Origin of the sequence: Effusibacillus lacus, assembly GCF_002335525.1 — a bacterium.
In the GTDB taxonomy this organism is placed as follows: Bacteria; Bacillota; Bacilli; order Tumebacillales; family Effusibacillaceae; genus Effusibacillus; species Effusibacillus lacus.
Window position 1 is genome coordinate 1 of sequence record NZ_BDUF01000007.1, and the last position, 97,750, is coordinate 97,750.

Below are 97,750 nucleotides of genomic sequence, written 5' to 3' on the forward strand. Positions count from 1 at the left end.
GCTTTCGCCTCGCCTTTAGGGGCGGGGCAGCCGCATCGTATTCAAAGAATCAATCGTGGCTCCCTACACGATTCAGTTTTCAAAGAACGACTTGACCCGCAGGATGTGGGTCGTTCGACGTTTCGGCATGGACGCCGAGGTTTTAGTCGAACATCCTTGCCTTAATGCCTTAGCGTTACTTGCACTCCAGAGTATAAGTTGCAACTAAGCGACCAGTCGCTAAGTTGAACTAAATGCCCTGTGGATGCAAAGAACGAACATCTCGCGGGCCGATGAAAAGCGCCACGTCCTGTGGCATCATCGACACTAGGACATCCTGTCCGTCGCGACAAAAGCTATCATATCACACCCGAACCAGAATTTCAACTGGTAATGCTATCTTTTTTTAGGTGATTTTACTTCTTGGCGCACCACGTTATCAAACCGTCGGCGCGACAAGTGCTATATTATCATGCTATGACGCCTGTCTCAATCTAATTCTTTCAACAAACCACAACAAAAGGTGACAATTTCTGAGGGGAAGTCGATGATCCTCGGCAATTCTCGGAGGTTCGGGCATTTTCGGAAATATATCAAAAAAAAGAGACCAACCCACAGGATGATCCCTCTTCATTATCATTTGAAACAGCGCCTTGAAGCAGTGCGCCAAAGACCTACCGTTCCCTCATCAATGGGAATAACAAGACGTCCCGAATCGATGGTTGATCCGTCAACAACATCACCAAACGGTCAATCCCGATCCCAAGACCGCCGGTTGGCGGCATCCCGTACATCAACGAATTGATAAAGTCTTCATCCATTTCATGCGCTTCGTCATTGCCCGCATGTTTTTCTTCAAGCTGCTTCTCAAACCGCTGCCGCTGGTCAATCGGATCATTGAGTTCGGTAAATGCATTTGCATGTTCCCGGCCCACGATAAACAGCTCAAATCTGTCGGTAAATCGCGGATCTTCAGGGTTCTGCTTGGCCAATGGCGAAATTTCGACAGGATGGCCATATACGAAGGTCGGCTGAATCAGCTTGTCCTCAACAAACTTCTCAAAGAATTCATTGAGAATATGCCCAACCTTATGGTGCTTTTCCACCTTAACTCCGTGTTTTTCAGCCAAGGTTCGAGCCTCATCCAAATTCAAGTGTTGTGAAAAATCGACCCCCGCAGCTTCCTTAACCAAATCCACCATCGAGGCCCTGCGCCATTTGGGAGTCAGGTCCACATCCTGTCCCTGATAGGAGATTTTGGTAGTCCCCAGGACTTCTTGCGCAATATGGGCAATGCAGTTCTCCGTCAAATCCATTATGTCATGATAATCCGCATAGGCCCAGTACAATTCCATCATTGTAAATTCCGGATTGTGCCGGGTTGAAATCCCTTCGTTACGGTAAACCCGGCCAATCTCATAAACTTTTTCCAGACCGCCAACGATCAGTCTCTTCAAGTGAAGCTCAATCGCAATCCTCATGTACAATTGCATGTCTAATGCGTTGTGGTGCGTAATAAACGGTCGGGCGGCAGCACCTCCCGCAATGGCATGCATCGTCGGGGTTTCCACTTCAAGAAAACCCGCTCCGTCCAAATACCGACGCATGGATTGAATGATCTTGGACCGGGCTACGAAAGTTTCCCGCACTTCCGGATTTACAATCAGATCCACGTACCGTTGGCGATACCTCATTTCAATATCTGTCAGACCATGGAACTTTTCCGGCAACGGGTTCAAAGCTTTGGTCAGAACGGTCAGTTCAGTGACTTTGACAGTTGTCTCACCCATCTTGGTTTTGAAGACCGTGCCTTTCACGCCAATGATATCTCCAAGTTCCAGCAGTTGAAAAATCCTGTACACTTCTTCCCCGACGGTGTCCTGCCTCACATAAATTTGGACCCAGCCAGTCTGATCCTGAATATGGGCAAACGCAGCCTTTCCCTGGGAACGAAGAAGCATAATCCGTCCGGCCACCACTACTTCAATCGTTGTTTCTTCCAATTGTTCTTTGGTTAAATCTTTGGCAAACGCCAATATTTCTTCAGCTGTATGAGTCCGATCAAATTTTTTGCCGAAAGGATCTACTCCGAGTTTATAAAGTTCTTCCAGCTTATGCCTGCGAACTCGCTGCACTTCGCTGAGTTCCATGAGTTCTTGTTCTGACATTTACACTACCCCTTACCTGCTTGAATCGAAATCACACTTTTTTGATTTCAAGTATTTCATAGGGAATAACCCCGGCGGGAACATGAACATCGATCTTTTCCCCTACGGTCTTGCCAAGCAGTGCCAGACCAACGGGCGATTCATTGGAAATCTTGTTCTCAAAAGGATCCGCTTCCGCCGAACCGACAATTGTATATTCCACAACGTCTCCCATTTCGATATCTTTCAACAGCACTGTTGAGCCAATTCCCACAACACTGGTATTTACTTCGGAGTCGTTGATGATTCGGGCGTTGCGAAGCATTTTCTCCAGCGTAATGATGCGTCCTTCGACAAAGGCCTGCTCGTTTTTTGCGTCGTCATATTCCGAGTTCTCCGATATATCCCCGAAACTGATGGCCGTCTTGATTCTCTCCGCAACCTCTTTTCTTTTTACCGCCCGAAGATACTCCAGTTCCTCTTCCAGTTTTTTAAGTCCGGTTTGCGTAAGCAACACTTCTTTTTCAGACACACCAAGCCGCTCCTTACTCCTTAGTCTCTGCCCGGGAACCCGTAAGATAGGCAGAAAGCACTGTCATATGGATGACAGTGCTTTTGTTCATTTTTCGATGCTTCATTATAATGGCAGAATGTGTCGGTTGTCAACGCTTACACCGGAACGTTCAAAATTGTTGCAGCCATTCCATATAGGGTTGCAACCCCATCCGTTCTATCAGTTTTCGATAATCTTTTTCCGCAAGCAAAAAGGTTGGCTTGTCCGCCAAAGCAACAAGAAGCGCCTCCATTACGTTGGTGCCAAAACTTCTGCCCTCAAGGTGCGGGGTCGTGGTGACCAGCAGATGCGCTCCGCGCTCTTTCAGCAACAACTTGTCAGATGCCGTGACAGTGTTGGTCAAGATAATTTTGCCCCCCAGTTCGTCAGGCATGTACCGCCTGATAAAATGGAAATCTCCTGCAATCACGTCCGCTTCCTCATAATACTGCCGGAACCCGGGTTTCACCTGTTCTTGTTTCTCGCCTGTCGGATACAAATATCGGATGGGCAACTTCGTAATTATTGGAGCAAGGACTTTTGCTATCCGTTCGAGGGATACCAGTGAACGGACTGGTATCGGAATCCCCAATCCGAACATCAAGTCTCCAAACACCACCTGACATTCATGCTGGATTAAGGCTTCCGCCATGCCAAAGCGGTCGACTCCACTTACTAGCAACACTTTCTTTCCCCGCAGTTGGACTTGGGGATGGTCGGCCAACTGTTCGATCACATACCGCTCCAAAGTATTCTTCAAACCGCTCCCATCCAGTATCGGAGTCTTGGTGGCCGCCCGGGCAATCGTCTCTGCTTCGCGGAAAGTGAACCGGTTCTTGTTCACATATATATAACGGTCGATCCCGCCCATCCCAAAAGCATCCACCGACCCGTCCATTTCCCGAATCAATTGGATCAGCTTATTCCGGTCCCCGTCCGTCCCGATTCTTTCAATTTCCACCTCTTGATCCAGAAATACCGTTTGCACCCGGTGGTTCCTGCTTGATGACCCGAGACTTAGACTGACTACCCGCTTCATCTGCTTTCGACTCCCAATAGCATTTTTCCAATCAGTATGTTCTGTTTTGTGAATCCTATACAAAAAAGGCCGACCTGCATAGTCGCAAGCCGACCCAGTAGAACACAAACAACGTTTTAAACCGAGACCATTTCCTTCTTTTGCAAATACTCAAGGTAGTCCAGCAAGACTTTTCTCATTCCGTCTCGGGTATCTTGGGTGTTCAGCACCGTCCGTATCTCGGCGGAATTGTGCAGCCCCTTGATGTACCAAGCGGCGTGCTTGCGCATTTCCTTAATGCCAATGACTTCCCCTTTGTGCTCCACCAACAAATCCATATGCCTCAAGCAGACTTGAATCCGTTCCTGAGCAGATGGCTGCGGCAGTTCTTCACCCGTTTCCAGGTAGTGTACCACCTGTTGGAAAATCCATGGATTGCCATGTGCACCCCGGCCTATCATGACTGCATCGCATCCGGTGCTTTCGAGCAGCTCTTTCGCCAACTGCGGAGTTGTCACATCACCGTTGCCGATGACCGGAATCGAGACAGCCTCTTTTACACGCCGGATAATTTCCCAATCCGCATGCCCGGTATACATTTGCTTGGCAGTCCGACCGTGGACGGCAACCGCTTGGGCCCCAGCCTGTTCTGCAGCTTTGGCCACTTCGACCGCATTGATAGCAGTATCGTCCCAACCTTTACGGAATTTGACAGTTACTGGCAGGTTCACGGTTTTCACCACCGCTTCAATAATCCGGCCAGCGTTTTCCGGATCCCGGGCCAGTGCGGCACCGGATCCGTTTTTGTGGATCTTGGTGGCCGGACAGCCCATATTGATATCAAGAATGTCCGGTGTATGTTCCTGCTGCATGACCATCTCCGCAGCCCGAACCATCGACTCGGAATCACATCCGACCAATTGCAGGGAAACCGGATGCTCTTCCGGCAGTATATCAAGCTTCAAGCGGGTCTTTTCATTTCCGTGAACAATTGCTTTGTCGGAGACCATTTCCGCGCAAACCAAACCTGCACCCATTTCTTTGACCAGCTTCCGAAAGGGCGGGTTGCAGACGCCCGCCATCGGAGCCAGCACTACATTGTTCTCCATTTGTACATTTCCAATCCGGAACGCCATGACACCCACCTCCATAAAAATGCGCTTATACTTGTTGCCGAAAAGAAAACACAGGCTGCCGCCTGTGTCAGATTGAAATTATTATAACACACTGAACAGATGCGAACAACCCGGAAGATTTTATATGCTGTCCCCCCGCAGTTCACTTTCTGTTACGCCAAGTATCCGCGAGATTTTCAACAGGACATCTTTGGAGGGTTCACGGGTTCCACGTTCGATACCACCAACAATGGCGATAGAGATTCCAAGCAGATCGGCCAGTTCCTGCTGGGTCAGATTTTTCAGTTTTCGGTAGGCACGAAGCCGCTTTCCAAGGGTTTCTCCCATCGTCGAACACCTTCCTTTCCGGGAACTTGCTCCGCCATTTTTTTCACGGTCAGACCCAAGAGGGGATGCAGAAGATCCGGTGCCAGGTCCTGTAGCGGCATCAGAACAAAAGCCCTTTCCTGAATACGGGGATGCGGAACTGTCAACTTCGGATCGTCCAATATTAATTTACCATAAAATAAAAGATCAAGATCAAGTGTCCGGGGACCCCATTTTGTTTTCCGGATTCTTCCGTGCTTTGCTTCTATGGCCAGGAGTTTATTCAGCAATTCTTGCACCGGCAGTTCAGATTCAAACCGAACCACCATATTGAGAAAATCGGGCTGGTCCAGATATCCGACCGCCTTAGTTTCATACACAGGGGACTGTTCCAACACCCGGATTCCTTTTTCCTCCAAGGATCGAATAGCGCCTGCAAGATATAGCTCCCGGTCCCCCAGATTGGATCCCAAAGCAATAAATCCCTCCTGTTTCCCCAAACCGGGCATCCCATTCCGCACGTCAGTTCCCCCTCTATTGCCGCTCACGCTTTATTTCCACTGCGGCCCCGGCCATGATTCCCTCAATGGGCGGGGTTACTTTGGTTACCCTGACTTTGACCGAAAGGATCTCGGCAAATTGTTCCATCAACCTGGATGCGATGGTTTCCGCAACGGTTTCAATCAGGTTGTATCTTTCCTCTTGAGCGGTTTGTTTAACGATATCATAAACTGCCACATAATTGAGCGTGTCTTCCAACTTGTCCGTTTTCCCTGCCCGACGCAGATTGCAAGCCAATTCCAGATCCACCGTAAACCGCTGGCCAAGCCTTGCCTCTTCTGGAAAAACCCCGTGATAGGCGTAAAAATCCATACCTTGCAAATAGATCTTGTCCATTATCATCACCTTGTCAAATTAGCCGTAAACCGACTGCCCGTTTAGCGTACCAAAGCATCCGCCATAAGGGCAACCCTTTTCATCTGAAGTACGTCATGGACCCGCACGATATCGACACCCTGTGCGATGCCCAGAGCTACTGTGGCAGCCGTCCCTTCAACCCGCTCGTTCACGGGCAGATTCAGCGTATTGCCAATGACGGATTTTCTCGATGTTCCCAGCAGTACCGGATACCCCAATCCGCAAAAATCAGCAAGGTGCCTGAGCACCAACAGGTTATCCTCATAACTTTTGCCAAAGCCGATACCCGGATCCAGAATGATGTTTTCGTCTTTCACTCCTGCCTCCAGGGCAAGATCGATTGATTCCCGGATTTCCCGAATGATTCCGTTCATCACATCCGATTCAAGCGGCTCCCGGCGGTTGTGCATGAGAATGACCGGCACACCCAAATCTGCGCAAGTTTGGGCCATATCCCGATCCCGTTTAAAACCCCAAACATCATTGACAATATGAGCTCCCGCTTCCACGGCAGCTTTGGCTACACGAGCTTTGTAGGTGTCAATGGAAATGGGCACGTGCAATTCTTTAACCAGTCGTTCAATAACAGGTATTACCCGCCTTAGTTCTTCCTCCGCTTCGACCGCCGTGTGGCCCGGTCGGGTGGATTCCCCGCCTACATCCAACAGATCGGCTCCTTCTTCCACCAGTTGATGTGCATGCCGGACAGCAGCCTCCACATCGTAATAGCGTCCTCCATCAGAGAATGAATCCGGTGTAACATTGACAATCCCCATGATCAAAGTCCTTTGGCCCAGCGGCAGTTGATGGGAGCCGCATTGCAAGGCGCGCGGCTGCCATTTCTGAGCGTGGCGCCCCAGCACTTCCTCCAGTTCGGAAGCCAGCCGTTTCAGGCCAAAAGGCTGCAGCTTCAATTTTGGCAGCAAAATTTCATACTGTTTTGCGGTTGCCGTCAGCACCATGGACGAATGATCAATGGCCAGTGCGGCCACATCCCGGTGGACTGCCGCATCACCGCCCACCGCCAACATTTCCTGCTTCAAAATATTGGCCGCTTTCAGTCCAATGTTGTCAATTCGCAGGGTAATCATCAGGCCTTTCTTGCCCATGATGCGATTACCCGCTTCCGTAGACCCGATACGCAGGAACTCCTCCCGCAGGTGGCGTTCCGAATGTATGTGTATGACGTAAGGGTTAAACTCCATGGTCGAATGCTCCTTCTTTGACAACTAGTTTGTGCCTCTCCATGAAAAGACTTGTAACGGGGCCCGGACACTCCGGGAACAACTGCCCTTCCACAGATCGAATGGGAACGATTCCCGAAAGGGAGTTGGTCGTAAATCCTTCCGAAAACCGCTTCAATCGCTCAGTAGAGAAGGCTGCCTCCACCGTTTCGATACCAAGTGATTTCGCTATCGTTAATACATAGCTGCGGGTTACTCCCGTAAGAAGGCCCGTGTCCGGAGAAGGCGTAACGAGATGGTCCTCTTCCACAAAAAAAAGATTTGATACGGTACCTTCCGCAATATTCCCTTTGGCATCCAGCATAATGCCTTCCGCGTATCCGCGTTCTTCAGCCTCCCAAGCCCCCAAGAGGGAGTTCAGGTAGTTGAGGGATTTGATCCTTGTACCTGTTTCCGGGGAATTCCGCCGTGTCTGAAGTATGCAAAGATCACGACCCAGCAGATACACTTCCTCGGGCAGTAGCGGCAGTGGTTTGGCAAAAATCAGCACCGTTGGAGACCCGAATTCTCCCCGTATGCCCATCGGTCCGGCACCACGAGAAACCGTTATCCGGACATAAGCTTCTGTCAGCCGATTTTCCATAAGCAGTTCCGAAATACCTTGTTCCAGCTGCCGGTCTGTAAAAGGCACAACAATACGAATCAATGCAGCAGAAGAACGCATACGTTCAAGATGTTCCCTAAACAGAAACGTTCGGCCGGCATAGGTGCGCATCGTCTCAAACACGCCGTGACCATACAGAAATCCGTGATCCAAAACAGAAATGCAAGCTTCCTCAATTGGAACAATCTTGCCATTTACCCATACTTTCCCTGTGATCATGTTCGAACCGCTTTCCCCTCGACAAAGTTTCGCAGCAAATTTTTGCCGTATTCGGTTAAAATCGCTTCCGGATGGAACTGAACCCCCTCCACGGCAAATTTCCGGTGGCGGATCCCCATGATTTCGCCAGAATCGGTCCACGCTGTTATTTCCAGGCATGTTGGCAGTGTCTCTCTTTCCACCACCAGAGAGTGATACCTTGTGGCCCGAAACGGGGTTGGAATCCCGTAAAAAATCGTTTGACCATCGTGCAAGATCCGGGAGGTTTTCCCATGCATCGGATTGTCGGAACGAACCACACGCCCGCCAAACGCCTGTGCTATGGATTGATGTCCCAGACACACGCCAAGGATGGGAATATTTCCCGAAAAATACCGGATCACATCAAGGGATATCCCCGCCTCATTGGGAGTGCAGGGGCCGGGTGATATCACGATCCGGTCAGGTGCAAGGTCATGGATTTCCTCAATCGTTACACAATCGTTTCGTCTTATGTCCAGCTCCTCGCCGATCTCTCCAAGATATTGAGCGAGGTTATAGGTAAACGAGTCATAGTTGTCAATCATCAGGATCATGCCAGAACCTCCGTCTTCCGATGGGCCAGATCAAACGCCTGCCACAAGGCCTCTGCTTTCCTGAGCGATTCAAAATATTCCCGTTCCGGGATGGAGTCGATTACCACTCCGGCACCTGCCTGTACATGCGCTTTTCCATCTTGAATGACCATGGTTCGGATGGCAATGTTGACTTCCATGTCTCCATTGAATGACCACCAGCCAAAGGAGCCGGTGTACACACCTCGTCTAACCGGTTCCAGTTCTTCAATGATTTCCATTGTACGAATCTTTGGCGCTCCCGTTATGGTTCCGCCGGGAAAGGCGGCAGCAAGCAGGTCGATTGAATCCACCCCGTCACGCAACTGGCCCTTCACGTGAGATACAATGTGCATGACATGGGAATACTCCTCTATGGTCATTAATTCCTCCACTTTCACGGTTCCGTACTGGCAGACCCGCCCCAGGTCATTCCGCTCAAGATCCACCAGCATGATGTGCTCCGCCCGTTCCTTCTCATTCTCAATCAGTTTTTTTACCATCTGCAGGTCTTGTTCCCGATCCCCGCTTCGTTTTCTTGTGCCTGCGATCGGACGGGTCTCCGCCCTATTCCCCCGCAGTCGGACCAGCAGTTCGGGAGAGCAGCTTACAAGAGTCAGTTCGGGAAATTCAAGAATCCCCATATACGGAGAAGGATTGATCAACCGAAGCTGTTCATAAATCTGCTGCGGAGGCACCTGACAAGGACGGGACTCACGCAGGGAAAGATTAACCTGAAACACGTCCCCGGCCCGTATATATTCCTTGATTCTATCCACCGCAGTCTCAAATTGTTCTTTTGACAGTGACCTGACGAATTCCTGTTCCTTCTGTTGAAATGATTGCCCGGCCGTGACACCCGTTTGTGCAGTGTCAGTCAGATCACAGCCAGGGCTGGCCGGGAGGTCACCGGTAATTATACCTTGCAGGGCGGCAAGTTTTCCCTCTGCCTCCCCCAGTTGATTAAGTGAAGAGACAGATGTGGCCAGGTACCAATCGTGGGTCAAATGATCCTTTACAAGCAACCAGGATGGCTCGATTACATAGAGATCGGGCGTTGACAAATCATCCACGGCCATTTCCGGCAAGCGCTCGATTGTCCTGCCCAAATCATAGGACAGAAAACCAACGGCCCCGCACAAAAACGGGGGGAGATCCGTTTCACTCAATTCATGGTTCCGGGGTGAGCGTCGTTCCTGCAGCCACCTGCGCAGGAGATCCAGGGGAAGCACACTTTCCCCCGTATGTGAGATGCCGTCCTTTACCTTCAGTAAAGCTTTTGGCTCACCGCCAATAAAAGAATAACGACCGGCTTTCCCGCTCTCCAGCAGGAAACGGTGACTCCCTGCCGGGACTCGTATATATGCGTCCCATGGAGACAAGTCCTCATTGTGCAGCTTCATCCACACAGGCACGACCTGATATTTTTCCAACAGCTTTACAACTGCTTCCCGTCCGGGTTGCAACATGTTCCTTCCTCATTTCAAAAGTAATGAATCTGCTTGATCTGTCTCCCTTATAATAAAGAAAAAAACCCGTGAAAGCCACGGGCGATCCGGTTGTTCAAATATTTGTTTTCACTCAAATTGGAACAGTGCGGTGGACAGGTAACGTTCCCCTGTTGAAGGAGCTACAGTTACAACCTTCTTGCCGGCCCCCAGTTTCTTGGCCACCTGCAGTGCGGCATAGATGTTTGCGCCGGAAGAGATACCCACCAGAATACCTTCTTCCTTTGCCACCTTCCGGGCAAATTCAAATGCGACTTCATTGTCTACCGTGATGACTTCGTCAATGACATCCCGTTGCAGAATTTCCGGAACAAAGCCGGCACCGATACCCTGTATCTTGTGAGGACCCGGTTGACCACCCGACAATACCGGGGAAGCGCTGGGTTCAACCGCAACAATGTGCACATGTTGTCCAATTTCTTTCTTCAAGACTTCACCGACACCGGTGATGGTTCCGCCGGTACCCACACCGGCAACGAATGCATCCACATTGCCGTCCATCGCCTCCAGAATCTCTCTGGCAGTGGTCTCACGGTGGATCTTCGGATTTGCCGGGTTCTTGAATTGTTGGGGAACGAAGTAGCCGGGATTCTCCGCCTTGATTTCTTCTGTCTTGGCAATTGCGCCTTTCATTCCCTGTGCACCGGGCGTCAGTACCAACTCGGCACCGTATGCCCGCAGCAGATTGCGGCGCTCCATGGACATCGTATCTGGCATTACAAGAATAGCGCGGTATCCTTTTGCGGCTGCCATCATGGCAAGACCGATGCCCGTATTGCCGGATGTAGGTTCGAGAATGGTGTCTCCCGGTTTCAGAATCCCTTCTTTCTCCGCTTCTTCAATCATGGAAAGCGCAATCCGGTCTTTGACAGATCCGCCTGGATTGAAGGATTCAAGCTTCAGGTAGATCTCCGCATCGTCCGGACCTGCTACACTTCTTAATTTCACAATCGGGGTGCGCCCAATCAAATCAGCAATGGAGTTGGCCACGTTCATTTAAAAAGCCTCCTTATCAATATCCGAGTAATCAACTTGGTTTAATTAATATTTTACTCTTTTTTTTCCATTCGGTCAATCAGTGTTTCCAAATCTTGTTCCGTAAAGTAATACTTGTTCTTACAGAAGGAGCACACCACCTCTGCTCCACGATCCTGATGGAGCATGTTTTGCAGCTCGTCTTTCCCCAATGAAACCAGCAATTCCTCCAAACGTTCCCGGTTGCACGTGCATCGAAATTTGACAGGAATCCTCTCATGAATCTTGACATCGCCAGGAATCAGTCTTGTCAGGATATCCTCCGGAGTGGTTCCTTCCGTAAGCAGGGTAGTGACCCCTGGAATCTGAGACAATTTCTCTTCTATATAGGTGATATCCTCATCTTTTACTCCCGGGAGTACCTGCAGAATAAATCCCCCGGCAACTTTGACGGAATAATCCCTGTCCACCAAAACTCCTACTCCCACAACGGACGGTGTTTGCTCGCTTTGGGTAAAGTAGTAGGCAAAATCTTCTCCCAGCTCCCCCGATATCAGTTCCACCGACCCGCTGTAAGGTTCTCTAAGTCCCAGATCCTTGGTTACATGCAGGAAACCGTCTGTACCCACTGCACCTGCCACATCCAATTTGCCGATTGAATTCAATGGCAGATCCACATGAGGATTGGTGGCATAAGCCCGAACTTCCCCATTGGCATTTGCATCCACTACAATCTGACCGATGGGACCCCCTCCCTTGATGCGGATTGTCAAACGGTCTTCTCCCTTTAACATGACACCCATAATCGCCCCAACTGTGGCTGCCCGCCCAACAGCAGCAGTCGCGACGGGAGACGACTGGTGCCTATGCCTCAACTCCTCCACCAAGTGGGTGGTTATCGTACCAAATGCCCGGATATTCCCTTCAAGGGCGGTGGCCCGTACTATGTAATCGCTCATATATTACCTCCTCAAACGAATCCGGACCGTCCCTTCGTCTATGTTAGCATGATCTTCCCGCTAACAGAAGTATTCTTTCGGAAGCAAAAAAAGAGACCCCAAAGGGCCAAAGGAAGGAAGGTTGTTAGAAGGTCGTAAAACACGAGTACGATTCTCACCTTTATTATATTTGAGAAAGATTCTCATTGTCAATTATTATGTTTGAACTTTTTTTGTCCGATACCACTTCCCCCAGTTTGCTATACTTGATTTAGAAGGAGGGATGATGATTTGGAACATCGAAGGATTCTGCATGTGGATATGGATGCGTTTTTTGCTGCTGTTGAGCAACGGGACAACCCTTCCCTCCGGGGCAAACCCGTCATTGTAGGAGGATCCGCCAACTCCAGGGGCGTTGTCTCAACTGCGTCCTATGAAGCCCGCCGATACGGGATTCATTCCGCCATGCCCATGTCGGAAGCGAAACGACGCTGCCCCCATGGAATCTTCCTTCCTGTAAACGGGAGTAAGTACCGGGAGGCTTCCTCCCACATTTTTCACATATTTCGTCGTTATACGCCTCTGGTGGAAGGGATTTCTCTGGACGAGGCATTTCTCGATCTGACTGGATGCGAGACCCTGTTTGGTCCTGCCCCGGAAATTGCGGTGCAAATCAAAAGGGAAATCAAAGCGGAAGTCGGCCTGACTGCTTCCGTCGGTCTTTCCTATTGCAAATTTCTGGCCAAGCTGGCTTCAGATATGGACAAGCCAGACGGGTTTACCATCATTGGATTTGAAGATCTAACAACAAGGATTCACCCTATGCCCATCTCAAAAATGTGGGGAGTAGGCAAAAAGGCAGTTCCAGTACTTGAAAGACTGGGCATCAGAACGATTGGTGATGCATCCCGTATTGATCTGAACAAGATCCGGCGCTACATTGGAAGTTTGGCTGACCATGTTTATCTGTTGGCTCAAGGCATAGACCCCCGGCCGGTGGAACCTTACCATGAACGGAAATCCGTTGGACAGGAGGTGACATTTGCCGAGGATGTGGGAGACATGGAATTCCTCTACACCACTCTTCTCGCCCAGTCAGAAACGGTTGGCCGTGAATTGAGACAGCGCAAGCTGGAAGCCAAGACGGTAACTCTCAAATTGCGGTATCCGACGTTCAAAACCATAACGCGCAGCCATACCTTGTTGGAACCTACACAGGTAGACGACATTCTATACCACACGGCAAAAGCCCTGCTGGCCAAATGTGGGTTGAACTCCTCGGACAGAATCCGGCTGATTGGCATCTCGGCCAGCGGACTTGTCCCGGAAAGAGGCCATCAACAGGTGACCCTGTTCGATGAGACTCCGGAAAGGACTCACAAGCTGATGGAAGCGGTCGATCTGATCAGGGACAAATTCGGTGATCAAGCGGTAACCCGAGCCAGACTGCTCAAGAAGGGCAAGTAGACAACAATGATTATCGAACTTATTGGTTCTTCTCCCAAATCAGGCGTAGTCCCTTTAGAGTCAAGAACGGATCGACTGCTTCAATGGTGTAGGAGTCGGCAGCTATCAGCTTGGCAAAGCCACCTGTTGCAATAACCTTGAAGGGCAAGCCCATTTCTTGCTTGATCCGGTTTACGATTCCGTCTACCTGGCCAATAAACCCGTAATATACTCCAGACTGAATGTTGCTTACAGTATTGCGGCCAACAACAGTTGGCGGACGGACAAGTTCGATCCGAGGGAGTTTGGCTGCCCTCTGGAACAGTGCATCCGTTGAAATTCCAATGCCGGGAGCAATCGGCCCCCCCAGATATTGTCCCTTCTCATTCAAGACACAAAAGGTTGTGGCTGTGCCAAAGTCAACAACGATCAGCGGGGAGCCGTATTCCTCAAGTGCTCCGATTGCGTTGACAATCCGGTCTGCTCCCACTTCCCGAGGATTTTCCATATGTATGTTGAGGCCCGTCTTGATTCCGGGCCCTACGACCAATGGCTTGACGCCGAAGTATTTTTCGCACATCCGTTCCAACGCAAACATCAGAGGAGGAACCACCGATGATATGACAATCGCGTCAATATCCTCAAAGAGGATACCCTTGTCCTGGAACAAAGCTTTCATCAGAATTCCCAACTCGTCTTCCGTCCGGTCCCGGACAGTGGCAATCCGCCAGTGGTGCGCAAGATGTTTCCCGTCATACACTCCCAGCACAATGTTGGTGTTCCCCACGTCAACTACAAAGATCAAACCAGATTCCCCCTGCCCGCCAGCTTTAAAGAAAGTGCACTAATACTTGTTATCCCTCATTAACCAGTTCCAATGAGATGTCCAAACTTCTGGCCGAAGAAGTTACGGTCCCAACCGCAATATAATCAACACCTGTCTTTGCTATATCCACGACCGTTTCTTCCGATACGTCGCCTGACGCTTCGGTAATGGCACGGCCAGCAACAAGGTCCACCGCCTCCCGCAGCATTTCATTGCCCATATTGCTGAGCAGTATAATATCCGCTTTCACTTCCAAAGCTTCTTCAATTTGTTCCAGGGAGTGAACTTCCACTTCCACCTTTGTTGTGTGGGGAATATGGTGGCGGGCTGTCATGATGGCCTGCTTGATTCCGCCAGCCAACCGAATATGATTTTCTTTGATAACGACCGCATCATACAAACCAAACCGGTGGTTTCTCCCGCCTCCAACCGTTACCGCATATTTCTCCAACAGGCGGAGGCCCGGTGTTGTCTTCCGGGTATCAACAATCTTGGCATTGTAGTAACGGACCAATTCTACAAATCTGGCAGTCCGGGTTGCAATGCCCGACAATCGCTGCACAAAATTCAGCGCAACCCGTTCTGCCGTCAGGATGGAACGGGCTGATCCGGATATTTCAAGAATGGCTTGTCCCGCCGCGACTGACTCTCCATCTTTTGCCCGAGCGGCGACGTTTAAGCCCGAATCCAACGTTTTGAACACTTGTTCGGCTACCTGAATTCCCGCCAGAATGCCAGGTTCCCGCATGTACAAAACACCTTTTGCCCGTTGATCCGGCGGTACAATACTGTCAGTGGTGATGTCCGCAAAACCGATATCTTCTTCCAATGACCGGACAATGTAAGGTTCAATCACTCGAAGATCAAGTTTCATATTGGCACCTCTCGCCGGGGAGCAGGCTCCCGTTTTGTCTGATACAAAGCACCCGGGTGACCGGGTGCTTTTATTGGATCTGGCTTAAGTTATTCCTGCGGTCCTTGATTCTCCGGTTTTTCCCGATCATTGGCAGCCGGGTCCGGAGTGTCAGCCAGGTTCTCACCCTTCATAAGCTTTTCAATCTGGGCTTTATCCAAGGTTTCCTTCTCCAGGAGGGTTTGTGCCAACAACTCAAGCTTATCCCGGTGTTCGGTCAGAACCTGTTCGGTCCTTTTGTAGCACTTATCAATCATTTCCCGCATTTCTTTGTCGATTTCATACGCAATGGCATCACTGTAGTTTTGCTCCGATGCTATATCGCGCCCCAGAAACACTTGCCCCTGGCGATGGCCAAACTGCAGCGGGCCCAGTTTTTCACTCATGCCAAACTCAGTGATCATTCGACGGATTATTCCTGTTGCCCTTTCAAGATCATTGTGCGCTCCAGTTGAAATTTCGCCAAGTACCAGTTGTTCTGCCACCCTTCCGCCCAACAGTCCACAGACCTTGTCAAGCATTTCTCCTTTTGTGGCAAACCAACGGTCTTCTTTTGGCAGCATTACCGTGTATCCCCCAGCCATTCCGCGAGGGATAATGGTAACCTTATGCACCTCGTCCGCACCTTCGAGGAAGTACCCCACAACCGCATGGCCGGATTCGTGGTAGGCTACCAGACGGCGTTCTTTTTCCGATACTACGCGAGACCTTTTCTCGGGTCCCGCAATCACACGATCAATTGCTTCATCAATCTCGGGCATCTCAATGTCTTTCTTGTTGCGCCTTGCAGCAAGCAAGGCCGCTTCGTTCAGCAGGTTCTCCAGGTCGGCTCCCGTGAAGCCGGGAGTCATCTTGGCGATGGCGTCCAGGTTCACGTTCTCTGCAAGAGGTTTGTTTCTCGCGTGCACTTTAAGAATCTCCTGCCGTCCCTTTACATCCGGGCGGTCAACGGTAATCTGGCGGTCAAAGCGTCCTGGACGAAGCAATGCCGGGTCAAGGATATCAGGCCTGTTGGTGGCTGCAATGATAATAATTCCTTCGTTTGCACCGAACCCGTCCATTTCCACCAATAACTGGTTTAATGTCTGTTCACGCTCATCGTGTCCGCCGCCAAGACCTGCTCCCCGGTGGCGTCCAACAGCGTCAATTTCATCGATAAAGATGATACAGGGAGCATTTTTCTTCGCTTGTTCAAACAAGTCACGTACTCGGGATGCACCCACCCCGACAAACATTTCTACAAAGTCGGAACCGGAAATGGAGAAGAACGGAACTCCGGCTTCTCCCGCAACCGCTCTGGCAAGCAGGGTTTTACCGGTACCGGGAGGTCCCACCAACAGGACCCCTTTCGGAATACGGGCACCCAATGCGGCAAATTTCCGGGGGTCTTTCAGGAACTCCACCACTTCCACCAGTTCGTTTTTCTCTTCATCCGCACCCGCCACATCATTAAAAGTGACTTTTTTCTTCTCTTCCGTATAGAGTTTCGCGCGGCTCTTACCAAAGTTCATCACTTTGGAGCCGCCGCCCTGGGCCTGGTTCAATAGGAAGAAGAACAATACGAACATGATGATAAACGGCAAGATGCCGGTAAAGATCGTGATCCAAACCGAATCCCGGGGGGGTTCGTTGATTTTCACATCCGCCTTGGTGTTTTGCAGCTCTTGCGCAAACACATCGCTTATGATGGCACGTGATGTCACCTTGTTGTTGTCATTTAAGGTAACGTTGAGGCGCAGGGTCAAACCGTCAGGGGTAACTTCAACGGTTTTCACATTGCCTGCTCTCATCTGTTCCAATACATAATTGTAAGGCTTTTCAACCGTTTCCTGAGTACCGTTCGTTACAAAACTGACAATCCCGACAATGATGAGAAAAATCATCAAGTAAAATCCGAGATTGCGGAAAACCTTATTCATCTCTTACCTCCTCCCGGTCACAACCCGGAACACAGCAGCGACCTTTCTCATATCAACTGTAAATTTCTGGTTTCAGAACGCCGACATAGGGCAGGTTCCGATATTTTTCCGCATAGTCAAGACCATACCCGACAATAAATTCGTCCGGCACTTCAAAGCCGGAATAATCAGGGGTAATCTCAATTTTGCGGCCGCTCGGCTTGTTAAACAGGGTGACAATCCGAACTGAAGCGGCATCCCTTCTTAGCAGGGAATCCCTCAAGTAGCTGAGCGTCAGTCCCGTATCCACAATATCCTCCACAATCAACACATGCCGGCCCTCAACGCCGGTTTCAAGGTCTTTGAGAATACGAACCACGCCAGACGATTTGGTCGAAACTCCATAACTGGAAATGGCCATAAAGTCCATTTCCAGGGGAACTTCTATTCGTTTCACCAGATCGGACATAAACAGAACGGCCCCTTTCAGGACACAAATGACCAAGGGGTTCTTGTCTGCATAATCCTGAGCAATTCGCGCTCCCAATTCACCGATCCGGTTTTGGATCTGTTCTTCGGTGAACAAGATGTGTTTTATATCGTTGTGCATTTCCGGGTGTACCTCCTGGATGATTCAAGTCACCTCTGAACTGAGCTTTCCACAACAATGAGAAGGGTCCTCCGGGTTTGCGGTTGGACAAGTGCCCCTTGCCCCCGGCGAATTCCCGTTACCCAAACGATTTCATCTCCCAAGACCCAAATCGGCCAGGTATCACGAAGAGCCTTGGGAATCCGGGCTTCCATCAGAATTTCTTTTATTTTTTTGCTGCCTTGCATGCCGTAAGGTCGGATGACATCCCCGTGGCGGCGTTTTCTTATTATAAATTTCCGCCCGCACACTTCTTCGTAGTCAAACGCGGCCTCCCACCTGCTTGCGGGAGTTATGGCTCCATCCTTTACTTGCATGCTTCCCCGCATTGCCAATTCCGGTATTTCAAACAAAAAAGGCTTTGCAGGAGCATATGCCGGCATTTCGGGAATCATCAATTCCGTTTGCTGCCAATCCCCGGGAAACACTGTTCTGTCTTCTGTTCCAATATGTAACAATTGATACTCCCTCCAGGCCTGAATCCCGTTTGGCAAGTGGATCCGGGCAGAGGGAACCGGGTGTTGCGCCAAAGCAAGTATCTGCTCGATATGCTTGGCTTCCCACTCATTGGTATGTCCGCACAGATAATATAATATTAGTGTAATTGCACGGCGTTGTAAAGCAAGTGGAGATCGAACAAGATGCTCTGCGCTGACGGCAATTCTAACGTCTGTTCTTTCCTTAATCAGGGTTTTCAGAAGAGAGGCAGCCTGCTCTTTCATATAGCGATCCTCTTCTGAGGCCAGTTCACCCAATTGGATCAATGTCCGCTTCACGTTTTCGTTATATTCCGACTGGAGCATGGGAATCAGTTGTAATCGTATCTTATTGCGAAAATAATCGGTTAATGCATTCGAGGAATCGTTTCGGTATTCCAAATTGGCCGTTTGGCAGAACTTTTCAATTTCCTCTCTCCAAACGTAAAGAAGCGGCCTGGCAATTTCGACATGACCGAATTTCCTAAGAATGGAAATTCCGGCCAGACCGGATATGGACGTGCCTCGCAGAATGCGCATTAAGACCGTTTCCGCCTGATCGTCGGCATGATGGGCAAGGGCAATTTTCGGAGCATCCACCTTATGGGCGATCTTCAGGAAAAAGCGGTATCTTAGTTCTCTGGCCGCCACTTGTGTGGACATCCCATGTTCTCTGGCAAACGATTTTACATCCGGCCGATCGATATGAAACGGCAATCCAAGTTTGTTGCATAACTGTTGAACAAATTCGGCATCTGCCAAAGACTCTCTTCCCCGCAGGCCATGCTCCACATGTGCAACATGCAGCCCATATCCTGTTTCCTTTGCCAACTCATGCAGAATGTTCAGCAATGCAACCGAGTCCGCTCCTCCCGAAACGCCTACTACGATCCGTTCCCCGTTTGCAAAGAGACCATGTTCCTCAATCGTCCGTTTGACCTTGTGCAACACGCTGTTTCCTCCTGTCCATCCGAACCAGGGCGCCTGCCAATACAAGACCGGCCGCCACTCCCCCTGCCATCAACAGAGTTTGAGTCGCATTGGCAATACCCGTGGCATAGTCGGCTTGCACAAATGCCCGCATGGTGTTAAGTGCGCTCATCCCCGGAACCAACATCAGAATGCCGGACACAATAAACACGGTTCCCGGAAGCTTCTGGATCCGCGCCAGAACCTCGCTGGATACGGAAACAAAAAAAGCCCCCATGAATACTCCCGCAACCGGATTCAAACCGAATTGCTCGGCCCAATGCCTGATCATCAGCGCCCCTGCGCCTATGATCCCTGCCGGAATCAGAGCCTGTTTCGGAACATTATAAATGATCGCAAAGGCAATCGTGGCGATAAACCCCAATACTGGCTGAATCATTGCAACAAGCCCCCGATCTTTAAGGCAAACACTAATGCGACCGCGACGGCAATGGCAAAAGCGGTAAGCATGGCTTCTGCCGAACGGGCGACACCTGACAACAGATCATTGGCCATTAGGTCCCGGACAGCGTTGGTGATGGCCAGACCGGGCACCAGCGGAATTAGGGCCCCCAGGCTGATCTGATAGAAATTCTTTCCTATTCCCGCGCTTACGGTAAGCATTGCAAGCGAAGTTCCGGCCAGTGCCGCAAAAAAGACGGCAAGAAACCGCGGCATTCGCCGATCAAACACTTCCATCAGATAATTGGACAGGGCGGCACAAAAAGCTCCCGGCAGAAAATCGCCCATCCCCCCTTGAAACAACAAGGTAAATACACCCCCAGAAAGAGCCGCAGCAATTTGTCTGAGCCAATTGGGGTATTCGGGTTCAGCCTTTTCAATGGCCAGCAGTTGCTCCCAAACCTGCTGCACGGTGATCTTCCCGCTCTCAAATTGTCGGGATACGCTATTGATCCTTGCCACCTTTGTAAGGTCGGTCTGCAGCCCCTCCCCGATCCGGTACATTCTCGTAAGATGGCCTTCATCAGCCGTCACGCTGATAAAAATGCCAGTCGGTGTGACAAAACTGTATACCGAATGTGCGCCGCAAGACCTGCCGATGCGCTCAATCGTCTCTTCGACCCTTGCGGTTTCGGCACCGTTTTTCAGCATAAGGGCGCCCGCCTTCAAGCAGATCTTTACAATTGTTGGTAGGTGAAAATTCGTGTCCATGCTTCTATCTTACCATAAATACCCGCAGTATCATGGCAAGGCATAGAACGGCAGACCCAACGGCCACCCAATGGGACCAGTCCCAGTCTGCTTCGGTTCTATTGACCTGTTTGTGTACCCGGCCGGGAATCCCCTGGTGTGTCTTCCATCCTGAAGACTTCACGAATGAGACCGCCCGCAGCATCTCCGATGCATCCCGGTAATTCCCCCGCCAAGCCCGTTCAAGCACACCCTGCCAAGGTTGCATCTCTGGACTCTGTTGGAGCAATCGCCTGATTTTTCTAAACCCCCCCCTGCCAACGTCGATTCTTTGCGCTTCCGGCAAGAGCAACCGAAGCATCAACATGCCTGCGGCAAACAGGTCATATTGAATGTCCGCCCGTCGTGAACCCGCGTTCCAATAGGCCCTGTCATACCATTCGGTATATTGCCGGATTCCTTCTCCAAACCGTGTGGCACCCCCAAAATCGACCAACCTCAACTCACCGCTCAACGGATTGACCAGCACATTTTCCGCTTTGAGGTCCCCGAATGCGTATCCCAAACGATGGAGCTGCCGCAAATAATTCAGTAATTGCTGAAACAGCCGTCCGATTTCCGATCTCCCTTTTTCCCGGACGTAGGAAGTTATCGGAATCCCAGGGATATACTCCATCGTGTAAAAATGAACAGGCTTCCCGCCATCTCCGGGAAAATCGTCAAGATCATAAACAAAAGGGCCCAGGCGACTGCCTTGGACCGAGTTTTCAACACCGTTTTGCTGTTGTGCCTGAAGTTGCCGCAGCAGTCGGTACTCAAGCGCCACTCCCGCAGCGTCACGAGAAATCTTAATGGCATATTGGCGGTCATTCTCCCCCACCAGATAAACCTTACCGTTTGCCCCGATTCCCAGGGACCGAATGATTCGATAGGATCGACCGTTCCAGCGACCCGTTATGTTACACGACATAGCTGCGCGCTCTGCCATCTTGCATCCCCTTTTCCCCCAGAAGCAGGCTGATGGCTTGTTCCAACGCGGGACCCGTAGGTGTCCCGCCGGATGCCGACAATTCACTGCCAATGGCCGCCAGTCCCGGTTTTTCAGTGAAGTGAGACAGCACTCTTGCAGGATTGCCCGGTGCCGGGTAGGTCATTACCGCAATTTGATGCTCCCCCATTCTTGCATCCAAACCGATCTCCAGATCCCGGATGGCCTCTCTGACCTGCGGCAACTTGTCCTTCATGCTGGCAGAGACATCCACGAGCAAGATCAGGCGAAGTTTCGCTTTCTCCCCCGCTTGATCAATCATGGAAGCAATTTCAACCCTCTTGAATGGATGAATATCCTCCAGTTCCCTTCCAATCATCGTCTTCAGTTCCCTGTTGACCGCTTGCTGAATTGTCAATTGCATGGTATGCCGGGTCATCATCTGCATCGTCTGCGCCAATTGCTTTGCCTCCACGATTCGGCACACCCCCCCGCCTGCGGATGCGATTTCCGTTGCTTCCCGTTCGCCACCCGTTCCAAGAGCCCCTGCGTCAATGATTCCTATTACATTTACCGTGATGCCAGCCTTACGCGCAGTCTCTGCAGCCTGGACCGGATCACCGCCAATATTTGAACATCCGTCTGTTACCAACAATATCTGGTTAATTGTTACCTTTTCCCACATGTTTCTCACTCCCCAAAACTTTTATTTCCAGTTTGTCCGGGGAGGTAGACTCTTAAACTAGGAGAGTGTTGTTTTTTCAACTGCTCCCTGCAAAGGCACAGGAGCTCCGCCATTTTGTTTCCCGCGTTTGATTCGCTTCAAACCCGGAATTTTAATGGTTGCCCATTCAGGTTTGTACCTTTCAATCTTGGCAACCAGAACGGTCATGTCGTCTCCGATCTTCCCGTGATTCAGGCGAACGGCAAGTTCAACCAGCATGTCGGCTATCGCCTGCGGATCATCAGAGTCCATTCTTTCAATCTTCTTCTTAAACCAGTCCTCCTTGTCATTGACATGTTTTGGAGAATCGTAGATTCCATCCGACATCAGGATCAGAAGGTCGCCCACTTCCAATTCCGCTTCCACCGATTGAATATCAATGTCTTGCAGAATGCCGATGGGGACATTCTCCCCCTTAATGCTGGTAACATTGCGCCCCCTTTTTATAAATGAAGGAACGGAACCGATCTTCAAAAATTCGGTCTTGGCCGTAAACTGGTCAATCAGTGCCAAGTCGAGGGTCGTAAAGATCTCATCCTTCGAGCGCAGCAACAGGACCGAATTCACCGTCCTTATGGCCAGCTGTTCCTCAAAACCCGCTTTCAGGAGTTGCTGCAGCAAACGTATGGCAGCACTTGACTCCTGCATGGCTCTTTCTCCGTTTCCCATCCCGTCGGACACGGCAACCGCGAATTTCCCGTTTCCAACATCCAGTGTTGTATAGGAGTCCCCGCTCAAGATCTTTCCATCTTTGGCAGCTGATGTTACTGCCGTTTCCACATGGTACAGTTTGGCCGACCGGAAAAGGGCGGTCAGCCCCCCGTCCCCGTTTCCACTCTTGTTTTCCACTACAATATTCTCTCCGATAATTTCCGACAACAATGGAGCAATCAGTTTTTCACACTCGCTCATGTCGAAGGACAAAGCCTGGGTGACTTCAATTTCCACCTTTCCTTCTTCCAGTGAAATGATATCAACCGAACGTATGGACAATCCCAACTGCTCAAGAGACGCCACAATCAGCTCTTCATGGTCGGCTGAAGCATGGTTTTCTTTCTGCAATTCCCTCGTCAGATCTTGCATGATGCCCGATACCCCGTTTAACTGAGCGGCTACCAGTTCCCTGCTTTCCTGGAGCCTCCCCTGCCAGGCCATGTCGCGCTTGATCGAATCGGACACATTGTACAGCACAGGGAGAACCTGGTCTGTTCGGACGCACTTTCGTTCAAAGCTTTCAGGCAGGTTCTCCTTGACCACCACCCCCTCCCGTTCAATAACTTCAACAGTTTCAAGAAACGCGTGGTAGGTCTGGTAAAACTCTTTGTCCCAACATTGATCCCGCTTGAAACAAGAGGTACAAACTTGCTTTGCCACAACATTCATCATTTTGTTCAGGGCTTCATCATGGCTGCGACGTCCAATGGCGGAAAGCTGAGAGAATGTACGGGACAACTCCTGGAATACGCTGGAGATCTCCTTGATTCTCCCCGCCATTAGATCCCGTACCCTTCTGGCATAATCCTGTTGGGACAGGTAGTGTTGATGGGTTCCCGGAACATAGCGGGATACCTGCTCAATAAAAGATTTGGGGGTGAACAACAGCAGCAGGAATGCGGAGATGGTTTCCTGGGCAGCTGTCAGAACCTGTGGAAGCTCTTCCACATACACCGCCAGGATAGACGTTCCCAACAGAAACCCCAGGCCTGTCCCAACTTTTTTCGCATCCTTAAGCAATCCCCCCAATAATCCGGCAAACGCCAGCATCCCCACCTGAGATACGGCTGCCAGGCTTGCCATTGCCAGGATTATGCCGGTTACAACGCCAACGCTCGCTCCTACTCCAGCCCCGCCTATCAAAGCAAACAGCATGATCAAATAACGGCTGAAGATGTTCTCAAAGGACATGGAACCCAATTGAATACCCGTTAGTCCCGTTAAAACGGAGGCCATCAGGATGATTAAACAGAAAATCTCCTCATTGCGGAGTTCTTTTGCCCCGCGTTTGAAGGTGAAAACTGGCAGTGACTGGATAAAGATCAACGTCAGGACCATTGCCAGAAACCCTTCAATAAGTCCCATCACCAACGAATATCGGGTCATGTCGTCCAGTGCCAATGAAATTCCAATCCTGGTTCCGGAATCCATTAGAAACACAATGAATGGCACCATGTTCAGGTTAAATGCCTTTCTGCGGGACAAGAGCTTGTGAAGCCCCAAGTAGAGCAGAAGCATTACAGCAAGGGACATTACATGGGATAAGTTGTGTATGGTCAATGCCCCTATCAGTAGCGCAATCATGATTTTGCCCGACATTCCTTTACGGAGATGAAGCATTACAGCATAAAGCGCGAGTGCAAACGGCGAAATCTCCCCGAGGATTTCAGCCCTTCCAAGGAAGAATGCCATTATCACCAGTACAACCGATGATTTCAAGCCTGTTTTATGTTCCCACGTCTTTCTGAAGCTTGTCCACCTTGTAAACTTCTCTTGCAATCCCGGGGCGATTTGGACTCCCCCATCACCTGCTTGGACTCCCGCCGGCTGCGACTGCCAAAACCTTTTCCACATTCTGATTCCCCCGATTCCCGATTTAAGTAGGGCCATTATAGCAGGGCTCTTTTACAAAGTTTGTCGGAATCCGCTGATTTTACAGCATTTTTTCCGACAAAGAACAGCCAAATCCGCCGTCATTACTCAAGAATTAATTCCTGTTTAAGTTGCAAAAGGCCCTGCATATGGCGGTTCCCCACTCGATCCCTTGAAAATCAGGCATTTCGCCGGTGCTGAAACAAGGCTGAACCTGTCGAAACCTTTTTTGGACTGTCGACAGGATCAGTGAAAATCTGTATCGTAGAAAGTAACAAACTGATAAGGGGCAAACAGGAATGCGGCCAATCAAATATTCTATCTACATGAAGATTGCGGAAGAGCTTTCTCGTGCTTCCACCTGCCGCGTACATGTCGGCTGCGTGGTGGTTGGAAGGGACGGAGTGATCCACGGGCTGGGCTACAACGGTTCGTTGCCGGGCCACCCGCACTGTGAAGATGTGGGGTGTGACTTTGACGAGCATGGACATTGCAAAGCTACGCTGCATGCGGAACGGAATGCATTGCGGCGTGCGGCTGACAAAGCTCGTAACGGGATCGCATTTGTCACTCATTTTCCATGCCCTGATTGTGCCAAGGAACTGGTGGATTACGGAATATCCGCAGTGATTTATAAAAACGACTACCGGCGAAGCCCCATCTCTATAAGAATCTTGGAACGGTCCGGCATGCAAGTTGTGGCGTTTGACGACGCATGCGATGGAGACTGGCGGAAACTTGAGGAAGATATTGGTTGGCGAACAAGCCCGTCTGGAGGTGAACAACCGTGAAGACCTCGAATATGAAGACAATCACCCTGCCGCGGTTGAACAAGTTGAGTCCGACTCTCGAATCCACCGCTTTGAAACTGTTGGAAGAAGCAGGCGAGCTTGCACAAGCCATTGGCAAGTTCAGGAATCTGTCAGGGGAAGCCAACGAGGTAAACGAAGGCGTCATGGAGAGAATTGCCAGTGAACTTGCCGATACCGCACAAACTTGCATTACCATGATGTATGTTCTCGAGGAAAAATACGGGGTAGATATCGATAAAGTCTTGCAGGAGCATATCAAAAAACTGCGAAGTAAGGGCTACTGCGACTAGCAAATCCGTCAAATTGAAGGTACGTGGGTACATTTTCCCCGTTTGGTGCGTATACTAGAGCACCAGCCCAGTTGCGAGGGGGGAAAGACATGCCCAGTTGGCTTCGGAACCAACTGCAACGTGCCTTTCGCGAGCACGACAAGCATTCTGTCATTATGTTGAACAGGGTGTTTTTCAAATACAGAAAAAATGCAAATGCAATGTAATCCTTGCTGCACAGAATTGTCATTGATTTTTCTTTGACAGCCTTTCAATTCAAGTCTATAATTGAATCAATCTGTGCATTCGTGGATACATTGGATTTGAGGTGAATTTGTATGCCAACTTATACACACCCTGTATTGACTGGTATTGTTCTTCTGATCTTCGCGATCATGGCATTTCCTCCGATGCTGTCCTTGGCTCGCGAACGCCGGTTCTTTCTGGCAGGATTGATGTTCGTCACATTTGGAGTGTTTCTCGCGTCCGGAATTATTTCCTTTACTGTGGACCCGATTGTGAATCCGTAGTCAAAACAAGAGCTTCCCGTTTCGGATACGGGAAGCTCTTTCATTTTGCCTTCTCCTTGTCTCTTCTTCTGTAGTTTGCAATCATCCACCAAGCAGGAAACGCCAACAAAGCAAGAACTGCAACAGCAATTCCGATATATGACCACACGATTGGGTGCATTTTACTGGCCGCCCTCCAATTAAGGTGAAAAGTGCTTCCCTATCCTAGTGTTTCTTCCTTTCAGCAAAACATGCACCCAGTAAAATAGCATTCCGTCTCCGGAATGCCTGAGCTTGCAAAAATCCAATTATCCTCTGCGTCCGCCGCGCCCACCACGCTTGCTTTCGCTTCGCTTAAGAGCCAACAGTCGATCCTCGCTCTCCTTCAAAAACTTGGAAAGCTTGTCTTCAAAACTCTTCTCGGGCTTGCGGTGTCCCCGGTCACGAGAAGCACGTTCAAAGTTTCTTCCGCCAGACTCAAAGCGGTCTCCCCGTTGGCGTGGAGCCCCAACAGGTTCCACCGGTTTGTCAACCGCCTGGCGGATTGACAATCCGATCTTTCCGTCCTTATCGACGTTCAACACTTTGACCGTTACTGTATCATTGACCTTAAGATGCTCGTTTATATCTTTTACATAAGAATCGGCGATCTCCGAAATGTGCACCAAGCCGGTGACACCTCCGGGTAGCAGCACAAACGCTCCAAAATGAGTAATTCCCGTAACCTTGCCCTCAAGTTTGCTGCCCAATTCGATCGACATGAAAAAAAAGCTCCCCCTTAAAATTGAAAACCATTTACCATTTCAAATTATATGCGACTGCCGGAAAAAGTGTCAAGAAGGCTATTCTCCGGGTTTGAATATAATTTCGCCTTGCTTAATCATATTATAGTATTTACGTGCAAGCCGGGCGATATAAGAATCGTCCTGCAAGTTTGTGTATTGTGTCATTAACTGCTGTTCCTGTTGTTGAAGTTCCGTCAATTGCCGGCTCAGTTGTTCCTGTTCATTCTTCAGTCGCGACTGGTTGGGCATTATCACAAAAACAAAAGTGTAGATCGCCCATAAGGAAAAGCCGACCAGAAAGAGCGTCCTAAAGCGGAACTTCTTTTTCCTTCCAGATTCCGCTTGAGAAGCGGGGCGCCCTTGAGCCGGAGATACATAGACGATATTTGATTGTCCGGTCTTGGAATATCGGGATTTTCTCATCAAATCACCTGAGTTAGGACTTGGGGTTGTCTTCATTCCCGTTGAATAACCAATTCGTCAATCTCGACCAAATTCCTTTTCCTCTTGCGGCAAGTGATTTGAAATTGTCCAGTACTGGAGCGGTTTTTTGCATCAGCCTGTTCCACCAGGGACTTAGATATGGAAGGAAAGGCCGGATCAGGGGGTTACTAAGCTTCTTTGTCCACCTGAACAACTGTTTCCCAAGCCATTGCAGAATTTTCCCAAGCGGTTGGAACGGCCAAAGAATTACTTTCTCCAACACGCGCAGCAGTCGGTCAAAAGCCCTCAGGATGATGATAAGAGTTCGCCACAATTGCTGGATAGGCCCGACAACAAAAATTAAGAATCCTTTATATACGGACAGGCATAGAAAGCCAATACTCATAATGATTCCTACTGTGCTTCCGATCACTATTTTTCGGAAGAGAAGCCGGTATACGGCCAGTCCGATTCCCATTAATACAAAAACATAGAGTCGAAGCTCTCCGTTATTGGCCCACATCAAGCTCCAAAAGACAAGAAATACCGCCAGCACCCAAAAAGCGAGATCAAAGACCGGGCTTGCCCACCGCAAAAATTTCCAATGACGAAGCACAACCCGATACATGTCATAGACGGCACCCAATAACATGCCGTTTAAGCCCATCACCATTAGGGTCATATATTGTGTCTGTAATGTCATTTGAACAGTTTCCCGAGAAACCCTTTGGCTTTTTCCGTGGGCGATATCTTGTCATCAAAATACCCAAGGTCAAATACCATTCCCTCAATCTGAACCAGACCGTTTTCCAAATTCAAGGATTTAATGTGAAGGTTGTCGCCGCGAATAACCAAAAGACCGTATCCTGTTTGGAGCACAAATTCATGTGCATCAAAACTTTCCACGTTGATCACACCGGTTACCTGCACGGCCTGCCGGTTTAAGAGGGTCACCTCATGACGCTCAAACTGCTTATGGGTGCGTAATCTTTCATCCATCCGAATCCCTCCGCCCAAAAAGGAAATAGCGAGCAACAAACACGGGTTTGCTTGTCTCGCTACTCACTTTATGCGCATTCGGGACAAGAAATGACTTCTTGGGCAGAAGGAAAGGATGACCTATTTCGGGTCATCCTCATCATCCCATCTTGGATCTCCCTGTATTCTTTTTTCCGAGACCACCGTATACAATTCCGCTGCCTGATCTTTTGAAGCGTGTTCTGCAATGGCGTTTACTTTGACTTCGACAACTTTTGTGCCGAATGTAATGGTCAGGAGATCCCCCGCTTTCACCCCTGATGAAGCTTTTGAGGGGCGACCATTGATTTGGATTCGCCCCTGCTCGCAGACTTCTTTCGCCAAAGTTCTACGCTTGATCAAGCGGGAAACTTTGAGAAATTTGTCTAATCGCATCTTATTTCTTGGTCATTTCCTTCAACTTGGCACCCGGCTTGAACGCAGGAACCTTGGTTGCGGGAATTTTGATTACAGCGCCGGTTTGCGGGTTGCGGCCGTTACGAGCCGCACGCTTACGGGTTTCGAAAGTACCGAAACCGATCAACTGGACTTTCTCACCCTTCTTGAGGGCCTGGCCGATAGCTTCAAGCAGTGCGTTCACTGCAGCTTCAGCGTCTTTCTTCTTGAGGCCAGCTTTGGTTGCCACTTTGGCAATGAGTTCAACCTTGTTCATTCGTGAATCTCCTTTCAGGCAAGGATTTTATTGGTTTTATTAAACCTACCCTGCATATTCGTGCGGTTCGACAGAAAATCCTGCATATTTTGGGGAAATTTTTCTAAAGTCCTAAATTTTTTCGAGTTTTTTCGACTCATTCCACCAGGCATCCATCTCTTCCAGGGAACTATCGGAGAAGGATTTCCCTTGTTCTGACAGTTTTTTCTCTATATACGCAAATCTTCTACGAAATTTGACATTGGTTCTGGAAAGAGCTTCTTCCGGATCGACTTTTAGATATCTTGCCAAATTCACCAGAACGAATAATACATCCCCCAATTCTTCCGTTTTGTCTTCAGTTACCCGGAGTTCTTCAATTTCCTCTTTCAGTTTTTTGAGTACACCCTCCACATCCGGCCATTCAAACCCGACTTCGGCAGCTTTTTTTTGCAATTTATAGGAAACATCCATTGCAGGCATGTTATTCTTGACTGCGTCAAGAAACGATTCCTCCTGCGGGATTCCCTTGGTCTCTTTTTCCCTGCGTTTGATCTCCTCCCAATTACCCATTGCAGCATCTGCATCCTCCGCGCTGCGGTCACCAAACACATGTGGATGCCGGCGAATCAATTTGTCATTAATTGACTGGATTGCATCATAGATGGTGAACACGCCTTCTTCCGAGGCAATCTGCGAATGCAGAACCACTTGCAGCAACAAGTCTCCCAACTCTTCGCTCAAAGCATCAGGGTCGTCCAGATCAATCGCTTCTGCCACCTCATACGCCTCTTCAATCACGTTCTTTCGAATGGAAGCGTGGGTTTGTTCCCGATCCCATGGACAGCCCTCAGGTGATCTCAGAATCTCAACAATCTCCACAAGTTTTGAAAATTGGCGGTGTGTTACCCGATCTTCCGTACTGCTTGGCAAGTGAAGGGTTGTTAAATGATCCACCCAATCAAGATGGTCCAATTCGTAGAGGGGAACCCGTTCAACCCGTTCAACGCCTGCGACTCCCACAGCACGGGCGACTGTAACCGGATAGTCATCCGGATAGATATCCATTAAAGTAAGCTTTACTTCACCGGCTACTTCCTGATTGTAAACCTGCACAATGAGGGTATGTACGGAAGGATTCAGATTGTGTGCTTTCAAGCTGGTGCCATCCAAAATCAATAGCCCGTCAGTGGGGTCCACCCCAATTTTCAAAAGCAGTTCATCCAAAAACGAGTGTCCCGGACCCAGCAAGATTTCCACTCCTGCCGCAGGACCTTTCTGCAAAGCGATTTGTACAGACCGTTCGGCAACTCCCGGATGCCCAGGTACCGCATAGACAATTTCTCCATGTTTCTTTGCTTCATTTAGAAGAAGCTCCACGATCTGCTGATACAGGGATTCAAAATCCTCAGCCCGTTCGTACAGCTCGTCCAGCGGATGAAAGCGTACCCCTTTTTTCACCAATTCTTCCACAACCGGATGGCGTTCTGTACGCAAGAAAATCTTTTTGCCCGCTTGCAAAATCTGATACGTGCCTATCGGAAGGCCTGTCCAAGATCCGGGACCCAATCCCACGACATGAATTCGAGACACCCACAACACTCCCTTATCGAATGAGTCCGACCCGTACCAGAAAATGAGCCAATTGCGGCCCGACTCGCGGCACGGAACGGATGTCGTCTTTAGTTAAACTGCCCGAAGCGAGCAGCGCCAATCCATATACCAGACCGGCCACACCTATGGCTGTAAGGGTAAAACACGCAAAGGCAAGCCGTTCAGACAACTCGCTTTCCAAAAAAACCGGCAACCCCTCCCTTAAAACAACATAGCTGGCAATCCCCATCAGAAAAGAGGCCACAAAGGGCCGCCAAACCAACAAGCGGAGATCAAACACTATACCGCTGCGCCGATAGATGTCCCACATATTCAGCAGTGCCGAAACAAAGAAGGAAAGCACAGTGGAAATGGCGGCCCCTTCAATTCCCCAGACCGGTACAAGCAACAAATTGAAGCCGAATTTGCATCCGCCTCCGACCAACAAGTTTCTCACCGGTAAATAAACGTAACCCATCCCCTGCAATATGGCGGAAGTTGTCAATTGAACCGAGGAAAACAATGTTGCAAAGGAGATGGCCATGATGGTCGCGGTTCCGGAATCATCCTTGAACAGCATAATATCAATTGGTCTTGCAAGCAACAGCAGACCGATGGAAGACGGCAGTGCTATCAGGACTGTCATTCGCATCGCCAATTCCATCCGGTCGCAGGCAGTCCGTATATCTCTGACAGCCAAAGCGGATGCGATGGCAGGCATCAGTGCAGCCGCAATCGCCGTTGCAATTGTTGCCGGCAGCATCATCAACTTGAATGCCCGGCCTGACAACAACCCAAACAACTCGGTTGCGCGTTCCTGGCTATAGCCCGATTGCTTCAACAAGTTCCCTACTGTTATGACATCCACATTGTTCATCAAAGGCACAACCAGTGCGCCAAGAGAGACGGGAATTGCATAATAAAACAACTTCCTGACGATCTGTTTGTTTGGCTCGACGGGGACCCGATTTGGCATGCGAGCATCATGCCGAAACAACTGTCTTTTTCTCCAGACATAGCCGGCCAGTATTGCCAGTGACACGAACGCTCCCGTCACCGCACCGAAAGCGGCCCCGGCAGCCGCCCACTCTTCCCCATAACCCCATTGCAAAAGCATCCACGAAACGGAAATAATCGTTCCCACACGGATAAACTGCTCCGCTACCTGGGAAACGGCAGTGGGCTCCATCTGCTGCCACCCCTGAAAATATCCCCGGATGGAAGCCATTACAGGTACAATCAATAAAGCCGGAGCGATGGCTTTAATGGCAAAGACCGAGTCCGGGTCTCCCACAACTTGGGCAAACCAATCGGCTCCCCACCAGAGCAAAAGAAAACAGGCGATTCCCGAAAAAAACAGCAAGACGCTTGCCGCCCGAAACACTTTCTTGGCTCCCCTATAGTCTCCCATTGCAATGTGTTCGGCCACAAATTTTGACACTGCCACGGGGAACCCCGCAGTGGATAAAATCAACAGTGTCGAGTAAATAGGATAGGCCATCTGGAATAATCCCATTCCCCGGTCTCCGATAATATTTTGCAAAAAAATGGTGTAGACCGATCCCATGATCTTTGACAGGATTCCAGCGACAGCCAGCACCAGCGCTCCACGCAAGAACAGATTCCGTTCCGACATTCCGTCCCACTCCCCCAATTACGACCATTATAGCAAACATTCGCATGCTGGACGTGCCAGGCTTGCCTACCCTACTCTATGCCCCTTTGTATTTTTGTATGTTTCCTCGGGGTTCTCAAAAAAAATAGAGCACCACATGGGCGCTCTTTAAAAAGGAAGAGGGGTTGGATCCATTATTGTTCCATCTGTTTGGCCAGAAAGCCGGCGGCGGTTTCCGCCAGTTTGCTTTCCAATTCGCCCATCTTTGTGGCATCATCCTTGGACAGGATGACCACGGTGCCTATCGGGTCTCCCTGCGCAATAATAGGCGCGATCACCCTTGAGGAAAAACGTTCGGTACGTTCTTTCAGAATGGACATGTCGGCTGGAGCGGATACAACTGAAGTTTTCCGTTCTTCCATAACCTTCTCCACATCCGTTCCGATTGCCTTGTCCATGTAATCTTTCTTCGATGTACCCGCTACCGCAATCACGACATCCCGATCGGTAATGAGTGTAATATGTCCTAGGCTTTCATATAAAGAGTCCGCATATTCTTTTGCAAAATCACCCAGTTCACCGATCGGCGAATATTTTTTCAGAATCACTTCCCCGTCTCGATCAACGAATATTTCCAGAGGGTCTCCTTCACGAATTCTCAGCGTGCGGCGAATCTCTTTCGGAATGACGACACGGCCCAAATCATCAATTCTTCGGACGATACCAGTAGCTTTCATGGATGCTGTTTCGACCTCTCTTTCATTTGTGTAAGTACTGTATGCGAGATGAGGATCATCACTTGCACTTATGCTCTGTTGCCATTATTTTGTCCGAATGTCCGAATTATTACATTGGAATTTACTGGACTCTCCCTCTCGCAAAGGCCGGAAGAAAATGGGGGAAAGTGCGATTAGTATCTACCAGAAACGAGGGAATATGCAACAAATAAACCCAATCCTTCAGATCCGCAATTTGCGGCCTGGCGGGATTGGGTTTTGGGCTCACACTGGTTATTTGGATTCTGTCGGCAGAGTGATTTTGATGTCAGCGTTTTTCTTCATTTCTTCCACATGAGCATTCCAATCTTTCTCGATGGTTTGCTGGTTTTTGGCAAAATAAAGCTGTGATACTTCCTCTTTTACCTTATCAAACGGTTCCGGCTCTCCCCGTTTTTCCACTTTCAGAATGTGATACCCGAATTCCGTTTGAACGGGATCTGAAATCTTGTTGATTTCCAATTTCATGGCAGCATCCCGGAAGGGGTCCACGTAGCGGCTGAGAGGACCTTCCATCTTTCCTCCGTTCTCTTTGGCCGACGGGTCTATCGAAACCTCTTTCGCCACTTTGGCAAAATCCTCCCCGTTGGCCAGCCGTTCCTTGACCTGCATCGCCTCTTCCCTGGTTTTTGTGAGAATATGATGTACGGTGGCGTTTGCAAAAGCTCCTCGATTGTCCTCGTAAAACTTCTTAAGCAAGTCATCCGGAGGCGTCATCTTCTGTTTTTGATACTCTTCCGCATAAATGGATGCTTCTACCCAGGATTTAAGATCTTCATCCTTCAGGTTCAGTTTTTTCATTTGTTCCTGAAACCTGTTGTTGTCCCCACCATACGCAATCTGCGTAATCATGCCCTTATATTGGTTCAGGATGGGTCCCACCTGGTTTTGTTCCACCTTGATGTTTGCTTCTTTAGCTTTGTCGACCATTACTTTCCCGTACAGGACATAGTCCTCAAGGAACTCCTTCTTGTTTTGCTGTTCCTCTTTAAACTCGGGATCAAACAATTTGCGGATGTTGATCTGCTTCTGAAATTCCCCTTGGTTAACTTTGCCTCCATTGTAAGTGGCGACTACCTCCCCCGAAGTATCAGCTGCTTTGCTGCCGCAGCCAGCCAAACCAAGGCTTACGGCAACGGTCGCCAACAGCAATTTCCAACTTGTTCTAGGCATTTTGCAATTCCTCCTGATTTTTCAAAACTCCCTTGTAGGCGACCATAAACTTTTCTATTGTCTGCAAAATCTCGGGCTCTTTAAGCCCCTTAACCCGCAAGGTGATTGTAATGTAATTTCCTGCAGTCAGTTTCAACCGGTCCGGAAACTGCTGGGTCAGCGCAAAAAGTTTCTCCCCCCGGACCCGGGAATTCTGCCTTTCTGACAGTTTCATAATGACATCAAAACCTTCCTGAACTATGGAAGTAAAATCATATTGGATCGCATACGCCTTAATCCGGGTGACAGCCAGCAAATTGCGGACAGCTGGAGGCAGGTCACCGAAACGGTCTTCGATTTCCTCTTCCAGATCTTGTATGTCAGATAAGGTTCTTGCCGCGACAAACTTCTTGTAAACCTCGATTTTTTGCATGGTATCCCTGATATATTCGCTTGGAATGTACGCATCGACAGATAGTTCAACCTGAGGGTCGGGTGGTGTCTCTTTTTTCTCACCCTTCAGTTCTTGAATGGCCTGTGCCAGCATGTCTGAATAGAGATCAAACCCTACAGTGGCAATAAACCCATGCTGTTCGGCGCCCAGCAGATTGCCGGCACCCCGAATGGACAGATCCCGCATCGCAATCTTGAAGCCGGATCCAAGCTCGGTGAACTCCTTGATGGCCTGCAGCCTCTTCTCTGCCACTTCAGTCAACACTTTGTCCCGCTGGTAAGTAAAATAAGCATATGCAATCCGATTGGATCGCCCAACACGTCCGCGAAGCTGGTACAGCTGGGACAGTCCCATATGATCCGCATCATAAACAATCAGAGTGTTGACGTTGGGAATATCCAGACCGGTCTCAATAATGGTGGTGGAAACCAGAACATCCGCCTCTCCTTCGAGAAAATCCAGCATCACGCGCTCCAGTTCCTCTTCTCCCATCTGTCCGTGGCCTACCAAAACTTTTGCTTCCGGTACCAGCATGCGGATTCGATCCGCCATGTTGTCGATGTCCTTCACTTTGTTGTAAAGGAAATAGACTTGGCCGCCACGCCCAAGCTCCCGCTCAATCGCTTCCCGAACCAGCACATCGTTGTATTCCACAACGTATGTTTGCACCGGAAAACGGTTTTCGGGGGGGGTTTCAATTACCGACAAATCGCGTATTCCCAGCATGGACATGTGCAACGTCCGCGGGATGGGGGTGGCGGTAAGGGTCAGACAATCAATGTTGTTCTTCAGTTGTTTGATTCTTTCCTTGTGGGTGACTCCAAAACGCTGTTCTTCGTCGATCACCAACAGACCAAGGTCTTTAAACTTCACATTTTTGTTCAAGAGACGGTGGGTGCCAATTACTATATCCACCTTGCCTTCCGCCAAGCCTTTCATGACTTCTTTCATTTGGGCCTGTGTGCGGAAACGGGACACGACTTCCACGTTTACCGGAAATCCGGAACACCGCTCCTTGAAGGTCTCATAGTGCTGCTGGGCAAGGATGGTGGTGGGAACCAGGACAGCCACCTGCTTCCCGTCCATTACAGCTTTGAATGCGGCCCGAATAGCCACTTCAGTTTTTCCGTACCCCACGTCACCACACAACAGCCGATCCATAGGGTTTGCCTTCTCCATGTCTTTCTTGATTTCCCTGATGGCGCGTATCTGATCGGGAGTTTCCTCATAAGGGAACATCGCTTCAAATTCCCTTTGCCAATGACTGTCAGGACTGAAGGCGTGCCCCGGGGTGGCTTGTCTGGCTGCGTACAATTTAATCAGGTCTTCCGCTATGTCTTTGACGGAATTCTGGACTTTGGATTTAACTCTAGCCCACTCGGTTCCGCCAAGGGAATACAGCTTGGGTTCCTTTTCTTCCGCCCCCACAAACTTTTGAATAAGGTCGATTTGTTCAACAGGAACATATAACTTGTCTTTCCCTTTGTATTTGATATGAAGGTAATCCTTGTGATTTCCTTCAATCACCAGTGTTTCTATGCCAAGGTACTGACCGATCCCATGGTTGACGTGCACAACATAATCGCCCACCCTGAGATCCTGATAGCTTTTTAGCTTTTGAGCGTCAGACAGGTTTCTCATCTTTTTCGTCTTGCGTTTATTGGCGAAAACTTCATTCTCGGTTACAACCGCCAACTTGACCGAAACCAGCTCAAAGCCATTGGAAAGGTTGGCCTGCAAAATGACCGGCCGTTTGCCGATACCCTCAAGTCTGGCTACCCGATCTGCTTCCATGCCGTAATCGTCAAGCACCCTCTGCAGTCTCTCTGCCCGTTCCGGACTTGCCGCCAGGAAAATCACCCGGAAATTTGATTTCCGCCAACGTTCCAGTTCTCCCTTTAACACAGGCATTTGTCCGTGGAAGTTTTGACCGGATTTTGCCGATATATGAACCAGCTGCTGCAGGGTAATACCCGGAATTCCCCTTGGAAAAAGCGAAAGAAACAGGCGCCTAAACCTCTTGTATGAGAAAAGACTGTCCCGGTCAACAGAAGGGATGGTTCCAGGCAGAATTTCTCCATGCTCAAGGGCTGACGTTTCCCATTCTGCATGTTCCTTCTCAAGGACCTGAATCGCTTCCCTGAGCCTCGTAGGTTCGTCCAATACAAGAATGGTATCGGAAGGCATATAATCCAACAATGTCGCAGATTCGGGGTCTACCAGATGAGTATAACGAATAAGTCCGGGAAACACTATGCCTTCCCTCAATTGCTCAATCTCGTGCCCGATATGACGATCCAAATTTTCTTTGAGGGTCTCGTCCGTCAATTTTCGCTTGTGACTTGCCAGTCGTTCAAACAAAACATCAGCCAATTCCCGAAGCTGGTCGGGATGTGCCAACACTTCACGAATGGGCCAAAGGGATACGCTTTCCATTTTTTCGGTGGACCGTTGGGTAGTGGGGTCAAACGACCGGATGGAGTCCACCTCAATATCAAAAAATTCGACCCGTACCCCTGAATCCATTGTTAAAGGGAAGATGTCAAGGATTCCCCCACGAACGGAAAACTCCCCCTTGGATTCCACCATTTCGACCCTTTCATACCCCAAATAAACCAACCGGTTAGCCAAATCCTCCAGCGGTTGTTCATCTCCGACCTTTAGGTGCACCGCAGCTCCAACAAACTTGTCCATGGAAGGAAGCGTCTGATGAACGGCCCCGATGGGAGCTATGACTACCGGTGCTTTCCCTTTCGCCAAGGCCTCCAGCACAGTCAGCCTGGCTGCAGCCTGCTCAGGAGAATAGGCTAGAATATCAAGATAGGACAATTCCCGGTCCTGAAAGATCAATACCTCTTCATCGGGAAGCAATTCGGTCAAATCTTCATACACCGATTGGGCTTGCTGCATGTTGTGTGTAACTATCAACATCGGTTGACGCAAAGACTCCCTTAAAGCTGCAACGTACAAATGACGTGCCGAGCCGCTGATGCCCGCCAGCCATTGTTCGGTGCATGCCCCCGCAAACCCTTTGCGAACCGAGTCAAAATCCGCATCGGATCGGATTAATTCAACTAACGGATGCAACGCATATCTCCCTCCAAACTTTCAGAAAACAAAACGACGAAACGCCAAAAAAGCCTAAAGGCCGGAAGGCCTAGGCTTGCACAGTCGGCAGTATTTCATTGAAGCGGATTCTGAAGCAGCACCAATTCCGGGTGAGCCTCGATAGCTTCTTGACAATAATCGCAGATGGTTTTCACATACATTACATCCTCATTGAGATTATAGGATATTATATCGGCCTGCTCCTCGGCAGTCAAGGCATGAAAACCCAACCTGTCAGTATCAGTCTTGTGAGAGTCCAACTGGCCCAAATAGGAGCGGCAGTGTCTGCATACATATACAAGTTGCAAAACAAACTCCTCCTCGGTGTTCCTCTGAAATAGTATGGACGAGGAGGAGAGAAACAATACCTAATTATGCTTGTTCATGGCTGCTTGGAATGTTTCTTCAATGAAAGTGCGAAGAGCGGAAGCCGACTTGAGAACTGCGTCCTCCAAAGCCGGACGTTGTTCCTTTCGAAAAGGGGACAATACGTGATCGACGACAGAAACTCCAACATCCGGACGATCAATGCCAATTCTCACCCGCAAGAACTCCTGCGAACCAAGAGTGGAAATGATCGACTTGATTCCGTTGTGCCCCCCTGCACTGCCTTTAACTCGCAACCGGACCGTGCCAAGAGGCAGGTCCATATCATCATAGACCACCGCCCATTCCTCCGGTTCCGGTTTGTACCAATCCAACACCTGCCGGACCGAATGTCCGCTCAAGTTCATGTATGTCATCGGCTTCACGAGCACAACCTTTTCTCCCTTATGCATCCCTTCGCCGTAAAGTGCCTGAAATTTGGATTTGCGCACCTCAATTCCAAGGGAATCAGACAGTTTGTCAATCACCATAAATCCTACGTTATGCCTTGTTGTTTCATATTCCCTGCCGGGATTGCCCAGACCAATAACAATTCGCACGATAATCCTCCTTGCCATGTACCTATAGTCTCTTTCTAGAGTAGCGTTCCCAAGGAATTCGTGCAATGAACTTGAAAACCCCGCCCTTCGGAGGGCGGGGAAAACAAACTTGCTTGTTATATTGCAGCCTGGGCACTGAGTACTTCAAATATTTCATGAAGTTGCTCGTTCTTGGAAAGTTTCCGGCGAACTCTTGTCAGTGCATTGTCAACCGCCTTCCGGCTGGGCAACTCCAGAATATGTTGAATTTCCATGTGGCTGCATTCCTCGAAATAGAACAGTACCAGACAATTATACTCCAGCGGTGTCAGGTTTTCATTTTTCAAGATGGTTCGGATATTCTGCAAGGAATCTTTCCTCAGCAAAATCTGAAAGGTGGACTTGCCGGGTTTGTCAACGACCCCTTCAATGTAGGAGGTATCGCTCACAATTCCGTCCTCGTTCACCGACAGGCCGTCCAATCGCATGGCAGTGCGATTTGGGACATTGGCTTGACCATACAGCCTGCGAAGGCGTGACTTGATGTGATTTTCCACCGTAAGCTTGCAATAAGAGAAAAACGACATCTTCCCGGTTTCAAAGGATTTGACCGCATTCCACACTTCAATACGGGCCCACTGGAAAATCTCATCCCGGTCCGCCATCCACGAAGCATACCGATGAGCAATTCTGCGGCACATGGGTTCAACTCGTTTCAGTGTTTCCTGAAAGGCATACTCATCGGTTTTCGCTCTTACAGCCAGAGAATTCAAGTCTAAAGATGCAAGATCGATTACAGTCAGAGACATTTTCTACTCCTCCTTCCCGCAAACACTGACGAAATCTGTCGATTTACCCCCTACACTTAAAATACATTGCTTAATCTATTAATAAATAGGTACGAAAATACTAGTTTTCTTAAATTCCATAGAACTTTTGGCTTATTTTTTTATGGGTATAAAGCCTTATTTTTGGGTGACCAAAATAAAAAAATCCGCTTGGGAAGCGGATTTTACTGAATGTCCAGACTGTATTAAATGATTTTATTCATGGGCACCTGGAATTTCATGTGCCCCAACACCCTGTCCTTCCGTATCATGAACAAGATCTGGTTCCTTCGGTTCGATTTCCGTTTCAGGAGGTGCATTTTTGGCGGCGATTACGCCCACAACCACATCTTCAGGGTCCGATTTAACCTCGCAATTGACCGGAACGGGCAAGTCTCTCACATATAGATTATCGCCAATTTTCATATCGGAAACATGGACCAGAATGTATTCCGGCACTTCCGCAGGCAGAGCGCGGACCATAACTTCACGCATTTGCTGTTGAATGACCGCATCCTGTTTTTCAACCTCTTCCAGCCCTGTCAGATACAAAGGAACTTCCACATCAACCGGCTCATCCAACGAGACGGCATGAAAGTCAATGTGCAGCACACGTCTGTTGATCGGCTCCCGGTCAATATGGTGAATCATTGCGTGGTAACTGCCCAAGCCGTCAATGTTCATCTCAACCAACCCGTATCCATTCTGGGCTGCGATTTGCTTGAAGGATTCCGAATCGATATAGATTGGGGTCGAGGCTACGGTTCGTCCGTAAATGACCGCCGGTATGCTGCCTTCACGGCGGATGCGGTTTCGCTCGCCTTTGGTAAGCCTGGTTCGAAGACCGCCTCGAATCAAAGTTTTCACCATAAAAAATTCCCTCCAATCGCAAATGATGTATCTATTAAAAGATACCCATTTTGGAGGGAAATGAAACACTTTACTCAAACAATAGAGAAACGGACTCTTCGTTGTGAATCCGCAGGATGGCATCCGCAATCAGCTTGGCTACAGATCTTACCACAATCTTTGAGGATTGCTTGTCTTCTCCAAGTACAATCGAATTGGTGACCACCACTTCTTTCAGGACGGAATCATTCAATCGCTGAATCGCAGGACCTGAGAATACGGGATGGGTGCAGCATGCATAAACCTCGCGTGCGCCCAACTCAATCAGCGCTTTGGCTCCGTGGGTGATCGTTCCTGCAGTATCGATCATATCGTCTATCATAATTGCCGTCTTTCCATCGATATTCCCGATTACATTCATAACTTCCGCCACATTGGGCTCGGGGCGGCGTTTGTCAATAATGGCAATCGGCGCACCCAACCTTTCTGCCATGCTGCGGGCACGTGTCACGCCCCCCATGTCGGGCGATACAATCACAACGTCCTCAAGATTCTTGCTCTTAAAATAATCAGCCAAAATCGGCTCAGCATACAAATGGTCAACGGGAATGTCAAAGAACCCCTGAATCTGTCCTGCATGCAAGTCCATCGTTACCATACGGGTGGCCCCTGCAGTTTGAATCAGATTGGCGACCAGCTTGGCCGTTATCGGATCCCGCGCTCTGGCCTTCCGATCCTGGCGGGCATATCCGTAATAAGGCATGACTACATTGATACTGCCGGCGGAAGCCCGCTTTAAAGCATCCACCATGATCAACAATTCCATCAGATGTTCATTGGCGGGAGCGGAAGTTGGCTGGATGACAAATACATCGCAACCGCGAACGCTTTCTTCCAACTTGATGCGAACCTCTCCGTCCGAGAAGCGGGTTACATGCGAAATTCCCAGATCTATGCCAAGATGTTCCACAATCTCTTTGGCCAGGTCAGGATTTGCATTACAAGTGAATACCTTCAGTTTCCTGTCTTGATACACCTTTAACCCCTCACTTTTCCGGGCGCCGCTCACGCAGCTTAGCCTCTAATTTCTCCTTGTATCCTTCTTTGGTCACTTGTTTTTCCCGAGCAATGGCCAAAGCCCCATCCGGTACGTGATCGGTGATTGTCGAACCCGCCGCCACATAAGAATTGTCACCGACGGCTACGGGAGCGACCAGGTTGGTGTTACAGCCAATAAAACTGTTATTGCCCACAACCGTTCTATGTTTGGTTATTCCGTCATAATTTACGGTGATTGTCCCACAACCGATATTGGTGTTGCTTCCGATGTCGGCATCCCCCACATAGGAAAGATGGGGAATCTTACTGCCTTCACCGATTGTGGAATTCTTCACTTCAACGAAATCGCCGATTTTCACATTGTTCGACACTTTCGAACCGGGTCTCACATAGGCGAACGGCCCAATGTTAACTCCTGCACCAAAGGTCGAATCGATCAACACTGATTGAATGACAACGCTTCCATCCCCCAGTGTGCAGTTTTGGATCTGTGTATTCGGGCCAATCTCGCAACCGCTCCCGATTTCGGTAAAACCGGTCAGAAAAGTTCCGGGGTAGATTACAGTGTCGGCTCCAATTTTTACATCCGTATCAATATATACGGATGACGGATCCAATAGGGTCACTCCGTTTCTCATATGATCACGCCGGATCTTCTCTCTCAGAAGCTGCTCGACAACAGCCAATTGAATGCGGTCATTGACACCCATTATTTCGTCTGCATCAGTTGCGCAATAAGCTGCAACCTTTCTTCCTTGCCTGCGCAAGATATCAATGCAATCGGTCAGGTAGTACTCTCCTTGGGCATTGTCATTCGTAAGATGTTTTAAGGCTTCCAGCAACGAAGGCGTGTCGAAGCAGTAAGTCCCGGAATTGATCTCCCGGACCGCTTTCTCTTCTGCGGATGCATCTTTCTCTTCCACAATCCGCAGAACCGAGCCGTCATCCCCTCTGATGATCCTGCCGTATCCAAACGGATTGTCAAGAAGTCCTGACAGAACGGTTACAGCAGCACCCTTCTGTTGGTGAAGTTCAATCAGATTCTTGAAAGTATCAGCCGTAATAAGGGGAGTATCTCCGGTGCACACCAGAGTAATTCCAGCCCCGCTTTCCAACAGCGGAGCGACCTGCATTACAGCGTGGCCGGTTCCCAATTGTTCTTTCTGCCATACAAACTCAACGTCATCCCCGAGGGCTGCCTGAACCTGTTCACCCAGACTTCCAATTACAACAATGGGTCTTGTAATCCCCGCTGTCTGCAGCGCATCCAGAATGTGGCGAATCATCGGTTTGCCGCATACCGGGTGAAGAACTTTGTGACGCCGGGATTTCATTCGTGTACCTTGTCCTGCCGCGAGGACAACGGCATTAATTGACATGTTGCAAGTCCCCCGTCCTTCTCCGTTTCGAATCCACCCATCATTGTACCCCAATAAAAAATATCCCGCAAGGCAATCTCCTGCGGGATACTCTGGATTTTACAAGCTCTTTAGGCTCCTTCTTGAACGTCTTCCGTTTCGTGATACACGTTAAGAATGGCCAGTTGGATCTTTTGGCGCGCTTCGGAAGAAATCGGATGCGCGATGTCCCGGAACTCTCCGTCCGGAGTTCGCTTGCTCGGCATGGCAACGAATAAGCCGTTGTTCCCGTCAATGATGCGAATATCATGAATCACAAATTCATGATCAAGCGTAATGGAAGCGATCGCTTTCATTCTTCCTTCGGTGTTGACTTTTCTCAGACGTACATCGGTAATTTGCACCCTTTTGGCAACCCCTTTCTGGATGTAATGTCCCCCTGTACACGTAAATTTCGATATTTCTGTCTATACTCCTTCCTTGAAAATCAATTTTTGAAGAATATTTTTTCCGACATAAATCGATTTTAAATGACAAAGAGTGCAACCCAAAATCAGGATTGCACTCTATATAATAATATTTGCCCGTCGAGTCAGCTTAGGAACGAATGGCCACCAAATCAATTTCGACACCCACGTCACGGGGAAGTCGCGCAACCTGTACAGTAGAGCGGGCAGGTGGTTTCTCCTTGAAATACTCCGCATAGATTTCATTGATCTTGGCAAAATCGTTCATGTCAGCAATGAACACGGTAGCTTTGACAACATCCGCAAAAGTGAAGCCGGCTTCCTTCAATACCGCATCCAGGTTTTTAAAAACTTGCCTGGTTTGCGCCTGAATGTCACCCGTCACCAATTCGCCCTCTGGCGTGAGAGGAATCTGACCGGAAGTAAACAGCATGTTGCCTGCCAGAACCGCTTGTGAATAGGGTCCGATTGCCGCAGGCGCTTGCGTGGTGGATACAATCTGCTTATTCATTTCTATCTCTCCTTATCAGACAGTTTAAAGTTGCCCTTACTCACTTGGATTTCCCTGGATATTTCATCCACATGGGCCAGAGTAGTCAAACTGACGTAATCCTCCAACATTTTGTCTTCAGGTTCGGACGTGGACATAAAGACTCCAATACCCGCGACGGCAGTTTTAAACTCTTTCATCATGTCAATTAACGCCTTGGCCGTTCCACCGGCTTTCATGAAGTCATCGATAATCAGTACTCTTGAATGTTCGGGAAGCGAGCGGCGTGAGAGCGACATGGTCTGAATTCGCCGGGATCCTGACACGTAATTGATGGACACAGCCGAACCTTCCGTTACACGGTGGTCTCTTCTGACGACCACGGTGGGGAGATGCAAATATCTGGCGGTTGAAACAGCCAAAGGGATTCCCTTTGTTTCCACAGTCAAAACATAATCCGCTTCCATTTCAGAAAATATGTGGGCAAAAATCCTGCCGGCCCGGTCCAATACATCCGGCTGGCCGAGAATATCCGAAATGTAAAGGTATCCTCCCGGCAAAATCCGCTCGGGATCCGCCAATATCCGGCACATTTCCTGCACGAAATCCTGAACTTGCCAGGCAGGAATTCTCGGAATATATCTGACTCCCCCCGCAGCTCCTGCATGCGTCTCCAGAATGCCAGTGCCTTCCTTGGACAACACGTCCCGGATAATTGACAAGTCTTCAGACAGGGATGATTTGGCCGAACTCAATTGATCCGCCATCTCGGTTAATGAAAGCAAACGATAAGGCTGCTCCAACAAAGTCTGTGTCAATCGCACAATTCGTTCGCTCCTGCGCAATCCCCTCACCTCCCAAACACGAACATTTTACTCAAGATAATACCATTATTTTCGTAAAATAAACAAGTCACCCAGACAGCAAATTCTCGGCAAGGAGGAGATCCTCTGGCCTGTCAATATCGTTGGCCAACTCTGGGTAAGGAGAGATGACGGCACGTGCGTTGATTTGGAACAATTCCGCAACCCGGTCTTCCACTTTTCGAATGGTCAGCATCCCTGTCAGCTTGGAAAATGCCATGCGAAGGACGAAACTGAATCCCAATTCTGCCGACAATGCCAGGGGGCTCTTGCGGAGGTCAAGAATCTTTTCCACTCGGCCCAACAAGGGGATTAACTTGGAAGGTTTGACAAGAAACAGGTTTCCTCCGGTAAAGGATCCTTCCTTCAGCTTGACATAGGTCCGCCGAATCTCCGGGAACCTTCGTTCTTGGTCTTCCTTCCCCACAATCGGATAATAGAAGTCAGCTTCACAATTGCACCTGTCCAAAAAGTCTCTCACCGCATCAGCAGTCAGAAACGGTACGTCACAGGTGGCAATCAATATGTATTCATCCGGGTTCTCCGGTTGCTGCAGTGCCTCCCTCAAATTGTCCAAGAGACTTTTTTGGTTATTGATCACGACGATATGTTCAATTTCCGAAACACCCTGGAGTGCTTCTATGACATATTCGACCATCTGTTTGCCATGAATGCGGGCAAAAGCTTTTCCTTGCGGCGTGAACTCCGTTTTTTCACCGCCTGCGAGAATGTAAGCCAACATGGAAATCACTCCCTAACCTCCATTTTGCCCTATTCCGGTTACAGAAATCTCGTCAGGTAGACTTCTTTTGAAAAACCCCGCAATGCATTGTATATCCGTTGCGCTCTGCTTTCCCGATCGGTTATCCCAAATACTGTCGGGCCGGATCCAGACATCAACGCTCCCATTGCACCGAATTTCACTATTTGGGACTTTAATCTTTCCACTTCCGGGTGCATTTTAAAGGTAACTTGTTCCAGCACATTTCCAAGTCCGGATACAATCCGCTCCGGATTGCCCGAAGCCAATGCTTGTATCATTCCCAGGGTGTCCGGATGGGAGTCGATTTCATCCACTTTCAGGTTTCCATACACATCTGCCGTTGATACGGTGATGGGTGGTTTAACAAGTACCACCCACAACGGGGGTGCCGCCGGCAGGCGTTCAATAATTTCCCCCCTTCCTCTGGCAATGGCGGTTCCGCCGTAAATGCAGAAAGGAACGTCAGAACCCAACTCTGCGCCCAGTTCCGCCAACTCTTCCAGAGTCAAACCCAGGTTCCATAAACGATTCAATCCGCGAAGCGCCGCAGCCCCGTCGCTGGATCCCCCGGCAAGGCCAGCCGCCACCGGAATCTGTTTATCGATGGTGATGTGAATACCCTTTCTGATACCATAGCGTTCTCTCAGCAATGCAGCAGCTTTATAAGCCAGATTTCTGTTGTCCAGCGGGATATAGGGAACCCCGCACGACAAGACAATCTGGTTGTCATCCCTTTCTTCCAGCAACAGTTGATCAGACAGGTCCACTGTCTGCATAACCATTTCGACCTCATGATAACCGTCAGCCCGCTTGAACAATACATCAAGCGTCAGATTGATTTTTGCCTTAGCCTTTTCACGTATCACGACTCCACCGCCTGCACAACACTTCTGTCATGACTACATTCTAAACAAAGAACCACCCTCTCACAAGGAAGGGTGGTTTCAGGTTACATCTTGGCCAGGCTTAATCGGGGCAGAATCCCTTCAACGGTCCAGACGGATACTGCACCGTACAAAGCCAGAACTTTCATCACCGGTTCAAGTTTTTCATAGAAAATCACAATGATCTCACCCGGTTGCATTTCCCTAACAGCCTGGGAGAGCGCCTCACATTCGTCCAAGATGATTTTGCATTCCCGATTTGGAACTTCATCCCGAATCGCCTTGTACATGATGTTGGCTACTTCACCTCTCAGGCGTCCCCGCAAGTCCTTGTCTTCTTTTACAATTAACCTGCCAAATCCCTTTGCCGCAACTCTTGCCGCCAGTTCCACAACACTGTTATCCCTGTCTCCCGGCACCCCCACGATGCCGGTTACTCTTCTGCCTTCCCAAAGAGACGCCATTTTGCTTACAGCAGCGAAGGAGTCGGGATTGTGCCCGTAATCCACCATTACATATCCGTTGGCAACCTGAAACAAATTGGTTCTGCCAGGATTGTGCCAGTCGCTTCTGAAAGTTGAAATCGCGGATGCAATCCGTTCTCTTGTCATTCCGTACCCTCTGCAAGCCGCTATTGCGGCCAGTGCGTTAGCGATGTGAAACTCGGCCGTTCCCCCCATTGTGATGGGTATATCGCAAGTGTGTACGATTTTGTTTTCCGTTTGCCCTTTGGCTTCCACAATCCAGTCATTTTTCAAAAAGAATGCGGTTCCGTTGGCAGCAAGATACCGCTTTATCAACGGATGGTCAGGCTGCAATGAAAAATAGACAACGTTTTTCTTTACCTTTCGCAGGCGAGGGATTGTCATCAGACCGGCCAGCCGTTCATCGTCAGCGTTCAGTACCAGGGTTCCGCCTTCTCTTACTCGCTCTGCCACCAATGACTTTATATGCAGGATGTCTTCCAATTGTTCAATTCCGTCCTGACCTATGTGATCAGGCTGGATATTGGTAATCACTCCAACATCCGACCAATCGTATCCGAGGCCCGACCGGACAATGCCACCCCTTGCGGTTTCCAGGACTGCCGCTTCCACCAAAGTATCGGACAATACAGCCTTGGCAGAGATGGGACCGGTAGTATCCCCTTTCATAATGCACCGCCCATTGATAAAAATTCCATCTGTGGTGGTCATCCCTATGGTTTTTCCGGTTGCGGCAAGTATGTGCCCAATCATCCGGGTTGTAGTTGTTTTGCCGTTGGTTCCCGTTACCGAAATAATTGGAATTCGAGAAGGGGAACCGGCAGGGTACATCATTTCAACTATGGCTTCCGCCACATTCCGCGACTGTCCCTCGCTGGGATAATGATGCATCCGGATACCCGGGGCCGCATTGACTTCAATTACGCCTCCTCTGCCCCATTCCAAAGGCTCCGCAATATCCGGAAGAACAAGGTCTACTCCGCAAATGTCAAGACCCACAGTTCTGGCTGCCCGCTCACAGAGCATCGCAACATCCGGATGGATTTTGTCTGTCACATCCCTGGCTATTCCGCCCGTGGACAGATTGGCGCTTTCACGCAAGTAAACAACTTCACCCGAATCGGGTATGTCGTTCAAGTTTCGGCCTCTTTTTCGCAAATACGCAATAAGGATTGGATCTATAACAATTCTGGTTAAAGGTTTTTCGTGGTCATCCCCGCGCAGCGGGTCCAGATTGGTCAGCTCAATCAGTTCCGCTACCGTATGTTTGCCATCTCCCACAACATGTGCGGGAATACGTTCGCTGACTGCCGTCACATGTCCGTTGATCACCAGAACCCGGTAGTTTTTCCCGAGAAGAAATTCTTCAACCATAACATCGCTGGAATATTCGACCGCAATCTGAAACGCATACCGAACTTCGGACGGAGTGGTCAAATTCAGGGAAACCCCTTTTCCTTGACATCCGTTGAGAGGCTTAACCACAACGGGTTTCCCGACATTCACCAAGAAGTCAATTGCTTCTTGGGGCTTTCGAACAATCCTGCCGCGGGGAACAGGAATGCATGCCTGTTCCAAAAGGTTTTTCGTCAGGCTCTTGTCTCCTGCAATGTCAACCCCTATGGCACAAGTATGGTCCGAGATAGTAGCCTGAACGTATTTTCTGTGCTTGCCATATCCCAGTTGGATTAAACTTCCATAGTTTAAACGGCTCCAGGGAATGCCCCGCCGCTCCGCAGCATCCACAATGGCACGCGTGCTTGGACCAAGTTCTGTCTTGGCGGCGATTTGTTTGGCCTCCAAGATTCGTTCCTCAAGGGGGAACGGTTTGCCCGACACCAGGGAGTCAACGAGTTCTACGGCCGTTTGCAGCAGATAACGGGTAGTTTGTTCGGCCCGATATTCGACAACCACATCATAAAGGCCCGGCCCGTCCGCATAAAGCGTTTTGCCGAAAAACGCAGGGACACCTGCCATCTCCGTCAATTCCAAAGCCACATGTTCAACAATGTGACCAAAGTAGGTCCCACCGTATAGACGTTCGATAAACCCTCCGGGTCTCCCTTTGGCGCAATGATGTGTACGAAGACCGGGGAGCAAAGCCAGCAGCCGGTCAATAAATCCGGGTATCTCGTAACTTTCTGTTTCGGTCAAATCGTCAAGGAACAATTTCATGACCAGAACCGGTTTATGATTATAGATATTCGGACCGGACAAAGTCCGAATCTCGCCAATTCTCAATTTTGTCAGCTCCTTGTTCTATCCGCTTGGTTGCCGGTTTCAATCACCGGCGTTCGCTCCCGCAGATGAAAACGATACCCTGCCGGCAGCACATGTATCACTATGCCGCACATGGCAAGGTTATCGTTATTGTGCAATCCGGGTGCATTGGAATAAGTCATGGCCCCGGCATCCAATACCGTCACGGCGCCGTCCCCGATCACCTCAAAAACATGGTCTTTTAAAAGTAAGGCGGTATTCTCATCGATGCCAATGCCGAGATGGTGGGGATATTTTGCCACCGCCGACAACAAACGTCCGATTCGTCCCCTCTGAGCAAAATGCTGGTCGATTACCACCCCGGGGATGAATTCCATGCCTGCCCCCATCTCAACGGCACCAAGTCGGGGGTTTGTTTCCGGCTCTCCTTCGATGATCATGATGTTGGACATCATGGAAGCACCGGCACTTGTACCGCCTAACACCATGCCCTCTTCATGCCGTTTGTGCAAGATCGCATCAATTTTTGTCCCCCCAAGGAGGTTGGTTATTCGTACCTGGTCTCCGCCGGTAAAGAAAACACCGGTTGCTTTTTCTATTGCCTTTACCGCGCTTTCCGCATTGGCATTCGCACGGTTTGACACATCAAACGTCCTTACATCCTCCACTCCGATCCGGTCAAACACTTCCATGTACTCTGCTCCCACTTCCAAGGGCAATTCCGTTGCAACCGTCATAACGACAATCCGGGCACGAGGACCTCCGGATAATCTTACGAATTCCCGGAGGATTTTGCATTCCCCCTTCTTGTCTTCCGCTCCGCCGATCACTACCAAGTGTCCCGGGCGTTGACTCATTCAGGCTCCCTCCACAAAAGTGTCCAATTTTCAGCTTGACCCAAGAAAATACAGGATATTCACCGTGATATGTAATCAACCGGGCCCAGACATTTCCGGGCCCGTGTACGCCGTTTTAAGGAGTTGATTAGAGATCTTTCCTGGCCAGTGCCTCTTCTGCAATCTCAATCGCACGTTTGACCATGTTTCCCGCGTCTTTGGCCCGGATGTTTTCCCAACCTTCCCGTTGGACGGTGTCATAAAAGCCAAGTTCCTTGGCAATCTCCACCTTTAGTTCTTCCGACATGATACCCCGACGTCGAGCCATTGCCACCGCCTCCTTTGTTTGGCGTACAAGATGTAGTATGGAATTTAGGCAAAATAAAAATGCCTCCGACCTTCGGAAGCATTTCCTCATTTCCCTATTTCATTACCCCTCAACGTAAGTAACCCGGATATGTTGGTCATCCCGGCAAACTGTCAATTCAACCGTTTCCGTCAAGATATCCGCATAACTGTAGGATACTCGTTTAAAAGAGTTACCAGTGTTTTCAAGCTTCACTACGAACACGGAGGGATAGGTCTCTTCCAGAACGCCCATCCGTTCAATGGTCTTTCTGCGACCGCCGTTAGCTCGAAGCATAATTTTCTCCCCGATGTACCCATCGAGATTCCGTTTAATCTCGTTGAGCGGGTTTTTCGTTGCCATCCACACCACCTCTTTCCACTGACAAGTATACCATCTGAAAAGAGGCTGTGTCAAATTAAGCAAAATATTATAGCAACGCTCATAAGAACCTGTCAATGGGGCTTTTGTTGCTGATTTGAAATTTATCCCGGTAATTTGTGAACAAAATTCTAATTTTGGAAATTTTCCACTATTTACGTCTTGTCTGGTTATCCCGGCGACTTTGGCAATCCCAGCCGGTATTTTCCCCTGGATTCCAATCCTCCAAGCCCGTCCGTGCCTGTAATGGTGGACTGAACAACGTCGTAAATGTTGATCGTCTGATTAATTGGCGTATAGGCAATCTTCTCCGCAACCAGCACCGGATCCAGGGCATGAATGAGAATTCTCTTTGGCGAAGATGCAAAATTGGCCCCCGCCTCCAGAAGCGCCTCGTAATGGGATTGGCAAGCGCCTGCAAAGATTATCAGTTCATCCAAGCTTCTTTCGTATTTTCGTGCAACTTTTACCGCACGGATAAAGTTCTCGGTGTTGCGGTAATTGTAGATCTGGCTGGTGTCATGCCCTTTTCGTATCAGCCCGTCGTGCCCTGTTATAACAAGGATGTCCGGATGGTACAGGTCAAGAAAATGGGCCAACACATCGGCCATGCGGGATTCGCTGACATGATACCCGTATGCTTGCAGCCCCAACTCTTCATAAAACAGCATGCATTTGTTGAGATAGCTTCCGTCTCCATCCAGGTGTACAATTCGGCCCGGGCGTTCATAGAATTCTTTGCTATCTTGAAGCTTTACGCCGGAGCGCAGCATTTGCTTTTCCTTATCCACCAGACGGCGCATTCTGATCAGCCGCAAGCTGTCTGCTTCCTGCCTTGAATGCTGCAACATATAGGATTGCCATTCCTCGTCCGTTACCCTGACAAGATCTTCGAACGGCGCGTCTGCCAGAAGACGTATTTCCATCCCTTTCAGAACTGCCACTCGGGTAGTGGAATCGACATCGATCACAATGAAAAATACGTCTTTGTTATATGATTTGCGGGCGACCCGATCTCCGACTTTCCACATACGCTCCCCTCCGATAGGTCAACTAGGATATCGTATGAGGTGCAGGGTATGCACGTGCGCCCAATAGAGCCATGGCAGTTATACCAGCATATCGTGCAAAACCCGTAAGATGTCGTTAAAAATCAAATCCAGTTTGGCAGAGTTGCTGCGAAAACCGGCAAAGGAGGAGTATCCCCACGTCTTTCCTTTCTTCATTGAAGGTGCGTTGCGAAATACATCTACTGCCTGAATCCCGCAGTTTTCCTGCAATTGGTTACGGAGGTACATGCGTACCTCCACTTCCTCGCCCTTGCGATAGCCCACAATACTGGCATCTGCGCCCAGATCAAAAAGCGCTCTGGCTGCATAGGTTGGAATGTTGACATCGATTTCAGCAATCAGTATCTGGTATCCCGAGAAGGATGCTTTCCTTGCCGTGAGGGCAGAATTGACAATCGCATCCCGGGCGTTACGGTCCTCCACGACATACAGGTTCTGAACGTCTTCATAATCCAATCCGCCGATTTGCAATAGCTCTCCAAAGGTTCGAAAAGCCTCAGCATCCCCTTTATGGAAATGGATCGTATCCGTCAGGATGCCGGCGCACATGGCTAGAGCCATTTGCCTGTCTATATTGGCATTTATTTCCTTGAGAACCCGGTAAACCAGCTGACTTGTTGATGAAACCTCATCATGGAGAGCCGCATCGGCCCTTTGGAGCAAATGGTTATTGGGATGATGGTCGATCACGTAAAACCGCTGCGGCATAGAATTGCACAACTGAGCGGCATGGGCTGTATCTACCACCACAATGTTTGCGTAATCACATACGTTAGGTTCGTATAGGACCGCCATGCCCAATTTTTCAATCAGACGTTTGGCATGACTGGCAATTTCCTGCGGAACCCCGATGTCCCCTCCGATGAAGCGGGCCAACGCGTAAGCGGCACCAATCGCGTCACTGTCCGCTTGGTCATGGCAAAGAATCAGATTGTTGCCCCCCTGAATCAGCGCCATTGCTTCCACAAACGACTTCATTTGACACCATCCCACATGAAAACCGGCCTTCACCGGTTCATTTATCAGAACTTAAAGATTGTACCATTTCTTAATCCACGTATGCTACTTATTTCTATCACTATATGGAAGGTCCCTCCAATAAGTGAAGAAGGCAGTCATATACACATCCAGTCTGTCCAAATATCGGACGAAGGTGTCAGTACATGATTCAACCTGCCCAGCAGATTACGCAGCCTACCAGTAGTATGTCCCCTTATTGAAACTGGATGTCACAAATGATTCTCTTGTATCTGCCTCCTTGCATCCAAAGCTGGTGAACTATATAGTGAAAATGGTACATGCAAATGGAGGAATTGGCATATGAGCGATCAATTTCGTTTTCTGTTGGTTAGGCTGCTTCCAAAGAAAGCCATCTCGAGGCTGGCGGGCCATTTTGCCAAAAGTCCCGTGTCACGGTTCTTGATCCCCTTTTATGCCCGTTTCTTTCAAGTGGATTTGGAAGAGGCGGAAAAGCCGATCGGCGAGTACCAAAGCCTGACCGAATTCTTCACCAGACGCTTAAGGGCTGGAGCTCGGCCGGTTGCTGCAGGCGAGGATATACTTACGGCCCCGGTTGACGGAGTGGTTTCCCAGTTTGGTCTGATTCAAGAGGGCACACTCCTGCAGGCAAAAGGGGTTACCTACTCTTTGGAGCAGCTGTTGGGCGATGCCCGGAAGGCCGAATCATACGAAGGCGGCATGTATCTGACCATTTACTTGTCTCCTCGTGACTATCACCGGATTCATACATGCTTGAAAGGAACTGTGTCCGGATATTCCTACATCCCTGGTTCTTTATATCCTGTAAATCCACTGGGGGTACGTAACGTTCCCGGCCTGTTTGCCAGGAACGAAAGGCTGACAACCTATCTGACCTCTCCCTTCGGAGAGTATGCCATCGTGAAGGTCGGAGCGACAATCGTCGGGTCTGTGCAAGTAGTGTATGACAAGAAACTCTCCACCAATGTCCGAAACGGGCAACCCGCCCATGAAACGGTGAACGGACCCCTTTTGGAAAAAGGGGATGAACTTGGACTGTTCCGTTTCGGTTCCACGGTGGTGTGTCTGTTCCAACCGGGGATGGCCAAATTGGATCCTCTGCAGGAAGGGCAGTTTGTCCGGATGGGGGAGCGTATCGGCGAAGTTCCCGTAAAATAAGAAAAGCATCCCCTCAAAAATCGAGGGGATGCGCTCTTAGTTCGGGCGTACATCCGTAATTCTGTACTCAATCCCGTGAATTCCTTTGTAATATTCGGGGTACATTTCCCCTCCACACTGTTCACAGGAAAAGCGCGGAGCTACCGATTCGTCTCCTAAATCCATCGCATCAAAGTCTCGTACGACCGTCAAAGGGATCTCTTCATTCGTATCGCAATCCAAGCAGATGTAGTTGACCACCTTGTTCTTTCTTTCCCTGGTGCTTGCTTTCCTTTTCTTTTTTCCTTTCTTGCCGTGTTTGGAAACCGGACACATCCTGAATCATTTCCTCCAATCTCTTTCTCGCCGTCTCGCATACAGCATACTTCACCTTTAATCTTCCGTCTTGAAGACACACTTCTCCCTTATACTCGAAATACTCTTGTTTACATTTTGGGCATGCCAACGGATCGGCTCCCCAACTCAGGAACATTTTCTCACGCCACCGGACCGTTACGCGCTTCTCCTTCGCCATCTTCTTCAACCACTTTTTCGTCCGTTCCCACCACGCCTCGATCCGTTCCATCCACATTTTTTTCGAACGCCGCGAATAGATGCCATAATGCCGTATGGACTTGAAATGCTCATCTGGAATATGACGAATGATTCGTGTAATGAATTCTTCTACTGTAAGGGTTTCAAACTTTTCTTCTCCATCGGTTTTATCCACATAGCTAAAGGTCACGGTCTTTCCATCATACTTCACAATCCGCTTCAACGAAATTGCTGGTCTACGCATGTATCGTCCAATATATTGCAACTGCTTTTGCACATTCCCCTTCCTTTTGGGCGCATGCACATAAAACCCATCTGGATTTTCCCGGTAGGCCTCATCTAGTAACTTTCGGTATTTCTTTCTCTCTCTTTGGTTCAGATGCCCCCGAATTAAGCTTAGAACGGCCGCCTGCCACCTTTTCCGCAGCATCTCAAAGGGGATAAATTCAATCCGCTTGAATTCTCCATCTGCTTTCATGCCACCTTCGGTCACCAGCATGTGAACATGAGGATTAAAATTCATGCGAGATCCAAATGTGTGCAGTCCCATCACAATCCCAATTGTCACCTTGTAACGATCCAAAAACCAATCTTGCAGAAGTTTGGCTGCTTCATCCATTAATGCTTTGAGCATCTCTCTTTTTAGACAAAACAAGGGCCACAACCGCTCATCCATGGTGAATACAACATGGCGGTGGGGAACCGTAAGCAATTCCTGTTCCATCACCTTGCTCCACTCCTCGGTTTCTCCGTTGGAGCAAGTCGTACAAAATCGTCCCTTACACCGGTACGGCACGAACTTCATATGTCCGCACCCTTCACAGGCGAACAGTTTGAACCCTCCGTGCATGGTTCCGCAAATACGAAACTTTTCCACTTCCTTGATTACTTGTGGACGAATTCGTTTCCCATGTTTGGCAACAAACTGTTCCCAATGTCGATGTTCGTCAAAGAATATTCGTTTCAACTCGTTCGTCTCCACTTGAATATCCATACTCTTTACTTCAACAAAGAAGGGGAAATCCCTTGAATCACAAGAGACTTCCCCTCGGGAAAATTTATAATTTCTTACTCTTTAAAGAAAGCTTCCTTCAAAGCGCCTTCAGGATGAAGGGGCGTTGTTGAAGAAAGCTTTCTTGATTCTATTATCCCAAGGATCTTGTATATCGATCAGCCACTTTGGATGCGACAAACGCGTTTGGTTTTACTTTTGCGGTATAACCGGAAGCCGTTACCCAACCGACGATCTCCTTGATTAAGGATTTGGTGGCTCCCTTCTCCCCGATGTCCAGATGAATCTCCAGGTGTTCTCCGCATATCTCCGGGATCTTCTCGGACAATTCCTGACACAGCAACAGTGAATAAGAAGCCTCCGTAAACATGCGCTGTTTCAATGACCGAATCTCCCTGGAAGGTTTGCGGTGAATGTAATAACGGGCACCCTTTCCGATACGGTGCACAATGATTGCGGTTACAAACATTGTGATTCCCCGGTCATACCGATTCTGTGAATCAGAACCGATTATCACCTTGTATGCGTCATCAGGTCCTGTCCCCACAAACTCACAAATGTCTTTTACTACTTCCTCCAGCGTCAACGTTCCCTTCGTCGGATTGAGGAACTTCACGCAACCACCGCCCTTTTCTACATCATATTCGTTCCAAACGGTCAAGATGTGGGCTTAACGAGAACTTAACACACTCATGCGGGGACCTGATGCGCATGCCTGTTTACTTAATATATTCAATTCGACAGTTGCCCGATCTTCTCCTCTCTCTGCTATTTTAAGATTTTGCAAAAAAGCGCAGACCCATTCGATAAATAAAGCCCTATCGAAGCATATTCAGGAAGTTAGGGCGCAAACAAACGGCAGATGAACCACCTACAGGAACCGGGCGATACCATCTGCCAAACGGGCAAACTCTTCAATTGACAATGTTTCCGCTCTCCGATTGGGGTCAACTCCAGACCCCTCAAGCAGTTGAAGGACCATTGCTTTTCCTCCTGGCAAGTGCAGATTATACTGCAGATTATTTAAGAGGGTCTTGCGCCGTTGAGCAAACCCCGCACGTACCAGTTTGAAAAAAATCTTCTCATCCTGAACCGCAACAGCAGCCTGTTCCCGAATCTTCAGCTTAATAACGATGGATTCCACATTCGGCTGGGGCATGAAAGCAGTCTTTGGCACTCGGCACACGATCTGCGGTTCCGTAAAATACTGAACGGCAATCGACAAAGCACCGTAGTCCTTGCCTCCAGGCGAGGCTGCCATGCGTTCGGCCACTTCCCTTTGCACCATCACTACAACGGAATTCAGCGGCAGACGTTCTTCCAACAGTTTCATAACGATCGGAGTCGTTACATAATATGGCAAATTCGCTACAACGCTTACTTTCCGGCCGGCAAACCGGTCCGCAAACAGTCGGTGCAAATCGGTTTCCAGCACGTCTGCATGATGTACCCATACATTTGGGCACTCACGCAGTGTTTCTGCCAGTATGGGAATCAGCCGGTCGTCTTTTTCCACAGCAACCACTACGCCTGCATGCTCGGCCAACGCTTGAGTAAGTGTGCCAATGCCCGGCCCGATTTCCAGTGCACCATCCTCTTTGGACAGGTCGGCCGCTTCCACAATCTTGCCAAGGATATTCGCATCAATCAAGAAATTCTGACCCAGCTGTTTCTTAAAGTGAAAGCTGAATCTGTCTATGACCTCACGAGTCACAGACGGATTGACGAGCCGTTTCATCCGTATGCCACCTTTGTTAAGAATCCAACAATCTCCAAGCGGCTTCCCATTCCGCTCTTGTCACGCCAAGCATATTAATCCGCTTCCAGAAGGTTTTGGCATTGCATCGCCCAATTCCCAGAATCTTTCCGAGTTGTTCCCTCTTTTCCGCAGAATCAGCCAGCCCCGTCAGTCCATACTCTTGCATTTCCCGCCAACTGAACTCCTCTTCCGCGCCTTCCCATTCGGTTCGAACCGATTCCAAAGCCCTGCGGATGCTTTCAGGGGATGCGTTCTCAATCCCTACATCCCCGTTGGCCGTCGCTTCCTCCCTAGGCAGGAACGCATGCTTGCAGCCCGGAACCCTTTGTGCTACCTGTTTGCGAATCCGCTCACCCGGATAGTCCGGATCGGTAAACAGGATGACACCCCTTTCCTTTTGTGCCCGTTCCACCTGTTTGAGCAGCGTATCCGACACCGCAGATCCGCCTGTAATCAGGCAATCTGCCTCCACGGCCCGGTCGATGGCAATCTTGTCATGCAGCCCTTCCACAACGATAATTTCTTTAATTTTAATTTTCATGGGAATCACAATGAGACAAAAGGATTGCGCACGTTAAAAATCCGCTCGGCGTTCTCCGTCGTGATTCGGCTGATTTCATCGAACTCCATGCCCCTGAGTTCCGCAATTTTTTCAGCCACATGCCGAACATATAGGGGCTGGTTCGGCTTACCCCGATACGGTTCCGGAGTCAGGTACGGAGAATCGGTTTCCACCAACAAAAAGTCAAGCGGAACTTTAGAGGCCACTTCCTGCGGGCGCTTGGCGTTTTTGTAAGTGACCGGACCGCCAAAGGAAATCATAAAGTTCATATCCATGCATTCCTTTGCCATTTCCCAGGAACCGGAGAAGCAGTGCATGATGCCTCCCACTTCCCTGGCTCCTTCTTCCTTCAGAATCTGAACAATGTCCCCATGGGCTTCCCTGTCATGAATCACGATCGGCATCTTCACTTCTCTGGCAAGACGAATTTGCCGTCGAAACACTTCAAATTGAACTTCTTTCGGGGTGGTGTCCCAATGGTAATCGAGGCCTATTTCTCCAATGGCCACAACGTGCGGAAGCTGCGCCCATTCACGCAGCTTCTCATACATATCTTCCGTTGCATGATTGGCATCATTCGGGTGAATTCCAACAGCCGCATAGACACCCTGCCAATCTTCGGCAAGCTCCACAGCCTTTAGGGAAGAAGGGATATCAAAGCCCGGAACCAAAATTTGCACAACATTGTGATCCCGTGCCGAATGAATCATTTCCACAATATCATTATCGTCAAACTTGTCACTGTTTAGATGGCAATGCGAGTCGAACAGCAAAACAAAACACCTACTCTCGTAATTCAATTGGTTTTATTTTACCTTGGCACCGTTTGGAATATCGGCCGAAACGGTTGCCAGCACCAGTTGGTCGCCTTCAGATGCGGCAAGGATCATGCCGTGGGATTCGACACCGCGCAGCTTTACCGGTTTCAGATTGGACACCAGGATTACCTTTTGGCCGATCAATTCTTCAGGGGTGTAATACTTTGCAATCCCGGACACCACCTGACGCTGCTCATTGCCTGCATCCAACTGAAGTTTCAGCAGTTTGTCCGCTTTTTCAATCTTTTCGGCGGCTGTCACCTGAGCGACTCGCAAGTCCACTTTCATGAAATCATCAATTGTGATCAAGGCAGATTCTTCATCCGCCACTTTGGCTTCCACCTGGTTCCCGGGATCGGCATTCGTGGCGCCGGTCAATTGCGGTGCAGCCTGCGGGCCCGGACCTTTGTTGTTGGCACCTGTGGTAGAGTCGATATATTCCACTTCCGCCTTAAGATCCAATCGGGGGAAAATCACGTCCCCTTTCACCACGTGTCCTCCGGCCGGGAGAAGGCCAAACCGGCGAGTGCTTTCCCAGGAGGTGATTTCTCCTTCTGTTATACCCAACTGACTCCACATGACTGCCGGAGTCCGGGTCATAAACGGTTGGATCAGAATGGAGATGATCCTTAAAGTTTCCGCAAGATGATACAAGACTGTTCCAAGACGGTCCCGCTGTGCATCATCTTTGGCAAGATTCCATGGAGCCGTTTCGTCAACGTATTTGTTTGTTCTGGAGATCAACTGCCAGATCGCCGTCAATGCAACAGAGAACTCCATTTTCTCCATCGCTTCTTCCACTTTGTCAACAGTGGATACAGCCAGTTGACGCAAATCCTGATCCAGTTCACCGAGGTTGCCGGAAGCCGGGATCACTCCATCGAAATATCTTTCGATCATTGCGACAGTCCGACTCAACAGGTTCCCCAGATCGTTTGCCAAGTCAGAGTTGATCCGCTGGATCAAAGCTTCCGGAGTAAACACCCCGTCAGAGCCAAAAGGCACTTCCCGAAGCAGGAAATAACGGATGGCATCCAATCCGTAGCGGTTGATCAGCATTTTCGGATCGATCACGTTCCCCTTGGATTTGGACATTTTTCCGTCTTTCATCAACAGCCAACCATGGCCAAACACCTTTTTCGGCAAGGGAAGTCCCAAGGCCATCAGCATAATGGGCCAGTATATAGTGTGGAAGCGAATGATTTCCTTGCCAACCAAGTGAACATCAGCCGGCCAGTACCTTTCAAATTTGGCCCTTTCCTGAGGCTCATCAGACAGATACCCGATAGCGGTAATGTAATTGGTAAGCGCATCAATCCAAACGTAAATCACATGTTCCGGGTCATTCGGGACTTTGATGCCCCAGTCAAAAGTGGTTCTGGATACGCAAAGATCTTCCAGCCCCGGCTTGATGAAGTTGTTGATCATTTCATTCTTGCGGGATTCGGGCTGGATAAAGTCCGGATTCTCTTCATAATGTTTCAGCAAACGGTCCACATACTTGCCCATCCGGAAGAAGTAGCTCTTCTCCCGAACCAGTTCCAGGTCCCTGCCGCAGTCGGGGCACTTGCCGTCCGGGGCCTGCCGTTCCGTCCAGAAAGCTTCGTCAGGCGTACAGTACAACCCTTCATACTCCGCCAGATAAATATCGTCCTGATCCAGAAAACGTTGAAAAATCTTCTGAACTACTGCCTTGTGCCGCGCTTCCGTGGTACGAATGAAATCATCGTAAGAGATGTCCAGTTCCTTCCAAAGGTCTTTGATCCACGCAATAATTTCATCAACAAACTGCTGTGGATCTTTCTTTGCCTGGGCAGCACGCCGCTCAATCTTCTGTCCATGCTCATCGGTGCCCGTCAGAAAGAACACATCATAACCCCGCAGCCTTTTGTAACGGGCCATTGCATCTGCGGAAACTGTGGAATAGGCATGGCCGATGTGCAAAATGTCATTGGGATAGTAAATGGGAGTTGTAATATAAAAAGTTGGTCTTGACACGGAAATTCCCCCTAACAAAAAATCCCTCAAACGAGAGACAAAAAATACAAGTTTTTCCTTGGTATGTATAGAGGATATTGTACCCTACATTTCGTATAATAACAACATTAGCGCTTTTTCTATTTTCATTAATGATGAATTAAAGTTTTTTACACATGACAAAAGTGTATTGAATTTTTCTATTGACTAATTTGGGAATAGTTGGTACCATTGCCTTATCAAAGGAGATGTCGATATTTGTAGAATTTTTTCGGGGGAGAGGAAGTCAAATGAAATCAACAGGAATTGTGCGCAAGGTCGATGAGTTGGGCCGCGTTGTAATCCCGATTGAACTGCGCAGAACGCTGGGAATCAGTGAAAAAGACGCTTTGGAAATCTATGTCGACTCGGACAGAATCATTCTGAGAAAATACGAACCGGCATGCATCTTCTGCGGACAAGCTGATGAAATCATTCATTTCAAGGGCAAAAACATCTGCCCGAACTGCATTGCCGAAATGAACAGCTAAAAGAGAAAGACAAACCATTGAACCGACAATGCCGGGTCAATGGTTTTCTTTTTCGTCCGCTTCCAGAACGGCGCCATAGACCTCCCTTTTTGGCAGGTTCCGCTCTTTTGCAACCTGCTTGATTGCTTCCTTCTTGTCTATCCCTCGCTTCATCAGTTCATGAACATGTTCTATTACCGTTAAAGGTTCCCACCATGCAGCCGATTCTTCCACTGTTGCAAGTGGATCTGCACCTTCCACAACCAACACGTACTCTCCTTTGGAAGATTCGGTTTCCAGCATTTCGAGCAGCTCCTTCAGGGTTCCCCTTGCAAATTCCTCAAATCGTTTGGTCAACTCTCTGGCTGTTGTGACCCTGCGGTTGCCCAGTACTTCCAACAGATCCTTAACCGTATCCTTCAAACGGTGGGGAGCCTCATAGAAGAGTAATGTCTCTGGTCTGCTCCTCCATCGCTCCAGCATTTTCCTTCGTTCTTTTCGCTCCCGCGGCAGAAAACCGACAAACGAGAATTGATCGGTCGGCATGCCGGAAGCGACAAGAGCGGTGATAGCCGCACAAGCACCGGGAATCGGCACCACCCTGTGTCCCTTTGCCACGGCAGCCCGGACAAGATCCTCCCCCGGATCTGATATGCCTGGTGTCCCGGCATCGGAGACCAGCGACACTGAGTGCCCACTATCCAACAAGCCGATAATCTCTTCTTCCATCCTGTTTTTGTTGTGCTCATGGTAGGATGTCAAACGGGGTCCCTCAATTTGAAAATGGGTCAACAGTTTGCGCGTTTGCCTTGTATCTTCCGCAGCAATGACAGCCGATTGCCGCAATGTTTCAACTGCGCGAAACGTCATGTCCTGAAGGTTCCCAATCGGGGTGGCCACCAGATACAGAGTTCCTTTGTCATCACTTGTCTGATAACTGTACTTCTTCTCCATCAATTTGCGCTCCCGCCGTAGATTGTTTCCAACTCCTCCGTCCACTGTCCATTCTCGTCATAAACGATCAGAGGTGGGTCAATCTTGAGATCCGGTTTTCCGTTCTTGATTGATTCCACCAATACGATACTGGGCCGCTGATGAACTCGCGGGTGAACCAGTCTCATCCGTTTCGGCTCCAATTTGACACATTTCAATTCACACAACAATTCCGCCAAACGGTCCGGACGATGCACAAAGGCAGCTTTTCCTCCCGACTTGGTCATGATACCCGCCGCTTTCACAGCATCGCGTAACGTGCAAGTGACCTCATGACGGGCTATCCGAACATGTTCATTCTTCACGGGGTCCCCTTGACCTATTGGACGGTAAGGGGGGTTGCATGTCACAAGGTCAAATTTTTCACGGCCGAAAATCGCAGTCACTTCCCTCATATCTCCCTGGACAATCTCAATCAGATGATTCAGCCCGTTCCCCTGTACGCTGCGGGCAGCCATATCGGCCAATCGTTCCTGCAGCTCCAAGCCCACGATTCGTTTGAGCGGATGGCGGGTACGGGTAGTAAGCAGGATGGGGATCACCCCGTTTCCCGTCCCCAGATCCAGAACACGCTCATTGGGGCGAACGGTAGCATAATGAGCCAGCAATACGGCATCCATCGAGAACGAGAACACCTCCTCACTCTGGATCAGATGGTACCCATTTGTCATCAAGTCATCCAATCGTTCGCCCGGCTTAAGCTGAAAGTCCATCGGATTCCCTCCGCATCAGGTGATTTTCCCACCATAGCACCAATCCGAAAGCCAGTGCCCCCAACACCCGGATTGTACCCGCAACAAAGAATGCTATGTTCATGGAGGTCGCCTTATAGATGGCAACCCCGACCATCGGTGCAAAGATACCGGAAATCCCCACCGATGCCGGAAAAAACGGGATTAATGCAATCAGCAAAATAAACATCCTTGCCGACAGCAGCGTGACTGCGGTAATGGTCTTCTTTTTAACCAGTTTATCCATAAAAATAGCGCCCGGAATCAGCGCAAGAATGCCTGTCACCGCCGGAAGTGACGACAGCCAGGCAACTTGTTGGTCGGACGCGTGTAAGACTTTAATCGCAAAGATCGGTATGAACGGATTATACAAATTCAGGGAGAGAAACTCAAAGATCCCCTGGATATTCCCATACTTGATGTTATGCCTAAGATGCTTATATGCCGCATCCAATTTTTCACACCTCTTTGTAAAGGAAAGACAAACAAAACATGCAGCCTCCTTGGGTCCGCAGGGAACCATATTGGGCATTGCATACATGAAACCCTTCGTGGTAAAGGCGTGCCAACGCATCGAAGCCTTCGCCCATCTGCACCGAACCCTCCCCCTGTTTGGAAGATTTTCGGTTCATCCGGTTTCGGAGGTTTTCGTTCTCAATCTGAAGCTTCGAGTTTTCTTCCAGAAGTTCGATGATTTTTTTCTTCAGGCTTCCCAGTTCCCCATAGAGTTCTCCAATCCGCTCCTCTAAATGAGCCACCTGGGCAAACACCGCTTGTTTGTCCATGGCTTTCTCCCACCCTTTACCCGGTTACTTGCTCATAGGAATCGTTTTCAAACTTCAGGCAGCACATCAATCTTCCGCACAGCCCCGAGATTTTGGACGGATTCAGCGACAAGTTCTGGTCTTTGGCCATCCGGATGGAAACCGGATCGAAATCCCCCAGCCAGGATGAACAGCACAAAATGCGACCGCAAGGCCCGATTCCACCGAGCAGCTTTGCTTCGTCCCTTACACCAATCTGGCGCAACTCAATCCGGGTGCGAAAAACAGCCGCCAAATCCTTGACCAGTTCACGGAAGTCCACTCTTCCATCCGCAGTAAAATAAAAAATCACCTTGTTCCGGTCAAAGGTATACTCTACATCCACCAACTTCATTTCCAACTGATGCTCGCGGATTTTCTCAAGGCAGACCACTCGTGCTTCAGCCGCTTGCGATCTGTTCAGTTCCACCTGCTCCGCGTCTTTCAGATCCGCAATTCGGATCACTTTCTTGAGCGGCAGGATAATGTCGTTCTCCGTCACTTCTTTCTTGCCGATTACAACTTGCCCGTACTCAACGCCACGGGCAGTCTCCACGATCACACTGTCATTCGTCTTGACCGGAAGCGGCCCTGGGTCAAAGTAATAGATCTTGCCCGCTTTCTTGAAGCGGACCCCGATCACTGTATATGTCATAGGTTTTATTCCCCCTGCAGTTGCAGTACCATGTGTTCCAGTGCCAACTGCTGGTTTGCATGGGATAGTAAACGTCTCTTGGCCGACAAGACAATCTCCACCATTTGGACCAAGTCTCCTAAACTATGGGTTGCCGCTTGGGACTGAATGCGAGAGATTTGATTCTCGTAAACAATCCGGTTCGTCAGACCGAGTTTGGCGTTTACCAGATCCCGATACCACCACGCCAGACAATCCAGAAAAGAATCCACGTCCTCTTGGGTCCAGCCCGGTTTGCTGATTTTGTCCTGTATGGTCAAGAGTGGATTGCCTCTATCAGCACTGATTTCTTCGCTTAATTGTACCACCAGATTCACAATTTCGGCAAATTTCTCATACTCGGAAAATTTTCTAGCCGAACCAATGCTTTCCTTTACGTAGGCTAACAGTCTGGCTTTAGCGGAGGAATTTCCCTCTGACTGCAGGGCATTCTGAATGGCACTAGCCGGGAGGCGGTGAAATGGAATGATCTGGCAGCGGGAAACAACGGTGGGCAACAGGCCTTCCTTGCGATTGGCAATCAGAATGGCCACTACCGGGGTAGGAGGTTCCTCCAGGAATTTCAGGAGCGCATTGGCCGCTTCCGTCGTCATTTGTTCCGCCCTGGTCACGATATATACCTTGCGGTTGGCTTCCATCGCCTTGAGAGCAAAAGTTTTCTGCACCTCACGGATCTGCTGGATCTTGATTGTTTGCCCTTCCGGTTCCAGCCAGACAATGTCCGGGTGATTCCCCGAATCCACGCGTCGGCAGCTGGCACAATTCCCACAAGGCTTGACTGCATTTTCACTCTCGCAAAGAATTCCTTTGGCAAAATGAATGGCCGTCTCCTTCATTCCGAAGTCCTCGGGTCCCAGGAACAAATAGGCATGCGCCAGTCTTCCCGCTGACAACATATTTTGCAGCATCTTGGCGGCTGACCCTTCCACCGGCCATTTTTCACTCATACCATCACCTGTTTCAGGAATAGAGATTGACCAACAATCCACGGATATCCCCGATTTTCTTGAGGATTTCCAATTGGTTCTTTTCTTCTTTCAGGACTTCCTCCGCCAGTTGCGCCATCAACTCATCCAACTCCGAAACGATCTTGTAGAGTTTCATGCGGCCGCGGCGGTTCACTCCTTGTTGTTCCTTCAATCCGAATCCGCCCTTAACGATTTCTTCCAGGAATTTGCGGATCCGTTCCTTGTAGTTCATCAATGAACGCCATGTCAGCTGCTTGGACAGTTCCTTCCCCATTTGATCGATGGACTGCAGGAGCCTGTCCAGTTCCGCTTTCTGCATGCGTGTGCCGGTCAGCTTCAGAATATCTTGAAAGGCAGGGCGATTGACGTCCCCTGCCTGTTTGTCTTCCCGCAATCCCAATTGTTCTATAAAAGTGCTGGATCTTCGGTCAATCTTCAATGCGGATCCCCCTTAGTAGTGGGCGTATTTTTCCACATCAAGCACAAACACCGTGGCGCCTCCCACCTGTACCGACACCGGAAACGGAACGTAAGAGTCGATTTGGTTGCCCATCGGCGACATGGGGTTTACCAGCTGTTCACGGGCCCGGCAACTCTGCCGAATCAGATCGAGCACCTCATCCACTCGTTCTTTTTCAATACCAATCATGAAAGTGGAGTTTCCGGATTTCAGGAATCCGCCCGTACTTGCCAGTTTGGTTGCACGGATGCCTGCCTTGACGAGGCGGTCTGACAATTTGACGCTGTCCTTGTCCTGGACCACTGCAATAATAAGACGCAAGGCATTTCCCTCCTTATGGATTCAGAAGTTTATCCATCTCGTGCCGAACCCGGTCTGCAATTTCCTGAATGGACTTGGTTCCGTCAAGTATTACGAAGCGATTCGGTTCCTTTGCGGCCAGCGCGAGAAAGGTTTCGCGAACACGTTTGTGATAAGACACTTCTCTTCCCTCAATCCTGTCGAGCCCTCTCTTTTCTTCAATCCGGGACAGTCCCTGTTCCGTGTCAATGTCGATCAGAAAGGTCCGATGGGGCCAGAGTCCCTCTGTAGCCTCTTCGTTCCAACGCCGAATCATTTCCGGGGACAGTCCCAATCCGACTGCCTGATAGGCAATGCTTGCATCAATATAGCGATCACAGAGCACCACTTTTTCCTCAAGCAGTGCCGGTCGGATAACCTCTTCCACATGCTGGGCGCGGGATGCCGCATATAGCAAAGCTTCCGTCTTCGGTGCCATGGACTTATTATCCGGATCCAGCAACAATGCCCGGATTTTGTCAGCCAGCGGCGTCCCGCCAGGTTCACGGGTCGTAATGTATTCTATGCCCAAAGAACCCAGGTGGTCAGCAAGCAATTGAAGTTGTGTCGACTTTCCTGCACCGTCCGGCCCTTCAAATGTGATAAACAGTCCTGACATTGGCACTCTCCTGTTCAATCACCCGGACGTACTCCAGAGTGGGATCGTCTGTACCTTGAAACCGGGTTCCGATGGTTTTCATTTCCTGCAAATACTCGATCAGTTCTTTGGTATACCGCTCACCCGGCAAAATTAACGGAATGCCGGGCGGATATGGAATTACGGGTTCCGCAGCAACCTGTCCCGCTGCTTCTTCCAGTTTGACACGTTGACAAAATCCTTGCAAGGCATCTTTTGGAAGCATGGCTTGCTCCAATCGAAAAAAATGTTCTGCCGGTCCGGAGACGGTCTTGGACAGTTTTTGGCGCCAGTCACTCTTGATATACTCCTTCAGAGACCGAAGTCCCTGCAACAGCCGGTTCACCTGTTTATCCGTATCGGCAAAAGAGAAAACAGCCAATACATGCCCCTCATCCGCCATTTCACAATAGATCCCCAGATTCTCCCGAAGGATCTGATCAGCTTCCAAGCCGCTGATCCCTAACCCTTTCACTTGAATCCACCACTTGAACGGATCGATTAACGAAACGTCCCCGCTGCCTTCATAGAGCCGCAAGCCTTGAATTTGACCGCATTCGCGCCGTCCCTGTGCAATTGTCTGCAACGCTTGTCCCAGCAACTTTCGCCCTTGCGTTTGCATCTGGAATCTGGCGGCGTCCAAGGAAAGCAGCATGAGATAGGAAGGGCTTGAAGTTTGCACCATTCCCAGCATGGTGCGCAGCCGTTCCCTGTCATAACGCCCCCGGTTGCCATGCAGCATCGCAGTGCCGGTTAAGGATCCTAGCATTTTGTGAGTGCTTTGCACGACCAGATCGGCACCACATTGAATGGATGAAGGGGGCAACTCTTCATGAAAGGAAAAATGGGCTCCGTGCGCCTCATCCACCAGCAGCGGCTTGCCATGATGGTGAACCACTGCGGCAATCTCCCGAATATCCGAACAAACACCCTGATAGGTGGGACTCGCGATTAAGACAGCCTGTGCGTCAGGGTTTTCCTGCAGTGCCAGCTCTACTTGTTCCGAATGAATTACTGTGGGGATCCCAAATTCTTCATCAACGTCGGGAGTCAAATAAACAGGACGGGCTCCCGCCAGCATTACGGCATTGTGAACCGATTTGTGGGCATTGCGCGGAATCACCACCTTGTCTCCGGGTCGGCAGACGGTGAGGATCATCGCAAGATTGCCGGCAGTCGACCCTCCAACCAGAAAATAGGTTTCGTCACACCGAAAAGCATGAGCTGCCAATTGCTGGGCTTCTTCAATAGCTCCGGAGGGCTGATGCAAATCATCAAGTCCGGGAAGTTCGGTGAGGTCCAGGCGCAACCCCGCTCCCAACCAAACGGCGGCCTCCGCCGGGAACCCCCGACCCATCTTGTGACCCGGTACGTGCAAAGGCAAGGGATTTTTTTTCAGGTGATCCTGCAGAGCTTCCAATACCGGGATTTGCTTGTCCACAAACAACGCCTCCGTTTGTACTGATGCGTACAGATTTCTTTTGCTACAATTATACCGTTCACAACACTTGTTTCAATACGTTGAAACTTGTACAATAATCTAAAGTTTCCAGTTATTTCACAGGATTGGGGGCCAAACAATGGCACTGCAGCACAACGTCGGACTAAGTCTGATTTTTCGCCTTGAAATTGAGAATTCCAGCACCACATTTGGCAAGCTGGCTTCCATAATCGGTGAAGCGGGCGGCGACATCATCGCCGTGGACGTCATCAGCGTTTCCAAGGAGACGGTGATCCGGGATGTCAACATTAACGTATTCGACAGAGAACACGGGCAGAAAATCGTTGCCGCACTGGACGCAGCTCCCGGCATCAAAGTCATCAACGTTTCCGACCGGACCTTCTTGATGCACATTGGCGGCAAAGTTGAAGTAACCCCCAAGGTACGGGTCAAAAACCGGGATGACCTGTCCCGGGTGTATACCCCTCACGTTGCGAGGGTATGCCAGGCCATACATGAAGATCCCTCCAAAGCGTTTCAATTGACCATTAAGCGAAACACTGTCGCGGTCGTCTCTGATGGTACGGCAGTCTTGGGTCTTGGGGACATCGGTCCCTATGCCGCAATGCCGGTAATGGAAGGGAAAGCTATGCTGTTCAAACAGTTTGCCGGCGTGGATGCTTTCCCGATCTGTTTGAACACCAAAGACACCGATGAGATCGTGAACATAGTCAAGGCGATTGCGCCAGCCTTTGGCGGAATCAACCTGGAGGATATATCGTCTCCCCGTTGTTTCGAAATTGAAGAACGGCTCAAGGAAGAGTTGGATATCCCTGTCTTCCATGACGATCAACACGGAACGGCCGTGGTTCTGCTGGCAGGATTGATCAACGCGGCCAAAGTGGTCGGGAAACGCCTTGAAGATCTGAAAGTCGTGGTTGTAGGTATTGGAGCTGCAGGTGTTGCCTGCACCAAGATGATTCTTGCGGCCGGCGTGAACAACATTATCGGTGTAGACCGAATCGGCATTCTGAACCGCAACGAAGACTACGAAAACAACATGTGGGATTGGTACGCCGCAAACACGAACCCGGAGAACCTGACCGGAACTTTAGATGATGCAATCAAAAGTGCCGATGTGTTTGTCGGGCTGTCAGGCCCCGGCGTCCTTAAGGTGGAACACCTCAAGTCCATGGCAAAAGATCCTATCGTATTTGCCATGGCCAATCCAAATCCGGAAATTGATCCCGAACTGGCGGAACCTTATGTTCGGGTGATGGCGACCGGACGTTCGGACTATCCCAACCAAATCAACAATGTCCTGTGCTTCCCCGGTATCTTTAAAGGAGCTCTGCAGTGCCGGGCAAGAACCATTAACGAAGAAATGAAACTGGCGGCTGCTCGCGCCATTGCATCCGTTGTAACCGATGATGAACTGTCCGAGCACTACATAATCCCGTCTGTATTTAACAAAAAAGTTGCGGAGGTTGTTTCCGAGGCTGTTATGGAGGCTGCCTATACAAGTGGAGTGGCGCGGCGTGAACGACGGGATATCGGTTCCAACAACAATTTCTAGTTTTATGCCAAAGGGGCTGTCCGTTGGACAGCCCCTTTCCCTGCACAACCAAACGGCTATGAAATCTTGTCAAGCCAGATGGGTTTCAACCGTTCTATATAAAAATCATATTTTTCGTCTTCTACATCTGTCTGGACAATTTCGCGCTCACAAGCAGCACAGACAAACTGATCCCATATCCGGATACCGGAAGTTTTGGGCTCCCGGCAAACGATGCAAACATGCGTTTCTGGGGTATCTCTCATATTTTCACCGCTTTCCGACTCTTTCATCTAGCATTAGTGTAGGTCAAATCTCTTTGTTTTTATACCTATACTATGAAAAAGCCGGAAAATAGGTGAACATCTAAGCCAGAACCCACAATTGAATTACAATCAGGGCAGCCAGCCCCGGCACCCCCAACAATCCTACCAGCAAGGCGGTAACCGGATTGATCGGAATATGAAGCTGGATATACTGACCTGCCAGGTTTATCAGAAATAGCCCGATCACCCCGAACAACAACGTTTTGGCTAGTCCGATCAGAATGCTGCCTACGGAATTCATTTTCATCCCCCCTTTGTCTTACTCTATTCTATGAACGATTCAGACAAGCTATGAGTGGTTGCAAAAATAGAAGAGCCCGGTCTCCGCAGTACCCTGCGATCCGGGCCGAAATCTTACAGATAGGGGTTTTCGTGTTTTGCTTTCAGGCGTCTCCAGCGACGCTCCACTTCATCCTCAAACATTTTGAGATAATGAGCATTTTCAGGCTTCAGCAAATGTTTGGTCTTGCCAAGCATCTTCAGCCATTCGGACACCGGTTGGCGCTTCCCTTTTTCTTCCGGGTCATAGGTAATCTTCGTAATTCCGTGTTCCACTTCGTAAAGCGGGAAGAAGCAAGTGTTGACCGCATTGGCTACAATTGCGTTGCCGGCTTCATCAGCAGCTTTCCAGTTCAGCGGGCAGGAAATCAGAATCTTGCCGTAGGCCATTCCTTCGTTCTTCGCATACCACTGGGCCTTGGCCGCTTTCTTGATCAGATCCTGCGGGAACGCTTCCGTTCCGGTAAACACATACGGAATGTTGGTGGCCGCCATGATCTGGGCGGTATCTTTGTGGTGGAACGGTTTCCCGCTCTGGAATCCCCCCACATTGGATGTAGCTGTCATATGACCCAGTGGAGTGGAATAAGACAATTGGGCACCTGTGTTCATATACCCTTCGTTATCGTACTCCAGGATAATCATCTTGTGATTCCGGAGCGCCGCTCCGATGGCAGGCCCCATGCCGATATCCATTCCACCGTCGCCTGTGATCATGATGAACGTAATGTCATCGCTGACCAGGATTTCACCCCGGCGTTTCCGTTCCCAGAACATCTCCACCACACCGGAGAGTGTCGCGGCCCCGTTCTGGAACAGGTTGTGAATATAGGTGATCCTGTGGGAAGAGTAGGGATAGCCCGTGGTGACTACCATGGCACAACCCGTATGGAAGAGAACCACCACATCCCCTTCGATTCCCTTGTAGAAAGTCTCCAGTCCAGGGAAAATCCCGCAGCCCGGGCAAGCGCCATGGCCGGGAGCAATTCGCTTCGCCTTGGCAGTAAGTCCTCTGAGGGGCGGCATCTTCACTTTCAGTTCGCCGGTTTCCTCATCCTTGGTTACCGAGACAAACCCGGTGGTTTCTTCCTTGGTCAGAGGTTTAAGGACTCTCTGCGGTACCAGTTCCGCTTTGCCCGGAGTATGACCGAAATAGTCAAATGCTTTGACTTCCTTGCCTTGGAGAACATCGAGACACAGCTGGAAGAACGCTTCCGCATCGTCCGCGTAGAAATCTTTTCCGCCTAACCCATAGATCCGGGACAAGACGGTTGTATCCGCTTTGATCTCCTGCAGAGCCGCTTTGACTTCATGTGTAAGATTGGCGCCATGTCCGCCAAAGGAATCGGCTCGCTCGCCCACCAGCACAACCTTTACGTTTTTGAGAGCTTCCTGAATCGCCTTTTTCGGGAATGGGCGAATGATTTCCGGAGCAATCACACCCGCCTTGATTCCCTGCTTGCGCAGCTTGTCGACAACGTCCTTTGCAGTGTCGGAAGCGGAATTCAACAGGAATACCGCCACTTCCGCATCTTCCATCATGTACAGGTCAAGAAGTCCGTATTTGCGACCGGAAATTTTTGCATATTCCTCCGCAACTTCCAGGTACACCCGTTCGGCATTGTACATGGCTTCCGACTGCTGGTATTTATTGTTGATGTAGTCCGGATCGTTCATGTAAGGGCCAATCGTAACCGGATTGGATGTGTCAAGAGAATCCACATACCCTTTTGGTGTCTCCCCGACAAACTTCTGAACCGCATCCCTGTTGCTGAAATATTGGACCCGTCGTTTCTGGTGGGAAGTGAAGAAGCCGTCATAGGCAACAATCACCGGCAGGCGCACATCCTTGTGTTCCGCAACACGCAATGCAATCAGGTTCATGTCATAAACCGCCTGCGGGTCCTTGGCCAAAAGAATCGGCCAACCAATATTGAGTCCAAAATACAAGTCGGAGTGGTCACCCCGGATGTCGAGAGGACCGGATACTGAACGGGTCACCAAATTCATGACCATGGGAAAGCGAGTTCCGGACTGTACGGGCAATTGTTCGATCATATACAGGAATCCGTTGGCGGAGGTGGCGTTAAATACCCGGCCGCCTGCAGTTGCCGCACCGTAGCAGATACCTGCAGATCCATGCTCCCCATCTGCAGGAATCAAGACGATGTCATGCTTTCCTTCCGTTTTCATTTCATCCAGATATTCGGCAATTTCGGTGGAAGGGGTAATCGGGAAATACCCCATTACATGATAATTGATCTGGGCCGCTGCTTGAGCCGCCATTTCATTGCCTGAGCGGAAGTCTGTCTTCTGCTCGATATCAACGTCTGTCTTAGGAATCGTCTTTTCCTGAAGATCTGTTTCTTTCAGAGCCATTCTAAACCCTCCTCTTCCCGTTGCTTTGCTAGGCAATATTGAAACGATGCTTTACGCCGTTTTGTTCCGCATAGCCTTCCATTTCCCGCAAGGTGCTGAGCGCCTCGGTCGGGCATGCTTCCACACATTTCTGGCAGCCTTTGCAGTACTGATAATCAATGCCTTGCAAGTATTGGTTGACGCGTCCTTTGGCATCCGTTTCCTGTGCCCAGACAAAGCAGTAATCGGGGCAGACTTGGTCGCAGGCAGCACAATGAATGCAGGCTTCCCGGTTAAATGAGGGAAGAAACCCTTGCCTGGAAGAACTTAAGTCTTTCAGGATCGAGTTGCCCGGATTGATAATCACACCGCCAATCGGTTGAGTTTCATAACCCAACATCGGCTGCGGTCGTACAAAGGTTTCCGGTTTGGCGCCCGGTTCCGGCTCGTAGGTTTTGCTGATAACCTCCGAGTACCCCCGTTCAAAGGTCCGGATATTGGAATCTACCAACGCCGGGTATTTCTTCTCGAAGGTTTCCCGGATCATGAACTCGACTGCTTTCGGATCCAGAAAATCAACTTCCCTGCACAAAGCGCCCAGCATCGCGGTATTCACTCGCGTCTTCTCTTCCACTGCAATACCCAGTGCGTCAACGCAAACAATGGTGCCCGTTTTAAGTCCGGTAATTTCACGGATTTCATCAGGTGTCTTCGTAGTGTTGACCAACAGAATTCCATCCGGCTGCAGGCCGGAAATGCAGTTTTGGGTTTTGAACAATGCTTCGTGAAAAACTCCTACCACATGCGGTTCTTCCACGGGTGACACTGCCCGTAAATTGGTTTCCGGGTTGGCGTAACGGATAAACGTCTTTACAGGCGACCCCTTTTTCTCGGAACCATAAGAGGAAAAATTGGATCCGTTTAACCCGAGATGAATCACTCCTGCCTCAGCCAGCATTTTCCCTGCAAGATTCGCTCCTAACCCTCCGATCGATTCCAAGCGAATCTCAAACAGTCCTAATTCATTGACCTTCGTGAGCCTCGTTGTTGTTTGGGCGGCCACTGGAACCCCCTCCTTCTGTATTGATTCCTTAATTCTCATTAAAACAATCCTTCGCACAGACTGATACAGCTTTATATAACAGATACAAAAGAGTCCTTTCTGTTTTGTTACAGAAATGTGAATTGTTGATAATATTGGCGTTTTCTGCGCAAAAAATCTTTACTTACCACTTTTTTATCAGTATAACAGCTTGAAAAAATTATTACAACAGGTTAGTGTGCAAACACTATAGAAATTTTTGAGTGGAGTATTTTATAGCTTGTCCTGTTTTTTTACAAAAGAAAAAGCGCGCAAATCGCACGCCTTTACATTGCTTTCGGATAAGGAAACTCAATCCGAATTCCGTCTTCCCGAGCTTTTCTCAGATAATAGCCGTATTTTTTCTCCGCTGCTTCCAGCACATAAATCGCATGGTCAATCAAATCCGGATCCGTAAGAAGATCCAAACGCTGTTGGGCAAGCATCCAGTCCCGGTGTGCCAGCCTCAGTTCTTCAAGAAACTTTTCTTCCTCGGACGGTTCCTGCTCTTTTTCACCTTCAATCCAAGACGTCCACGCTTTCCAAAGATTGTTTCCCAACCCGCTTCTCCCCCCCTATCACTCTACGAGAGCCGTGATAGTAGAGTATAAGCGGGATCAGCGGAAACTATGCCTCTTAAATTTCTCTCCGGCCTTCCAATGCTTTGGACAAAGTGACTTCGTCTGCATATTCCAGGTCGCCTCCAACCGGCAACCCGTGGGCAATCCGTGTAATCTTGATACCCGCCGGTTTCAGCAGGCGGGAAATATACATGGCTGTCGCTTCACCCTCAACATTGGGATTTGTGGCCAGAATTACCTCATTCACATTTACGTCCGTGTCCTGAAGACGCCGGAGCAACTCGGGAATGCGAATCTGGTCGGGGCCAATGCCTTCCATTGGTGAAATCGCCCCTTGCAACACATGGTAGCGCCCGTTAAATTCCTTCGTCTTTTCCATTGCCACCACGTCTTTAGCGTCTTGAACCACGCACAACATTTCCCGGTTCCGGGCCGGATCGCTGCAGATCCGGCAAGGATCCACATCCGTGATGTTACAGCATATGGAACAATAGTGCAGATGTCTCTTTGCATTGACCAACGCCTTGGCAAACCCCATGACATCCTCTTCTTTCATGTTCAGGACATGAAATGCCAGGCGCTGCGCCGTTTTGGGACCGATTCCCGGCAACAGCATGAAACCTTCAATCAGATCGGCAATCGGCTGGGGGTAATACAACATGCGGTTTCTCCTCTGCTCTCAGATCTTAAAATGGGAGATTGAACCCCTTGGTGAAACGCCCCAGCTCATTCTGGCCCAGATCATCCGCTTTTTTCATGCCGTCGTTGACGGCTGCCAGAATCAGATCCTGAAGCATTTCCACATCTTCCGGATCTACAACCTCCGGCTTGATGGTGATGGATTTCAGAACCTTATGCCCGGTTACAACCACAGTGACAGCGCCACCGCCGGCGGAACCTTCCACGGTTTTGTCACCCAGAGCCTCCTGGGCTTTCATCAGTTCTTCCTGCATCTTCTTTGCCTGTTTCATTAACTGGTTCATGTTTTTCATGTGATTCACCCTCACTCTTCAATCTCTACGATTTCCTGACCAAAAAGATCAATGACCTCTTTTACAAACTGATCTTCTGATGTGCTGGCCAATTCGGCTGTCCCCTGCTGTTTAAACTGCTGCCATTCCGACTGCAAGACAGCAACAAGGGAACATGACTGTCCCATGTATTCGCTCAGTACTTCGTCAATTACTGTCTTATGGATGGGTTTCATCACCGTGTCCCGGTGAATTTGGTTCTTGAAGGCAACGATTACGTTTCCGCTGTCAAAAGCTACTGCTTCTCCATCCAACAGCCAAGCCTGGGCCGTAATTTTTCGTCGTTTGATTTCGTCAAGAATCTGGTTCCAGCCTGCGTTCAGTTTCTCAAACAATTCTTTGCTTGGATTTTTAATCAGTTTATCGACAGGTTTGGCGGTTGGTGCCGATACGGATGCCGTTTTGTTTTCAGCCGCCGTCTGAGTAGAAACCGATTTTTCCGGAGCTGACGGAGTTCTTGGCTGACTTGCAGGTTTTCCGGGATTTGTTGAAACAGGATTTGCCGGTGCAGCAGCTGATCTTACGGCTGCAATGGGGACACCCTCTGCAAGCTTCCTCTCCAACCGTTCAATCCTTCGCAGCAACTCTTTGACATCCGCCGCTTCCGTTTGACACAGGCGCACCATAAGCATTTCCAGCAGAAGACGGCCTTGCGCATGCCACTTCATCTCCTGGGCTGTCTGGGTCATCTGGTCAATCATTGCAATCAGCTTCGAATCACTGTACAAATCGGCTGTTTCGACAAAGAGTTTGTCGTACTGGATACGATCCTGAATCTCTTCCAAGCCGGGAACCGTCTTGTACATCAACAGATCCCGGAAATAGCCCGTCAGATCGTGCAGGATTTGGCCCGGTTCTTTCCCGTTCTCAATCAGTTCCTCCGTGGTCCGCAGCACCTGCTGGACATCTTTTTCCGCAACAGATCTTGCAATGGAGGCCAATATATCAGATCGGACACCGCCAACCAAGGAAACAACCGTATCCGCCGTAACCTTTTCGCCGCCAAAGGAGATAACCTGATCAAAGATGGACAGGGCGTCACGCATTCCGCCTTCTGCTGCCCGGGCCACCATCCATAGAGCATCTTCTTCCGCCGCTATTTTTTTCTCGTTTGCAATCAAACGCAGACGTTCAACAGTCTGTTGCGCGGTGATGCGCCGGAAATCAAACCGCTGGCACCGCGAGATAATGGTGGCAGGAAGCTTATGGGGTTCCGTGGTCGCCAGAATGAACACCACATGGCGGGGCGGTTCCTCCAATGTTTTTAACAATGCATTGAACGCTTCCGTGGTCAGCATATGGACTTCGTCCACTATATAGACTTTGTACCGAACTTCCGTCGGTGCATATTTCACTTGTTCCCGCAAATCCCGGATTTCATCCACACCCCGGTTGGAAGCAGCGTCAATTTCAACCACGTCCATGATGGAACCGACTGTTATTCCCCGGCAAGCGGGGCAATCGTTGCATGGCTCGTCCGTTGGACCATTCTCGCAATTAATCGCCTTCGCCAGAATTTTGGCGGAACTGGTTTTCCCCGTTCCCCGAGGACCGGAAAACAGGTATGCATGCGCAAACCTTCCCGTGCGAAGCGCGTTTTGCAAGGTTCGGGTCACGTGTTCTTGCCCAACCATATCCGCAAATGTTTGTGGGCGCCATTCCCGGTACAAGGCAATGTACGACACTGCGACCCCTCCTGTAAGAAGTAAGCATACTATCACTAGATTACCACAACCTCAAGACAAACCAAAGAAATAAAGAAAACCGCCCTGGTGCAGGACGGTTTCAAAAGTTGGATTCCAGTATTCGGTTCCATACCGAAAGCCATCGGCTCAGGTCAGGCACCCCTGCGGCACACGGAAAGGTTCCCTTAGTGCTGCTTCCGTCAGGACCTGACACGGTTCAGGAGTTCCCGTCGCACAGGACCCGACCTGAGCCGGTGGCTCTCAAAACTATATCGTCATTTGTTCCGCCGTTCTCTGAAAAACTCCTTCAGTATCATACCACACTCCTCTTCCAAGATGCCAGAGGTAAGTTGTGGTTGATGGTTAAAACGATCGACGGCAAACAAATTCACGATCGATCCGGCAGCCCCAAACTTTGGTTCCGCCGCACCGTAAATGATTTCATCAATTCTGGCCAGGATAAGAGCCCCTGCACACATGGGACACGGTTCCAGCGTTACGTAAAGCCGGCAGCCGCTTAGCCGCCAACCGCCAAGGATTCGGCTGGCTTCCCTCAGTGCAACGATTTCAGCATGGGCAGTTGGATCTTTCCATGTTTCCCGCATATTGTGGCCGCGGGCTATGACATTTCCTCCCTTGACCACAACAGCCCCAATCGGAACTTCTCCCCATTGAGCGGCTTTATCCGCCTCTTTTAACGCTTCCCGCATGAAGAATTCATGATCCATATTAGGCACCACCTAAGACAGTACAAACGGAATGTAAGTTTATCATAATATTTGGATAAAATCCAATCTGATGTGATGGTTTGGGACAAATTGCTTGCATGCATTGCCCCGCCTGTGCGAACAATTCTAAAACCACAGTTTTTCCCCAAAACAAAAGAGGATTTTCCATTCCGATCAAGAATTATGCCATGTAACCTGGGGTAGGAGGTAATGGGATGCACCGGGTCGCCGAAAACGAACAGATCGAACTGTTATATGATTGCGCTGATCGTTGCAAGCGCTGCCAGGAATACGTCTGTAAACAGCCGGCTTATGTGGAAGTCGTTTACTGTCCGAGGTTTGTCGCAATTGAATCGCCCGGTTCCAAGGGACAAACGTCCCAAAAGAAACCGGTTAAACGAATTTCTATGGCATGAAACTTTTTTCCAATTGAAACGTCTATATATATGGATTCCCCGAATCCTTGTCTCCTTTGATCTGGGGCACCCTGTGGGGTGCCCCTGTAATCTGTGATAATTGGAAGAACGGGAATCATTTCCTACAAATGCAAGAAAATGCCGGGTTTGGCATGTACCAAATCCGGCGTTGAACGTTAAATGGTGCACCCAGAGGGATTCGAACCCCCCCAAGACGTCGTTTAGGAAACGACCGCTCTATCCGCCTGAGCTATGGGTGCATATCTTTGTGGGTTGAAAAAACCAGCCTGCGGGCTGGTTTTATTATATCAAAAAACACTGGCGGAGTGAGAGGGATACAGGAAAACCACCCGGCTGCGTAGTTGATACTGCGATGCACAGCTCCGGCGAACCCTCTCATCCACTCAAGGGATCTCATCCCTCAACAAGGATGTTAAATCTGGCGGAGTGAGAGGGATTCGAACCCTCGATACGGGTTTACCCCGTATACTCGCTTAGCAGGCGAGCGCCTTCGACCTACTCGGCCATCACTCCAAAACGACACTTTCCCATTGTACCGTGTAAAGTGCTGAAAATCAAGGTTTCGTGTTTGTCAACTTTTTCATCTTTTGCCTGCGCACGACTGCATACCAGGTCACCAACAACAGGAACCCCCACCCCAGTACATAGAACAGCTTCGATAGAAGCTGGGAAATATCATACGGAGAAAGGCTGATCATGAAACCGACAAAAAACATTGCGCAGGTGATGAACATGGATCGTCCAAAAGCAACCCTGTGCAGTGAGAAATATTGAATGATCAGACATACGACAAAAGTAAGCAGGCCCATAAAAAATAGCATCTTCTTCGCCCTTTCCTTAATGCTTAGAATTATTATAAACGAATTCTGTCCATTATTCGACTGATGTCATCAGAATGGGCTTCAAACGGGGCTGTTTGCCAGCCCCGTTTGATTTGTTACCCAAGAGTAATTTCCTTTACGCCGCCCATATAGGGAACAAGCGCTTCCGGAATCAGGACGCTGCCGTCTGCTTGCTGGTAATTCTCGAGGATGGCCGCTATTGTTCTCCCTATCGCCAGACCGGAACCGTTAATGGTATGAACAAATTCAGGTTTGGCATGCGCTTCCCTGCGGAATCGGATGTTTGCCCGACGGGCCTGGAAGTCCTCAAAGTTTGAACAGCTCGAAATTTCCCGGTACTGATTGGCAGCAGGAAGCCATACTTCCAGGTCATATTTCTTTGCAGCCGTAAACCCGAGATCAGCTGTACACATATCGAGCGCACGGTAAGGCAGGCCCAAGCGCTGCAGAACTGTCTCTGCATCCTTGACCAACTTGCTCCATTCCTCATAGGAATCTTCCGGTTTCGTGAATTTCACCAATTCCACTTTATTGAACTGGTGCATCCGAATCAAACCGCGGGTATCCCGCCCTGCCGAACCGGCTTCCGAACGGAAGCAAGGAGAAAACGCCACATAATAACGAGGAAGATCCTCCGACTGTAAAATCTCATCCCGGTGGATGTTGGTCACCGGCACTTCCGCCGTTGGAACCAGGAAATAATCGGTGTCCACCAGCTTGAAAGCATCCTCTTCAAATTTGGGAAGCTGCCCGGTGCCAATCATGCTGCTGCGGTTGATAATAAAGGGCGGCAGAATTTCGGTGTACCCGTGTTCACCCACGTGGATATCAAGCATAAAGTTCATCAATGCACGTTCCAGGCGCGCACCCAACCCCTTGTAAAACACAAACCGGGCACCGGTTACCTTGCTGGCGGACTCAAAATCGAGAATCCCGAGTTCGGTGGCAATCTCCCAGTGAGGCTTTGGCTCAAAATCAAACTGCCTGAGTTCCCCCCACTTTTTCACTTCCACGTTGTCATCTTCCGTGGCTCCGACCGGAACACTCTCATGGGGAATATTAGGGATGGTTAACAGCAGGTAGGATACTTTTTCGTCCACAATGCGAAGTTCATCATCCAACTCCTTGATACGGTCACCTACCTCACGCATCTCCACAATCAGCTGTTCCACATTCTGCCCTGCTTTTTTCAGCTTTGCAACCTCTTGCGACACACTGTTTCGCCTGGCTTTCAAAGATTCTGTCTCTGCCAGAAGTTCCCGCCAACGAGCATCCAACTGGAGGAAATCATCCACCACCGCCGGAGACTCTCCCCGATTGTTCAATGCTTCTCTTACCCTATCCGGTTCATTTCGCAAAATTCGAGCATCCAACATGATCTTTCACTCCCTTAAAACATGGTGTTTTGCAAATAAAAAGCCCCCGCCGCCAGACAATGTCTGGGACGAGAGCCTTATCTCCCGTGGTGCCACCCAACTTCGACCGCTGGTGAACAAGCATGTCAATTGCCACACGCAACGGTCCTCTTTCATCTGTAACGGGATGACCCGGAGCCGCTTAATCCGAACCCATGATCTCGTTTGACGGCCCGCTTGGAGAGGGATTCGCAGAAACTCCAGACCGGTTCGCAGCGGCCACCGGCTCTCTGAACTGAAGGATTCTGGTACTTGTTCTCCTCATCGCATTTCATCATAGAACAAACACCCAAACGGTTTTGCCAGTATACCACATTTTGAATTACGAATTCAATTTTACACTCTCTCGAACCATATCAACAAAATATTGGTGCAAACGGACATCATCCGTCAATTCCGGATGAAACGACGTACCGAGCAGATTGTCCTGTCTGGCGGCCACAATCCGATTCTGATAAGTTGACAGAATCTCGACACCCGGACCCACTTCCATGATGTGGGGGGCCCGAATGAATACTGCGCGATAAGGTTCTCCTTCCAGACCTTTTATTGTGAGATCCGTTTCAAAGCTTTCGCGCTGGCGGCCAAAGGAATTGCGATCCACTAGGGCATCCATGACCCCCAGATGGGCCCAGTCCTGACCGTGAATCCGGTTCGCCAACAGGATCAGGCCGGCACAAGTGCCAAACATGGGAGTTCCGGATTTGGCCATCTCCCGAATCGGTTCCATCAACTCATACTGGTTCATCAGTTTTCCAATGGTCGTGCTTTCGCCGCCGGGAAGAACCAAACCGTCTAGATCTGCCAGATCCTCCTTGCGCTTTACCGCCACAACTTCTTCGGCACCCGCTTGCCGCAAGCTTTTAATATGTTCCGTAACCGCGCCCTGGAGCGCCAATACGCCAATTTTCATTTACAGGTCGGCCTCCTACCAGCCGCGTTCCGCCATGCGCTCGTTTGCCCCAAGGGTCGACAATTCAATCCCCTTCATGGCACCCCCGAGATTCTTGGAAAGTTCGCCAATGAGTTTGTAATCCTGATAGTGAGTGGTCGCTTGTACGATTGCTTTGGCAAACTTGGCCGGATTTTCCGATTTGAAGATCCCGGATCCCACAAATACGCCATCAGAGCCGAGATGCATCATCAATGCCGCATCTGCAGGAGTAGCCACGCCGCCGGCTGCAAAGTTTACAACAGGAAGCTTGCCGAGCTTCTTCACTTCCAGAAGCAATTCATAAGGCGCTCCCAGATTCTTCGCTTCAAAAACCAGTTCGTCCTCCGACATGTTCTGAACCTTGCGGATCTGTGCCTGCATGGTGCGCTGATGTTTCACCGCTTCCACAATGTTGCCGGTGCCAGGCTCCCCTTTGGTCCGAATCATCGATGCGCCCTCCGCAATACGACGAAGCGCTTCTCCCAGATCACGAGCACCGCAGACAAAAGGAACAGTAAACTCTTTCTTGTTGATATGGAACTTATCATCCGCAGGCGTCAATACTTCCGATTCATCAATATAGTCAACGCCAAGCGCTTCCAGCACTTTTGCTTCCACATAATGGCCAATGCGCGCTTTTGCCATTACGGGAATGGATACAGCATTCATTACTTCTTCTATAATTGTCGGATCGGCCATGCGCGCAACTCCGCCTGCGGCGCGAATGTCTGCGGGCACCCGTTCCAGTGCCATAACCGCAACCGCGCCTGCCTCCTCCGCAATCTTTGCTTGCTCAGCGTTGACAACGTCCATGATGACGCCGCCTTTTTGCATCTCAGCCATCCCACGCTTAACTCGGGAAGTACCGACTTCCATTGACCCCACTCCTCTATTGCTTAAAAAATTTGATCTTTTCTATTTTAACGTACCCTTCCTGGAAGAACAACCTTTCATGTCTTACCTTTTACTTCTGCTTTTCCTGTTCGTCGAGTCCTTCTTCCCGTCTCATCCTGCGCAGGAACGCCCGAAACATGAAGAATCCACCCGGCAGAATCAGAACAATCAGGATGGTATTGATAACAATCCACCATATCGGATCGATTCCGGAACCCATCGTCTTCACCTTCGCCCATTAATTAAAAAGCCCTGAAATGCTGTTGGAAATGCTTGCATACACTTTGCGGAAGAAGAGGCGGAGCCAGCTTCCCTTTTCGACCTCCTGGGTTGAAACCAAATCTACGGAGCTCAGGACTTTTCCGTCTTTGACCTGTTGCAGTTGGCCCAGTATCTGGCCTTTGCCAAAGGGAGCTTCCACCTGGTGCCACACATATTTGGTTTGCACCGCTTGTTCCTCTCCATTTTTTACTGCCACGTAGAGATCTTGTGCAGGTGCTGCTTCCACTTCCGGTTTGACCGCGTTGACCACAATCGCTTTTTCCGCAACCGGTTTGCCTTTCTCGGCAACCTTCTTGAATGAGAAGTTTTTATAGCCATAATCCAGCAATTTGGTGGTATCTTCTTGCCGTTGCAGGTCGCTCTTGGCGCCCAAGATGACACCGATCAAGCGGTTGCCTCCACGTTCTGCGGTACTTACGAGACAGTAGCCCGCTTCGTCGGTAAAACCGGTTTTCAATCCGTCCATTCCTTCATACTTGCCAATCAGTAGATTGGTATTTTCAATCTTGTTCTTGCCGCCCCGGATTTCAAAGCTTTTGATTCTGGTCATCTCAAGAATTTCCGGGTGCTTCGTAATCAATTCTCTGGCCAAAATCGCCAAATCGGCAGCCGTTGTGTAATGGTCCGGATGATGAAGACCGTTGGAATTGGCAAAGTGTGTTGCGTTCATCCCCAACTCTTTTGCCTTCTCATTCATCTTCTGGACAAACGCCTGCTCGCTTCCCGCGATGAATATGGCAAGTGCAGTGGAAGCGTCGTTGCCTGACGGAACTGCAACAAACTCAAGCATTTCTTTCACGGTGAATTTCTCTTTGGGATCCAGCCAAACGCTGGAGCCTTCAATATTGTAGGCTTCCAGAGGAACGGGCACAATATCGGTCATTTTCTTCTGTCCGGATTTGACCGCTTCCAGGGTCAGCAGCATCGTCATAATCTTGGTGGTGCTTGCGGGAAAACGTTTGTCGTTTTCGCCTTTTGCATACAGGTATTGACCCGATTTGATGTCCACCAACAACGCAACAGGCGCTTGAATATCGGGTCCTTCAGCTGCAACAGCCGGTCTGGGAGCGGCAATCATGGATGAAACGGCTACAGTCACTGCTACGGCAAAACTGAGTATCTTGCTTGTCCACTTTCTTTTCCCTAGCATGCGGATCTCCTCTCATAATAACTAATGCCAATTATACCACACCCCGAAAAATATGAAAAAGACGAGGGATTCTCCCTCGTCTTACAAGCTGTAGTTAGGTGCTTCTTTGGTGATGTGAACGTCATGCGGGTGGCTCTCCCGCAGTCCTGCCGCCGTGATCTTGATAAATTTCGTGTCGTTCTGCAGTTCCTCAATGGTTTTCACACCACAGTACCCCATTCCGGCACGAAGTCCGCCAACCAACTGGTATATGATTTCGGCAACTGCGCCACGGTAGGGCACCCGTCCTTCGATACCCTCCGGAACCAGTTTTTTCTCGCCCTCCTGGAAGTACCGGTCGCCGGACCCTTCTTTCATCGCACCGATTGAACCCATTCCGCGATAGACCTTGAAGGAACGTCCCTGATAGATCTCCATGTCTCCGGGACTTTCTTCCGTACCCGCCAGCAGCGACCCGATCATGACCACATCGGCTCCTGCCGCAATCGCCTTGACAATATCCCCCGAATATTTGATGCCACCGTCTGCAATAATCGGAATGTTATATTGGCGAGCTACCGATGCGCAGTCATAAACAGCTGTAATCTGAGGCACCCCTATGCCTGCAACGACCCGAGTGGTACAGATCGATCCAGGACCGATCCCTACCTTGACCGCATCCACTCCCGCTTCAATCAGATCACGTGTAGCTTCTCCGGTTGCCACATTTCCTGCCACAATCTGCAGGTCGGGGAACTGCCCGCGAATTTGCCGTACCGTGTCGAGAACTCCTTTGGAATGGCCGTGAGCAGTATCCACCACGATCAAATCCACACCAGCGTTGACCAGAGCCTGTACCCGTTCAAACGTATCTCTGGAAACCCCTACGGCCGCGCCGCACAAGAGTCGGCCATGTTCGTCTTTGGCAGCAATCGGATAGCGCTTTGCTTTTTCAATGTCTTTAATGGTAATCAAACCGCGCAAAATATAGTTCTCATCGACCAGAGGGAGTTTCTCCACTTTGTATCTCTGGAGGATCTCCTTTGCTTGTTCCAGGGTGGTTCCAACCGGGGCTGTGACCAGATTGTCCTTGGTCATCACCTCGCCGATCTTGCGCTGAAAGTTTTGTTCAAAACGCAAGTCCCGGTTTGTAAGAATACCGACCAACCTTCTGTCACCGTCTACAATCGGTACGCCCGATATCCGGTACTTGGCCATCAACGCTTCCGCATCATACACATGATCATCGGGAGTGAGAAAAATCGGATCCGTGATGACCCCCGATTCGGATCGCTTGACCTTGTCCACTTCCTCCGCCTGTTCCGCAATCGACATGTTCTTATGGACGATGCCGATGCCGCCCTCTCTGGCCATTGCTATTGCCATTTTCGCTTCCGTAACCGTGTCCATGCCCGCGGATACAATCGGCGTATTCAACCGGATCTTGTTGGTGATACGGCTGGTAACGTCCACATCCCGCGGCAGGATTTCGGACTTCTGCGGGACCAGCAGGACGTCGTCAAAAGTAAGCCCTTCTTTTTGAAACTTGGATTCCCACATCGCTCAGTTCCTCCTTTTTTGCATAGATTTCAGAATGCCCGTAGATATTATGCCTAGTTTAACAAAGGGGGTTGAACGGGTCAACCACTTGCAACGGTCTCTGGTTTAGGAGGTTCTTCCATGCAAAAAGTGATGCGAATTCGCACCGAGGAGCCTTACCGAAAAATGTGGGACACCTTTGTTTATTTTGAAAGTGAACAAACTGCCAACCGGTATTTGCGAGAACAATATGAGAGGCTGAACCTGCCGGATCCTCAACGTTCGGCCTATCATGCGACACCGAAGCTGATTTTCGGCATCAAACAGGCCCGGCAATACTACCGGGCAGCCGAGTCCTGCGACATTATGACAAAGCCTTTGCTGCTTTACTATGGAATGATGAGCCTGGCCCGGGCATTTATTGCATCCCGCAATCCCGATTATCCGACCACCACCAGTGTTTTGAAGCACGGGCTTTCCACGCGGAAATTGAAGCGCGAGTCCTATTGTTTTATTCAGGACGAGATTCGTGTACAAAAAGACGGTTTGTTCGTGGTCCTTCACGATATGCTTGGCGGGAGCCGGTTTTCAGACCGGCAGCGGGTCGTGATGAAAGATTTGTTGTCTGTACTGCCCGAATTAATGAGCAGTTATGAACGTCTGTATGGCCCCCCTTCCGTTTGTGAAATTGATCAGGCAGAGTGTTCAAACGGTCGCTATTGGGATTTGCCCAGGTGGATTTTGCAGTCCGGACAGCATACGCGGGAAGAGTTTCTCGGAATGCTCAACCGCATGTATCCGGAGCAGGTCTTGCCCGACCAGGGACCTGTTTTTTCCTTGGCGGAATCCGATCCTCCCGGCAGGCTTCATATCCATCATACTGTTCCCGTGACGACTCATCCGCTGATGATAGGAGATCTATCCGGACGCGCCTATATAAGGTATCCGCTGACCGGGGATTTTCTGATTCCGGAGATTAGTCTGCACTTTATGGTGATGTTCGTTTTGGGAATGCTATGCCGGTATGAAACAGAGCGCTGGGGCGAGATGATCCTGACCTTCCTGTCGCAGGATATTTATTTGATCAACGAATTTCTCAATTTGTCCATGCGCAAATTTCCGAATCTGATATTAAACCAGTTGTTTGGTGAACAATATATATTCTACAACGTGTAAGGGGGGCCAAATTTGAATCATCCGTTGTTGCCGGAAGTGAGTAAGGAAATGCAGAAAGTGCTTTCGACCGGGAATCCGGTACTGGCCCCCATTGTTCGTTATTTGTTGGATACCCAAGGGAAGGGTACAAGACCGCTGCTTGTGCTGCTTACCGGCGACATCGTGTCGGCTCCGGTCCAAAATTCGGTTCGCATGGCTGTTGCCGTTGAACTCCTGCATATGGCCTCTCTTGTCCATGATGATATTGTGGATCAGTCTGATCTTCGCCGAAGCCGGGCTGCCATTCACAAACAATGGGGTGAAGGAGCGGCCGTGCTGCTTGGGGATTATCTGTTTGGCAAGATGCTGAATGTGATCAGTTCCTATCCGTCGATAATCTCCTGTTTTGCAGACGTGATCCAGAATCTTGTAGACGGGGAGTTTATGCAGGCCAGTCAACTTCATAACCCCTGGTTGACGGAAGAAGAGTATCTGCGACGAATCTCTCTCAAGACAGCCACTTTCATCGCCGCCTGCTGCAAGGTCAGTAGTCTGGCGGAAGGTCGTCAGGATCTGACGGAAGCTCTTGGCAACTTTGGCCATTCCCTTGGAATGGCCTATCAACTGCTGGACGACCTGCAGGATTTTCTGGAATCTCCTTCCGCCCTGGGCAAACCGGTGAGGCAGGATCTAACAAACGGCATCTATACGCTTCCTTATCTTCGTTCCATTCCTTACACCCAATCGCTTGCCACCCATTACATACAAAAATCAATTTCCAGCCTTTCCGGGCTGCCCCCTTCCAGAGCCAAAGCCGGTCTCATCCGGTTTGCCCTGAACATAAAGAAAAAGATTGATCAACTTCAGGAGGGAATCTTGCATGTTCCTTCAATCGATTAAAGGCGTTGTAACGCTGATCCGAATCGTACCCGTGCTTTCATGGAGTTTCTGTGCGATCATTCTGTCTGTCGGATTTGCCGTGCATGATCTGAAGGGATTTGGTTCCCTGTCCTGGCCTGTGGTTGGGATCCTGTTGACCGGCTCCCTTCTCTTGCAGGGGATTGTGGCTCATGCATTCAACGACAGGACGGATTGGCAATCCGGAACGGATCGGCATTCTCCCGGCATTTTGTCCGGGGGCAGCAAGGTAATCCCCAAAGGACTTTATTCCGACAGGCAGCTGTTGCTGGTTGGCACCCTCGGCCTAATTGCTGCCGCAGGGCTCGGATTCTACCTGAGCCGGGTAACCTCGAACCTTGTCTGGATTTTTATAGCAATCGGCATGTGGTCAGCCATCGCCTACACAACCGGACCCTTGAAACTGGCTTATTACCCTTTGGCAGGGGAATGGTTGGCCGCCTTTCCCGCAATGGCCGCTTGTTCCCTTGGAACTTATTATGTATTGACGGGCTCCATTTCGATTTCAATTGTTTGGGCTTCCGTCATTCATTCCCTCTTGTGCACCGCATGGCTGATGCAGCATCATTTGAGCGATATTGATTCGGATTTGCAGGCCAGCCCGCGCAAACTGACAACTCCTGCATATGTAGCCATGCGCTGGGGAAAGAAATATACCCCTCATGTGGCAGCGGCTTATTTTTTGCTGGCGGCTTTCGTCAGTATTATGGCTACTCTGGGGGTACACAGGATTTTCATCTTTTCACTGGTTTGTTCCTTGCTCGGCGCTCTAGCCGCCTGGAATACCAATCCCCGAAACATCGGGAATATTACCTTCAACCAGATAAAGATGATTGCGGTGACGATCGTGCATACGTTGATCCTGTTTGGATTTGAGGTGATAACCTACTAGACCTCACCCGGCAACAAACAATAAACCTTTTGTCGGCAGGGTGCTTCCCGACAAAAGGTTTTTGTATTCACGGTATTATCGGTTTAAGGTGTTTCTTCCATGTCGCCCTCGTCGTCGTCCTCGTTGGATACAACGCGCGCCACGGTAGACACTTCTTCATCCTCCCGCAAGGTGATCAGCTTGACCCCTTGGGTGTATCGGCCCTGTTCGGAAATCTCTTTGTTGCGGATACGGATGACCACGCCGGTATTGGTGATGATCATCAATTCCTCGTCAGGAGACACCACTTTCAGTCCGACCACATGGCCGTTCTTCTCGGTTACGTTAATTGTCTTGATTCCCTTGCCGCCGCGGGTTTGCAAGCGGTAATCCGCTTCACCGGTCCGTTTTCCGAATCCGCGGGAAGTTACAGCCAGTACGTCATAGCCAGGTTCAATGATGTCCATGTCAATCACGTAATCGTCTTCCCTCAGCGTGATGCCGCGAACCCCCGTTGCGGCACGTCCCATTGGCCGGACATCGCTTTCTTTAAAGCGAATCGACATGCCATTGCGCGTTCCCATGATGATCTCCCGGTTGCCATCCGTCATTCGGACGCCAAACAGTTCGTCATCTTCCCGGATGGTAAGCGCGATCAGACCGCCCTTGCGGATGTTGGCAAATTCGGTGAGAGGTGTCTTCTTTACGACCCCTTTGCGGGTGGCCATGAACAGATACTGCCCGTCCGTAATTTCCTTCAGCGGAACCACAGCCGAGATCGTCTCTCCTTGTTCAATGTTCAGCAGGTTGATGATCGGCGTCCCTTTGGCCGCCCGGCCAAACTCGGGAACCTCATACGCTTTCAGTCGGTACACTTTCCCCTTATTCGTAAAGAACAAGATGTAGTTATGGGAAGAGGTGATAAACAAATGTTCGACAAAATCCTCTTCCTTGGTCCCCATGGCGGTGACACCCCGTCCGCCCCGACGCTGGCTCTTATAGGTAGATGCGGGCAAGCGCTTCACGTATCCCGCGTGGGTAATCGTAACCACTACATCCTCCTGCGGGATCAGATCTTCCATGTCAATTTCGCCTTCGGCAGCCACGATCTGTGAACGGCGGTCATCTCCAAACCGTTCTTTGATCTCTGTGATTTCCTCACGAATGACATTCATCAACTTGGCTTCATCTGCCAGGATTTCTTTCAAATGGGCGATCAGTTTCATCAGTTCATTGTACTCGGCCTCTATTTTGTCCCGTTCGAGTCCTGTTAACCGGCGGAGACGCATATCAAGAATTGCTTGTGCCTGTTCGGTCGAAAGGCCAAACTTGCTCATCAAACCGTTCCGGGCGTCTTCATCCGTCTTGGAAGCGCGGATCAGAGCGATTACTTCGTCAATGTGATCCAGGGCAATCCGCAAGCCTTCCAAAATGTGCGCCCGCGCTTCCGCTTTGTTCAGATCGAACTGTGTGCGGCGGCGGATGACTTCTTTCTGGTGCATCAGATAATAATAAAGCGTGTCACGAAGGTTGAGAACCTTCGGCTCACCATTCACCAGCGCCAGCATATTCACTCCGAAGGAAGTTTGGAGCGGAGTGTGTTTGTACAAGTTGTTCAATACAACCTGAGGTTTTACATCCCGGCGCAGTTCAATGACAACCCGGATTCCGTTGCGGTTGGACTCATCCCGCAGGTCGGTAATGCCGTCAATCTGCTTATCCCGGACAAGTTCCGCAATCCGCTCCACCAAGCGAGCCTTGTTGACCTGATAAGGAATCTCCTTGACGATGATCTGGGCTTTGCCGTTCTTTGTTTCTTCAATTTCCGTAACCGCCCTCATAATAATGGATCCACGGCCGGTCTCAAACGCTTTGCGAATGCCATCCCGTCCCAGGATGAGAGCACCCGTCGGAAAATCAGGACCCTTCACAACCTCCATCAGGTCATATACAGTCGCTTCCGGTTTGTCAATCAACATCAGCACGCCATCGATAACTTCACGCAGGTTATGGGGCGGAATGTTTGTTGCCATTCCAACCGCAATCCCGGAAGAACCGTTAACCAGCAGGTTGGGGTACCGGGAAGGCAGAACCAGCGGCTCTTTCTCACTTCCGTCGTAGTTGGGCCCGAAATCAACCGTTTCTTTGTTGATGTCACGAAGCAGTTCCATTGCAATATGGGACATGCGGGATTCCGTATACCGCATTGCTGCCGCCGCGTCTCCGTCGATCGAACCGAAGTTTCCATGCCCGTCCACAAGCAGGTAACGGGTAGAAAAGTCCTGTGCCATTCGCACAAGAGAATCATATACCGCAGAGTCTCCGTGGGGATGGTATTTACCGAGTACGTCCCCGACAATTCGGGCAGACTTTCTATATGGTTTGTCAGGTGTGTTGCCTGCTTCATACATGGCATAGAGAATCCGGCGGTGAACCGGTTTCAGTCCGTCTCGAACATCCGGAATCGCACGGCTGACAATAACGCTCATCGCATAGTCCAAGAAGGAATTACGCAGTTCATGACTCAGATCAATAGGTAAGACTTTGCCTGTTTCCGGCATTCGTTTCCCTCCAATTTCATGGAGCCCCCAACAACTTCAATATTTATTTGGGGCCCCCGCAAAGTACTCGGAATAAGCTTCGAAGCTCCTCGTCACTTTGTGGGGTATTTTTTATATGTCAAGGTTGCGCACGAATTTCGCATTTTCTTCGATGAATTCCCTGCGCGGCTCCACACGTTCCCCCATCAGCTTGTCAAAAATCATGTCCGCTTCAGCCGCATCCTCCATCGAGACCTGCAGCAGCGTACGATGCTCAGGATCCATTGTTGTCTCCCACAACTGATCCGGGTTCATCTCGCCAAGACCCTTATATCGCTGGATTCCGATGCCGGTGCGCCCCATTTCTTCAAGCAACCGTTCCAAATCCTTGTCATTATAGGCGTATACAATCTGCTTTCCCTTAGTAATCTTATAAAGGGGTGGCTGCGCAATATAGACATAACCCGAATCGATCAACGGTTTCATGTAACGGTAGAAGAAAGTGAGCAGGAGAATGCGGATATGGGAACCGTCCACATCAGCATCGGTCATGATTACGATTTTGTGATAACGAGCTTTGGACAAATCGAAGTCCTGGCCGATTCCGGTTCCGACCGCAGTTATAATGGCGCGAATTTCCGTATTGGACAGAATCTTGTCAAGACGCGCCTTTTCCACGTTTATGATCTTTCCGCGCAAAGGCAGAATCGCTTGAAACTTGCTGTCGCGTCCCTGTTTGGCAGAACCGCCTGCAGAATCCCCTTCCACAATGTACAGTTCCGAAATGGAGGCGTCTCTGGAAGTGCAATCTGCCAGTTTCCCCGGCAGAGAACCCACTTCCAAAGCGCTTTTGCGGCGGGTCAGATCGCGTGCCTTACGGGCAGCCTCCTTGGCCCTGGCGGCCATCAGCGCCTTCTCGACGATTTTTTTGGCAACACTCGGATTTTCGTTGAGAAAATCGGTAAATTTGTCGCCAAACATCGTCTGGACGATCCCTCTCACTTCCGAATTGCCCAACTTGGTTTTCGTCTGGCCTTCAAATTGGGGTTCCGGGATCTTGACCGAGATGACTGCAGTCAACCCCTCCTGCACATCATCCCCGTCCAGTTTTATGTCATCTTTCAGCAGATTCATCCGTTTTCCATATTCGTTGATCACACGGGTCAGCGAAGTCTTGAATCCCACTTCGTGAGTTCCGCCTTCGTGAGTGTTGATATTGTTCGCAAAGGAATGAATGCTGGTACCGTAAGTGTCATTGTATTGGAGCGCAACCTCGGCAATCACGCCGTCTTTCTCTCCTGATACGAATACCGGGTCATGCAGCACTTCCCTGTTTTGGTTCAGATATTCGACGAATGAAGCGATTCCGCCCTCGTATTGATAAGACTGCGACTTTTCATGCCGTTCATCCGACAATGTAATGGTAATTCCGCCATTCAAAAACGCCAGTTCACGCAATCGTGACTGCAGGGTATCATAGGAATATTCAATCGTTTCGGTAAAGATTTCCGGATCCGGTTTGAATGTCACCGTGGTTCCTGTCTCATCAGTGTCCCCCATCACTTCCAGCGGAGAAACCGTCTTCCCTCTTTCAAAACGCATACGGTGAATCTTGCCTTCCCGTCTGACTTCCACTTCCAGCCACTCGGAAAGGGCATTCACAACAGAGGACCCCACCCCGTGGAGACCTCCCGAAACCTTATATCCTTCTCCGCCAAACTTCCCACCTGCGTGGAGAACCGTCAATACCACTTCCACAGTTGGAATTCCCATCTTCGGGTGGATCCCTACCGGAATTCCGCTCCCGTTATCCCTAACCGTCACACTGTTGTCAGGATGTATTATGACGTCAATTGTATCGCACCGTCCCGCGAGCGCTTCGTCGATACTGTTGTCGACAATCTCCCATACCAGGTGATGCAATCCTCTGACACTTGTTGAACCAATGTACATGCCCGGACGCTTGCGAACAGCTTCAAGGCCTTCCAGGACCTGTATCTGGGACTCGTCATATACGTGCGTCTCTTGCGTCATCCATGTCCCTCCGATTCCTTATCATACCAATAAATTTTACCATATTACCCGATTTAAACGCAAAAAAACAGGATCAATCTGAATCCTGATGTCATAGAGCACGCCGTGTGCATGCAGTTGGTCTACCTTATCTTTCGTCAAGTTCTGCCACAAAACCTGCACGTTTCTTTAGCGTTAAGGATGAAATCGGCGAGAAATACACTTTGCGGTTGGTTACCACAAACGACTTGCTTTCGTTTTCATCAATCACCACAATGAAACCTTCTTCTTCGGCCACGTTCAGAAATTCCCGGGTGGCATCCGCCGACTCTTTCATTTTCAAATCAAAGATGGCAATGACTTCTTTGCTCGGTACCATTACGTCTCCGCCCAAATGGATAAACATTCGCCTTCCCCTCCTTTCATGGAGAATCTCTCAAGTACGATCGATACTGCCTCCCATTACCCTGTATACAACCGCTTTTTCCTGCATCAGTTCTTGCAATCCATAGGTCATCGTGGTTGTGATCAGGGTCTGAACCCGTTCCCCCATACTCTCAAGCAAGTGCAATTGTCTCATCTCGTCCAACTCTGACAGCACATCATCCAGCAGCAAAACCGGATATTCTCCCACTTCATGTCTGATCAGTTCGATCTCTGCAAGTTTCATCGATAGGGCGGCTGTGCGCTGCTGTCCCTGGGATCCGAATGTATGCACATTCTGTTGATTGATTTGCACCTCAATGTCATCACGGTGCGGGCCTACCGAAGTGGAACCTCTCCGAAAATCATCTTTCTGGCGGGAGAGTAACTGTTCCCGGAAAAAATCGGCCAACGAACCACTGCAGTTCTCGTTTTCCAGTAAGGAACTTTTGTATTGAAGCGTCAACTCTTCCCGCCCGGAAGTGATTCGTTGGTGAATGTCAGCAGAAAATTGCTGAATCTTCTCTACAAATTCAAGTCTTTTGCGGATAATCTTTGCGCCATACTCAACCAATTGCTCATCCCATACGGAAAGCGTTCCGACCAGCCCTGCATCCATCCGTTCACTGTCTTTCAGGATATTGTTTCTTTGCTGCAGAACTTTCTGATACTGAGCCAGGTTATACAAGTATTGAGGGCTCATTTGTCCCAACTCCATGTCCAGAAACCTTCTTCTGGCCTGCGGAGCCCCTTTTACCAGCATAAGATCTTCTGGTGCAAACAATACCACATTCAGGTGACCAATGAAATCGCTCATTTTGCGTTTCTCAAGACCGTTGACACGAACTTTCTTGCCCCGCGGCAGAATCTTCAGGTCAAGAGAGTAGTTGCGTTGGTTTCTTTCCACAACACCGGAAACCGAAGCGAAATCAGCTCCCCAGCGGATCATTTCCGAATCCCGGCCGGCCCTGTGCGACTTGGCAAGGGCCAGCATCAGAATACTTTCCAATACGTTCGTCTTTCCCTGCGCGTTTTGCCCCACAAAGATCGTCACCTGTGGGGACAGTTGAAGAGAAAGCGATTCATAATTGCGAAAATCTTTTAATTCCAAGCTTTGAAGTATCATGCCTGTCCAATACCCTTGATCACCATCGGCTCGAAGCCTTCTATTTCAATCCGGTCGCCGGGACGGAGTTTGCGTCCGCGGCGGTTCTCCGGTTCGCCGTTGACAAGAATGCGTTCTTCCCGCAAGAACACCTTCACTTCCCCGCCGGAGCCGACGATATCCGCGTATTTAAGCAATTGCCCCAGGGTGATTTCATCAGAGGTTACTTCCACTTCCCTCGTCAAATTCAATGCCCCCCACAGGATTAATAGATTCTTACAGGCAAAATCAAATGGATATAGTCCGGATTATCGGATTGTTTGATCAGGAAAGGGCTCATGGAACCGGTGAATTCCACGGTAATCGACTCGCTTTCCACTACCCGCAAAGCGTCAATCAGATATTTGGCGTTAAAGGCAATCAGTAATTCTTCTCCCTGAAAATCGGCGAAATGGATTGACTCGGTCACTTTGCCCACATCTGCGGAATTGGAGGAGATCTCCGACTGACCCGCTCTGATGTTCAAGCGCACCACATTATTGTCATTGTCCCGGGCAATTAGCGCTGCCCGGTCCACCGCATCAAGCAGTTCTTTGGTCCCAACCTGGATCCGCGTCTTGAAACTGGTTGGAATGATGCGGGAAGTGTCCGGATACTGACCGTCAATCAAACGGGAATAAAACTGAGTATTTTCAAATTTGAACATGATCTGGTTATCCGCAATCACAACATCGACCAGACTGTCATTGTCCGGCAGCAGGCGTCCCAATTCGGACAGGCTTTTACCCGGGATAATCACATTGGAAAAAGCAAGTTCTGCTGGCGCTTCCACATTCACTATGCGCTGGGCCAAACGATGGCTGTCTGTTGCCACAAACCGGAGACGGCCTTCCTGCAGAACCGCCACAACACCTGTCAGCACAGGCCGAATTTCTTCCGAAGATACGGCAGGCACCGTTTGCCGGATCATATCTTTCAGCACAATGGCGGGAATGCCAAAGGTTTGGCTGCCTGAAACCTGCGGCAGTTTGGGGAACTCTTCCGCATGCAAACCATGCAGATTAAACTCGGAGGATCCGGAGCGGATGATGGTCAGGTAGTTCTGTTTCACTTCCAGCTCCACTTCAGATTGGGGCAATTTACGCACGATTTCAGACAGATAACGTGCAGAAAGCACGATGGCCCCTTCTTCCATAATTTGCACAATCTGCTGATTCTCTATGTGCGCGGGCAGACCGGTTTCAATGCCTGTCTCCAAATCGGTAGCGGTCAATTTCAACGTATCTCTTTCCGCTGACAGTTTGATTCCCGACAAAACAGGAATTGTCGTTTTTGTGGATACAGACCGTTGCACATTTTGAATCGCAGCCAGAAGTGCGCTTCTATCGATTGAAACTTTCACAAGAAATCCTCCTCGTTGTGGGCATAAAGATCGAATCGGTTACATATCTATAATTATTTGGAGATTGATTATTAAAACCGTAATAGTAGTAATAAAGATTGTGGATTTGTGGATAACCCTTGTGGATTCAAATTTTGTCTGATTTTGTCGATGTGGGCAATTTGTAGATAAGAATTGTGGTCTATCCACAGATTCCAGCCTTTATACTCGAATCTTTTCTTTAAGTGATTCCAGGGTTTGCCGCAAGCTAAAATTGTTCTCCAATTCCCTGGTAATTTTCTCGTGGGCGTGGATAACGGTAGTGTGATCCCGCCCACCGAATTCGTCTCCGATCTTTGGCAGGGAAAAATCGGTCAGTTCCCGAGCCAGATACATAGCAATCTGACGGGGAAATGCCACGGCCTTGGTCCGTTTCTTCGCCTTAAAATCCTCAATTTTAAGATTAAAATGCTCTCCGACAACCTTTTGAATCTCATGAATTGTAATTGTTTTTGGACGGTTGTCCGATATAATGTCTTTCAGCGCTTCCGCCGCAAGATCCGCCGTCAAATCGTTGTTGATCAGGGAAGAATAGGCCACTACCCGGATCAGGGCGCCTTCCAGTTCACGTATGTTCGTATCGATCTTATTCGCGATATACATAAGAACATCGTTCGGGATGTTAAGGCCGTCAGCTTTCGCTTTCTTTTGAAGAATCGCCACACGGGTCTCAAGATCAGGAGGCTGAATGTCGGTGATCAATCCCCATTCAAACCGGGATCGGAGCCTGTCCTCCAAAGTTGGAATCTCTTTGGGCGGCCGGTCGCTGGATATGATGATTTGTTTGCTTTCCTCATGCAGCGTATTGAATGTGTGGAAGAATTCTTCCTGTGTCTGCTCCTTGCCGGCCAGAAACTGGATGTCGTCGATCAGCAACACATCGATATTCCTGTACTTGTTGCGAAAATCTTCCGTCCGGTTATACTGAATCGAATTAATAAACTCATTGGTAAATTTCTCGGAGGAGATGTACATAACCTTGGCAGCAGGGTTGTGTTCCAATACATAATGGCCGATAGCGTGCATCAGGTGGGTTTTGCCGAGACCTACGCCACCGTAGATAAAGAAGGGATTATAGGCCTTGGCCGGTGCTTCAGCCACTGCCAATGCGGCTGCATGGGCGAACCGGTTGCCGGCTCCGATTACGAATGTCTCAAAGGTGTATTTGGGATTCAACGCAGATGGTATGTACTCGTCAGTCAATTCCCTGTCCACACGTCCCAGCTGGTCTTTTCCCCGACGGGATTCTTTTGTTTCAAACTGCTCGTCCGATATTTGTGGAATCACAAACCGAACGTTCATATCGGTCATTGTGAGAGATCCCAAGGTCTCCCGAATGATTCCCAAATACCTGGATTCAAGCCAATCTCGTGCAAAATCGTTAGGGACACTGACAACCAGCGTATTGCCTTCCAGCGATAGCGGCTTGGTTGACTTGAACCAGGTTTCAAAACTGGGTTTGGACAGAGTTTGTTCCAACATTGTCAGAGTTCGTTGCCAAAGTTCGCCGGCCCGATCCATGGGTAATGCCTACCTCCTACATATAAAACCGTAACGGATTGGAAAAAGAAGAAAAAAAAATCCACGGATTAAGTTCTCGTGAGCATAGAACTGTGGATAAACGAATAACGAACGACGTCATGAAATTCGTGGATTGTTATGGGAGTTGTAGATTCCTATTGAGGAAATGTGAACAAAGAAGTTCCTTTTGAGGATAAGTATTCACAATGTTATCCACAAGTTGTGGACAATCTTGGGTAAAACTAAAGTTATCCACTTCGATGACAAATCCATGATACAAAAATTATGCCTTGACTGCAATGGTTTTTTCCAACTTATCCACAAACTTCTCAATATTCAATGACAGAAACGCACAAGGGTGTGGATTGTGGATAAGGTGTGACGTATTTTGTCGAAACAAGTGGATAAATGACGAATCAGGAATCAATTACACACAGGTTTTTCAACCTGTCAAGATTCAGTGAAAATGTCACCTTAACTGTTCTATGAAAATGTCACTTTTTAGTTCCCCCCTCGTTTCATACGAAGGGGTTTCAAGAA

Annotated in this window: 101 protein-coding genes, 2 tRNA genes, 1 other RNA gene, 1 pseudogene and 1 other annotated feature; of the genes and pseudogenes, 12 read left to right on the forward strand and 93 right to left on the reverse strand. The window is 49.6% G+C overall.

Going from position 1 to position 97,750, the window contains the following annotated elements:
* Positions 1-653: 653 nt before the first annotated feature.
* The 13 genes from lysS to hslO form a co-directional block, all read right to left on the reverse strand.
* The gene (lysS, locus tag EFBL_RS01245; protein WP_096180328.1) at positions 654-2,147 is read right to left on the reverse strand and encodes a lysine--tRNA ligase; all 1,494 of its coding nucleotides are present in this window, start codon (positions 2,145-2,147) and stop codon (positions 654-656) included.
* A gap of 31 nt (positions 2,148-2,178) precedes the next feature.
* Positions 2,179-2,658, reverse strand: a complete 480-nt coding sequence (gene greA / locus EFBL_RS01250; protein ID WP_096180329.1) for a transcription elongation factor GreA — start codon at positions 2,656-2,658, stop codon at positions 2,179-2,181.
* A gap of 151 nt (positions 2,659-2,809) precedes the next feature.
* Positions 2,810-3,718 (reverse strand): DUF8754 domain-containing protein, encoded by a 909-nt coding sequence (locus EFBL_RS01255; protein ID WP_096180330.1) that lies wholly within the window; start codon positions 3,716-3,718, stop codon positions 2,810-2,812.
* A 116-nt stretch (positions 3,719-3,834) separates the two neighbouring features.
* Entirely contained in the window at positions 3,835-4,833 is a 999-nt protein-coding gene (gene dusB / locus EFBL_RS01260; protein WP_096180331.1) for a tRNA dihydrouridine synthase DusB, read from the reverse strand.
* Between the two features lie 120 nt (positions 4,834-4,953).
* Entirely contained in the window at positions 4,954-5,160 is a 207-nt protein-coding gene (locus EFBL_RS01265) for a helix-turn-helix domain-containing protein (protein WP_096180332.1), read from the reverse strand.
* Complete coding sequence (folK, locus tag EFBL_RS01270) at positions 5,115-5,660, reverse strand: 2-amino-4-hydroxy-6-hydroxymethyldihydropteridine diphosphokinase (protein ID WP_231705642.1); 546 nt, start codon at positions 5,658-5,660, stop codon at positions 5,115-5,117. The genes EFBL_RS01265 and folK overlap by 46 nt, the downstream gene beginning before the upstream one ends.
* Before the next feature lie 13 nt (positions 5,661-5,673).
* Positions 5,674-6,036 (reverse strand): dihydroneopterin aldolase, encoded by a 363-nt coding sequence (gene folB / locus EFBL_RS01275; RefSeq protein WP_096180333.1) that lies wholly within the window; start codon positions 6,034-6,036, stop codon positions 5,674-5,676.
* 41 nt (positions 6,037-6,077) lie between these two features.
* Positions 6,078-7,262, reverse strand: a complete 1,185-nt coding sequence (folP, locus tag EFBL_RS01280) for a dihydropteroate synthase (RefSeq protein ID WP_096180334.1) — start codon at positions 7,260-7,262, stop codon at positions 6,078-6,080.
* A complete protein-coding gene (locus EFBL_RS01285) occupies positions 7,252-8,124 on the reverse strand; it encodes an aminotransferase class IV (RefSeq protein ID WP_096180335.1) in 873 nt (290 codons plus the stop codon). Before EFBL_RS01285 ends, folP begins: the two co-directional genes overlap by 11 nt.
* Positions 8,121-8,699 (reverse strand): aminodeoxychorismate/anthranilate synthase component II, encoded by a 579-nt coding sequence (pabA, locus tag EFBL_RS01290; RefSeq protein ID WP_096180336.1) that lies wholly within the window; start codon positions 8,697-8,699, stop codon positions 8,121-8,123. Before pabA ends, EFBL_RS01285 begins: the two co-directional genes overlap by 4 nt.
* A complete protein-coding gene (locus EFBL_RS01295) occupies positions 8,696-10,186 on the reverse strand; it encodes an anthranilate synthase component I family protein (RefSeq protein ID WP_096180337.1) in 1,491 nt (496 codons plus the stop codon). The genes pabA and EFBL_RS01295 overlap by 4 nt, the downstream gene beginning before the upstream one ends.
* A 108-nt stretch (positions 10,187-10,294) precedes the next feature.
* On the reverse strand, positions 10,295-11,221 hold the full coding sequence (gene cysK, locus EFBL_RS01300; RefSeq protein WP_096180338.1) for a cysteine synthase A: 927 nt from the start codon (positions 11,219-11,221) through the stop codon (positions 10,295-10,297).
* A 53-nt stretch (positions 11,222-11,274) separates the two neighbouring features.
* Positions 11,275-12,159 carry an Hsp33 family molecular chaperone HslO gene (gene hslO, locus EFBL_RS01305; protein WP_096180339.1) on the reverse strand — a complete coding sequence of 295 codons (885 nt, stop codon included), beginning with the start codon at positions 12,157-12,159 and terminating at the stop codon, positions 11,275-11,277.
* Positions 12,160-12,429: 270 nt separating this feature from the next.
* Between hslO and EFBL_RS01310 the strand changes: the two genes are divergently transcribed.
* The gene (locus tag EFBL_RS01310; RefSeq protein WP_096180340.1) at positions 12,430-13,605 is read left to right on the forward strand and encodes a DNA polymerase IV; all 1,176 of its coding nucleotides are present in this window, start codon (positions 12,430-12,432) and stop codon (positions 13,603-13,605) included.
* Positions 13,606-13,624: 19 nt separating this feature from the next.
* Here the strand turns inward: EFBL_RS01310 and EFBL_RS01315 are convergent, their stop codons facing one another.
* The 10 genes from EFBL_RS01315 to spoIIE form a co-directional block, all read right to left on the reverse strand.
* Positions 13,625-14,389, reverse strand: coding sequence for a type III pantothenate kinase (locus tag EFBL_RS01315; protein WP_096180341.1), 765 nt, complete (start codon positions 14,387-14,389; stop codon positions 13,625-13,627).
* A gap of 49 nt (positions 14,390-14,438) precedes the next feature.
* Positions 14,439-15,284 carry a carboxylating nicotinate-nucleotide diphosphorylase gene (gene nadC / locus EFBL_RS01320; RefSeq protein WP_096180342.1) on the reverse strand — a complete coding sequence of 282 codons (846 nt, stop codon included), beginning with the start codon at positions 15,282-15,284 and terminating at the stop codon, positions 14,439-14,441.
* An 89-nt stretch (positions 15,285-15,373) separates the two neighbouring features.
* Positions 15,374-17,242 (reverse strand): ATP-dependent zinc metalloprotease FtsH, encoded by a 1,869-nt coding sequence (ftsH, locus tag EFBL_RS01325; RefSeq protein ID WP_231705643.1) that lies wholly within the window; start codon positions 17,240-17,242, stop codon positions 15,374-15,376.
* Positions 17,243-17,294: 52 nt separating this feature from the next.
* Positions 17,295-17,831: a hypoxanthine phosphoribosyltransferase gene (gene hpt / locus EFBL_RS01330; protein WP_096180343.1), complete on the reverse strand. Its 537-nt coding sequence runs from the start codon at positions 17,829-17,831 to the stop codon at positions 17,295-17,297.
* A 29-nt stretch (positions 17,832-17,860) separates the two neighbouring features.
* Positions 17,861-19,297, reverse strand: a complete 1,437-nt coding sequence (tilS, locus tag EFBL_RS01335; RefSeq protein WP_165912574.1) for a tRNA lysidine(34) synthetase TilS — start codon at positions 19,295-19,297, stop codon at positions 17,861-17,863.
* Complete coding sequence (locus EFBL_RS01340) at positions 19,269-19,715, reverse strand: threonine/serine exporter family protein (RefSeq protein ID WP_096180345.1); 447 nt, start codon at positions 19,713-19,715, stop codon at positions 19,269-19,271. Before EFBL_RS01340 ends, tilS begins: the two co-directional genes overlap by 29 nt.
* A complete protein-coding gene (locus tag EFBL_RS01345; protein WP_096180346.1) occupies positions 19,712-20,488 on the reverse strand; it encodes a threonine/serine exporter family protein in 777 nt (258 codons plus the stop codon). The genes EFBL_RS01340 and EFBL_RS01345 overlap by 4 nt, the downstream gene beginning before the upstream one ends.
* A 4-nt stretch (positions 20,489-20,492) precedes the next feature.
* On the reverse strand, positions 20,493-21,455 hold the full coding sequence (locus tag EFBL_RS01350; RefSeq protein WP_096180347.1) for a protein kinase domain-containing protein: 963 nt from the start codon (positions 21,453-21,455) through the stop codon (positions 20,493-20,495).
* Positions 21,427-22,140 (reverse strand): vWA domain-containing protein, encoded by a 714-nt coding sequence (locus EFBL_RS01355; RefSeq protein WP_096180348.1) that lies wholly within the window; start codon positions 22,138-22,140, stop codon positions 21,427-21,429. The genes EFBL_RS01350 and EFBL_RS01355 overlap by 29 nt, the downstream gene beginning before the upstream one ends.
* 57 nt (positions 22,141-22,197) lie before the next feature.
* Positions 22,198-24,747, reverse strand: a complete 2,550-nt coding sequence (gene spoIIE / locus EFBL_RS01360; protein ID WP_165912572.1) for a stage II sporulation protein E — start codon at positions 24,745-24,747, stop codon at positions 22,198-22,200.
* Positions 24,748-25,064: 317 nt separating this feature from the next.
* Between spoIIE and EFBL_RS01365 the strand changes: the two genes are divergently transcribed.
* From EFBL_RS01365 to EFBL_RS01380, 4 genes are all read left to right on the forward strand, one after another.
* Positions 25,065-25,556 carry a deoxycytidylate deaminase gene (locus EFBL_RS01365; RefSeq protein ID WP_096180350.1) on the forward strand — a complete coding sequence of 164 codons (492 nt, stop codon included), beginning with the start codon at positions 25,065-25,067 and terminating at the stop codon, positions 25,554-25,556.
* Positions 25,553-25,867 (forward strand): MazG-like family protein, encoded by a 315-nt coding sequence (locus EFBL_RS01370; protein ID WP_231705644.1) that lies wholly within the window; start codon positions 25,553-25,555, stop codon positions 25,865-25,867. Before EFBL_RS01365 ends, EFBL_RS01370 begins: the two co-directional genes overlap by 4 nt.
* A gap of 89 nt (positions 25,868-25,956) precedes the next feature.
* Positions 25,957-26,073: a cortex morphogenetic protein CmpA gene (gene cmpA, locus EFBL_RS01375; RefSeq protein WP_096180351.1), complete on the forward strand. Its 117-nt coding sequence runs from the start codon at positions 25,957-25,959 to the stop codon at positions 26,071-26,073.
* A gap of 111 nt (positions 26,074-26,184) precedes the next feature.
* The gene (locus EFBL_RS01380; RefSeq protein ID WP_096180352.1) at positions 26,185-26,376 is read left to right on the forward strand and encodes a hypothetical protein; all 192 of its coding nucleotides are present in this window, start codon (positions 26,185-26,187) and stop codon (positions 26,374-26,376) included.
* Positions 26,377-26,663: 287 nt separating this feature from the next.
* On the opposite strand, the gene EFBL_RS01385 is transcribed toward EFBL_RS01380, so the two are convergent.
* The 28 genes from EFBL_RS01385 to EFBL_RS01520 all read right to left on the reverse strand — a co-directional run bounded on the left by EFBL_RS01385 (position 26,664) and on the right by EFBL_RS01520 (position 52,711).
* Positions 26,664-27,116, reverse strand: a complete 453-nt coding sequence (locus EFBL_RS01385) for a S1 domain-containing RNA-binding protein (protein WP_096180353.1) — start codon at positions 27,114-27,116, stop codon at positions 26,664-26,666.
* A gap of 81 nt (positions 27,117-27,197) precedes the next feature.
* The gene (locus EFBL_RS01390; RefSeq protein WP_096180354.1) at positions 27,198-27,599 is read right to left on the reverse strand and encodes an FtsB family cell division protein; all 402 of its coding nucleotides are present in this window, start codon (positions 27,597-27,599) and stop codon (positions 27,198-27,200) included.
* On the reverse strand, positions 27,577-28,266 hold the full coding sequence (gene yabQ / locus EFBL_RS01395) for a spore cortex biosynthesis protein YabQ (protein WP_096180355.1): 690 nt from the start codon (positions 28,264-28,266) through the stop codon (positions 27,577-27,579). The genes EFBL_RS01390 and yabQ overlap by 23 nt, the downstream gene beginning before the upstream one ends.
* Positions 28,263-28,562, reverse strand: coding sequence for a sporulation protein YabP (yabP, locus tag EFBL_RS01400; RefSeq protein WP_096180356.1), 300 nt, complete (start codon positions 28,560-28,562; stop codon positions 28,263-28,265). Before yabP ends, yabQ begins: the two co-directional genes overlap by 4 nt.
* A gap of 120 nt (positions 28,563-28,682) precedes the next feature.
* Positions 28,683-28,976, reverse strand: a complete 294-nt coding sequence (locus EFBL_RS01405) for an RNA-binding S4 domain-containing protein (RefSeq protein WP_096180357.1) — start codon at positions 28,974-28,976, stop codon at positions 28,683-28,685.
* 1 nt (position 28,977) lies between these two features.
* The gene (gene hbs / locus EFBL_RS01410; RefSeq protein ID WP_096180358.1) at positions 28,978-29,253 is read right to left on the reverse strand and encodes a non-specific DNA-binding protein Hbs; all 276 of its coding nucleotides are present in this window, start codon (positions 29,251-29,253) and stop codon (positions 28,978-28,980) included.
* A 111-nt stretch (positions 29,254-29,364) separates the two neighbouring features.
* The gene (yabN, locus tag EFBL_RS01415; protein WP_096180359.1) at positions 29,365-30,825 is read right to left on the reverse strand and encodes a bifunctional methyltransferase/pyrophosphohydrolase YabN; all 1,461 of its coding nucleotides are present in this window, start codon (positions 30,823-30,825) and stop codon (positions 29,365-29,367) included.
* A 13-nt stretch (positions 30,826-30,838) separates the two neighbouring features.
* Positions 30,839-32,461 (reverse strand): putative polysaccharide biosynthesis protein, encoded by a 1,623-nt coding sequence (locus tag EFBL_RS01420; RefSeq protein WP_096180360.1) that lies wholly within the window; start codon positions 32,459-32,461, stop codon positions 30,839-30,841.
* Positions 32,462-32,634: 173 nt separating this feature from the next.
* Positions 32,635-33,177, reverse strand: a complete 543-nt coding sequence (gene spoVT / locus EFBL_RS01425; RefSeq protein ID WP_096180361.1) for a stage V sporulation protein T — start codon at positions 33,175-33,177, stop codon at positions 32,635-32,637.
* 273 nt (positions 33,178-33,450) lie between these two features.
* Positions 33,451-34,389, reverse strand: a complete 939-nt coding sequence (locus tag EFBL_RS01430) for a peptidylprolyl isomerase (RefSeq protein ID WP_096180362.1) — start codon at positions 34,387-34,389, stop codon at positions 33,451-33,453.
* The gene (gene mfd / locus EFBL_RS01435; protein WP_096180363.1) at positions 34,382-37,909 is read right to left on the reverse strand and encodes a transcription-repair coupling factor; all 3,528 of its coding nucleotides are present in this window, start codon (positions 37,907-37,909) and stop codon (positions 34,382-34,384) included. Before mfd ends, EFBL_RS01430 begins: the two co-directional genes overlap by 8 nt.
* A gap of 95 nt (positions 37,910-38,004) precedes the next feature.
* Positions 38,005-38,238, reverse strand: coding sequence for an anti-sigma-F factor Fin (gene fin / locus EFBL_RS01440; protein ID WP_096180364.1), 234 nt, complete (start codon positions 38,236-38,238; stop codon positions 38,005-38,007).
* Positions 38,239-38,298: 60 nt separating this feature from the next.
* Positions 38,299-38,856 (reverse strand): aminoacyl-tRNA hydrolase, encoded by a 558-nt coding sequence (gene pth, locus EFBL_RS01445; RefSeq protein WP_096180365.1) that lies wholly within the window; start codon positions 38,854-38,856, stop codon positions 38,299-38,301.
* Between the two features lie 116 nt (positions 38,857-38,972).
* Positions 38,973-39,644, reverse strand: a complete 672-nt coding sequence (locus EFBL_RS01450) for a sigma-70 family RNA polymerase sigma factor (RefSeq protein ID WP_096180366.1) — start codon at positions 39,642-39,644, stop codon at positions 38,973-38,975.
* 234 nt (positions 39,645-39,878) lie between these two features.
* Positions 39,879-40,532 carry a 50S ribosomal protein L25 gene (locus EFBL_RS01455; RefSeq protein ID WP_096180367.1) on the reverse strand — a complete coding sequence of 218 codons (654 nt, stop codon included), beginning with the start codon at positions 40,530-40,532 and terminating at the stop codon, positions 39,879-39,881.
* A 70-nt stretch (positions 40,533-40,602) separates the two neighbouring features.
* Positions 40,603-41,547, reverse strand: coding sequence for a ribose-phosphate diphosphokinase (locus EFBL_RS01460; RefSeq protein WP_172899620.1), 945 nt, complete (start codon positions 41,545-41,547; stop codon positions 40,603-40,605).
* Positions 41,548-41,557: 10 nt separating this feature from the next.
* Positions 41,558-42,949, reverse strand: a complete 1,392-nt coding sequence (gene glmU / locus EFBL_RS01465; protein WP_096180369.1) for a bifunctional UDP-N-acetylglucosamine diphosphorylase/glucosamine-1-phosphate N-acetyltransferase GlmU — start codon at positions 42,947-42,949, stop codon at positions 41,558-41,560.
* A 110-nt stretch (positions 42,950-43,059) separates the two neighbouring features.
* Positions 43,060-43,332: a septation regulator SpoVG gene (gene spoVG, locus EFBL_RS01470; protein WP_096180370.1), complete on the reverse strand. Its 273-nt coding sequence runs from the start codon at positions 43,330-43,332 to the stop codon at positions 43,060-43,062.
* A 193-nt stretch (positions 43,333-43,525) separates the two neighbouring features.
* The gene (locus tag EFBL_RS01475) at positions 43,526-43,906 is read right to left on the reverse strand and encodes a RidA family protein (protein WP_096180371.1); all 381 of its coding nucleotides are present in this window, start codon (positions 43,904-43,906) and stop codon (positions 43,526-43,528) included.
* A 2-nt stretch (positions 43,907-43,908) separates the two neighbouring features.
* The gene (gene purR, locus EFBL_RS01480) at positions 43,909-44,739 is read right to left on the reverse strand and encodes a pur operon repressor (RefSeq protein ID WP_096180372.1); all 831 of its coding nucleotides are present in this window, start codon (positions 44,737-44,739) and stop codon (positions 43,909-43,911) included.
* 58 nt (positions 44,740-44,797) lie between these two features.
* Complete coding sequence (locus EFBL_RS01485) at positions 44,798-45,490, reverse strand: nucleotidyltransferase family protein (protein ID WP_231705648.1); 693 nt, start codon at positions 45,488-45,490, stop codon at positions 44,798-44,800.
* A 38-nt stretch (positions 45,491-45,528) separates the two neighbouring features.
* The gene (gene ispE, locus EFBL_RS01490; RefSeq protein ID WP_096180374.1) at positions 45,529-46,377 is read right to left on the reverse strand and encodes a 4-(cytidine 5'-diphospho)-2-C-methyl-D-erythritol kinase; all 849 of its coding nucleotides are present in this window, start codon (positions 46,375-46,377) and stop codon (positions 45,529-45,531) included.
* An 83-nt stretch (positions 46,378-46,460) separates the two neighbouring features.
* Positions 46,461-49,121, reverse strand: coding sequence for a cyanophycin synthetase (gene cphA / locus EFBL_RS01495; protein ID WP_096180375.1), 2,661 nt, complete (start codon positions 49,119-49,121; stop codon positions 46,461-46,463).
* A 5-nt stretch (positions 49,122-49,126) separates the two neighbouring features.
* On the reverse strand, positions 49,127-49,957 hold the full coding sequence (locus tag EFBL_RS01500) for a cyanophycinase (RefSeq protein WP_096180376.1): 831 nt from the start codon (positions 49,955-49,957) through the stop codon (positions 49,127-49,129).
* 127 nt (positions 49,958-50,084) lie between these two features.
* Positions 50,085-50,264: a small, acid-soluble spore protein, alpha/beta type gene (locus EFBL_RS01505; RefSeq protein WP_096180377.1), complete on the reverse strand. Its 180-nt coding sequence runs from the start codon at positions 50,262-50,264 to the stop codon at positions 50,085-50,087.
* Positions 50,265-50,366: 102 nt separating this feature from the next.
* Entirely contained in the window at positions 50,367-50,645 is a 279-nt protein-coding gene (gene veg / locus EFBL_RS01510; protein WP_096180378.1) for a biofilm formation stimulator Veg, read from the reverse strand.
* Between the two features lie 188 nt (positions 50,646-50,833).
* Positions 50,834-51,694 (reverse strand): sporulation peptidase YabG, encoded by an 861-nt coding sequence (gene yabG, locus EFBL_RS01515; RefSeq protein ID WP_096180379.1) that lies wholly within the window; start codon positions 51,692-51,694, stop codon positions 50,834-50,836.
* Between the two features lie 78 nt (positions 51,695-51,772).
* Positions 51,773-52,711 (reverse strand): DHH family phosphoesterase, encoded by a 939-nt coding sequence (locus EFBL_RS01520; RefSeq protein ID WP_096180380.1) that lies wholly within the window; start codon positions 52,709-52,711, stop codon positions 51,773-51,775.
* Between the two features lie 342 nt (positions 52,712-53,053).
* Here EFBL_RS01520 and asd point away from each other — a divergent pair, with 342 nt between their 5' ends.
* Positions 53,054-53,890 (forward strand): archaetidylserine decarboxylase, encoded by an 837-nt coding sequence (gene asd, locus EFBL_RS01525; RefSeq protein WP_096180381.1) that lies wholly within the window; start codon positions 53,054-53,056, stop codon positions 53,888-53,890.
* 202 nt (positions 53,891-54,092) lie between these two features.
* Here the strand turns inward: asd and EFBL_RS01535 are convergent, their stop codons facing one another.
* The 6 genes from EFBL_RS01535 to metG all read right to left on the reverse strand — a co-directional run bounded on the left by EFBL_RS01535 (position 54,093) and on the right by metG (position 60,579).
* Positions 54,093-55,406: an IS91 family transposase gene (locus EFBL_RS01535; protein WP_424955040.1), complete on the reverse strand. Its 1,314-nt coding sequence runs from the start codon at positions 55,404-55,406 to the stop codon at positions 54,093-54,095.
* A gap of 163 nt (positions 55,407-55,569) precedes the next feature.
* Positions 55,570-56,052, reverse strand: coding sequence for a ribonuclease H-like YkuK family protein (locus tag EFBL_RS01540; RefSeq protein ID WP_096180383.1), 483 nt, complete (start codon positions 56,050-56,052; stop codon positions 55,570-55,572).
* 255 nt (positions 56,053-56,307) lie between these two features.
* Entirely contained in the window at positions 56,308-57,174 is an 867-nt protein-coding gene (rsmA, locus tag EFBL_RS01545; RefSeq protein ID WP_096180384.1) for a 16S rRNA (adenine(1518)-N(6)/adenine(1519)-N(6))-dimethyltransferase RsmA, read from the reverse strand.
* A 16-nt stretch (positions 57,175-57,190) separates the two neighbouring features.
* Complete coding sequence (rnmV, locus tag EFBL_RS01550; RefSeq protein WP_165912571.1) at positions 57,191-57,736, reverse strand: ribonuclease M5; 546 nt, start codon at positions 57,734-57,736, stop codon at positions 57,191-57,193.
* Positions 57,737-57,741: 5 nt separating this feature from the next.
* Positions 57,742-58,530, reverse strand: a complete 789-nt coding sequence (locus EFBL_RS01555; protein ID WP_096180385.1) for a TatD family hydrolase — start codon at positions 58,528-58,530, stop codon at positions 57,742-57,744.
* 33 nt (positions 58,531-58,563) lie between these two features.
* The gene (gene metG / locus EFBL_RS01560; protein WP_096180425.1) at positions 58,564-60,579 is read right to left on the reverse strand and encodes a methionine--tRNA ligase; all 2,016 of its coding nucleotides are present in this window, start codon (positions 60,577-60,579) and stop codon (positions 58,564-58,566) included.
* A gap of 263 nt (positions 60,580-60,842) precedes the next feature.
* Between metG and EFBL_RS01565 the strand changes: the two genes are divergently transcribed.
* Positions 60,843-61,082 carry an AbrB/MazE/SpoVT family DNA-binding domain-containing protein gene (locus tag EFBL_RS01565; protein ID WP_096180386.1) on the forward strand — a complete coding sequence of 80 codons (240 nt, stop codon included), beginning with the start codon at positions 60,843-60,845 and terminating at the stop codon, positions 61,080-61,082.
* A gap of 36 nt (positions 61,083-61,118) precedes the next feature.
* On the opposite strand, the gene rsmI is transcribed toward EFBL_RS01565, so the two are convergent.
* The 10 genes and pseudogenes from rsmI to EFBL_RS01615 all read right to left on the reverse strand — a co-directional run bounded on the left by rsmI (position 61,119) and on the right by EFBL_RS01615 (position 68,127).
* Positions 61,119-62,015, reverse strand: a complete 897-nt coding sequence (gene rsmI, locus EFBL_RS01570; RefSeq protein ID WP_096180387.1) for a 16S rRNA (cytidine(1402)-2'-O)-methyltransferase — start codon at positions 62,013-62,015, stop codon at positions 61,119-61,121.
* The gene (locus tag EFBL_RS01575; RefSeq protein WP_096180388.1) at positions 62,015-62,767 is read right to left on the reverse strand and encodes a tRNA1(Val) (adenine(37)-N6)-methyltransferase; all 753 of its coding nucleotides are present in this window, start codon (positions 62,765-62,767) and stop codon (positions 62,015-62,017) included. Before EFBL_RS01575 ends, rsmI begins: the two co-directional genes overlap by 1 nt.
* Entirely contained in the window at positions 62,751-63,239 is a 489-nt protein-coding gene (locus tag EFBL_RS01580) for an MFS transporter (RefSeq protein ID WP_096180389.1), read from the reverse strand. Before EFBL_RS01580 ends, EFBL_RS01575 begins: the two co-directional genes overlap by 17 nt.
* Positions 63,240-63,243: 4 nt before the next feature.
* The gene (yabA, locus tag EFBL_RS01585) at positions 63,244-63,570 is read right to left on the reverse strand and encodes a DNA replication initiation control protein YabA (RefSeq protein WP_096180390.1); all 327 of its coding nucleotides are present in this window, start codon (positions 63,568-63,570) and stop codon (positions 63,244-63,246) included.
* 31 nt (positions 63,571-63,601) lie between these two features.
* Positions 63,602-64,243 (reverse strand): annotated as a pseudogene (locus EFBL_RS01590) (PSP1 domain-containing protein); the annotation flags it as partial.
* A 5-nt stretch (positions 64,244-64,248) separates the two neighbouring features.
* Positions 64,249-65,229 carry a DNA polymerase III subunit delta' gene (gene holB / locus EFBL_RS01595; RefSeq protein WP_096180392.1) on the reverse strand — a complete coding sequence of 327 codons (981 nt, stop codon included), beginning with the start codon at positions 65,227-65,229 and terminating at the stop codon, positions 64,249-64,251.
* A 13-nt stretch (positions 65,230-65,242) separates the two neighbouring features.
* Positions 65,243-65,689, reverse strand: coding sequence for a YaaR family protein (locus tag EFBL_RS01600; RefSeq protein WP_096180393.1), 447 nt, complete (start codon positions 65,687-65,689; stop codon positions 65,243-65,245).
* A 12-nt stretch (positions 65,690-65,701) separates the two neighbouring features.
* Positions 65,702-66,031: a cyclic di-AMP receptor DarA gene (darA, locus tag EFBL_RS01605; RefSeq protein WP_096180394.1), complete on the reverse strand. Its 330-nt coding sequence runs from the start codon at positions 66,029-66,031 to the stop codon at positions 65,702-65,704.
* Positions 66,032-66,044: 13 nt separating this feature from the next.
* Positions 66,045-66,668, reverse strand: a complete 624-nt coding sequence (tmk, locus tag EFBL_RS01610) for a dTMP kinase (protein WP_096180395.1) — start codon at positions 66,666-66,668, stop codon at positions 66,045-66,047.
* Positions 66,643-68,127 carry an aminotransferase class I/II-fold pyridoxal phosphate-dependent enzyme gene (locus EFBL_RS01615; protein ID WP_131927711.1) on the reverse strand — a complete coding sequence of 495 codons (1,485 nt, stop codon included), beginning with the start codon at positions 68,125-68,127 and terminating at the stop codon, positions 66,643-66,645. Before EFBL_RS01615 ends, tmk begins: the two co-directional genes overlap by 26 nt.
* Before the next feature lie 139 nt (positions 68,128-68,266).
* Between EFBL_RS01615 and EFBL_RS01620 the strand changes: the two genes are divergently transcribed.
* Positions 68,267-69,703 (forward strand): NAD-dependent malic enzyme, encoded by a 1,437-nt coding sequence (locus EFBL_RS01620; protein WP_096180397.1) that lies wholly within the window; start codon positions 68,267-68,269, stop codon positions 69,701-69,703.
* Between the two features lie 56 nt (positions 69,704-69,759).
* On the opposite strand, the gene EFBL_RS01625 is transcribed toward EFBL_RS01620, so the two are convergent.
* The 10 genes from EFBL_RS01625 to tadA all read right to left on the reverse strand — a co-directional run bounded on the left by EFBL_RS01625 (position 69,760) and on the right by tadA (position 77,751).
* Complete coding sequence (locus EFBL_RS01625; protein ID WP_369690088.1) at positions 69,760-69,975, reverse strand: sigma factor G inhibitor Gin; 216 nt, start codon at positions 69,973-69,975, stop codon at positions 69,760-69,762.
* A 73-nt stretch (positions 69,976-70,048) separates the two neighbouring features.
* Positions 70,049-70,249, reverse strand: a complete 201-nt coding sequence (locus EFBL_RS01630; RefSeq protein WP_231705646.1) for a pro-sigmaK processing inhibitor BofA family protein — start codon at positions 70,247-70,249, stop codon at positions 70,049-70,051.
* Between the two features lie 113 nt (positions 70,250-70,362).
* Entirely contained in the window at positions 70,363-72,666 is a 2,304-nt protein-coding gene (locus EFBL_RS01635; RefSeq protein WP_096180399.1) for a transketolase C-terminal domain-containing protein, read from the reverse strand.
* Positions 72,667-72,694: 28 nt separating this feature from the next.
* Positions 72,695-73,708 carry a 2-oxoacid:acceptor oxidoreductase family protein gene (locus tag EFBL_RS01640; protein ID WP_231705647.1) on the reverse strand — a complete coding sequence of 338 codons (1,014 nt, stop codon included), beginning with the start codon at positions 73,706-73,708 and terminating at the stop codon, positions 72,695-72,697.
* Between the two features lie 305 nt (positions 73,709-74,013).
* Positions 74,014-74,286: a DUF2508 family protein gene (locus EFBL_RS01645; RefSeq protein WP_172899621.1), complete on the reverse strand. Its 273-nt coding sequence runs from the start codon at positions 74,284-74,286 to the stop codon at positions 74,014-74,016.
* A gap of 76 nt (positions 74,287-74,362) precedes the next feature.
* The gene (gene recR, locus EFBL_RS01650) at positions 74,363-74,965 is read right to left on the reverse strand and encodes a recombination mediator RecR (RefSeq protein ID WP_096180428.1); all 603 of its coding nucleotides are present in this window, start codon (positions 74,963-74,965) and stop codon (positions 74,363-74,365) included.
* 28 nt (positions 74,966-74,993) lie between these two features.
* Positions 74,994-75,299, reverse strand: coding sequence for a YbaB/EbfC family nucleoid-associated protein (locus EFBL_RS01655; protein WP_096180401.1), 306 nt, complete (start codon positions 75,297-75,299; stop codon positions 74,994-74,996).
* A gap of 11 nt (positions 75,300-75,310) precedes the next feature.
* A complete protein-coding gene (gene dnaX / locus EFBL_RS01660; RefSeq protein ID WP_096180402.1) occupies positions 75,311-77,023 on the reverse strand; it encodes a DNA polymerase III subunit gamma/tau in 1,713 nt (570 codons plus the stop codon).
* 133 nt (positions 77,024-77,156) lie between these two features.
* An RNA gene (gene ffs / locus EFBL_RS01665) (signal recognition particle sRNA large type) lies at positions 77,157-77,286 on the reverse strand.
* A 12-nt stretch (positions 77,287-77,298) separates the two neighbouring features.
* Positions 77,299-77,751 (reverse strand): tRNA adenosine(34) deaminase TadA, encoded by a 453-nt coding sequence (tadA, locus tag EFBL_RS01670; RefSeq protein ID WP_096180403.1) that lies wholly within the window; start codon positions 77,749-77,751, stop codon positions 77,299-77,301.
* A 215-nt stretch (positions 77,752-77,966) separates the two neighbouring features.
* On the opposite strand from tadA, the gene EFBL_RS01675 reads away from it, so the two are divergent.
* Complete coding sequence (locus EFBL_RS01675; RefSeq protein ID WP_096180404.1) at positions 77,967-78,167, forward strand: hypothetical protein; 201 nt, start codon at positions 77,967-77,969, stop codon at positions 78,165-78,167.
* Positions 78,168-78,348: 181 nt separating this feature from the next.
* Here the strand turns inward: EFBL_RS01675 and EFBL_RS01680 are convergent.
* The 9 genes from EFBL_RS01680 to guaB form a co-directional block, all read right to left on the reverse strand.
* A tRNA-Arg gene (locus EFBL_RS01680) sits at positions 78,349-78,427 on the reverse strand.
* Between the two features lie 180 nt (positions 78,428-78,607).
* Positions 78,608-78,701: transfer RNA gene (locus EFBL_RS01685), tRNA-Ser, on the reverse strand.
* 41 nt (positions 78,702-78,742) lie between these two features.
* A complete protein-coding gene (locus tag EFBL_RS01690; RefSeq protein ID WP_165912569.1) occupies positions 78,743-79,009 on the reverse strand; it encodes a hypothetical protein in 267 nt (88 codons plus the stop codon).
* 116 nt (positions 79,010-79,125) lie between these two features.
* Positions 79,126-80,406: a serine--tRNA ligase gene (gene serS, locus EFBL_RS01695; protein ID WP_096180406.1), complete on the reverse strand. Its 1,281-nt coding sequence runs from the start codon at positions 80,404-80,406 to the stop codon at positions 79,126-79,128.
* A 61-nt stretch (positions 80,407-80,467) separates the two neighbouring features.
* Positions 80,468-80,719, reverse strand: a binding site (T-box leader).
* 48 nt (positions 80,720-80,767) lie between these two features.
* Positions 80,768-81,358, reverse strand: a complete 591-nt coding sequence (gene pdxT, locus EFBL_RS01700; protein WP_096180407.1) for a pyridoxal 5'-phosphate synthase glutaminase subunit PdxT — start codon at positions 81,356-81,358, stop codon at positions 80,768-80,770.
* Positions 81,359-81,373: 15 nt separating this feature from the next.
* Positions 81,374-82,255, reverse strand: coding sequence for a pyridoxal 5'-phosphate synthase lyase subunit PdxS (gene pdxS, locus EFBL_RS01705; RefSeq protein WP_096180408.1), 882 nt, complete (start codon positions 82,253-82,255; stop codon positions 81,374-81,376).
* 88 nt (positions 82,256-82,343) lie between these two features.
* Complete coding sequence (locus tag EFBL_RS20205; protein WP_131927712.1) at positions 82,344-82,493, reverse strand: DUF2621 family protein; 150 nt, start codon at positions 82,491-82,493, stop codon at positions 82,344-82,346.
* Between the two features lie 18 nt (positions 82,494-82,511).
* On the reverse strand, positions 82,512-83,705 hold the full coding sequence (locus EFBL_RS01710) for a D-alanyl-D-alanine carboxypeptidase family protein (protein ID WP_096180409.1): 1,194 nt from the start codon (positions 83,703-83,705) through the stop codon (positions 82,512-82,514).
* Between the two features lie 81 nt (positions 83,706-83,786).
* A complete protein-coding gene (gene guaB / locus EFBL_RS01715) occupies positions 83,787-85,244 on the reverse strand; it encodes an IMP dehydrogenase (protein WP_096180410.1) in 1,458 nt (485 codons plus the stop codon).
* Between the two features lie 120 nt (positions 85,245-85,364).
* Between guaB and EFBL_RS01720 the strand changes: the two genes are divergently transcribed.
* From EFBL_RS01720 to EFBL_RS01730, 3 genes are read left to right on the forward strand one after another with little or no spacing between them, the layout of a single operon-like run.
* Positions 85,365-86,399: a YaaC family protein gene (locus EFBL_RS01720; protein ID WP_096180411.1), complete on the forward strand. Its 1,035-nt coding sequence runs from the start codon at positions 85,365-85,367 to the stop codon at positions 86,397-86,399.
* Positions 86,400-86,411: 12 nt separating this feature from the next.
* Complete coding sequence (locus EFBL_RS01725; RefSeq protein WP_096180412.1) at positions 86,412-87,278, forward strand: polyprenyl synthetase family protein; 867 nt, start codon at positions 86,412-86,414, stop codon at positions 87,276-87,278.
* Positions 87,259-88,188 carry a prenyltransferase gene (locus EFBL_RS01730; protein WP_096180413.1) on the forward strand — a complete coding sequence of 310 codons (930 nt, stop codon included), beginning with the start codon at positions 87,259-87,261 and terminating at the stop codon, positions 88,186-88,188. Before EFBL_RS01725 ends, EFBL_RS01730 begins: the two co-directional genes overlap by 20 nt.
* An 83-nt stretch (positions 88,189-88,271) precedes the next feature.
* Here the strand turns inward: EFBL_RS01730 and gyrA are convergent, their stop codons facing one another.
* The 7 genes from gyrA to dnaA all read right to left on the reverse strand — a co-directional run bounded on the left by gyrA (position 88,272) and on the right by dnaA (position 97,210).
* Entirely contained in the window at positions 88,272-90,728 is a 2,457-nt protein-coding gene (gyrA, locus tag EFBL_RS01735) for a DNA gyrase subunit A (protein WP_096180414.1), read from the reverse strand.
* A 111-nt stretch (positions 90,729-90,839) separates the two neighbouring features.
* The gene (gyrB, locus tag EFBL_RS01740) at positions 90,840-92,741 is read right to left on the reverse strand and encodes a DNA topoisomerase (ATP-hydrolyzing) subunit B (RefSeq protein ID WP_096180415.1); all 1,902 of its coding nucleotides are present in this window, start codon (positions 92,739-92,741) and stop codon (positions 90,840-90,842) included.
* Positions 92,742-92,868: 127 nt separating this feature from the next.
* A complete protein-coding gene (gene remB / locus EFBL_RS01745) occupies positions 92,869-93,126 on the reverse strand; it encodes an extracellular matrix regulator RemB (RefSeq protein ID WP_096180416.1) in 258 nt (85 codons plus the stop codon).
* A gap of 30 nt (positions 93,127-93,156) precedes the next feature.
* On the reverse strand, positions 93,157-94,269 hold the full coding sequence (gene recF / locus EFBL_RS01750) for a DNA replication/repair protein RecF (protein WP_096180417.1): 1,113 nt from the start codon (positions 94,267-94,269) through the stop codon (positions 93,157-93,159).
* Positions 94,266-94,493, reverse strand: a complete 228-nt coding sequence (yaaA, locus tag EFBL_RS01755) for a S4 domain-containing protein YaaA (RefSeq protein ID WP_096180418.1) — start codon at positions 94,491-94,493, stop codon at positions 94,266-94,268. Before yaaA ends, recF begins: the two co-directional genes overlap by 4 nt.
* A 20-nt stretch (positions 94,494-94,513) precedes the next feature.
* Positions 94,514-95,650 carry a DNA polymerase III subunit beta gene (gene dnaN / locus EFBL_RS01760; protein ID WP_096180419.1) on the reverse strand — a complete coding sequence of 379 codons (1,137 nt, stop codon included), beginning with the start codon at positions 95,648-95,650 and terminating at the stop codon, positions 94,514-94,516.
* A gap of 201 nt (positions 95,651-95,851) precedes the next feature.
* On the reverse strand, positions 95,852-97,210 hold the full coding sequence (gene dnaA, locus EFBL_RS01765) for a chromosomal replication initiator protein DnaA (protein WP_096180420.1): 1,359 nt from the start codon (positions 97,208-97,210) through the stop codon (positions 95,852-95,854).
* Between the last annotated feature and the right edge of the window lie 540 nt (positions 97,211-97,750).

What these genes read in the sequence shown, in the direction of transcription:
- lysS (WP_096180328.1), bottom strand. Translation starts at nt 2,147, where the DNA reads ATGTCAGAACAAGAACTCATGGAACTCAGCGAAGTGCAGCGAGTTCGC.
- EFBL_RS01255 (WP_096180330.1), bottom strand. Translation starts at nt 3,718, where the DNA reads ATGAAGCGGGTAGTCAGTCTAAGTCTCGGGTCATCAAGCAGGAACCAC.
- dusB (WP_096180331.1), bottom strand. Translation starts at nt 4,833, where the DNA reads ATGGCGTTCCGGATTGGAAATGTACAAATGGAGAACAATGTAGTGCTG.
- EFBL_RS01265 (WP_096180332.1), bottom strand. Translation starts at nt 5,160, where the DNA reads ATGGGAGAAACCCTTGGAAAGCGGCTTCGTGCCTACCGAAAACTGAAA.
- folB (WP_096180333.1), bottom strand. Translation starts at nt 6,036, where the DNA reads ATGGACAAGATCTATTTGCAAGGTATGGATTTTTACGCCTATCACGGG.
- folP (WP_096180334.1), bottom strand. Translation starts at nt 7,262, where the DNA reads ATGGAGTTTAACCCTTACGTCATACACATACATTCGGAACGCCACCTG.
- EFBL_RS01285 (WP_096180335.1), bottom strand. Translation starts at nt 8,124, where the DNA reads ATGATCACAGGGAAAGTATGGGTAAATGGCAAGATTGTTCCAATTGAG.
- pabA (WP_096180336.1), bottom strand. Translation starts at nt 8,699, where the DNA reads ATGATCCTGATGATTGACAACTATGACTCGTTTACCTATAACCTCGCT.
- EFBL_RS01295 (WP_096180337.1), bottom strand. Translation starts at nt 10,186, where the DNA reads ATGTTGCAACCCGGACGGGAAGCAGTTGTAAAGCTGTTGGAAAAATAT.
- cysK (WP_096180338.1), bottom strand. Translation starts at nt 11,221, where the DNA reads ATGAACGTGGCCAACTCCATTGCTGATTTGATTGGGCGCACCCCGATT.
- hslO (WP_096180339.1), bottom strand. Translation starts at nt 12,159, where the DNA reads ATGAGCGATTACATAGTACGGGCCACCGCCCTTGAAGGGAATATCCGG.
- nadC (WP_096180342.1), bottom strand. Translation starts at nt 15,284, where the DNA reads ATGAAACTTGATCTTCGAGTGATTGAACCTTACATTGTCCGGTCATTG.
- ftsH (WP_231705643.1), bottom strand. Translation starts at nt 17,242, where the DNA reads ATGAATAAGGTTTTCCGCAATCTCGGATTTTACTTGATGATTTTTCTC.
- hpt (WP_096180343.1), bottom strand. Translation starts at nt 17,831, where the DNA reads ATGCACAACGATATAAAACACATCTTGTTCACCGAAGAACAGATCCAA.
- EFBL_RS01340 (WP_096180345.1), bottom strand. Translation starts at nt 19,715, where the DNA reads ATGATTCAGCCAGTATTGGGGTTTATCGCCACGATTGCCTTTGCGATC.
- EFBL_RS01345 (WP_096180346.1), bottom strand. Translation starts at nt 20,488, where the DNA reads ATGGACACGAATTTTCACCTACCAACAATTGTAAAGATCTGCTTGAAG.
- EFBL_RS01350 (WP_096180347.1), bottom strand. Translation starts at nt 21,455, where the DNA reads ATGGCAGAGCGCGCAGCTATGTCGTGTAACATAACGGGTCGCTGGAAC.
- EFBL_RS01355 (WP_096180348.1), bottom strand. Translation starts at nt 22,140, where the DNA reads ATGTGGGAAAAGGTAACAATTAACCAGATATTGTTGGTAACAGACGGA.
- spoIIE (WP_165912572.1), bottom strand. Translation starts at nt 24,747, where the DNA reads ATGTGGAAAAGGTTTTGGCAGTCGCAGCCGGCGGGAGTCCAAGCAGGT.
- EFBL_RS01365 (WP_096180350.1), top strand. Translation starts at nt 25,065, where the DNA reads ATGCGGCCAATCAAATATTCTATCTACATGAAGATTGCGGAAGAGCTT.
- cmpA (WP_096180351.1), top strand. Translation starts at nt 25,957, where the DNA reads ATGCCCAGTTGGCTTCGGAACCAACTGCAACGTGCCTTTCGCGAGCAC.
- EFBL_RS01380 (WP_096180352.1), top strand. Translation starts at nt 26,185, where the DNA reads ATGCCAACTTATACACACCCTGTATTGACTGGTATTGTTCTTCTGATC.
- EFBL_RS01385 (WP_096180353.1), bottom strand. Translation starts at nt 27,116, where the DNA reads ATGTCGATCGAATTGGGCAGCAAACTTGAGGGCAAGGTTACGGGAATT.
- EFBL_RS01390 (WP_096180354.1), bottom strand. Translation starts at nt 27,599, where the DNA reads ATGAAGACAACCCCAAGTCCTAACTCAGGTGATTTGATGAGAAAATCC.
- yabQ (WP_096180355.1), bottom strand. Translation starts at nt 28,266, where the DNA reads ATGACATTACAGACACAATATATGACCCTAATGGTGATGGGCTTAAAC.
- yabP (WP_096180356.1), bottom strand. Translation starts at nt 28,562, where the DNA reads ATGGATGAAAGATTACGCACCCATAAGCAGTTTGAGCGTCATGAGGTG.
- EFBL_RS01405 (WP_096180357.1), bottom strand. Translation starts at nt 28,976, where the DNA reads ATGCGATTAGACAAATTTCTCAAAGTTTCCCGCTTGATCAAGCGTAGA.
- hbs (WP_096180358.1), bottom strand. Translation starts at nt 29,253, where the DNA reads ATGAACAAGGTTGAACTCATTGCCAAAGTGGCAACCAAAGCTGGCCTC.
- EFBL_RS01420 (WP_096180360.1), bottom strand. Translation starts at nt 32,461, where the DNA reads ATGTCGGAACGGAATCTGTTCTTGCGTGGAGCGCTGGTGCTGGCTGTC.
- spoVT (WP_096180361.1), bottom strand. Translation starts at nt 33,177, where the DNA reads ATGAAAGCTACTGGTATCGTCCGAAGAATTGATGATTTGGGCCGTGTC.
- EFBL_RS01430 (WP_096180362.1), bottom strand. Translation starts at nt 34,389, where the DNA reads ATGCCTAGAACAAGTTGGAAATTGCTGTTGGCGACCGTTGCCGTAAGC.
- EFBL_RS01450 (WP_096180366.1), bottom strand. Translation starts at nt 39,644, where the DNA reads ATGTCTCTGACTGTAATCGATCTTGCATCTTTAGACTTGAATTCTCTG.
- EFBL_RS01455 (WP_096180367.1), bottom strand. Translation starts at nt 40,532, where the DNA reads ATGGTGAAAACTTTGATTCGAGGCGGTCTTCGAACCAGGCTTACCAAA.
- glmU (WP_096180369.1), bottom strand. Translation starts at nt 42,949, where the DNA reads ATGTCAATTAATGCCGTTGTCCTCGCGGCAGGACAAGGTACACGAATG.
- EFBL_RS01475 (WP_096180371.1), bottom strand. Translation starts at nt 43,906, where the DNA reads ATGAATAAGCAGATTGTATCCACCACGCAAGCGCCTGCGGCAATCGGA.
- EFBL_RS01485 (WP_231705648.1), bottom strand. Translation starts at nt 45,490, where the DNA reads ATGTTGGCTTACATTCTCGCAGGCGGTGAAAAAACGGAGTTCACGCCG.
- EFBL_RS01500 (WP_096180376.1), bottom strand. Translation starts at nt 49,957, where the DNA reads ATGAGTCAACGCCCGGGACACTTGGTAGTGATCGGCGGAGCGGAAGAC.
- EFBL_RS01505 (WP_096180377.1), bottom strand. Translation starts at nt 50,264, where the DNA reads ATGGCTCGACGTCGGGGTATCATGTCGGAAGAACTAAAGGTGGAGATT.
- veg (WP_096180378.1), bottom strand. Translation starts at nt 50,645, where the DNA reads ATGGCAACGAAAAACCCGCTCAACGAGATTAAACGGAATCTCGATGGG.
- yabG (WP_096180379.1), bottom strand. Translation starts at nt 51,694, where the DNA reads ATGTGGAAAGTCGGAGATCGGGTCGCCCGCAAATCATATAACAAAGAC.
- EFBL_RS01520 (WP_096180380.1), bottom strand. Translation starts at nt 52,711, where the DNA reads ATGAAGTCGTTTGTGGAAGCAATGGCGCTGATTCAGGGGGGCAACAAT.
- asd (WP_096180381.1), top strand. Translation starts at nt 53,054, where the DNA reads ATGAGCGATCAATTTCGTTTTCTGTTGGTTAGGCTGCTTCCAAAGAAA.
- rsmA (WP_096180384.1), bottom strand. Translation starts at nt 57,174, where the DNA reads ATGAAACGGCTCGTCAATCCGTCTGTGACTCGTGAGGTCATAGACAGA.
- rnmV (WP_165912571.1), bottom strand. Translation starts at nt 57,736, where the DNA reads ATGAAAATTAAAATTAAAGAAATTATCGTTGTGGAAGGGCTGCATGAC.
- EFBL_RS01565 (WP_096180386.1), top strand. Translation starts at nt 60,843, where the DNA reads ATGAAATCAACAGGAATTGTGCGCAAGGTCGATGAGTTGGGCCGCGTT.
- rsmI (WP_096180387.1), bottom strand. Translation starts at nt 62,015, where the DNA reads ATGGAGAAGAAGTACAGTTATCAGACAAGTGATGACAAAGGAACTCTG.
- EFBL_RS01575 (WP_096180388.1), bottom strand. Translation starts at nt 62,767, where the DNA reads ATGGACTTTCAGCTTAAGCCGGGCGAACGATTGGATGACTTGATGACA.
- yabA (WP_096180390.1), bottom strand. Translation starts at nt 63,570, where the DNA reads ATGGACAAACAAGCGGTGTTTGCCCAGGTGGCTCATTTAGAGGAGCGG.
- holB (WP_096180392.1), bottom strand. Translation starts at nt 65,229, where the DNA reads ATGAGTGAAAAATGGCCGGTGGAAGGGTCAGCCGCCAAGATGCTGCAA.
- tmk (WP_096180395.1), bottom strand. Translation starts at nt 66,668, where the DNA reads ATGTCAGGACTGTTTATCACATTTGAAGGGCCGGACGGTGCAGGAAAG.
- EFBL_RS01620 (WP_096180397.1), top strand. Translation starts at nt 68,267, where the DNA reads ATGGCACTGCAGCACAACGTCGGACTAAGTCTGATTTTTCGCCTTGAA.
- EFBL_RS01625 (WP_369690088.1), bottom strand. Translation starts at nt 69,975, where the DNA reads ATGAAAGAGTCGGAAAGCGGTGAAAATATGAGAGATACCCCAGAAACG.
- EFBL_RS01630 (WP_231705646.1), bottom strand. Translation starts at nt 70,249, where the DNA reads ATGAATTCCGTAGGCAGCATTCTGATCGGACTAGCCAAAACGTTGTTG.
- EFBL_RS01635 (WP_096180399.1), bottom strand. Translation starts at nt 72,666, where the DNA reads ATGGCTCTGAAAGAAACAGATCTTCAGGAAAAGACGATTCCTAAGACA.
- EFBL_RS01655 (WP_096180401.1), bottom strand. Translation starts at nt 75,299, where the DNA reads ATGAAAAACATGAACCAGTTAATGAAACAGGCAAAGAAGATGCAGGAA.
- tadA (WP_096180403.1), bottom strand. Translation starts at nt 77,751, where the DNA reads ATGGATCATGAATTCTTCATGCGGGAAGCGTTAAAAGAGGCGGATAAA.
- EFBL_RS01675 (WP_096180404.1), top strand. Translation starts at nt 77,967, where the DNA reads ATGCACCGGGTCGCCGAAAACGAACAGATCGAACTGTTATATGATTGC.
- EFBL_RS01690 (WP_165912569.1), bottom strand. Translation starts at nt 79,009, where the DNA reads ATGCTATTTTTTATGGGCCTGCTTACTTTTGTCGTATGTCTGATCATT.
- serS (WP_096180406.1), bottom strand. Translation starts at nt 80,406, where the DNA reads ATGTTGGATGCTCGAATTTTGCGAAATGAACCGGATAGGGTAAGAGAA.
- pdxT (WP_096180407.1), bottom strand. Translation starts at nt 81,358, where the DNA reads ATGAAAATTGGCGTATTGGCGCTCCAGGGCGCGGTTACGGAACATATT.
- pdxS (WP_096180408.1), bottom strand. Translation starts at nt 82,255, where the DNA reads ATGGAAGTCGGTACTTCCCGAGTTAAGCGTGGGATGGCTGAGATGCAA.
- EFBL_RS20205 (WP_131927712.1), bottom strand. Translation starts at nt 82,493, where the DNA reads ATGGGTTCCGGAATCGATCCGATATGGTGGATTGTTATCAATACCATC.
- EFBL_RS01710 (WP_096180409.1), bottom strand. Translation starts at nt 83,705, where the DNA reads ATGCTAGGGAAAAGAAAGTGGACAAGCAAGATACTCAGTTTTGCCGTA.
- guaB (WP_096180410.1), bottom strand. Translation starts at nt 85,244, where the DNA reads ATGTGGGAATCCAAGTTTCAAAAAGAAGGGCTTACTTTTGACGACGTC.
- EFBL_RS01720 (WP_096180411.1), top strand. Translation starts at nt 85,365, where the DNA reads ATGCAAAAAGTGATGCGAATTCGCACCGAGGAGCCTTACCGAAAAATG.
- EFBL_RS01730 (WP_096180413.1), top strand. Translation starts at nt 87,259, where the DNA reads ATGTTCCTTCAATCGATTAAAGGCGTTGTAACGCTGATCCGAATCGTA.
- gyrA (WP_096180414.1), bottom strand. Translation starts at nt 90,728, where the DNA reads ATGCCGGAAACAGGCAAAGTCTTACCTATTGATCTGAGTCATGAACTG.
- gyrB (WP_096180415.1), bottom strand. Translation starts at nt 92,741, where the DNA reads ATGACGCAAGAGACGCACGTATATGACGAGTCCCAGATACAGGTCCTG.
- remB (WP_096180416.1), bottom strand. Translation starts at nt 93,126, where the DNA reads ATGTTTATCCATTTGGGCGGAGACGTAATGGTACCGAGCAAAGAAGTC.
- recF (WP_096180417.1), bottom strand. Translation starts at nt 94,269, where the DNA reads ATGATACTTCAAAGCTTGGAATTAAAAGATTTTCGCAATTATGAATCG.
- dnaA (WP_096180420.1), bottom strand. Translation starts at nt 97,210, where the DNA reads ATGGATCGGGCCGGCGAACTTTGGCAACGAACTCTGACAATGTTGGAA.